This is a genomic window from Mesorhizobium sp. GbtcB19 (genome assembly GCF_019091085.1).
Lineage (GTDB): Bacteria > Pseudomonadota > Alphaproteobacteria > Rhizobiales > Rhizobiaceae > Mesorhizobium.
The window spans coordinates 1-109,271 of sequence record NZ_JAGXJY010000010.1 but is presented as its reverse complement, the minus strand read 5'-3'; the positions used below and the strand labels follow the sequence as shown (position 1 = coordinate 109,271).

General features: G+C 63.6%; 113 protein-coding genes, 1 tRNA gene and 2 pseudogenes (1 of these 116 running past the window's edge). 62 read left to right on the top strand and 54 right to left on the bottom strand.

Going from position 1 to position 109,271, the window contains the following annotated elements; genetic code table 11:
- Positions 1–1,433, top strand: partial view of a DHA2 family efflux MFS transporter permease subunit gene (locus KVT37_RS18475; RefSeq protein WP_217575643.1) — the 3' portion only. 130 nt of this gene lie to the left of the window's left edge; 1,433 of the gene's 1,563 nt are visible here — the last part of the coding sequence; the start codon falls outside the window, past its left edge; it ends in the stop codon at positions 1,431–1,433.
- Between the two features lie 185 nt (positions 1,434–1,618).
- Here the strand turns inward: KVT37_RS18475 and KVT37_RS18470 are convergent, their stop codons facing one another.
- Positions 1,619–2,914, bottom strand: a complete 1,296-nt coding sequence (locus KVT37_RS18470) for a glucoamylase family protein (RefSeq protein WP_217575641.1) — start codon at positions 2,912–2,914, stop codon at positions 1,619–1,621.
- Between the two features lie 116 nt (positions 2,915–3,030).
- Complete coding sequence (locus tag KVT37_RS18465) at positions 3,031–4,341, bottom strand: hemolysin family protein (protein WP_217575639.1); 1,311 nt, start codon at positions 4,339–4,341, stop codon at positions 3,031–3,033.
- 90 nt (positions 4,342–4,431) lie between these two features.
- On the opposite strand from KVT37_RS18465, the gene KVT37_RS18460 reads away from it, so the two are divergent.
- Positions 4,432–4,773 carry a hypothetical protein gene (locus KVT37_RS18460; protein ID WP_217575637.1) on the top strand — a complete coding sequence of 114 codons (342 nt, stop codon included), beginning with the start codon at positions 4,432–4,434 and terminating at the stop codon, positions 4,771–4,773.
- A gap of 32 nt (positions 4,774–4,805) precedes the next feature.
- On the opposite strand, the gene KVT37_RS18455 is transcribed toward KVT37_RS18460, so the two are convergent.
- Positions 4,806–5,513: an LssY C-terminal domain-containing protein gene (locus KVT37_RS18455; RefSeq protein ID WP_217575635.1), complete on the bottom strand. Its 708-nt coding sequence runs from the start codon at positions 5,511–5,513 to the stop codon at positions 4,806–4,808.
- A gap of 139 nt (positions 5,514–5,652) precedes the next feature.
- Between KVT37_RS18455 and KVT37_RS18450 the strand changes: the two genes are divergently transcribed.
- A complete protein-coding gene (locus tag KVT37_RS18450) occupies positions 5,653–6,342 on the top strand; it encodes a gamma-glutamylcyclotransferase (RefSeq protein ID WP_217575633.1) in 690 nt (229 codons plus the stop codon).
- A 1-nt stretch (position 6,343) separates the two neighbouring features.
- Here the strand turns inward: KVT37_RS18450 and KVT37_RS18445 are convergent, their stop codons facing one another.
- From KVT37_RS18445 to KVT37_RS18435, 3 genes are all read right to left on the bottom strand, one after another.
- Entirely contained in the window at positions 6,344–7,174 is an 831-nt protein-coding gene (locus tag KVT37_RS18445) for an extensin family protein (protein WP_217575631.1), read from the bottom strand.
- Between the two features lie 138 nt (positions 7,175–7,312).
- Positions 7,313–8,320 (bottom strand): extensin family protein, encoded by a 1,008-nt coding sequence (locus KVT37_RS18440; protein WP_254634123.1) that lies wholly within the window; start codon positions 8,318–8,320, stop codon positions 7,313–7,315.
- Positions 8,321–8,434: 114 nt separating this feature from the next.
- Positions 8,435–8,860, bottom strand: a complete 426-nt coding sequence (locus KVT37_RS18435) for a DUF3775 domain-containing protein (RefSeq protein ID WP_217575629.1) — start codon at positions 8,858–8,860, stop codon at positions 8,435–8,437.
- Positions 8,861–9,037: 177 nt separating this feature from the next.
- On the opposite strand from KVT37_RS18435, the gene KVT37_RS18430 reads away from it, so the two are divergent.
- Positions 9,038–9,586: a tetratricopeptide repeat protein gene (locus KVT37_RS18430; RefSeq protein WP_217575627.1), complete on the top strand. Its 549-nt coding sequence runs from the start codon at positions 9,038–9,040 to the stop codon at positions 9,584–9,586.
- 262 nt (positions 9,587–9,848) lie between these two features.
- Positions 9,849–10,322 (top strand): transcription elongation factor GreA, encoded by a 474-nt coding sequence (gene greA, locus KVT37_RS18425; protein ID WP_027168132.1) that lies wholly within the window; start codon positions 9,849–9,851, stop codon positions 10,320–10,322.
- Positions 10,323–10,479: 157 nt separating this feature from the next.
- Here the strand turns inward: greA and waaC are convergent, their stop codons facing one another.
- Genes waaC through rfaD form a run of 3 tightly spaced genes read right to left on the bottom strand, consistent with a single transcriptional unit; the run spans position 10,480 to position 13,408 of the window.
- Entirely contained in the window at positions 10,480–11,481 is a 1,002-nt protein-coding gene (waaC, locus tag KVT37_RS18420) for a lipopolysaccharide heptosyltransferase I (protein ID WP_217575625.1), read from the bottom strand.
- Positions 11,478–12,485, bottom strand: coding sequence for a lipopolysaccharide heptosyltransferase II (gene waaF, locus KVT37_RS18415; protein ID WP_217575623.1), 1,008 nt, complete (start codon positions 12,483–12,485; stop codon positions 11,478–11,480). Before waaF ends, waaC begins: the two co-directional genes overlap by 4 nt.
- On the bottom strand, positions 12,458–13,408 hold the full coding sequence (rfaD, locus tag KVT37_RS18410) for an ADP-glyceromanno-heptose 6-epimerase (RefSeq protein ID WP_217575621.1): 951 nt from the start codon (positions 13,406–13,408) through the stop codon (positions 12,458–12,460). Before rfaD ends, waaF begins: the two co-directional genes overlap by 28 nt.
- Positions 13,409–13,551: 143 nt before the next feature.
- Between rfaD and KVT37_RS18405 the strand changes: the two genes are divergently transcribed.
- The 6 genes from KVT37_RS18405 to KVT37_RS18380 all read left to right on the top strand — a co-directional run bounded on the left by KVT37_RS18405 (position 13,552) and on the right by KVT37_RS18380 (position 17,668).
- Entirely contained in the window at positions 13,552–13,788 is a 237-nt protein-coding gene (locus tag KVT37_RS18405) for a type II toxin-antitoxin system Phd/YefM family antitoxin (protein ID WP_217575619.1), read from the top strand.
- A complete protein-coding gene (locus tag KVT37_RS18400) occupies positions 13,781–14,215 on the top strand; it encodes a hypothetical protein (RefSeq protein WP_308642650.1) in 435 nt (144 codons plus the stop codon). The genes KVT37_RS18405 and KVT37_RS18400 overlap by 8 nt, the downstream gene beginning before the upstream one ends.
- 8 nt (positions 14,216–14,223) lie before the next feature.
- Positions 14,224–14,856, top strand: coding sequence for a LysE family translocator (locus tag KVT37_RS18395; RefSeq protein ID WP_217575616.1), 633 nt, complete (start codon positions 14,224–14,226; stop codon positions 14,854–14,856).
- A gap of 125 nt (positions 14,857–14,981) precedes the next feature.
- Positions 14,982–16,466: a D-glycero-beta-D-manno-heptose-7-phosphate kinase gene (gene rfaE1, locus KVT37_RS18390; protein ID WP_217575614.1), complete on the top strand. Its 1,485-nt coding sequence runs from the start codon at positions 14,982–14,984 to the stop codon at positions 16,464–16,466.
- 7 nt (positions 16,467–16,473) lie between these two features.
- The gene (locus KVT37_RS18385) at positions 16,474–17,046 is read left to right on the top strand and encodes an SIS domain-containing protein (RefSeq protein ID WP_217575612.1); all 573 of its coding nucleotides are present in this window, start codon (positions 16,474–16,476) and stop codon (positions 17,044–17,046) included.
- Entirely contained in the window at positions 17,039–17,668 is a 630-nt protein-coding gene (locus tag KVT37_RS18380) for an HAD-IIIA family hydrolase (RefSeq protein WP_217575610.1), read from the top strand. The genes KVT37_RS18385 and KVT37_RS18380 overlap by 8 nt, the downstream gene beginning before the upstream one ends.
- A gap of 68 nt (positions 17,669–17,736) precedes the next feature.
- Here KVT37_RS18380 and KVT37_RS18375 read toward each other — a convergent pair whose 3' ends face one another.
- The gene (locus KVT37_RS18375) at positions 17,737–18,213 is read right to left on the bottom strand and encodes an Lrp/AsnC family transcriptional regulator (protein ID WP_217575608.1); all 477 of its coding nucleotides are present in this window, start codon (positions 18,211–18,213) and stop codon (positions 17,737–17,739) included.
- Between the two features lie 237 nt (positions 18,214–18,450).
- Between KVT37_RS18375 and trxB the strand changes: the two genes are divergently transcribed.
- Positions 18,451–19,425 carry a thioredoxin-disulfide reductase gene (gene trxB / locus KVT37_RS18370; protein ID WP_217575606.1) on the top strand — a complete coding sequence of 325 codons (975 nt, stop codon included), beginning with the start codon at positions 18,451–18,453 and terminating at the stop codon, positions 19,423–19,425.
- Positions 19,426–19,497: 72 nt separating this feature from the next.
- The gene (locus KVT37_RS18365; protein WP_040989587.1) at positions 19,498–20,394 is read left to right on the top strand and encodes a LysR family transcriptional regulator; all 897 of its coding nucleotides are present in this window, start codon (positions 19,498–19,500) and stop codon (positions 20,392–20,394) included.
- Between the two features lie 12 nt (positions 20,395–20,406).
- On the opposite strand, the gene KVT37_RS18360 is transcribed toward KVT37_RS18365, so the two are convergent.
- From KVT37_RS18360 to KVT37_RS18350, 3 genes are all read right to left on the bottom strand, one after another.
- Complete coding sequence (locus KVT37_RS18360; protein ID WP_217575830.1) at positions 20,407–20,904, bottom strand: isoprenylcysteine carboxylmethyltransferase family protein; 498 nt, start codon at positions 20,902–20,904, stop codon at positions 20,407–20,409.
- Between the two features lie 690 nt (positions 20,905–21,594).
- The gene (locus KVT37_RS18355; protein WP_217575604.1) at positions 21,595–23,643 is read right to left on the bottom strand and encodes an elongation factor G; all 2,049 of its coding nucleotides are present in this window, start codon (positions 23,641–23,643) and stop codon (positions 21,595–21,597) included.
- A gap of 220 nt (positions 23,644–23,863) precedes the next feature.
- Complete coding sequence (locus KVT37_RS18350) at positions 23,864–25,393, bottom strand: bifunctional diguanylate cyclase/phosphodiesterase (protein ID WP_217575602.1); 1,530 nt, start codon at positions 25,391–25,393, stop codon at positions 23,864–23,866.
- Between the two features lie 307 nt (positions 25,394–25,700).
- On the opposite strand from KVT37_RS18350, the gene KVT37_RS18345 reads away from it, so the two are divergent.
- Positions 25,701–26,096, top strand: coding sequence for a cupin domain-containing protein (locus KVT37_RS18345; protein ID WP_217575600.1), 396 nt, complete (start codon positions 25,701–25,703; stop codon positions 26,094–26,096).
- 114 nt (positions 26,097–26,210) lie between these two features.
- Positions 26,211–27,728: an MFS transporter gene (locus KVT37_RS18340; RefSeq protein WP_217575598.1), complete on the top strand. Its 1,518-nt coding sequence runs from the start codon at positions 26,211–26,213 to the stop codon at positions 27,726–27,728.
- A 54-nt stretch (positions 27,729–27,782) separates the two neighbouring features.
- On the opposite strand, the gene KVT37_RS18335 is transcribed toward KVT37_RS18340, so the two are convergent.
- Positions 27,783–28,985, bottom strand: coding sequence for a pyridoxal phosphate-dependent aminotransferase (locus tag KVT37_RS18335; RefSeq protein WP_217575595.1), 1,203 nt, complete (start codon positions 28,983–28,985; stop codon positions 27,783–27,785).
- A 221-nt stretch (positions 28,986–29,206) separates the two neighbouring features.
- Here KVT37_RS18335 and KVT37_RS18330 point away from each other — a divergent pair, with 221 nt between their 5' ends.
- The 3 genes from KVT37_RS18330 to KVT37_RS18320 all read left to right on the top strand — a co-directional run bounded on the left by KVT37_RS18330 (position 29,207) and on the right by KVT37_RS18320 (position 31,691).
- On the top strand, positions 29,207–30,109 hold the full coding sequence (locus tag KVT37_RS18330) for an EAL domain-containing protein (protein WP_217575593.1): 903 nt from the start codon (positions 29,207–29,209) through the stop codon (positions 30,107–30,109).
- The gene (locus KVT37_RS18325; protein WP_217575591.1) at positions 30,106–30,966 is read left to right on the top strand and encodes an EAL domain-containing protein; all 861 of its coding nucleotides are present in this window, start codon (positions 30,106–30,108) and stop codon (positions 30,964–30,966) included. Before KVT37_RS18330 ends, KVT37_RS18325 begins: the two co-directional genes overlap by 4 nt.
- 116 nt (positions 30,967–31,082) lie before the next feature.
- A complete protein-coding gene (locus tag KVT37_RS18320; protein ID WP_217575589.1) occupies positions 31,083–31,691 on the top strand; it encodes a glutathione S-transferase family protein in 609 nt (202 codons plus the stop codon).
- 43 nt (positions 31,692–31,734) lie between these two features.
- On the opposite strand, the gene KVT37_RS18315 is transcribed toward KVT37_RS18320, so the two are convergent.
- The 3 genes from KVT37_RS18315 to KVT37_RS18305 form a co-directional block, all read right to left on the bottom strand.
- On the bottom strand, positions 31,735–31,923 hold the full coding sequence (locus tag KVT37_RS18315; RefSeq protein ID WP_254634110.1) for a hypothetical protein: 189 nt from the start codon (positions 31,921–31,923) through the stop codon (positions 31,735–31,737).
- Positions 31,924–31,985: 62 nt separating this feature from the next.
- Positions 31,986–32,186, bottom strand: coding sequence for a hypothetical protein (locus KVT37_RS18310; protein ID WP_217575585.1), 201 nt, complete (start codon positions 32,184–32,186; stop codon positions 31,986–31,988).
- A gap of 330 nt (positions 32,187–32,516) precedes the next feature.
- The gene (locus KVT37_RS18305) at positions 32,517–32,729 is read right to left on the bottom strand and encodes a cold-shock protein (protein ID WP_027168154.1); all 213 of its coding nucleotides are present in this window, start codon (positions 32,727–32,729) and stop codon (positions 32,517–32,519) included.
- 274 nt (positions 32,730–33,003) lie between these two features.
- Here KVT37_RS18305 and KVT37_RS18300 point away from each other — a divergent pair, with 274 nt between their 5' ends.
- Positions 33,004–33,330 (top strand): hypothetical protein, encoded by a 327-nt coding sequence (locus KVT37_RS18300; RefSeq protein WP_217575583.1) that lies wholly within the window; start codon positions 33,004–33,006, stop codon positions 33,328–33,330.
- Positions 33,331–33,441: 111 nt separating this feature from the next.
- Here the strand turns inward: KVT37_RS18300 and KVT37_RS18295 are convergent, their stop codons facing one another.
- Positions 33,442–34,011, bottom strand: a complete 570-nt coding sequence (locus KVT37_RS18295) for a methylated-DNA--[protein]-cysteine S-methyltransferase (RefSeq protein WP_217575581.1) — start codon at positions 34,009–34,011, stop codon at positions 33,442–33,444.
- Positions 34,012–34,176: 165 nt separating this feature from the next.
- Between KVT37_RS18295 and KVT37_RS18290 the strand changes: the two genes are divergently transcribed.
- The 7 genes from KVT37_RS18290 (at position 34,177) to KVT37_RS18260 (ending at position 41,568) form a co-directional block, all read left to right on the top strand.
- Positions 34,177–35,178 carry a lytic transglycosylase domain-containing protein gene (locus KVT37_RS18290; protein WP_254634109.1) on the top strand — a complete coding sequence of 334 codons (1,002 nt, stop codon included), beginning with the start codon at positions 34,177–34,179 and terminating at the stop codon, positions 35,176–35,178.
- Between the two features lie 41 nt (positions 35,179–35,219).
- The gene (locus tag KVT37_RS18285) at positions 35,220–35,774 is read left to right on the top strand and encodes a GNAT family N-acetyltransferase (RefSeq protein WP_217575577.1); all 555 of its coding nucleotides are present in this window, start codon (positions 35,220–35,222) and stop codon (positions 35,772–35,774) included.
- 336 nt (positions 35,775–36,110) lie between these two features.
- Positions 36,111–37,643, top strand: coding sequence for a heme peroxidase family protein (locus KVT37_RS18280; RefSeq protein ID WP_254634108.1), 1,533 nt, complete (start codon positions 36,111–36,113; stop codon positions 37,641–37,643).
- 250 nt (positions 37,644–37,893) lie between these two features.
- The gene (locus KVT37_RS18275) at positions 37,894–38,421 is read left to right on the top strand and encodes a phage tail protein (protein WP_217575574.1); all 528 of its coding nucleotides are present in this window, start codon (positions 37,894–37,896) and stop codon (positions 38,419–38,421) included.
- Between the two features lie 141 nt (positions 38,422–38,562).
- Complete coding sequence (locus KVT37_RS18270) at positions 38,563–39,804, top strand: ABC transporter substrate-binding protein (protein WP_254634120.1); 1,242 nt, start codon at positions 38,563–38,565, stop codon at positions 39,802–39,804.
- Between the two features lie 23 nt (positions 39,805–39,827).
- Entirely contained in the window at positions 39,828–40,742 is a 915-nt protein-coding gene (locus tag KVT37_RS18265) for a carbohydrate ABC transporter permease (RefSeq protein WP_217575828.1), read from the top strand.
- 1 nt (position 40,743) lies between these two features.
- Positions 40,744–41,568, top strand: a complete 825-nt coding sequence (locus KVT37_RS18260; protein ID WP_217575570.1) for a carbohydrate ABC transporter permease — start codon at positions 40,744–40,746, stop codon at positions 41,566–41,568.
- Between the two features lie 6 nt (positions 41,569–41,574).
- Here the strand turns inward: KVT37_RS18260 and KVT37_RS18255 are convergent, their stop codons facing one another.
- Positions 41,575–41,907, bottom strand: coding sequence for a hypothetical protein (locus KVT37_RS18255; RefSeq protein WP_217575568.1), 333 nt, complete (start codon positions 41,905–41,907; stop codon positions 41,575–41,577).
- A 159-nt stretch (positions 41,908–42,066) separates the two neighbouring features.
- Between KVT37_RS18255 and KVT37_RS18250 the strand changes: the two genes are divergently transcribed.
- From KVT37_RS18250 to KVT37_RS18240, 3 genes are all read left to right on the top strand, one after another.
- A complete protein-coding gene (locus tag KVT37_RS18250; RefSeq protein ID WP_217575566.1) occupies positions 42,067–42,822 on the top strand; it encodes a DUF899 family protein in 756 nt (251 codons plus the stop codon).
- A gap of 103 nt (positions 42,823–42,925) precedes the next feature.
- Positions 42,926–43,480 (top strand): DUF4142 domain-containing protein, encoded by a 555-nt coding sequence (locus tag KVT37_RS18245; protein WP_217575564.1) that lies wholly within the window; start codon positions 42,926–42,928, stop codon positions 43,478–43,480.
- Between the two features lie 430 nt (positions 43,481–43,910).
- Positions 43,911–44,303: a Rid family hydrolase gene (locus KVT37_RS18240; RefSeq protein WP_217575562.1), complete on the top strand. Its 393-nt coding sequence runs from the start codon at positions 43,911–43,913 to the stop codon at positions 44,301–44,303.
- An 8-nt stretch (positions 44,304–44,311) separates the two neighbouring features.
- Here the strand turns inward: KVT37_RS18240 and KVT37_RS18235 are convergent, their stop codons facing one another.
- The 5 genes from KVT37_RS18235 to KVT37_RS18215 all read right to left on the bottom strand — a co-directional run bounded on the left by KVT37_RS18235 (position 44,312) and on the right by KVT37_RS18215 (position 52,147).
- Positions 44,312–46,312, bottom strand: coding sequence for an ATP-binding protein (locus KVT37_RS18235; protein ID WP_217575560.1), 2,001 nt, complete (start codon positions 46,310–46,312; stop codon positions 44,312–44,314).
- A 75-nt stretch (positions 46,313–46,387) separates the two neighbouring features.
- Positions 46,388–49,891, bottom strand: coding sequence for a carbamoyl-phosphate synthase large subunit (carB, locus tag KVT37_RS18230; protein WP_217575558.1), 3,504 nt, complete (start codon positions 49,889–49,891; stop codon positions 46,388–46,390).
- A gap of 273 nt (positions 49,892–50,164) precedes the next feature.
- Complete coding sequence (locus KVT37_RS18225) at positions 50,165–50,956, bottom strand: SH3 domain-containing protein (protein WP_217575556.1); 792 nt, start codon at positions 50,954–50,956, stop codon at positions 50,165–50,167.
- A 70-nt stretch (positions 50,957–51,026) separates the two neighbouring features.
- A complete protein-coding gene (locus KVT37_RS18220) occupies positions 51,027–51,785 on the bottom strand; it encodes a metallophosphoesterase (RefSeq protein WP_217575554.1) in 759 nt (252 codons plus the stop codon).
- Between the two features lie 5 nt (positions 51,786–51,790).
- Positions 51,791–52,147 carry a helix-turn-helix transcriptional regulator gene (locus tag KVT37_RS18215; protein ID WP_217575552.1) on the bottom strand — a complete coding sequence of 119 codons (357 nt, stop codon included), beginning with the start codon at positions 52,145–52,147 and terminating at the stop codon, positions 51,791–51,793.
- Between the two features lie 193 nt (positions 52,148–52,340).
- Here KVT37_RS18215 and KVT37_RS18210 point away from each other — a divergent pair, with 193 nt between their 5' ends.
- Positions 52,341–53,519, top strand: coding sequence for an MFS transporter (locus KVT37_RS18210; RefSeq protein ID WP_217575550.1), 1,179 nt, complete (start codon positions 52,341–52,343; stop codon positions 53,517–53,519).
- A 32-nt stretch (positions 53,520–53,551) separates the two neighbouring features.
- Here the strand turns inward: KVT37_RS18210 and KVT37_RS18205 are convergent, their stop codons facing one another.
- A complete protein-coding gene (locus KVT37_RS18205; RefSeq protein ID WP_217575548.1) occupies positions 53,552–54,016 on the bottom strand; it encodes a MarR family winged helix-turn-helix transcriptional regulator in 465 nt (154 codons plus the stop codon).
- A gap of 191 nt (positions 54,017–54,207) precedes the next feature.
- On the opposite strand from KVT37_RS18205, the gene KVT37_RS18200 reads away from it, so the two are divergent.
- Entirely contained in the window at positions 54,208–55,002 is a 795-nt protein-coding gene (locus KVT37_RS18200; protein ID WP_217575546.1) for an SDR family oxidoreductase, read from the top strand.
- A 177-nt stretch (positions 55,003–55,179) separates the two neighbouring features.
- On the opposite strand, the gene KVT37_RS18195 is transcribed toward KVT37_RS18200, so the two are convergent.
- A complete protein-coding gene (locus tag KVT37_RS18195; protein ID WP_217575544.1) occupies positions 55,180–55,779 on the bottom strand; it encodes a LysE family translocator in 600 nt (199 codons plus the stop codon).
- Positions 55,780–55,879: 100 nt separating this feature from the next.
- Between KVT37_RS18195 and KVT37_RS18190 the strand changes: the two genes are divergently transcribed.
- Entirely contained in the window at positions 55,880–56,746 is an 867-nt protein-coding gene (locus KVT37_RS18190; RefSeq protein ID WP_217575826.1) for a LysR family transcriptional regulator, read from the top strand.
- A gap of 4 nt (positions 56,747–56,750) precedes the next feature.
- Here KVT37_RS18190 and KVT37_RS18185 read toward each other — a convergent pair whose 3' ends face one another.
- The 4 genes from KVT37_RS18185 to KVT37_RS18170 form a co-directional block, all read right to left on the bottom strand.
- Positions 56,751–57,401, bottom strand: a complete 651-nt coding sequence (locus tag KVT37_RS18185; RefSeq protein ID WP_217575541.1) for a glutathione S-transferase family protein — start codon at positions 57,399–57,401, stop codon at positions 56,751–56,753.
- Positions 57,402–57,496: 95 nt separating this feature from the next.
- The gene (locus KVT37_RS18180) at positions 57,497–58,147 is read right to left on the bottom strand and encodes a dihydrofolate reductase family protein (RefSeq protein WP_217575539.1); all 651 of its coding nucleotides are present in this window, start codon (positions 58,145–58,147) and stop codon (positions 57,497–57,499) included.
- A 153-nt stretch (positions 58,148–58,300) separates the two neighbouring features.
- The gene (locus KVT37_RS18175) at positions 58,301–59,143 is read right to left on the bottom strand and encodes a protein-L-isoaspartate O-methyltransferase (RefSeq protein WP_217575537.1); all 843 of its coding nucleotides are present in this window, start codon (positions 59,141–59,143) and stop codon (positions 58,301–58,303) included.
- A 36-nt stretch (positions 59,144–59,179) separates the two neighbouring features.
- Positions 59,180–60,538, bottom strand: a complete 1,359-nt coding sequence (locus KVT37_RS18170) for an Nramp family divalent metal transporter (protein WP_217575535.1) — start codon at positions 60,536–60,538, stop codon at positions 59,180–59,182.
- Positions 60,539–60,777: 239 nt separating this feature from the next.
- Between KVT37_RS18170 and mntR the strand changes: the two genes are divergently transcribed.
- From mntR to KVT37_RS18150, 4 genes are all read left to right on the top strand, one after another.
- On the top strand, positions 60,778–61,230 hold the full coding sequence (gene mntR / locus KVT37_RS18165; protein WP_217575534.1) for a manganese-binding transcriptional regulator MntR: 453 nt from the start codon (positions 60,778–60,780) through the stop codon (positions 61,228–61,230).
- A gap of 146 nt (positions 61,231–61,376) precedes the next feature.
- Positions 61,377–62,291, top strand: a complete 915-nt coding sequence (locus KVT37_RS18160) for a neutral zinc metallopeptidase (protein ID WP_217575532.1) — start codon at positions 61,377–61,379, stop codon at positions 62,289–62,291.
- Between the two features lie 124 nt (positions 62,292–62,415).
- Positions 62,416–63,711: a toll/interleukin-1 receptor domain-containing protein gene (locus tag KVT37_RS18155; RefSeq protein WP_217575530.1), complete on the top strand. Its 1,296-nt coding sequence runs from the start codon at positions 62,416–62,418 to the stop codon at positions 63,709–63,711.
- Between the two features lie 166 nt (positions 63,712–63,877).
- Complete coding sequence (locus KVT37_RS18150) at positions 63,878–65,149, top strand: TCR/Tet family MFS transporter (RefSeq protein WP_217575527.1); 1,272 nt, start codon at positions 63,878–63,880, stop codon at positions 65,147–65,149.
- Positions 65,150–65,155: 6 nt separating this feature from the next.
- Here the strand turns inward: KVT37_RS18150 and KVT37_RS18145 are convergent, their stop codons facing one another.
- From KVT37_RS18145 to carA, 3 genes are read right to left on the bottom strand one after another with little or no spacing between them, the layout of a single operon-like run.
- Positions 65,156–65,539 (bottom strand): helix-turn-helix transcriptional regulator, encoded by a 384-nt coding sequence (locus KVT37_RS18145; RefSeq protein ID WP_217575526.1) that lies wholly within the window; start codon positions 65,537–65,539, stop codon positions 65,156–65,158.
- 14 nt (positions 65,540–65,553) lie between these two features.
- On the bottom strand, positions 65,554–65,805 hold the full coding sequence (locus KVT37_RS18140) for a type II toxin-antitoxin system RelE/ParE family toxin (protein ID WP_217575524.1): 252 nt from the start codon (positions 65,803–65,805) through the stop codon (positions 65,554–65,556).
- 57 nt (positions 65,806–65,862) lie between these two features.
- Entirely contained in the window at positions 65,863–67,065 is a 1,203-nt protein-coding gene (gene carA / locus KVT37_RS18135) for a glutamine-hydrolyzing carbamoyl-phosphate synthase small subunit (RefSeq protein WP_217575522.1), read from the bottom strand.
- A 263-nt stretch (positions 67,066–67,328) separates the two neighbouring features.
- On the opposite strand from carA, the gene KVT37_RS18130 reads away from it, so the two are divergent.
- Entirely contained in the window at positions 67,329–67,778 is a 450-nt protein-coding gene (locus tag KVT37_RS18130; RefSeq protein ID WP_217575520.1) for a GatB/YqeY domain-containing protein, read from the top strand.
- 9 nt (positions 67,779–67,787) lie between these two features.
- Here the strand turns inward: KVT37_RS18130 and KVT37_RS18125 are convergent, their stop codons facing one another.
- Positions 67,788–68,786 carry a murein L,D-transpeptidase catalytic domain family protein gene (locus KVT37_RS18125; RefSeq protein ID WP_217575518.1) on the bottom strand — a complete coding sequence of 333 codons (999 nt, stop codon included), beginning with the start codon at positions 68,784–68,786 and terminating at the stop codon, positions 67,788–67,790.
- Positions 68,787–69,069: 283 nt separating this feature from the next.
- Here KVT37_RS18125 and KVT37_RS18120 point away from each other — a divergent pair, with 283 nt between their 5' ends.
- Together KVT37_RS18120 and KVT37_RS18115 are read left to right on the top strand one after the other, a co-directional pair.
- The gene (locus KVT37_RS18120; protein WP_217575516.1) at positions 69,070–69,780 is read left to right on the top strand and encodes a DNA helicase; all 711 of its coding nucleotides are present in this window, start codon (positions 69,070–69,072) and stop codon (positions 69,778–69,780) included.
- 50 nt (positions 69,781–69,830) lie between these two features.
- Positions 69,831–70,388, top strand: coding sequence for a GNAT family N-acetyltransferase (locus tag KVT37_RS18115; RefSeq protein ID WP_217575514.1), 558 nt, complete (start codon positions 69,831–69,833; stop codon positions 70,386–70,388).
- A 20-nt stretch (positions 70,389–70,408) separates the two neighbouring features.
- Here KVT37_RS18115 and KVT37_RS18110 read toward each other — a convergent pair whose 3' ends face one another.
- Entirely contained in the window at positions 70,409–70,795 is a 387-nt protein-coding gene (locus KVT37_RS18110; protein WP_217575512.1) for a DUF983 domain-containing protein, read from the bottom strand.
- A gap of 111 nt (positions 70,796–70,906) precedes the next feature.
- Here KVT37_RS18110 and KVT37_RS18105 point away from each other — a divergent pair, with 111 nt between their 5' ends.
- Complete coding sequence (locus KVT37_RS18105; protein WP_217575510.1) at positions 70,907–72,283, top strand: PLP-dependent aminotransferase family protein; 1,377 nt, start codon at positions 70,907–70,909, stop codon at positions 72,281–72,283.
- A gap of 32 nt (positions 72,284–72,315) precedes the next feature.
- On the opposite strand, the gene KVT37_RS18100 is transcribed toward KVT37_RS18105, so the two are convergent.
- The 3 genes from KVT37_RS18100 to KVT37_RS18090 form a co-directional block, all read right to left on the bottom strand.
- Positions 72,316–73,497 carry an MFS transporter gene (locus KVT37_RS18100; RefSeq protein WP_217575508.1) on the bottom strand — a complete coding sequence of 394 codons (1,182 nt, stop codon included), beginning with the start codon at positions 73,495–73,497 and terminating at the stop codon, positions 72,316–72,318.
- An 80-nt stretch (positions 73,498–73,577) separates the two neighbouring features.
- Positions 73,578–73,835, bottom strand: coding sequence for a DUF2061 domain-containing protein (locus KVT37_RS18095; RefSeq protein ID WP_217575506.1), 258 nt, complete (start codon positions 73,833–73,835; stop codon positions 73,578–73,580).
- Between the two features lie 91 nt (positions 73,836–73,926).
- On the bottom strand, positions 73,927–75,591 hold the full coding sequence (locus KVT37_RS18090; protein WP_217575504.1) for a Na/Pi cotransporter family protein: 1,665 nt from the start codon (positions 75,589–75,591) through the stop codon (positions 73,927–73,929).
- A gap of 362 nt (positions 75,592–75,953) precedes the next feature.
- Here KVT37_RS18090 and KVT37_RS18085 point away from each other — a divergent pair, with 362 nt between their 5' ends.
- The 6 genes from KVT37_RS18085 to KVT37_RS18060 all read left to right on the top strand — a co-directional run bounded on the left by KVT37_RS18085 (position 75,954) and on the right by KVT37_RS18060 (position 82,582).
- A complete protein-coding gene (locus tag KVT37_RS18085) occupies positions 75,954–76,334 on the top strand; it encodes an RcnB family protein (protein ID WP_217575502.1) in 381 nt (126 codons plus the stop codon).
- Between the two features lie 138 nt (positions 76,335–76,472).
- Positions 76,473–78,419, top strand: a complete 1,947-nt coding sequence (gene dnaG, locus KVT37_RS18080; RefSeq protein ID WP_217575500.1) for a DNA primase — start codon at positions 76,473–76,475, stop codon at positions 78,417–78,419.
- 425 nt (positions 78,420–78,844) lie between these two features.
- Positions 78,845–80,872, top strand: coding sequence for an RNA polymerase sigma factor RpoD (rpoD, locus tag KVT37_RS18075; protein WP_217575498.1), 2,028 nt, complete (start codon positions 78,845–78,847; stop codon positions 80,870–80,872).
- Between the two features lie 164 nt (positions 80,873–81,036).
- Entirely contained in the window at positions 81,037–81,330 is a 294-nt protein-coding gene (locus tag KVT37_RS18070) for a GYD domain-containing protein (RefSeq protein ID WP_217575496.1), read from the top strand.
- A 71-nt stretch (positions 81,331–81,401) separates the two neighbouring features.
- The gene (locus KVT37_RS18065) at positions 81,402–81,782 is read left to right on the top strand and encodes a DCC1-like thiol-disulfide oxidoreductase family protein (protein ID WP_217575494.1); all 381 of its coding nucleotides are present in this window, start codon (positions 81,402–81,404) and stop codon (positions 81,780–81,782) included.
- A 137-nt stretch (positions 81,783–81,919) separates the two neighbouring features.
- Positions 81,920–82,582: a PadR family transcriptional regulator gene (locus tag KVT37_RS18060; RefSeq protein ID WP_217575492.1), complete on the top strand. Its 663-nt coding sequence runs from the start codon at positions 81,920–81,922 to the stop codon at positions 82,580–82,582.
- A gap of 83 nt (positions 82,583–82,665) precedes the next feature.
- On the opposite strand, the gene KVT37_RS18055 is transcribed toward KVT37_RS18060, so the two are convergent.
- Together KVT37_RS18055 and KVT37_RS18050 are read right to left on the bottom strand one after the other, a co-directional pair.
- The gene (locus KVT37_RS18055) at positions 82,666–82,926 is read right to left on the bottom strand and encodes a YiaA/YiaB family inner membrane protein (protein ID WP_112098816.1); all 261 of its coding nucleotides are present in this window, start codon (positions 82,924–82,926) and stop codon (positions 82,666–82,668) included.
- 62 nt (positions 82,927–82,988) lie between these two features.
- On the bottom strand, positions 82,989–83,666 hold the full coding sequence (locus KVT37_RS18050) for a PspA/IM30 family protein (RefSeq protein ID WP_217575490.1): 678 nt from the start codon (positions 83,664–83,666) through the stop codon (positions 82,989–82,991).
- A gap of 178 nt (positions 83,667–83,844) precedes the next feature.
- Here KVT37_RS18050 and KVT37_RS18045 point away from each other — a divergent pair, with 178 nt between their 5' ends.
- On the top strand, positions 83,845–84,486 hold the full coding sequence (locus tag KVT37_RS18045) for a TetR/AcrR family transcriptional regulator (protein WP_217575488.1): 642 nt from the start codon (positions 83,845–83,847) through the stop codon (positions 84,484–84,486).
- A 67-nt stretch (positions 84,487–84,553) separates the two neighbouring features.
- Positions 84,554–84,847, top strand: coding sequence for an HlyU family transcriptional regulator (locus KVT37_RS18040; RefSeq protein WP_217575486.1), 294 nt, complete (start codon positions 84,554–84,556; stop codon positions 84,845–84,847).
- Positions 84,848–84,896: 49 nt separating this feature from the next.
- Here the strand turns inward: KVT37_RS18040 and KVT37_RS18035 are convergent, their stop codons facing one another.
- Genes KVT37_RS18035 through KVT37_RS18020 form a run of 4 tightly spaced genes read right to left on the bottom strand, consistent with a single transcriptional unit; the run spans position 84,897 to position 88,880 of the window.
- Entirely contained in the window at positions 84,897–85,829 is a 933-nt protein-coding gene (locus KVT37_RS18035; protein ID WP_217575484.1) for a 3-keto-5-aminohexanoate cleavage protein, read from the bottom strand.
- A 36-nt stretch (positions 85,830–85,865) separates the two neighbouring features.
- Positions 85,866–86,696, bottom strand: a complete 831-nt coding sequence (locus KVT37_RS18030; RefSeq protein WP_217575482.1) for a carbohydrate ABC transporter permease — start codon at positions 86,694–86,696, stop codon at positions 85,866–85,868.
- On the bottom strand, positions 86,693–87,628 hold the full coding sequence (locus KVT37_RS18025) for a carbohydrate ABC transporter permease (protein WP_217575480.1): 936 nt from the start codon (positions 87,626–87,628) through the stop codon (positions 86,693–86,695). Before KVT37_RS18025 ends, KVT37_RS18030 begins: the two co-directional genes overlap by 4 nt.
- Before the next feature lies 1 nt (position 87,629).
- The gene (locus KVT37_RS18020) at positions 87,630–88,880 is read right to left on the bottom strand and encodes an extracellular solute-binding protein (protein ID WP_217575477.1); all 1,251 of its coding nucleotides are present in this window, start codon (positions 88,878–88,880) and stop codon (positions 87,630–87,632) included.
- Between the two features lie 149 nt (positions 88,881–89,029).
- Here KVT37_RS18020 and KVT37_RS18015 point away from each other — a divergent pair, with 149 nt between their 5' ends.
- From KVT37_RS18015 to KVT37_RS18005, 3 genes are all read left to right on the top strand, one after another.
- Entirely contained in the window at positions 89,030–89,947 is a 918-nt protein-coding gene (locus KVT37_RS18015) for a BadF/BadG/BcrA/BcrD ATPase family protein (protein ID WP_217575475.1), read from the top strand.
- Positions 89,948–89,969: 22 nt separating this feature from the next.
- Positions 89,970–90,989 carry an SIS domain-containing protein gene (locus KVT37_RS18010; RefSeq protein ID WP_217575472.1) on the top strand — a complete coding sequence of 340 codons (1,020 nt, stop codon included), beginning with the start codon at positions 89,970–89,972 and terminating at the stop codon, positions 90,987–90,989.
- A gap of 138 nt (positions 90,990–91,127) precedes the next feature.
- Complete coding sequence (locus tag KVT37_RS18005; RefSeq protein WP_217575470.1) at positions 91,128–92,303, top strand: ROK family transcriptional regulator; 1,176 nt, start codon at positions 91,128–91,130, stop codon at positions 92,301–92,303.
- A gap of 97 nt (positions 92,304–92,400) precedes the next feature.
- Here the strand turns inward: KVT37_RS18005 and KVT37_RS18000 are convergent, their stop codons facing one another.
- Positions 92,401–93,039: an FMN-dependent NADH-azoreductase gene (locus KVT37_RS18000; protein ID WP_217575468.1), complete on the bottom strand. Its 639-nt coding sequence runs from the start codon at positions 93,037–93,039 to the stop codon at positions 92,401–92,403.
- Positions 93,040–93,150: 111 nt separating this feature from the next.
- Between KVT37_RS18000 and KVT37_RS17995 the strand changes: the two genes are divergently transcribed.
- Positions 93,151–94,104 (top strand): LysR family transcriptional regulator, encoded by a 954-nt coding sequence (locus tag KVT37_RS17995; protein ID WP_217575465.1) that lies wholly within the window; start codon positions 93,151–93,153, stop codon positions 94,102–94,104.
- Positions 94,105–94,115: 11 nt separating this feature from the next.
- Here the strand turns inward: KVT37_RS17995 and KVT37_RS17990 are convergent, their stop codons facing one another.
- Positions 94,116–94,709 (bottom strand): TetR/AcrR family transcriptional regulator, encoded by a 594-nt coding sequence (locus KVT37_RS17990; RefSeq protein WP_217575463.1) that lies wholly within the window; start codon positions 94,707–94,709, stop codon positions 94,116–94,118.
- A gap of 65 nt (positions 94,710–94,774) precedes the next feature.
- Between KVT37_RS17990 and KVT37_RS17985 the strand changes: the two genes are divergently transcribed.
- Positions 94,775–95,200 (top strand): VOC family protein, encoded by a 426-nt coding sequence (locus KVT37_RS17985; protein ID WP_217575461.1) that lies wholly within the window; start codon positions 94,775–94,777, stop codon positions 95,198–95,200.
- An 11-nt stretch (positions 95,201–95,211) separates the two neighbouring features.
- Here KVT37_RS17985 and KVT37_RS17980 read toward each other — a convergent pair whose 3' ends face one another.
- Positions 95,212–96,159: a S1C family serine protease gene (locus KVT37_RS17980; protein WP_217575459.1), complete on the bottom strand. Its 948-nt coding sequence runs from the start codon at positions 96,157–96,159 to the stop codon at positions 95,212–95,214.
- A gap of 168 nt (positions 96,160–96,327) precedes the next feature.
- Between KVT37_RS17980 and KVT37_RS17975 the strand changes: the two genes are divergently transcribed.
- The 3 genes from KVT37_RS17975 to KVT37_RS17965 all read left to right on the top strand — a co-directional run bounded on the left by KVT37_RS17975 (position 96,328) and on the right by KVT37_RS17965 (position 98,981).
- The gene (locus KVT37_RS17975) at positions 96,328–97,203 is read left to right on the top strand and encodes a S1C family serine protease (RefSeq protein ID WP_217575458.1); all 876 of its coding nucleotides are present in this window, start codon (positions 96,328–96,330) and stop codon (positions 97,201–97,203) included.
- Between the two features lie 8 nt (positions 97,204–97,211).
- Positions 97,212–97,853 carry a response regulator transcription factor gene (locus KVT37_RS17970; protein ID WP_217575456.1) on the top strand — a complete coding sequence of 214 codons (642 nt, stop codon included), beginning with the start codon at positions 97,212–97,214 and terminating at the stop codon, positions 97,851–97,853.
- Positions 97,854–98,114: 261 nt separating this feature from the next.
- A complete protein-coding gene (locus KVT37_RS17965) occupies positions 98,115–98,981 on the top strand; it encodes an NAD(P)-dependent oxidoreductase (protein ID WP_217575454.1) in 867 nt (288 codons plus the stop codon).
- On the opposite strand, the gene KVT37_RS17960 is transcribed toward KVT37_RS17965, so the two are convergent.
- The 3 genes from KVT37_RS17960 to KVT37_RS17950 form a co-directional block, all read right to left on the bottom strand.
- Complete coding sequence (locus KVT37_RS17960; protein ID WP_217575452.1) at positions 98,975–99,124, bottom strand: type II toxin-antitoxin system ParD family antitoxin; 150 nt, start codon at positions 99,122–99,124, stop codon at positions 98,975–98,977. The two genes, KVT37_RS17965 and KVT37_RS17960, sit on opposite strands and share 7 nt — an antisense overlap.
- Complete coding sequence (locus KVT37_RS17955) at positions 99,121–99,636, bottom strand: TIGR00645 family protein (protein WP_217575450.1); 516 nt, start codon at positions 99,634–99,636, stop codon at positions 99,121–99,123. The genes KVT37_RS17960 and KVT37_RS17955 overlap by 4 nt, the downstream gene beginning before the upstream one ends.
- 300 nt (positions 99,637–99,936) lie before the next feature.
- Positions 99,937–102,327 carry an OmpA family protein gene (locus tag KVT37_RS17950; protein ID WP_217575448.1) on the bottom strand — a complete coding sequence of 797 codons (2,391 nt, stop codon included), beginning with the start codon at positions 102,325–102,327 and terminating at the stop codon, positions 99,937–99,939.
- Positions 102,328–102,525: 198 nt separating this feature from the next.
- Between KVT37_RS17950 and KVT37_RS17945 the strand changes: the two genes are divergently transcribed.
- Positions 102,526–102,972: a YcgN family cysteine cluster protein gene (locus tag KVT37_RS17945; protein WP_217575446.1), complete on the top strand. Its 447-nt coding sequence runs from the start codon at positions 102,526–102,528 to the stop codon at positions 102,970–102,972.
- A 214-nt stretch (positions 102,973–103,186) separates the two neighbouring features.
- Complete coding sequence (locus KVT37_RS17940; RefSeq protein WP_217575444.1) at positions 103,187–103,546, top strand: hypothetical protein; 360 nt, start codon at positions 103,187–103,189, stop codon at positions 103,544–103,546.
- A gap of 176 nt (positions 103,547–103,722) precedes the next feature.
- Here KVT37_RS17940 and KVT37_RS17935 read toward each other — a convergent pair whose 3' ends face one another.
- Entirely contained in the window at positions 103,723–104,433 is a 711-nt protein-coding gene (locus tag KVT37_RS17935; protein WP_217575442.1) for an SIMPL domain-containing protein, read from the bottom strand.
- A gap of 220 nt (positions 104,434–104,653) precedes the next feature.
- Between KVT37_RS17935 and KVT37_RS17930 the strand changes: the two genes are divergently transcribed.
- Positions 104,654–104,729, top strand: a tRNA-Ile gene (locus KVT37_RS17930).
- Between the two features lie 71 nt (positions 104,730–104,800).
- On the opposite strand, the pseudogene KVT37_RS17925 reads toward KVT37_RS17930, so the two are convergent.
- A pseudogene (locus KVT37_RS17925) lies at positions 104,801–105,144 on the bottom strand (tyrosine-type recombinase/integrase); the annotation flags it as partial.
- A 65-nt stretch (positions 105,145–105,209) separates the two neighbouring features.
- Here KVT37_RS17925 and KVT37_RS17920 point away from each other — a divergent pair.
- Positions 105,210–105,351: pseudogene (locus KVT37_RS17920) on the top strand (IS3 family transposase); the annotation flags it as partial.
- 138 nt (positions 105,352–105,489) lie between these two features.
- Here the strand turns inward: KVT37_RS17920 and KVT37_RS17915 are convergent.
- Both KVT37_RS17915 and KVT37_RS17910 read right to left on the bottom strand, forming a co-directional pair.
- Complete coding sequence (locus tag KVT37_RS17915; RefSeq protein WP_217575440.1) at positions 105,490–106,389, bottom strand: sigma-70 family RNA polymerase sigma factor; 900 nt, start codon at positions 106,387–106,389, stop codon at positions 105,490–105,492.
- Positions 106,386–107,144, bottom strand: coding sequence for an SDR family oxidoreductase (locus KVT37_RS17910; protein WP_217575437.1), 759 nt, complete (start codon positions 107,142–107,144; stop codon positions 106,386–106,388). Before KVT37_RS17910 ends, KVT37_RS17915 begins: the two co-directional genes overlap by 4 nt.
- A 707-nt stretch (positions 107,145–107,851) precedes the next feature.
- Here KVT37_RS17910 and KVT37_RS17905 point away from each other — a divergent pair.
- The gene (locus tag KVT37_RS17905; protein WP_217575435.1) at positions 107,852–108,577 is read left to right on the top strand and encodes an SDR family NAD(P)-dependent oxidoreductase; all 726 of its coding nucleotides are present in this window, start codon (positions 107,852–107,854) and stop codon (positions 108,575–108,577) included.
- 162 nt (positions 108,578–108,739) lie between these two features.
- A complete protein-coding gene (locus tag KVT37_RS17900) occupies positions 108,740–109,144 on the top strand; it encodes a hypothetical protein (protein WP_217575433.1) in 405 nt (134 codons plus the stop codon).
- Positions 109,145–109,271 lie beyond the last annotated feature (127 nt).

Genomic DNA, 109,271 nt, shown 5'->3' with positions numbered 1-109,271 from the left:
GCCTGTCGGCCGCACAGGACCAGATCGGCTGGGTCCAGACCTCCTACCTGGTGGCGGAGATCATCGTCATCCCGCTGTCGGGCTGGCTCACCCGCGTCTTTTCGACCAGATGGCTCTTCACCATCTCGGCGGCCGGCTTCACGCTTGCCAGCATGCTTTGCGGTTTTGCCTGGAACATCGAAAGCATGATCGTGTTTCGGGCGCTGCAGGGGCTGCTCGGCGCGTCGATGATCCCGACGGTGTTCACTTCGTCCTTCCACTATTTCCAGGGTCCAAGGCGCGTCTATGCCGCCGCCGTCGTCGGCAGCATCGCCTCGATCGCGCCGACGCTCGGCCCCGTCATCGGCGGCTGGATCACCGACACGCTGAACTGGCACTGGCTGTTCTACGTCAATGTCGTCCCCGGGGTGGTCATCACCATCCTCGTTGCGCTTCTGGTCAAGATCGACAAAGCCGATCCGTCACTGCTGAAGGGCGCGGATTATATCGGCATGGCGCTGATGGCGGTCAGCCTCGGCACGGCGGAATACGTGCTCGAGGAGGGCTCGCGCTGGAACTGGTTCGACGACGCGACGATCCGCAACGGCGCCGTCGTCGCCGTGATCACGCTCATTCTGTTCGTCATCCGCAGCCTGACCTATGCGCAGCCGGTGGTCGACTTCCGCGCTTTCGGCAACCGAAATTTCGCCATCGGCTGCTTCCTGTCCTTCATCACCGGCATCGGCATCTTCGCCACGATTTATCTGACGCCGCTGTTCCTCGGCTATGTGCGCGGCTACAACGCGCTTGAAACGGGGCTGGCGGTATTTTCCACCGGCGTCGCCTCGATGGTGGGCGTTCCGGTCTACATCTTCCTCGCCAAGCGCTTCGACACGCGCTGGCTGATGATGTTCGGGCTGGCCTCCTTCGGCGCGTCGATGTGGAGTTTTTCCGCCATCACCAGCCAGTGGGGCTCGGCCGAGCTGCTCATCCCGCAACTGTTCCGCGGCTTCCCGCAGGTCTTTGCCGTGGCGCCTAGCGTCAATCTCGGTCTCGGCAGCCTGCCGCCGGAACGGCTGAAATATGCCAGCGGCCTGTTCAACACCATGCGCAATCTCGGTGGCGCGGTCGGCATCGCCATTTGCGGCGCGATCCTCAACAACCGCACCAACTTCCATTTCCTGACGATCGCTTCGCATCTGACGCCGCAGAACGTGGCAGCCATGCACCTCGTCGACAACGTGGCGCGACGCTACGGACAATTGCCTGGCGCCATCGACGACGGCCACGCCGCGGCGCTGAAGCAGCTCTGGCAGCTCACCTATCGCGAGGCCTCGACCATGGCCTATGCCGATGCGTTCCTGGTCATCATGGTTGCCTTCGTCATCGCGACCGCGCTGGTTCCGTTCCTGCGCAACGTGACGCCCAAGGCGCCGCCACCGGACGCGCATTGAGCAGACCCGAAGCGACAGCAAGTGACTTCGGCGGGATCTACCACTTCACGCTGAAGCCGACCGAGCCGCCGAAGGAACGGCTGTCCGAAATCCTCGAGGCTGGCGCGCGCCAGAAACTGGCCATGGACGGAATAGCGGTCGTCGGCCCAGCTCAGCGAGCCACCAAAGCGCGCGCCGGCTCGCTCCTACAGCCAGCCGCCCGAAAATCCGGCCCGCCGCAGGCCTGTGGTGATGGCCGGCACACCGCGCAGCAGCCGCCACGGGAAATCCGACCGGTAATTCTCGATCATCAGCGCGATCGGCCCCTGGTTGATGCCGACATGGTCCGGCGAGACCCAGCCGCAGGGCCGGCCGCCGGCGTCGGCGATCGTCGGATTGAAGCTCGCGGTGAAGCCGTAGGGATTGCCGTCATGCAGGTCGATCTCGTGGAAGTAGCGCAGCGTCGGCAGCACGATCTCCGGCGCAAAGGGCAGTGAGGCGATCGCCGCCCAGGGCGACAGCGTGCCGTCGTCGGGGCCGAAAGGCGCGCCGCGGGCCAGGTAGGTGAAGAAGCGGCGCCCGCCGGCCTGGCTCGGTTGCAGGCCCGGTCCGTCACTGGCGGTGATGCCCCAGCAATTCTCGCCATAGCCGGTAAAACCCTTCGGATTGCGGATGGCATAGTCGCGCTGGAGAAAGGTCGCCTGGCGGCTGTTTTCGAAATAGTCGCTGCCGACATTGCGCATGAAGGCGTCGCGAATGCCGCGAAAATCGATCCAGATATGTGAGAACTGATGGATGAAGAGCGGGCCGGCATAGATCAGCTCCAGGCCATAGATCTTCTTCCATTTGTAGCTCGACAGCCAGGCGGCGTAGCTCTCGGGCGGCAGCGGAAAAGTCGGCGAGCCGAGGCCCAGCATGTAAAGGATCAGCGCCTCGTCATAGCCTTCCCAGCGGTAGCGCAGGAAGCCTTTTTCGGGCCGCCAGCCATGGGTGACGTTGGCGCCGCCATTCTGCGCCCAGCGCCAGTCGGTGCGGTGGTAGAGCGCGTCGGCAAGCTGGCGGATTTCCGCCTCGAACTCGTCGTCGGCATCGAAATAGGCGCCGGCGGTCAGCACGCCGGCAAGCAGAAGCGCGGTGTCGATGGTGGACAATTCGCAGTTCCAGACGCGGCGTCCGGTCCGCATGTCCAGGAAATGGTAGTAGAAGCCCTTGTAACCGGTGGCGTCGGGCTCCGGCCCTTGCGGCGCATTCCAGAAGAAGCGAAGCGTGGCGAGCGTCCGCTCGACCGCGGCGGCGCGCGTCATGAAACCGCGCTCGACGCCGACCGGATAAGACGACAGAGCGAGGCCAACGGCGGCTATGCTGGCGGGCGACGCCGCGGTGTTGCGGTCGGCGACCAGGCCGTTGACCGGATTCGCCTCTTTCAGAAAATAGTCGAAGGACAGACGCTGGATGTCAGAGAGAAGCTCGTCGTTCAGCGCGTGGTCGCTCGATGCATCCATGGTTGCCGATATAGACGCTTTTGCAGCGCTTCGAAGCTTTGAGGCAGTCAATCATAAGTGAGGAAAGCGAAGCTTGACGACGGCGTCAACCGCCCCGACCGAACTTTGCCGGCCGCTCAGCGTGCCACCGGGCGATGGCCATCGGACAGGCGGGTGGCGATCAGCTTGTCGATGCGGCGGCCGTCGAGGTCGACCACCTCGAAGCGCCAGCCTTGCGCGTCGACGCATTCGCCGGTCGCCGGCAGATGGTGGAGATGCGACAGCACATAGCCGGCGACGGTCTCGTAGTCGCGGTTCTCGGGCAGGTCGATGCCAAGCACCTCGGCCATCTCGTCGGCCTGCATGTAGCCGGCGAGCAGCCAGGAGCCGTCCTCGCGCTTGACGGCGTTTTCTTCCTCGCCGGCCTCGAGGTCGGAACGGAACACACCGGTAATGGCTTCGAGGATATCGGCCGGCGTGACGATGCCTTCGAAATGGCCATATTCGTCATGGACCAGAGCCATCGGCACGTCCGATTCCCTGAGCTTCTGCAGGACGTCGAGCGCATCGGCCTGATCATGGACGATTGGGGCGGCGCGCACATGCTGGCGCGGATCCAATACCCTGCCGGCGAGAAGGGCGGCCAGCACGTCGCGCGTCTGGATGACGCCGACCATGGCGTCGACATTGCCGTCGCCGACGGGCAGGCGGGAGTGCTGTGTATCCATCAAAAGTTTTTTGACGGCGGTCTCGTCGGATTGCAGGTTCAGCCAGTCGACCTCGGTGCGCGGCGTCATGACGGCGCGCACGGCGCGGTCGCCGAGGCGCATGACGCCGGCAATCATGCGGCGCTCGTCGGATTCGATCGTGCCGTGATGCTCGGCCTCGGCGACCAGCATCTTGATCTCCTCGTCGGTGACCTTCTCTTCCGCTTCGCCGGCCTGGCCGAGCAGCCACAGAACGGCGCGGCCGGAGAGGTCGAGCAGGAAGACGAGCGGCGCCGAGACGGTGGCAAGGATGGTCATTGCGGGTGCCGCGCGGACGGCGACGCGCTCGGGGTCTTTCAGCGCGATCTGCTTCGGCACCAGCTCACCGACGATCAGCGACGCATAGGTGATGATGGCGACGACGATGCCGACGCCGACCGGGTCGGCGATGGTTTCGCGGATGCCGGTCGAGGCCAGATATTGCGCCAGCCTTTCGCCGAGCGTCGCGCCCGAAAACGCGCCCGAAAGCACGCCGACCAGCGTGATGCCGATCTGCACCGAGGACAGGAACTTGCCGGGGTTCGAGCCCAGCGCCAGCGCCCGGCCGGCGCCCCTGACGTTGCGGTCGATCATCGCCTTCAGCCGGGCCGGCCGCGACGAGACGATGGCAAGCTCGGACATTGCCAGAAGGCCGTTCACCAGGATGAGGACGGCAACGACAGCGATTTCAACATAAAGCATGGGCGGTCAATAGCATTGCTGCAGTGCATTCGAAAATAGCCCGCCGGTATTTTTGGAAGATGACAGGTTTGGTGCTGGAGGGGCCGGCTGATGGAAGACCGTTCTGCAAACGCATCCTCGGCGAGCGGCTCGATTTGCAAACCATGTGGGGCTCGACCGCGCGAAGTGCCCGACAGCGGCTCATTAAAAATCAAGGGGATAGAGTGGAACCAATATCAAATGATATGGTTAGAACTGCTTATCGGGGATTACCCTTTGGCGCTCAACCCAAAACACGGCCTTGTCCAGAAGCTTCTGGAGGAGACCGGTATTACCGAGGCGCAGGCGCTGGAGTTGATCGCGCTTCTGGGCTCGAATTGGTCGTCGCTGGTCCGCGAGGCGAAAGCCATAAGGGACAGCCTGAAGCCGCCGGGAGTGCCGCCGACCGCGTAACGGGAAGCGGCGTCGGCATTGCGGGCCGACCGTCACTGCAACGTCTTCAACACGCCGATCACAGCCATGCCGTCGGTGAAGTAAGGATCGCCACCGCCGTTGCGCCCCGTCCTGGTGGCGCCAATTCCCGGTATCTGGCTGGTCGATGCCAGCAGGCCGGCGGCCTGCAGGTCGCCGATCAGGAAGGTGCGCTCCGCGTCGATGTCGGGACCGATATGGTGGGTGACGGCGCCCGTATCATGGCTGAGGCCAACGCCGCGATCGAAGCTCGCCGCACCCAGCCAGAACGGGCGGCCGTCGTCGCCGACGGTGTCGGTCAGCCAGAAGCGGACGTGGTGGCGCCGGTCGGCGCTGTCGCCGACCGGTTTCTCGAAGGCCAGATCCTGGGCGCGGCCTTCGAACAGCAGGCGGCTCATCGGAGCGTCCGGGTAGGGGCGGGAAAACAACACGCTTTCGCCGATGTCGATCGCGGTCCTCAGCGTCACGGCATCGGCCGTATCCCAGCCGGCGACGGCGAAAGCGTGGACGACTTCCTTCTCGGTACCGACAAGGCCGACATTGATCGGGTCGCCGGGAATGCCCTGCGGCGTATGCGTCACCATCTCGAACGGCTTTGTGCGGAAGCCGCGCTCCCGCCATGTCCAGAATTCCGGTGCGGCGATATAGGCGAGCGCCAGATAGGAGGCGCAAACCGTCGCCAGCCAGATCGCCACACGTCGTCTCAAGCTGCGTTGGCTCATGAATGCCGCCCGACCCCGTCCGGCACCCCGTTGCGTGACAATCATGGGAAATTAATGGCCAGCAATCTGGAGAGCGTTTATCATCGGCTATCGCTTGAGCGGGGAGCGGGGAATGGCGACAAAGACAGGCCACAGGACAATGGCGCTGACCGCCGAGCTTGTCGCGAAGGTCGAGCGCATGGAACCCGATCCCGGTCCCGAGCCCGGAACAAGCGAGCACAGCGACGCCGAGTTTGACGGTCTGGCCGAGCAACTGCTCGCGCAATATCGACCTGAGACGATCTGGGTCTTTGCCTATGGCTCGCTGATCTGGAATCCAGAGTTCACCTATGTGGAGCAGCGTCCGGCGACAGCGCCAGGGTGGCACCGCTCATTCTGCCTGAAGCTGACACGTTGGCGTGGAACGCGCGAATTGCCGGCGCTGATGTTGGCGCTCGACCGGGGAGGCAGTTGCAATGGCATCGCCTACCGGCTGCCGCAGGAGAACCATTTTGGACAGATCGTCCAACTGCTTCGACGCGAAATAGACGCGAACCCGCCGACCAACGTGCCATGCTGGATCAAGCTCCGGACCAAGGACGGACCATTGCGTGCTCTGGCTTTTGTCGCGGCCCCTGACGGCAGGGCCTATGCCGGCCGCCTGGCGTTGGAGCAGGTCGCGCATACGCTGGCGCGTGCCGCCGGGCATTGGGGCTCCTCGGCGCAGTATCTTTTCCGAACAGTCGCCAAGCTGGAGGAGAGCGGGATCCGCGACAGAAACCTTTGGCGCATCCAGGACCTGGTCGCCCGGCAGATCATCGCTTCCACCGAAGCTCAACGGCAGAGCTGATCTACCGGCAGGCGCGGTAGCCGCTCTTGCGGTTCTTGATGTCGAAATGGAAATGGTTGCGGTGGTCGTAATTGTAGCCCGGGCCGAGCACGGTGGTGAAATATTCGCAGCCATCGGCGCGCACATTGTTGAGGAAGCCGCGGGTGCGGAAGGCGAATAGGCCGGGCTTGCGCACGTCGATATCGTCGCCATTGTTGAGCTCGATGCTCATGACGTCGAGCGCGTTGCCCTTGCCGTGCTCGGACAACACGCCTTCGCCGGCGATGTTGCGGCAGGAATAGCTCGAGCCCTGGTGGATCGCCTTGACGCCGGAGAAATAGCGCCAGCGGGCGGCCGGCTGCAGCTCGTTCTTGGTCCAGGCGGCAAAGGTGGCGGCCATGTTGCAGGTCAACGTTGCCGCCGGCTTCATGGCGACGTTGCCGATCGCCGAGACCTTTACCGGGAAATCGATGCCGCACTGGCCCTCATGGATCGGCTGGACGTCCTGATAGACGACGCCCATCCGCTTCAGCTCGTTGCGGCAGTCGATTTCGCTCGCCGGCATCTGCTCGACCGGCGACATCGGCTCGTCCATGCGTGGATAGGCGGCCTGGGTCATGTAGGGATCGGAGGGCACGAGACGCTGCATGCCGGAATATTGCGGCGCGTCGGGCTGCGGCACGGCGGCGGTCTGGCTGCCGACATCGACGGCCGGCTGCAGCGCAAAGACGTCGCCGGTCGTGCAGGCCGATATCGCGGCGATGGCAGCGCTGGCGGCCAGCCCGACAGCCGTGACGCGCGCACGCTTGCTCCGTCGCGCCGCCACCAGCATAGCGCCAAGTCTTCGAGCCATTGAAAGGCGTCCTTGTCCCCGAATGGCACAAGGTTAACCGTCAATTGTAAAGGAAAGATCAGCGCCGGCATTCACGCCTGGGGCGGAAATGCGGCGCTGTTCTTGTCGGTACGCGACCCGAAACTTTCGAGGTCGTCTTTACTGGCAAAAAGTGCCGCCGTGGCGGCGCGGTTCCAGGTCGAGATGGAAATGCAGCGCGTGGTCAGGGTCGGCGCCCGGACCAAGCACCGTCTTGAACGGCCCGCAGGCGGCCTTGCGCACCGCGTCGAGGAATTTTCCGTCCTTCTCCGGCGGCGCTGGGCCGATTTCGATCTTCTTGCCGTCCGACAAGGTGAAGCTGGCTATGTCGAGCGCGTTGCCGAAGGCGTGTTCCGACAGTTTGCGCGTGCCGTGGCGCGGGCGGCAGACGAAGGCCGAGGCCTGGTTGATCGATTTGAGATCTGCCCGGAATTCGGCCTTCGCGGCCGGCTGTACGGTGTCGGCCATGAAGCGCGCCGCTGCCTCGGCCATCTGGCAGTTGAGCTCGGTGCCGGGACTGATGCCAATGGATTTGCCGAGTGTCTTTATGACGACAGGGTAGGGGATCGAGCAGCCGATCTCGGCATCGTGCTCGGCCTTGTGCTCCTCGAATTCGACGCCAAGCGCCTTCAGTCGCTCGCGACATGCGGTTTCGTCCGCCGGCACGCTGTCGGCCGGCATGGCGGCGGAACGCGGATCGGGAAGCATCTTTTCCTCCGCCGGCTGGGTGGGTTTTTCCGGCGGTTGCGGCGCGGTTTCCGGTGGCTCCGGCTCGAGTTCGACGGGCTTCTGTGGCGGTGTGGGCACGACATCCGGCGTCAGTGGCTCGGATTCCGTCTGTTGCTCGGATGCGGTGCGCTTCGAACGCGGCGGACGGGCATCCCATTTCGGGTGCGACTTCTCCTGGTTGAGGAGGTCGTCATCGCTGTTTGCGCGCGATTTGCCTTCCCCGGATTTGTCGGCGCCGTTCTCCATATCCTGGGGCCGCGCCCCCGGAACCGGCGTCGCGCCGGGCGTTTCCGGCGCGGGAGCAGCGCTCTGGCTGGCCGGCGGCAGGTGCCTCTTATGCCGATGATGATGCTTGGCCATGGCTGGCGTGGCCAGCAGGGCCGCGGCTGCCAGAGGCAGCGCCAATTTGCAAATCCGTGAAAAGCTCAGCGTTGCCATCGCCCCGAAACGGCGGTCGCGTTGCGAGGTTGCCTGCTTCACCCGCCTTGCCGATCACAATCGGTTACCGGCGCGTTACGCGCCGATGGCTTCAAGGCCTTCCTCCAGCCAGTCGGCAAGCATCGGCAGGCCGAGCAGGTACTTGGCCGTGCGCTTCCTGGGCCGTTCCCTGGCGGCAGCCACCGCATCCGCCCACTCGGACGCGTCATAGTCGCCGCGCCCGACCCAGGCGAGCGCTATGAGCTCGGCCGCCTCGTCGATGTTGAGATCGTTGATCAGCTCGCGGAATTCTTCCTCGGTGAGGTCTTCCGAGGCTTCCTCGACAAGGCCGTCATGGTGATGGCTGGCATGGGCGTCGCCATCGAATTCGACTTCGTGTTCGGCCCCGTCGTCATAATCCTCGTTGACGGCGGCGCTCAGCGCCTTGGCCTTGAGGATGAACAGGCGCACCGTGTCCGGGTCGATCGAAAGTTCCCATTCCTGTTCGAGGCGCTGCTGCACGGTCCTTCTCCACGTGATGCGCTCGGCCCGATGATAGCGGAATTAAAGCGCGCGTCACGTCTGCAGGTAAATGCTTTCCTCCCGCCGTTCAAAATAGTTTGGCATCCGCCTGCATTTCGGGATGAAACCGCGCCGAGGCGGCGTTAATCTGCCATTGTCACGCTCAAGGAGGCTTAGATGCGCAGACGTTTGCTTGTTCAGGTCATGGCCATTGCGGCGCTGCCGCTGTTTGTGGCGCCGGCCTTTACGGCCGGTGAAGGTGGCGGCAGTGCGGGCAGCAGTGGTGGCCAAACCACCACCCAGTGCAAGAAAGGCGAGGTCTGGGACAAGAAGAAGAACAAATGCGTAAAGCCGCAATATGGCATGCTGGACGACGACAGCATCTACGAGGCCGGCCACGATCTGGCGATGGCAGGGCGGTATGACGAGGCGATCTCGGTGCTGACGCTCGCCGCCAACAAGCAGGATCCGCGCATCCTCAACTATCTCGGCTATTCGCATCGCCATTCGGGCCGCGTCACCGTCGGCCTCGGCTATTACGAGGAAGCGCTGCGCATCGACCCGAACTACACGCTGGTGCGCGAATATCTCGGCGAGGCGCATCTGCAGATCGGCGATCTCGCCGGCGCTCAGGAACAGCTCAAGGAAATCGAAAAGCGGACCGGCACGGGCTCGCGCGAATACGGCATGCTGTCCGAGCAGATCGATCATTTCCTGAGGAGCTGATACGGCTCCGACACCGGTCCAGCCGGCTGCGAGCTATCGCAGCCGGCTTTTTGTTGTCCGCCGCCGGCTGAGGCCTCGCGAAAGCGGTGATCAATTTGCCGAACTTCATTTTTGGACGTGAAAATCGCGCCAAGATCGCTATATTCGGGGAAATTGTGGTGAAACGGCTCCGTTAGCCCGAGGCTGCCGGACCGTTTTCTTTTTGTACCCATTGACAAGGCTGCTCCCGAAAACGGGGGTGGCGGCAGGAAAGGCCAGGCATATGATCAAGGTCCCGATGACAGGCGAGGGGTTCGCGTCATTGAAGGAAGAACTTCGCTGGCGTCAGCAGGAGGAACGTCCTCGTATCATCGAGGCGATCTCCGAGGCGCGCTCGCATGGCGACCTGTCGGAAAATGCCGAATATCACGCGGCGAAAGAGTCGCAGAGCCACAATGAAGGCCGCATCAACGAGCTCGAGGATCTGATCGCGCGCGCCGAGGTCATCGACGTCTCGAAGCTTTCCGGCGACAAGGTTAAGTTCGGCGCGACCGTCGTGCTCGTCGACGAGGACACCGAGGAAAAGAAGACCTACCAGATCGTCGGCGACCAGGAAGCGGATGTGAAGTCCGGCCGCATCTCGATCTCCTCGCCGATCGCGCGGGCGCTGATCGGCAAGGAAGTCGGCGACGCCATCGAGGTCAACGCCCCGGGCGGTGCCAGGGGCTACGAGATCGTCCAGGTGCAGTTTATTTAGCTCCCCCTCGTGGGGAGATAGCGATTTCAACATCTTAGCGAAGCTAAGTGTTAGAAATCGCAAGAGAGGGAAAAAGCGCTGTGCAACGAGGGTCAGGCGCCCTACGAAATCCCCTCTCTTGGATTTTCTACGACTTAGCCTCCGCGAAGTGCTCCGGCTAAGGCCGTGAAAATCCATTCTCCCCCACAAGGGGGGAGATAGCGCGCTGCGCCAGCAGCCGTTCAGCCTCCACTACCACTTCAGCCGGCGTGACCTTGCCGCCGGATCCTGCCAGCAAGGTCGATGCAAACGGTCCGCGCGGGCCGGTGAGGCCCGGTTCCGTCGCCAGGAAGATGGCGACCGTCGGCAGGCCGAAGGCGCTGGCGAGGTGGGTGAGGCCGGTGTCGGCGCCGATGACCAGCGTCGAACGGCCAAGGATCGCTGCGATATCCGCGAGCGGCGATTTCGCAACCAGCACCGTCCTTGGCACGGCACCGGCAATGGCGTCCGCCACTTTCTTTTCCGCCTCATTCGACCAGGTGACGACCGGCGTGAAGTGCCGGTCGGCCAGTTGGCGCGCTGTTTCGATCCAGTCCTCGACCGGCCATTTCTTGTCTTCGCGGCTGGTGCCGTGCAGCAGGAAGGCGGTTCTGCCATCAACTCCGGCCAGGCCGCCGGCCGGCGGCACGATGCCGGATGCGAGCACCGACAGGTCGGGCTGATAGCCGAGCGCCAGGCCGAACAGCCGCCTGGTGCGCTCGATGGCATGCAGGTCGCGCGGCACGGCGTATTTGCGCTGATAAAACAGCGTTGCAGAGGGCTCGCGAGCGCTTGTCCGATCGAAGCCGGCAATCGGCGCGCCGGCCTGGATGGCGACCACGGCCGACTTCAACAAGCCTTGCGCGTCGATGACGAGATCGTAGCGGGAGGCGCGTAGCGCTCGGCGCAGCCCGGCCATCTCGCGCCATGTGCCGCCGTCGAAAAGCGTCTTGCGCCAGCGCCGGACGGCCACCTTGTGGATCACTCCAATCGCCGGATGCAGCGCCACGATCCCGGCAAACGGCTCCTCCACGCACCAGTCGAAACTGATATCGGGGCGATTGCGGATCGCGTCCTCGACGGCGGGGAACGTATGAATGACATCGCCCATCGACGATGTCTTGACGATCAGCACTTTCATGCGGCGGCCGGAACCTTGAGCAGCCGGTCGGCCGCGGCCGAGACGCGCGCGACGTCAAGCGTCTTCAGGCAATTGAGATGCCCGAGCGGGCAGACCTTCTTGTGGCAGGGCGAGCAGGACAGATGCAGCCAGATCAGCTCGGAGTGCTCGCTGAGCGGCGGCGTGTTCTCCGGCGAGGTCGAACCGTAGACGGCGACGATCGGCGTGCCGACGGCGGCCGCGACATGCATCAGCCCGCTGTCGTTCGACACCGCAAGTTTCGCGGCGGCGATCAGGTCGATGGCGTCCTCCAGCCGCGTCTTGCCGGCGAGGTCGATGGCGCCCGGCGCAAGTGCCGCGATCTCGCCAGTCACGTCTGCGTCGTTCTTGGAGCCGAGCAGCACGACGCCCAAACCCTTTGCCATTATGTCCCGGGCAAGCCCGGCATAGTGGTCGCTCGGCCAGCGCTTTGCCGGACCGAATTCGGCGCCAGGCATAAGCGCCACGAATTTCCGGCCTGTCAGCCCGAACCGCGCCAGCAAATCGGCCTGGTTGGTCTTGTCGACGGTAAGCTTCGGCGCGCGAAACGTGCCGCCGCGCGCGAGGCCGAAATAGGCCCGCGCCGTGCGCCGTTTGAGAGCATCGGGCAGCGGCACGATGTCGGTCAGCAGGCCGTAGCGCATTTCGCGCAGATTGCCGACGCGGCGCGGGATGCGGGCAAAGAACGGGATCAGCGCCGATTTCCAGCTTCCCGGCAGCACATAGGCCATGTCGTAGCGGCCGCGCAGCAGGCGGCCGAAGCGGCGGCGGCTGCGGAATTCGAGCGCGCCCGGCATCAGCGGAAAGTCGATCTGGCTGCGTATCTCGGGCATGCGCCTGACCAAGGGCGCCGCCCATGCCGGCGCCAGCACGTCGATCGCGGCATGCGGATGTTTTTCCTTCAGCGCCGCAAACAGGCACTGCGCCATGACCATGTCACCCACCCAGCGTGGGCCGATCACGAGGATCGTTGGGCCTTCAGCCATTCGACATAGTCCCTGACGCCGGTTTCGACTGTGCGGAATTGGCCATTGTAGCCGGCCGCGCGCAAGCGGGACATATCAGCCTGCGTAAAACTCTGGTAGCTGCCCTTGAGATGATCGGGAAAAGGGATGAACTCGATCTCGCCCTTGCCAAGTGTGTCGATCACCGTTTCGGCGATGGCGCGGAACGGCTGGGCGCGGCCGGTGCCGCAGTTGAAGATACCGCTCAAACCACGCTTCCACAGCCACAGATTGACCTCCGCGACGTCGCCGACATGGATGAAGTCGCGGCTTTGCTCGCCGGGGCCAAAATCGCCGTAAGCGCCGAACAGTTTCGGGTTCTCGCCACGCTCGACCTGGTTGAACAGATGGAAAGCGACCGAGGCCATGGCGCCCTTATGCGCCTCGCGCGGCCCGTAGACGTTGAAGTAACGCAGGCCGACGACCTGCGAATGGTCGGTATCGAAGACGTTGCGGCGGACGTAATCGTCGAAGAGTTTCTTCGAATAGGCATAGACGTTGAGCGGGCGCTCGAGGTCGGGCTCCTCGCGGAACTCGCTGCCGCCGCCATAGACCGAAGCCGAGGAGGCATAAACGAAGGGGATACGCAGTTTCAGACAAGCATGCAGGAGCCGCTTCGAATAGGCGTAGTTCACCTCCATCATGAACTTGCCGTTCCACTCGGTGGTGGTCGAGCAGGCGCCCTGATGGAAGACGGCCTCGATGCGGCCGAGCGCGCCATCCTCGAGCCGGGCGAGAAAATCGTCCTTGTCGAGATAGTCGGCGATGCGAAGGTCGGCCAGGTTGGCGATCTTGTGGCCGTCGGTGAGATCGTCGACGACGACGATGTCATCACGCCCCTCGGCGTTGAGCGCGGCGACGATGTTGGAGCCGATCATGCCGGCGCCGCCCGTGACAATGATCATGAAGGCCTCTGTCTGGTAGCGATTCCGGCCCTTATAGGGGAGGCTGGCCGGGCTGTCGATAAAGCAGCCCCAGCCCCGCATCGACGCCTCCATGCTTGTCTATTTCGTCTGTTTTGTCTATTATGTACAAAATGGAGCGACCCATGAAACAATACCCTTCGACCGATTTGAAACAGAATCTCGGAGACGTGCTCGCGGCTGCGAGCCAGCAGCCTGTGTCTATTACTCGTCACAACAAGCCGAGATATGTCCTGATGAGCATCGAGGCCTACGAGGCACGCTTCGCCAACGACAGCCGCCGCGCTTACGCTGCCAAGGACGCTCCGTCAGACCATGTCGAAATGCTCGAGGAGTACGCTGCCGAGTTGGATCGTGATTAAACCGGTTGCCGCAGACGTCTGGCGATATCCGTATCTGTGGTACCGCCAGCATGAAGACGGCGAGACCGAAGGCCGCAAGACGCGACCTGTCGCCTTCGTAGCCGTCCTTCCCGGGAAAGCCGGTGGCACAAACCTCTTCATCCTGGCTATCACTTCGACGCAGCCAGGTCGCGATCGCCTCGCCCTCGGCGTTCCGGAAATCGAACGCCGCCGCGCCGGCCTTGACCCGATCCCCCTTTGGATCATAGTCGACGAGTACAACCACGATATCCTGGAATCCTCAGCCTATTTCGAGCCGGGTGCGCGCATCGGCGCATTTAGTCCGACATTTCACAAGAAGGTCATGTCGCTTTCATCGCGGCTGTGCGCGCAGGCCAATCGAAATCCATCCCGCGCGCGGACTGAACGAGCTGCAATCAGATCATGAGGGCGTAGATGCCATCGACCGAACTGCTCATCGCCTTCTTCGCTACCACGGCGATCTTCGCCTACATTCCCGGTCCCGCCATGCTTTACGCCGCCGCGCAGACCATGGCGCGCGGGCGCTGGTCCGGGCTGACGGCGGCACTTGGCATCCATCTCGGCGGCTATGTGCACGTCTTCGCGGCCGCCGCCGGCCTGTCGGTGCTGTTTCACGCGGTGCCGCCGCTCTACCTGGCGGTCAAGCTCGTCGGCGCGCTTTATCTGGTCTGGCTCGGCGTCTCCATGTTCCGTAAACGCACGGGTGGCGAGACGGAACTGCCTGTCATCGAGCGGAAATCGGCCCGCCGCGCCTTTTTCGAGAGCATCACCGTCGAGGTGCTCAATCCGAAGACGGCGATCTTCTTCATGGCGTTCCTGCCGCAGTTCATCGACGCCTCGGCGGCGTTCCCGGTCTGGCTGCAGTTCGTCATCCTGGGAACCATCGTCAATCTGATGTTCTCGTCGGCCGATATTGTCTGCGTGTTCCTTGCCGGCGCACTGGTCGCGCGGTTGCGGCGCTCGGGCCGGGCGCAGCGCCTGATGCAGCGGGCGGGCGGCGCGGTGCTGGTCGGGCTCGGCGTGCATGTCGCCCTGCAGAAGAGCTGAGGCGGCGCTCGGCGTTGCGCTGGCTCAAATTGCGGTATATCGGCATCGCTTTGAGCGACCCGCGCCACAATTCCGGCGCTGAAACCTAATCAAGTCCGGCCGTCTTCAGGCATATGTCGAGTGAGATGATCAAGCACCATCTGCCTTCCCCAGAACCTTTGCATCGCACCATCGCCCGGTTCGGCGACGTCACCGTGCTGGTGGTGGGCGATTTCATTCTCGACCGCTTCGTCAGCGGCGTGATCGAGCGTATCTCGCCGGAGGCCCCGATCCCCGTGCTGCATGGACGGGGCGAAACGCTGAATATGGGCGGCGCCGGCAATGTCGTCTCCAACATCGTTTCGCTGGGCGCGGCCGCCATACCAGTTTCGGTGATCGGGGCCGACCAGGCGGGCAACAATCTGATGCGCATGCTGGGCGAGATCGGCGTCGACACCGACGGGCTTCTGCAGCGGTCGGACCGCATGACCTCGTCGAAAAGCCGCTTCAGCGCGCTCAACCAGCAGGTGCTGCGTTTCGACGAGGAAGAGATCAAGCCGCTCACATCCGCCGAGCGGGCGAAGCTCATCGATCATTTCCAGGCGGTGCTTGGCCGCGCCGACATCGTCATCCTCTCCGATTACGGCAAGGGCATCCTGCTCGACGGCGTCGCCGGCGAGCTGATTTCGATCTGCCGCGATGCCGGCAAGCCGGTGCTGGTCGATCCGAAGGGCCGCGATTACGCGCGCTATGCCGGCGCCACGGCGGTGACGCCGAACCGCAAGGAACTTGGCGAGGCGGTCGGGCGCAAGGTGTTCGGCGACGACGAGATCGTGGCCGCGGCGCGCGACCTGATCGCCGCGCATGACTTCGAGTTCATCGTCGCCACGCGCAGCGAGAAGGGCATGAGCGTGGTTTCGACGGAGGATGCCCGCCACATCTCGACCCAGGCGCGCGAAGTGTTCGACGTTTCCGGCGCGGGCGACACGGTCATCGCGAGTTTCGCGCTTTCGCTTGCCGCCGGCGCCGACCGGGTGCATGCGGCCGTCATCGCCAACGCGGCCGGCGGCGTCGTGGTCGGAAAACGCGGCACCGCGCGGCTCAATGTCGAGGAATTGTCCGGCGCCCTGTTCCGCTCACACGGGCCCGTGGCCCACACGGATGCCATTCTTGACGCCAATGCCGCGGCCAGGATGGTCGGCGCCTGGAAGGAAGAGGGGCTGACCGTCGGCTTCACCAATGGCTGCTTCGATATCCTGCATGCCGGCCATGTCAGCCTGCTGCATGCGGCGCGCAGCCAGTGCGACAGGCTGGTGCTCGGCCTCAACAGCGACGCCTCGGTGCACCGGCTGAAGGGGCCGGGGCGCCCGGTCAACAACCAGCACGACCGCGCCTGCGTGCTGGCGGCACTTGCCTCGGTCGATGCCGTCGTCGTCTTCGAGGAAGACACGCCGCTGAAGCTGATCGAGGCGCTGCTGCCGGACATTCTGGTCAAGGGCGCGGACTACACGATCGAAACCGTGGTCGGCGCCGATGTGGTGCAGAAGGCCGGCGGGCGCGTGGTGCTGGTCGACCTCGTCGCCGGCAAGAGCACGACGAACACGATCGGCAGGCTGCGTGCCGCAAACTGAGGGTCTCATGTCCGAACTGAATGACTATCTGGTCCGCTCGGCGGCCGCGATCACGGCGACGGTCGAGCGCGACCTGACCGGCGAGATGGAACGTGCCGTGGACAAGACGGTGACCGCCCTGTCGTCCGGCAAGGCGCTGCTGATCTGCGGCAATGGCGGCTCCGCCAGTGACGCCATCCACATCGCCGGCGAGCTGGTCGGCCGCTTCCTCAAGGAACGCAAGGCCTACAACGTCATCGCGCTGCCGGCCAATGCCGCGGTGCTGACCGCCTGGGGCAACGACTACGGCTTCGATACCGTCTTCTCGCGTCAGGTCGAGGCGCATGGCTCGGAGGGCGGGGTGCTGCTTGCCATTTCGACCAGCGGCAATTCGCCGAGCATCCTTGCCGCCGCCGAGCAGGCGCGGGCGATGGGCATGACGGTGATTAGCCTGACCGGCGAGACGGGAGGCAAGCTCAAGCCGCTGACCGACATCCTGCTCAACGTGCCGTCGACCTCGACGCCGATCATCCAGCAGGGGCATCTGTGCCTCTACCATTATCTGTGCGAGGCGGTCGAAGCGCGTCTCAGCAATGGCTGAGAGTGCAGGCTTCCCGCTTGCCGAGCCCGGTCTGTGGGTCGAGCGGATCGGCGACAGGAGCTTTCCAACCGGCCGGCCGGCGCTGTTTCTCGATCGCGACGGCACGATCAACATCGACACGGACTATCCGAGCGATCCGGCGGAGATCGTGCTCAGGCCGCAGATGCTGCCGGTGATCGAGACGGCCAACCAGGCCGGCATTCCGGTCGTCATCGTCACCAACCAGTCGGGCATCGCGCGCGGCTATTTCGGTTGGGACGCCTTCGCCCGGGTCAATGGACGCGTGCTCGGTCTGCTGGGCGAACAGAATGCCTTGGTCGACATGGTGCTTGCCTGCGGCTACCACGAGAAAGGCAGCGGCCCCCTCGGAATAGCCAACCATCCGATGCGCAAGCCCAATCCGGGCATGCTGGTCGAGGCGGGCAGGCAGTTGGGCCTCGATCTTGGGCGTTCATTGATCGTCGGCGACAAGCTGGCTGACATGGAAGCCGGCCAGCGCGCCGGCCTGGCGCGCGGCTGGCTTGTCGATGGCGAGTCCTCCACGATCGGCGGGTTTTCGGTTTCGCCGTTGCGCGATGCGCACGATGTTGACGACCTGCTCACCGCGATACGATCGCTCTGATCGCGGGTTGATTCAAAACCGGGCGGCAAGCCGCTGTTTTTTAAGCATGTTCTTTTGAAGCCGGCACATTAAGCGGGGAAGGCGACCAACCCCTCATCCTTGACCCGGCGGATGGTCAGCGCGGTGCGCACGGTGTCTACATTCGGCGCCGAGGCCAGCTGTTCGATGACGAACGTCTGGAAGGTACCGAGGTCGCTCGCCACGCAATGCAGCAGGAAATCGGATTCGCCGGAGACCATCCAGGCGTCGCGCACAATCGGCCAGCCGCGCGTGCGCTCGGCGAAGGTTTTGAGCTCGGCGTCGGCCTGGTGATGCAGGCCGATCAGGCAGAAGGCGACGACATCCATGCCGAGCGCCGGCGCGTTCAGGAGCGCGCGGTAGCCGCGGATGATGCCGGCTTCTTCCAGCCGCCTGACGCGGCGCAGGCAAGGCGGCGCCGAGATGCCGACACGGCTCGACAATTCGACATTGGTCATGCGCCCGTCACCTTGCAGCTCGCGCAGGATCTTCCAGTCGATGGCGTCGAGGTCGGCTTTGAGCGGCATGGCTGTCTCGGCTCTTGCGCAAGAATCTTTCGCAATTTTGTAATTAAACGACTTTTGTGTCCGCGCCAGCCCCTCTGCGAAGCGATTTTTCAGGCGTAACAAAAGTCGCGATTTTAGCGAATACCCTGTTGATCGCAGCTTTCCGGGGACGACGGCCCGTTCGTCTTGCTGCCATGGTTGGCAACCCTTACATTAATTGCAACAAACCACGGCCGTTGAGCCGCAGGGGACTTTTTCATGACCACCAAACACGCACCCGTTCTCATCATCGGTTCCGGCCCGGCCGGCTATACGGCGGCGGTCTATGCCGCGCGCGCCATGCTGAAGCCGATGCTGGTCGCCGGCCTGCAGCAGGGCGGCCAGCTGATGATCACCACCGACGTTGAAAACTATCCAGGCTTCGCCGATCCGATCCAGGGCCCCTGGCTGATGGAGCAGATGCTGAAGCAGGCCGAGCATGTCGGCACCGACATCATCAACGACATCATCACCGAGGTCGACCTTAACGTGCGGCCGTTCCGCGCCACCGGCGATTCCGGCACCGTCTACACCGCCGATGCGCTGATCATCGCCACCGGCGCGCAGGCGAAGTGGCTGGGCATCCCGTCGGAGCAGACCTTCATGGGCTTCGGCGTCTCGGCCTGCGCCACCTGCGACGGCTTCTTCTATCGCGGCAAGGACGTCGCGGTGATCGGCGGCGGCAATTCCGCCGTCGAGGAAGCGCTCTATCTGTCGAACCTCGCCAAGAGCGTCACCGTCATCCATCGGCGCAGCGATTTCCGCGCCGAGCGCATCCTGCGCGAGCGGCTGTTCAAGAAGGACAATGTCCGCGTCATCTGGGACACGGTCGTCGACGAGATCACCGGACGTCCGGGCAAGGCGCCGCTGCCGCCGTCGGTGGAGGGCCTGACGCTGCGCAATGTCGTGACCGGCCAGGAATCGAAGCTGCCCGTCGACGGCGTCTTCGTCGCAATCGGCCATGCGCCGGCGGTGGAACTCTTCGCCGGCAAGCTGAAGCAGAAGCCGAACGGCTATCTGTGGACCGCGCCGGATTCGACCCGCACCGACGTGCCCGGCGTGTTCGCCGCCGGCGACGTCACCGACGATGTCTACCGCCAGGCAGTGACGGCTGCAGGGCTTGGCTGCATGGCGGCGCTCGAAGCGGAAAAATACCTGGCGGGCATCGAGGTTCACCGCGAAGCGGCGGAATAACAGATCGGCTGAGAAAAGCCGTTTAAAAGCCTGATTTTTCATTCAGACGCCAAAGGCAACGCGAGGGGAATCATGGCGCTGGACTGGGACAAGCTACGCGTATTTCACGCAGCGGCGGAGGCTGGGTCGTTCACCCATGCCGCCGAGACGCTGCATCTGTCGCAATCGGCCATTTCGCGGCAGGTCAGCGCGCTGGAGCATGATGTCGGCGTAGCGCTGTTCCACCGCCATGCGCGCGGCCTGGTGCTGACCGAGCAGGGCGAGATGCTGTTCCGCACGGCGCATGACGTGCTGATGAAGCTCGAGACAATCAAGACGCGGCTGACCGAGACCAAGGACCGGCCGTCGGGCGTGCTGAGGGTGACGACCACGGTGGGCCTGGGCGCCGGCTGGCTGACCGAACGCGTGCAGGAGTTCATCGAGCTCTATCCCGAGATCAGCCTGCAGCTGATCCTCGCCAATGAGGAGCTCGACCTCACGATGCGCCAGGCCGATTGCGCCATCCGGCTGCGCCAGCCGCAGCAACCGGACCTGATCCAGCGCCGGCTGTTCACGGTGCATTTCCATCTCTATGCGGCGCCATCCTATATCGCCAAATTCGGCAAGCCGGCCTCGATCGCAGAGCTCAGGAACCACCGCATCGTCACCTTCGGCGTGCCGGTGCCTTCGCATCTGTCGGAGTTGAACTGGCTGGAGACGGTCGGCGATTTCGAGGGCGCGCAGCGGGTGCCGACGCTGCAGATCAACGACATCCTGTCAATCAAGCGGGCGGTGCAGGGCGGCGCCGGCATCGCCATGCTGCCGGACTATGTGATCAGCAAGGACACCAACCTGGTGCAGCTGCTGCCGGAGACCGAGGTGCCGTCCTTCGACACCTATTTCGCCTATCCCGACGCGATGAAGAACCAGGCGAAGCTGCATGTTTTTCGCGACTTCATCATCGCGAAGGCCCGCAGCTGGTCGTACTAGATAGAGAGCCGTTCACCCGCGCCATGGCGTCAGCCGCGGCAGCCAGCCGGGGACGGCGCGGCGGTAGGCTTCGTATTCCGCGCCGTAGCGGCTGGCGAGTGTCGGCTCTTCGTAGACTTTGACGAAGGAGATCATCGCCGCCGCGGCGATGAGACCGTAGATCAGCACCGCCCAGCTCGAAAATATGAGAACCTGGCCGAGGATGATCGCCAGCACCGCGACATACATGGGGTTGCGCACATGGCGGTAGATGCCGCCGACGACCAGCTTCTCGGTTGGTGCCACGGGAGCGGGCGTGCCGAGGCCCTCCAGCGCAAAGCGGGCGAAGGCATGAAGCAGGATGGTGGCCGCGCCGACCACAAGAATCGAGCCAACGGGCACGAAGCCGGGCACGGCCGACAGCGGATTGCGATAATGGTCGGTCAGCAGCCAGGGCACCAGCCCGGCGACAACGCCCGGTGCTGCGACAAGGAACAGCGCGCTGCCGGCGATTGCTAAAAAAGTCCGCATCATCGGTCTCCTGCCATAAAAATAGACTCGGCTTGCCGAAATCGGCATCATTTTGCCGACTTGCATATTTCCGAGCAAAATCGGCGCGGTTTTGCATTTCAGCAGTCGCTTTAGGCCTGGAAATGCCCCGAAATCGGAGATTTTCCTGGTCCTATGGGAACCGGGAATAGGTTGGACCACAGCCTGCGTCTTTTTGCATGCGTGTGTTGCAAAATAGATGCTTGTTTCTTGGGCATGATGAGCACATATATAGTGTCATCTCCAGGGCGCGTTCTCCTCCCATTAGCGCCCTCGAGTGTTCCCCTCTGGAGGTTAGCCCTAATCGGCACTTCCAATCAAACTCAGCCGGATCTTTATTGATCCGGCTTTTTTGTTGCCCGCATGTCTCCCGGCCGGCAACAAAACGGCTGAATCCACCGCGTAACAGTGACATGTAACATCGGGTAACATGTCGCGGACGCAGTCTATCGATTAAGTAGATCATAGGACGCGGTTGGTCGGTTCGGGAGATGGGGGCATCACTCGGATGACCGGGCTCAGGCAAGCGCCGCGTCCGAACCATTTTTTCCGGATGCGGCGGACCTGCCGTTGCCTCCCAGGAAAACGGTCCGCAATAGGAACGGCGTCCGGATCATCCGGACGCCGTTTTCATATCTTCAGCGGCAAGACCGCTCAGGCAGGCCGACTTGTTCAGGCGGCTTTGCCGTTGGCGTTCATCGCCTCATCGGCAAGGCGGCCGGTGAGTTCGGCCATGTGGTCGAAAGCGGCCTTGTAGCTGGCAACACCGGCCGTGGCCGAGCGTAGCTCGATGATCAGGTCGCCGATTTCAGCTTGCGGCATGGTCGCCTCGACCACGTCCCAGCCCGGCCAGTCGGGCCGGGCGTCATAGCCGAGGATCTGACCGCGGCGCTGCGGGATCAGCGCGATGATCTTCGAGGTCGCGTCGGAGGGCGTGACGATCTCGACCTTCATCACCGGCTCGAGCAGAACCGGCGAACAGGCGGCCATGCCTTCCTTCATCGCCAGCTTCGCCGCCATCTGGAAGGCCATGTCGGAGGAGTCCACCGCGTGGTAGGAGCCGTCCGACAGGTTGACGGCGACATCGACGACCGGAAAGCCGAGCGGACCCGTCTTCAGATAGTCGCGAATGCCGGTCTCGACCGATTGGATATAGGTCTTCGGCACCACGCCGCCGGTGATGGTGTCGGAGAACTGGAAGCCGGTGCCGCGCGGCATCGGCTTGATTTCGATCACCACGTCGCCGAACTGACCGTGGCCGCCGGACTGCTTCTTGTGGCGGCCACGCTGCTGCGCCGACTTGCGGATGGTTTCCCGGTAGGGCACCGCCGGAGCATGGCCCTCGATCGGAATCTGGTTCTTGCCCTCGAGGCGCTCGCGCACCACGCGCAGATGCATTTCACCATGGCCCGACAGGACGGTTTCGGCCGAGTCCTGGTTGTGGCGCAGACTGAGCGAGGGATCTTCCTCGGCCAGCCGCTGGATGGCCGCCGACATCTTGACCTCGTCCTTGCGCTCCTTGGGGCGGAGCGCGAAGGCAAAGACGGGCTGCGGCGGCTCCAGCGCCACCAGCGGCCGGATGCCGCCCTTGGCCGAACCCAGCGTCTGGCCGGTCTTGACGTTGTCGAGCTTGCCGAGCGCGACCGTATCGCCCGCCTTGGCGGAGGTCAGCTTCGACTGGTCCTTGCCGAGCATCCTGTAGATGCCGGAGACCTTCGCGGTATCGCCGCTGGAAAGGTAGAGCTCGGCCGCGTCGGCCAATTGGCCGGAAAGCACGCGCGACACCGAAAGCTTGCCGCCATGCGCGGTGTGGATGGTCTTCATCACCTGCACCACCGTCTGGCCGTCCGGCGCGCCGAGGCGCTTCCTCGTCGCCTCGACATCCGGAGCGTCGTGGCGGATGGCTTTCAACAGGCGCAACACGCCATTGCCCTTCTCGGCGGTGCCGATCAGCACCGGCGTCACCGCGCCGGCGCGCAGGTCGGCCGACAAATCGTCGAAGATCGCATCCTTCGGCGGCTCGATCTCCTCCAGCAACTGCTCCATCAGGTGGTCGTCATGGTCGGCGAGCGTCTCCAGCATGGAGAAACGCGCTTCCAGTTCGCGTGCCTTGTCGTCGCCCGGAATTTCGGCCACTTCGCTCTCGGCGTATTCGCGGTAGATGTAGGCGCGCTCCAGGGCCAGATCGATCGAGCCGATGACGACACCGTCCTTGCGCACCGGAATCTGGCGCAGCAGCAACGGCACCGAACTTGCCGGCTGCAGCATCTTCAGCGTCTCGCGTACGCCCGCAATCGCCTTGTCGACCTTGTTGAGGAACAGGACGCGGGGAATGGCGAGATCGTCGAGCTTGCGCATGATCAGCTGCAGCGCCGGAATCTTCTTCTCGTCGGCCTCGGCGACGACGACCGCGAGGTCGCAAGCGGCAAGCACGGGTTCAGCCTCGAAGGCGAATTCGATGGAGCCGGGGCAATCGACGAAGGTGAGCTGCTCGCCCATGAAATCGGTGGTGGCGAAGGTCGCCTCGACGCTCATGGCGTGGGCGCGGGCCTCGGGCGAATGATCGGAAACGGTGTTGCCCGATGAAACGGGCGACTGGCGGGGAATGGCGCCCGTGCGGGCGAGTATTGCTTCGAGAAGTGTCGTCTTACCGCTTGCAAAGGGACCGACTATGGCGATGCATTTCGGTCCCGTGCGTCGTCCTCCGGCGCGAGTACCCATGGCTGACCTCCACTCAGGCGTTTCCCAAGAGAGCGATCAGCAAAAGTGGAAACCGGTTTTGCGTCCGATCGCACCCTGTGCAGAGCGGCGGCCGGCCTGTTCGGCCGTCGCGGACGGGGTTTATCCACCCCTGCCCAAAACCATCGTCACACGGGTTTGCCGGGAGGGCAAGAAAAATAGGATGTTCGCCGGCTTGGGTTCGTCAGGCCGTCATTTTTCGTCAGGCTGTAAGGGCCAGCGGTTCGCGAGCCGCGACACACAGTGCGCTTGCCTTGTCGCGGGGCGCCGGCTTGCCGAAGAAATAACCCTGGAAGCGGCTGCAGCCGGCGGTCTTGGCCAGGGTGAACTCCTCCGCCGTTTCCACGCCCTCGGCGACGATGGCGATGTCCTGGATGCGTGCGATCTGGGCAAGCGCCGAAACGAAGATCTGCGCCACCTGGTCATGGGCCAGGCTGCGGATATAGGAGCGGTCGATTTTGACGCTGTCGATGGGCAGCGACTTCAGATAGTTGAAGCCGCAATGTCCAGTGCCAAAGTCGTCGAGCGCGATATGGAAGCCGAGGCCGCGCAGCGCCTCCAGGCGCCGCAGCACCTCGGGCGTCGCGGCTGTCGCCACTGTCTCTGTGATCTCGATGATGAACTGCGACGCGGACCGTCCGGTTTCGCGCAGGACCCGGTCGCACATCGTGACGATCTCGTCGCGCTTCAGCTGCTCGCCCGAGACGTTGATCGAGATGCGCCGTCCGGGAAAATGCCCGATATCGGCGCAGGCGCGCTTGAAGACCCATTCGCCGATCATGTCGATCAGCGTCGAGCGCTCGGCGATCGGGATGAATTCGGCCGGCGAGATCAGGCTGCGCACGGGATGACGCCAGCGGATCAACCCCTCCAGCGCGTCGACCGAGCCGTCGGGATCGACGATCGGCTGGTAGTGTAGTTCCAATTCGCCAAGGTAGATCGCGGCGCGCAGCTCGCGCTCCACCAGCCGGCGATAGCGTTTGTCCGACAGCATCTCCTCGTCGAAGACGGTGACGCGGCCTCGGCCGCCCGCCTTGCTTTCGTAGAGCGCGAGGTCGGCCAGCATCATCAATTCGGTGCCGTTCGAAGCATGCAGCGGCGCAAGCGCGACGCCCACCGAGATCGATAGCGGAATGATCTTGCCTTCATGCCGTTTGCCGGCCCGCATCGCATCCAGCAGCCGACGGACGTCCTTGTTGAGGAGGGCGACGTCGCCATGCGGAACCATGACGCCGAACTCGTCGCCGCCGAGCCGGCCGATGACGCCGTCTTCGAAGATGCGCTGCGCTTCCGCGACCAGATACGCCAGCGCCAGATCGCCGAACTGATGGCCGAACGTGTCGTTGAGCTGCTTGAAATGATCAAGGTCGATCAGAAGCAGGCTCGCCTGGCGGCGGTTGCGCAAGCCGCCCAGCCGGTCGCGCAGCGCTTCGATGAAGTAGCGCCGGGTCATGGCGCCGGTCATGGCGTCGACGGTGAGAAAACGGTGCTTCTCGGCCTCGGCGTCTTCCGCCGATTGCAGGCGCTGGACGACACTGGAGCGCATATACATCAACACCAGAAGCGCCATTAAGGTCGATGCCGCCGATATCGTCAGAGCGCCGGCGCGAGAGGCGTTCTCCGTCAGCGCGAAGGCGGCGAGCCCGGTGGCGGCGATGCTCATCGCGAGCAAAGCCTGGATGCCGCGATAGACGCGGCCGCTGTGATCCTTGATTGTCGCCAAGATACTCATGTCCGCGCCTCCACAGCACGCGGCATGGCTAGGACCTCAGCCGTTAAAAAACACTGAGCGCGGCTTTCGCTTCGCACCATTCTTGCGCGACAGGATGAAGACCGCGGTTTTATGGTTAAAAAGCAACGATTTATGACAATATTCAGACAGCCTAATGCTGCGCTTGGGGTGAATACTCGAACATGAGACTGAGGGTATTGTTCAGCGACAGCTTCAAGCTGGTTGCAACAACCCCTCTATAGGATGAAACTGGACCGCGAGACGCCGTGCGCGGCTTTTGTCCAATCAACGATCCGAGGATTGAACGATGAAGATCATTGCGTGCGGCAGCGTGCCGACGATCATTGCGCCGGAGACCTATTTCACCGGGCGGGTGCTGCAGACGCCGATCATCGACAAGGAAGCGCCGGCGCGGCTCAGAGCGACGCTGGTCAGTTTCGAACCCGGCGCGCGCACGCATTGGCACACGCATCCGCTCGGACAGACGCTTTATGTCACCGCCGGCGCCGGGCTTGCCCAAACCTGGGGCGGACCGATCCAGACGATTCGGGCAGGGGACGTCATCTCCTTCGCGCCGGGCGAAAAACACTGGCATGGCGCCGGATCGAAAACCGCCATGACCCATATCGCCATGCAGGAGGCACTGGACGGCGTCCACGCCGATTGGCTGGAAGAAGTTTCCAACGAACAATATGGCGGCTGACTGGCGCTGCCAGCCGACTTCCAGCATTTCGCAGCCCTGTCCGTTGCCTCTGCCGCGCTCAATCGTATCGCCGCGCGATGCAGCCCTTCGGGCGGTTACAGATTGGAATTCATAATGCCGAAGAGCCGATTGCCACTCGTTGCCGCCATTTACCTCGGCTCCTTCGTGGCACTTCTCGACGTCAGCATCGTCAACGTCGCGTTGCCGACAATCCAGCAGGCGCTGCACACCGATTTTGGCGGTCTGCAATGGGTGGTCGATGCCTACACGCTTTGCCTTTCGGCCTTCATGCTGTCGTCGGGGCTGATCGGCGACCGCTACGGCCGCAAGCGTTCCTGGCTTTGCGGCGTCGGCATCTTCGTGGCCGGCTCGCTGATTTGCGCGGTGGCGCCGAACCTGACGGCATTGCTTGCCGGGCGCGTGGTCCAAGGCATTGCCGGCTCGCTGCTCATTCCCGGCGCGCTGTCGATCCTGACACAGGCGTTCCCGGATCCGCGCGAGCGGGCCGGCGTGATCGGCGGCTGGGCCTCGTTCGCCGCCGTCTCACTGCTGGTCGGTCCGGTGCTGGGCGGCATACTGGTGCAGTCGGTCGGCTGGCAAAGCATCTTCCTGATCAACCTGCCGCTCGGCCTCGTCACGGTTGTTCTCGGCGCCATCTCCATCAGCGAGACGGCGCATCCGGAACACGCGCATCTCGATCTCGTCGGGCTTGCGCTCAGCATCCTGTGGCTGGGCGCGTTGACCTTCGGGCTGATCTCGGCCGGCGAGGCCGGCTGGAATGATCCCAAGACCATCGCGGCGCTCGTCGTCGGCGTCGTCGGACTGGCGATTTTCCTTGGCTTCGAGGCGCGCACGCCGCGGCCGATGCTGCCGCTTGGCCTGTTCAGCGACGTGCGCTTTGCCGTCGCCAATGTTGCCTCGTTCGCGCTTGGCTTTGCCTCCTACACCAGCGTCTTCTTCTTCTCGATGTTCCTGCAGCAGGTGCAGGGCTGGTCGCCGACACAGACCGGCCTGCGCATGGCGCCGGCCTTCCTTGTCCAGATCGTCGTCTCGCCGTGGATCGGTGCCCTCAGCGGGCGCTACGGCCATTCGCTTCTGATGACGGCGGGCTATGCGCTGATCGGGCTTTCGATGCTCGGCATGTGTTGGGCCGAGCGGTCGACGCCCTACGCGATGCTGTGCCTCCTGTTCGCGATCAACGGCCTCGGCAATTCGCTGGCGATCCCGACTGGAAGTGCCGCGGCCATGTCCTACGCGCCGCGCGAGCGCTCAGGCATGGTGTCGGCGGTGATCAACGCCACCCGCCAGAGCGGCCTTGCCATCGGCATCGCGCTGCTCGGCGCGCTGATGAGCATGCGGGCGACCAGTCTGCTGGCCGGTTACCTTGGCGATGCCGGCGTCGCCAATGCCGAAGCGCTGGCTCGCGCCGCCATCGCGCGGCATGATTTTGCCACCGAAGCAGCGATCGGCGAGAGCGGCGTGCACCAGCTTTTCACCATTGCCTACGCAGGCGGCTTCCATGCCGCGATGCTGACGGCGGCGATCGGCGCGTTCCTCACCGCCGCGTTGCTGATTACCGTGCTGGCGCCGGCCGAAGCACGCTCTGCCAGGCAAGCAAAGCAGCAGGCGTAGTAACAAAAAACCCGGCCGAAGCCGGGTTTTTCTGGTGTTGGCTGGCTGTGCCGGTCAGGTCAGCGATCCGGTAAAGCGCTGGATGCGCGTGCAGGCTTCTTCCAGCAGCGCGTCCGACGTTGCGTAGGAGATGCGGAAGTTGGGGCCGAGGCCGAAGGCCGAGCCGAACACCACCGCGACACCCTCCGCCTCGAGCAGTTCGGCGCAGAACGCCTCATCGCTGTCGATGACCTTACCGTCCCGGGTCTTCTTGCCGATCAGCTCAGCGCAAGACGGGTAGACATAGAAGGCGCCTTCCGGCGACGGGCAGGAAATGCCGCGCGCCTGGTTGAGCATGGAGACGACGAGGTCGCGCCGGCCCTGGAAGATCGCTTTGTTCCTGGCGATGAAATCCTGCGGGCCGTTCAGCGCCTCGACGGAAGCCCATTGCGCGATGGTGCAGGCGCCGGAGGTCTGCTGACCCTGGATCATGTCCATCGCCTTGATCAGCGGCACAGGACCGGCGGCATAGCCGATGCGCCAGCCGGTCATGGCATAGGCTTTCGACACGCCGTTCATGGTCAGCGTGCGCTCATAGAGGTTCGGCTCGACCTCGGCGATGGTCTTGAAGACGAAGTCGCCATAGGTCAGGTGCTCATACATGTCGTCGGTCAGCGTCCAGACATGCGGATGCTTGAGCAGCACGTCGGCCAGCGCCCGAAGCTCGGCCTCCGTGTAGGCGGCGCCCGACGGGTTCGACGGCGAGTTCATCAAGAGCCACTTGGTCTTCGGCGTGATCGCCTTTTCCAGCACCTCCGCCGTCAGCTTGAAGCCATTGTCGATCGAGGTGTCGGCGAAGACCGACGTGCCACCGCAGATCGCCACCATTTCGGGATAGCTGACCCAGTAAGGGCGCGGGATGATGACCTCGTCACCCGGGTTCAGCGTCGCCATGAAGGCGTTGAACAGGATCTGCTTGCCGCCGGTGCCGACAATGGTCTGCTCCGGCCGGTAGTCGAGATTGTTCTCGCGCTTGAACTTCTTGGCGATCGCCTCGCGCAGCGGCACGATGCCGGACACCGGCGGGTACTTGGTCTCGCCGCGACGGATGGCTTCGATCGCCGCGTTCTTGATGTTGTCGGGCGTATCGAAGTCCGGCTCACCGGCGCCGAGACCGATCACGTCACGGCCGGCATTTTTCAGCTCGCGCGCTTTCTGCGTCACCGCGATGGTCGCGGAAGGCTTAACGCGGGAAAGGGCGTCGGCGAGAAAGGCCATGACAGAATGTCTCCTAGGAAAGCGGCCAGGAGCGGCCGCGGCGCCTCTCATGTCGCATCGTCGCGCCAAGCGCAAGCATTGTGCGATGAGCCAGAGGTCAACGAGGCGTGACAAAGGTCAAGCCTGGGTGAGCGGCAACACTAAATTCATCAACGGCCGGTAAACCCTTGGCTGGCAGGATGGCTGATTGAATTCCGCTGGTTTCGCGGAGCGAGGGACCTTTGTCGCGCAGCATCGGGCTTGCCCATATCATCCGTCATGATGACGGCACCTCGACCGGTGTCTGGGGCATCTATACCTTGCAGAGCGCGTTCCAGCCGATCTTCGCCTTCAAGGAAGGCAAGCTTTCGCTCGCCGCTTTCGAGGGGCTGATCCGGCCGTTCCGTGACGGCGAGTCGCAGTCGCCGGGAACATTTTTCGGCACCTGCCCGGCCGGCGACCGGCTGCATATCGAGGCGCTGACGCGCACGCTGCATCTTCTCAACGCCGGTGCCTGCCTGCCGGAAGAAGCGTCCATCTTCGTCAATTTCGACCCGTCGGTCTTCACCGATCGCAGCATCGCCGACAAGGCGCTGCGCGACATGCGGCTGGTGCTGCACGAAGCCGGCATCGATCCGCGCCGCATTGTGTGCGAGGTCACCGAGCAGAAGTCGGCCTCGCAGGAAACGCTCTACGGTTTCGTCGAGGCGCTGAGGGCCAATGGCTTCCGCATTGCGGTGGACGACTACGGCGCCGATGAATCGGACATCAACCGGATCAAGGAACTCAAGCCCGACATCGTCAAATTCGATGCGCATTGGATCACCCATCTGATGGAGTCCGGCCCGGGCTTCGCGTTGCTGACGGCGATGGTGCACAGCTTCGAGAGCCAGGGCATTCGCACCGTCTTCGAAGGCATCGAGGAAGGCTGGCAGCTGGAGCTTGCCGAGCGGTCCGGTGCCTCCATGGTGCAAGGCTATGTGCTTGCCCGGCCCGAGCTCGCCCCCACCAGCTTTCGCGTTTTCGGCAAGGTCGCGCCGCAGGCCGCGACCGAAGCGAGCAAGGAACCGGCCGCCGCGAGTCCGGCGACCCCGGCGCCGACGGCGCGGCAGGCCAGGGTGTTCGGGCGCAAGGTCGCGCCATGAGCGAAGCGCGCGAGAGGCGGCGCAATGTCGCCAGGGCGATCTTCGCTGACGAGATCGGTCTCCAGTTCGGCATCTATGGCGATTTCCGGCTGTGGAGCGCCTACCAGCCGATCTTCGCGCCGCAGGGCAGGGAGCTCCGGGCGGTCGCCGTCGAGGGCCTGATCGAGCCGCGCCGCATTGCCCAGCCGGTGGCTCCGTCGACCTTCTTCGACGGCGTTCCAGCGTCCGACCGGTTGTTCGTCGAAACGATGTGCCGGATGCTGCATCTCGGCAATTATCGCAACATCGGCGTCGCGGGGCTGATGCTGTTCTTCAACTACAACCCGATGATCAACGACCATCTCGGGCGGGCGCTGGCCGAGATCCGGCTGATGACCAAGCATCTCGGCGATCTCGAACTGGAGCCCAGCCTGCTGGTCTGCGAGATCACCGAACAGGCTGCCGACGACCGCGTTCTCACCAGCCTGGTGCGCGAAATGCGGCGCGACGGTATCCGTATCGCCATCGACGATTTCGGCACGGGACATTCGACCGAGGAACGGATCAACCTGCTTCTACCGGATATCGTGAAGATCGACGGCAACTGGTTCGCCGAGTTCTGCCGCCATGCCGCGGCCGAGCGGTTCTTCCGGCCCCTGGTGTCGATGCTGCATGACCGTGGCGCCAAGGTGCTGGTCGAAGGCATCGAGCAGGCCAATCAACTGCGGGTCGCGCTCGATGGCGGCGTGGATCTTTTGCAAGGTTTCCATCTTGCCCGCCCGGCGCTCGCCGGCACGATCTTCAACGAAGAGCCGCTGTCGATCGACGCGCTGCTTGATGCCGACAACAAAGTCGTGCCCCTGCATCGGCGTAGCTGACGCCAGACCCGAAGAACGCATCAGCGACGCTGATGGTTCTCTCCAAAAACAAATCACTGGATGGCGTTGCCCAGGCGCGTTAGAGCCTCCTTGGTTTACGCTCGAGGGCAAGCGACATGATCCTTTACGACATGGCGGACAGCGGCAATTGCTACAAGCCGCGGCTGTTGATGGCCAAGCTCGGCATTGCCTTCACCCGGGTCGAGGTGAGCTCGCATAGCGGCGCGACGCGCAGGCCCGACTATGTCGCCAAGAATCCGAACGCGATGGTGCCGATGCTCGAGCTTGACGACGGCAGGCGCATCGCCGAGAGCAACGCCATCCTGCTCTATCTTGCCGAAGGCACGCGCTTCCTGCCGGCCGACAAATACGAGCGGGCGCTGGCTTACCAATGGCTGTTCTTCGAGCAATACAGCCACGAGCCCTATATCGCGGTGCGCAAGGCGCTGCTGACCTTCCCGGAGCGGGCCAAGGACGCGACGCCGGAGCGATTGGCGCAGACGCTGGAGCGCGGCAACAAGGCGCTCGGCGTGATGAACAAGCATCTGGAGCAGAACGAATTCTTCGCTGGCAGCTCCTATAGCGTCGCCGACATCGCGCTATACGCCTATACCCACACCGCCGAGAAGGGCGGCTTCCAGCTCGACGCCTATCCGGCCGTGGTGGACTGGCTGAAGCGGGTGGAGGCGGATGAAGGGCACGTGCCGATCGGGTGGGTGGGGTAGTCTGTTTCTACGCCGCGAGTATTTTGCAGTCGCCGGCTGCTGGCTATTTGATGAGACGATCGTATTCGGCATGGCTGCCGATCCAGATCCAGTCAAAGCCATCAGCGCTTTCGAGGGCCAAGGCCCGATAATTGTCGTCTATCCTTGCCGACCAAAGCTCTCCCACCTTTTTGAAATGGAGGGATGGATGCCGCGGATTGGTCTTCATCAAAGTGAAGCTCTTGTCGGCCATATGGCGAACAGCCTTTGGCAAAGAATTGTATTTCGTCCAAAAGCTAGCGGTGGCTCTGTGCTTCACAGGTCACGAAGTTTGCCGGCAGCTATTTCAGCGCGTGCTTCCGCAACCAGCTTGTCCAGCCCGCCTGCCTTCGCGTCGGCTTCTATTTGCTTGTCCCACAAATCAGCCTGCAGAACCTCGAACCAAGCGGCAAAGGCTTTCAGCTCTTCGGGGCTCAGTTCGGCAACGGATTTTTCGATCTGTTCGAGCTTGGTCATTGATTGATGGTAGCACACGGTGGGCCAAAAGTATCACCAAGTGATCCTGTTAGACCTCGTCGGTAACTCGCCCAAAATCCAGACAACAAAAAAGGCGGGCAATGCCCGCCTTCCTCTGTCGGTAGCCTGATCGGGAGCGTCCGGTCCGGGCTGGCAGCTATCTGCTGTTCCAGCTTGTCGGGTCTTTCCGCTCCGGCGCGCTTCTCGCGCGACCGTCAGTACATCCGTGACTTGCCGCGCGCCCCGAACCTTCGTCCGGCGCGCGCCTTACTCAATCGCACCTTCGCGGCACCAAGCGCTATGCTTTGCCGCAGAAATGCTTAAGCCAAATCAGGCTGCCTTGCTCAGAGATCCAGCAGCGGACTTGCCGGTGCGGCGGTCCTGCTCGATCTCGAAGTTGATCTTCTGGCCTTCAGCCAGGCTCGTCATGCCAGCGCGCTCGACAGCGGAGATGTGGACGAAAACGTCCGCGCCGCCATTGTCAGGCTGGATGAAGCCGTAGCCCTTGGTGGCGTTGAACCACTTGACCGTACCAGTTGCCATTTAGAATGCCCTTCACATTTGCTTTTGTTTGACCTGACCAACGTCCGGCCGGCGGTATCGAAATTTTGGAGATAGACGTCAGCAAACGCGAAGATCGCGGCCCGATCGATCGGCCAAATTCAATGCAGCGGATATAGGATAGTTTGAGCGAGAAAACAAGACGGGTCGCTCGAGGCGCCGCCGGCATGTCGTTCCCATCGGAGGCAATGGAAGTTTTGACAGCGGCGGCGCGTTGTGGAGGGATGAGATGCTTGCCATTCCAAGGAAGGGAACCATGAAGATCATTCTGCTTGCCGCTTGTTTCTTGCTGGTGGCCGCCGAGGCGCAGGCGGTGTCGCGCTACGATCCGACGCGCATGAGCTGCAACCGGGTGCAGGCGACGATCGCCAGACAGGGCGCCGTCATTCTGCGCTATCAGTCGACGCGCGTGCCGGGCTTGCCGCTCTATGACCGCTATGTACGCGACGAGCGCTTCTGCAACATGGGCGAGGTGCGGTCACGGGCCTATGTGCCCACCGCCGACACCAAATCCTGTGCCGTCTATGTCTGCAAGCGGCCGGACTTCGACCATTTCCGCCGGCGATTCCCGCGCCGCCACTAGAGCGTTTCACCGGAAACGGCGAACCGCTCTATCTCTTTGTTTTGACGCAATTCCTGACGGAAAACCGTGTCACACTTTTCCTGGAATTGCTCTAGTAGTGCGGGCGGGACCTCAGAAACCGAACGAGGCCTGCGCGGCCGGCGGCGGGCCGACGCGAACGCCTTCCATGGCCAGCATCTTTTCCTTGGTGGCCGAGCCGCCCGGCGCCGAGAAGCCGCCGATCTTGCCACCGGCCGCCAGGATACGGTGGCACGGAATGACCAGCGGCACCGGGTTGGCGCCTAGTGCCGCGCCGGTTTCGCGCGGCAGGCCGGCATGACCGGCGCGCTTCGCCAACTCGCCATAGGTTGTGGTCTCGCCGAAGCCGAGCTTGCGCGCGGCGTCATAGATCGCCAGCCGAAAATCGTCGACGCCGTCGAGGTCGACCGGCACGCCGGAGAAGTCGACATCCTGCCCGGCCGCATAGGCTTTGATCGAGGCGATCAGATCGACCACCCAGGACGGCTGGTCCGTCGAGGCCGAGACGCCGGGGTGGCGGAGCAGCCGGCGCTCGACCGCTTCGCGGCTGCGCTCAGGCAGGCAAAGCCGGATCAGGCCCTTCTCGCTCCAGGCGATGCCCATGAAGCCGATCACTGTTTCTAACACTGCGTGGCCGGCCGTGATCTCAGATGTGGGTTTCATGGCGTATTCCTTCCGCAAAACGGCGAAAAACGAGTACATATCCGGAACAATATGGCAGTTCCGCCCTGTTGTCGCCACCCGAAAACCGCCTACCCGCCCCGATTGCCGGGTGTGAATCGCTGGTGTAAGGACTTCTTAACAACCGACAAACCGGACCCGCACGGCTTGCCAGCTAAAATCATCATCACCGCGGTCGGCGCGCTCGTTGCGGCAGCCGGTCTCAGCGGGTGCACATCGACCTCGCAGATGAAGGCCGCGCCCGCGCTTGCGGCGGCTTCGACGCCTGTCGTCGCGGACGATACGCCGACGCTCGCGCTGCCCGAAACGGTGGCCGTGCTGCCTGAGCCTTCCGGCCTCGCGCAGGTGCAGACCGCGGCGCTGACCAGCGACGCCGTTGCGCTGGCGACGACACCCGGCGCACCCACGACGCCGGGCGCGTCTGCGGCGCAAAGCGCGCTTTTGCCGCCGCCCGTCCAGCCGGGCGCTGCCCTGCCGGCGCAGCCCGCGGCCTTCGCCGGTTCGACGCCGGTCGCCGGCCAGTTTCCGCCGCCGCCGGTGCTGACGGCGGGCGGCTCGCCGACCGGTCCTGGGTCCATCAAGCAAGTGGGGTCCATCAAGCAAGCGGCGGCCTACACGACTGCGGGCGTCGCCATGCCGGTCACCGGCCAGTCGGCAAAAGTCGCTCCGATGCCCGGCGTCCAGCAGGTCGCCTATGTGGTGCCGGGAAATCCGGCGCTGCTTGCGGCCCCCGGCCAGGTCGAGCAGCATGCCAGCGGCCCGCGCGGCGAGATCGAGCGGCTGATCGAGAAATATTCGGCGATCTATGAAGTGCCGGTCGACCTGGTGCGCCATGTCGTCAATCGCGAGAGCACCTTCAACCCGAAAGCTTTCAATCATGGCCATTGGGGACTGATGCAGATCAAGCACGCGACGGCGCGCGGCATGGGCTATGACGGGCCGGCGAGCGGCCTGTTCGACGCCGAGACCAATCTCAAATACGCGGTGAAATATCTGCGCGGCGCGTGGCTGGTTTCGGGCGGCAACGCCAAGCGGGCCGACATGCTTTACCAGACCGGCTATTATTACGACGCCAAGCGCAAAGGCCTGCTCGAGGCGACGGGCCTCGGCGTCGATCGCAAGCGGCACCGCCTGCCACCCGACGCCTGAGCGGACTAGTCCGGTCATCCGCGGCGTTTCGAGACAGCGCCATGCCTGAAAACACGACGGCCCGCCCTCCGGCGCCCAACGACATCCGTCTGCGTAAGATGCTCGACGACACTCTGGCCGCGCCGCATTGGCCTGAAGGCTTCGTCATGCGCGCGTTCGAGCCCCGGGATGCGTTGGAGACGGAGCCTGATGTCGCCCGAAAACCGCTTCACACTTTTCGGCATCATGCTCTGGCCCTGCACGCGCTGCTGCAAGAGGTGTTCGACGACGGTGCCGATGGGCCGTTCGAGGAATGGTGGCCGCGCATTGCCGGCGATGCCGAGTTCGATCCCGCTCTCTGCTTCCTGGTGATCGACGGCAAAGGCCTGCTGGCGGGCGCCGCGCTCTGCTGGACCTCCGGTTTCGTCAAGGACCTTGCCGTCCATCCGGAGTCCCGAGGGCAAGGCATCGGCGAGGCGCTGATGCGGCACGTGTTCGTGACCTTCCGTGAGCGCGGGGCGGCCCATGTCGATCTCAAGACCAACACGGTGGAGAACACCGCGGCCTTCAGGCTCTACGAGCGGCTCGGCATGATCCCGGTCGGCTGGGAAGGCTAGCGCTCCTCCTGTTTGCGGATGTTGTCTGGATTGCCGCGGCCGTCACCGTGACAGACAGCAAGGCGCTGTCTGTGAGCTGCTTCACATCGGTTTATTACAAGTAAATGCTAATAGAAAATCGCTTTGCAGTGCATATCCTCAAATATTTTTCCACGGATAATTTCATCACGGAGGGACAAGACTATGGCAGGCCCAAATCTTAGGCAGAGAATTGGCCACGGCTTCGTAAGCCGGCAGGTTTTCGCGGAAAATGCTATTGAAAAGGAAGCACTTGTCGCCAGGAGGCAAGAGGCCGCACCGGCCAAGGCGCCCAAAGGTCCGACCAAGGCCAAGGGATTGGCGGCGGCCAGGGCGGCTGTTGCGCCTGGCGGCGAGCAGGGCGCTGGCTTCTTCGACTTCATGTTCAAGGGGCTCCCCGCCTTCAGCGCCAGCGATGCCGACCTGCAGACCCTGGCGAACGCCATGAAAGAGACGGCCGCGGTTGACCAGCCCAATCCCGACCCGCTTGAGAACACGAAGATCCCATCGGGATTCACCTATCTCGGCCAGTTCGTCGACCACGACATCACGCTCGACATGACGCCGCTCAGCCGGGCGCTCGCCGATCCGGAAATGGTGAAGAATTTCCGTTCGCCGAGCCTCGATCTCGATTGCGTCTACGGTGCCGGGCCGGGGCCGCATCGCTTCCTGTTCGAGCGTAGCGGTGGCGTCGACACGCCCAAGCTTCTGATCGGCACGGCGCAGGCTTCCGCCGAGAACAGCGATCGGGCCGGCCAGGTGCCCGAACTGCCCAACGATCTGCCGCGCAACATGCAAGGGGTCGCGCTGATCGGCGATCACCGCAACGACGAAAACCTGATCGTCGCGCAGCTGCATCTGACCTTCCTGAAATTCCACAATGCCGTGATCGACCATCTGAAAGCCAAGGGCGTGGCCGCCGACACGCTGTTCGAGGAAGCGGCGCGCACGGTGCGCTGGCACTATCAATGGATGGTGCTGCACGATTGGGTGGAGCGGCTGACCGGCCCCGGCTTCGTGGACAAGACGCTGCATGACGGCCGCAAATTCTACCGCTTCCAGACCAAGCCGTTCATGCCGTGGGAGTTCTCGGCGGCGGCCTATCGTCTGGGACATTCCATGGTGCGCGAGAAATACAGCCACAACCGCATTTTCCGCACGCCCAATCCACATCTTGCCGAGGGCACGCTGAGCTTCCTGTTCCGCTTCACCAATCTTTCAGGATCGCTTTCCAGCAGCGTGCCCGGCAACGGCACCTTGCCCAGCGACTGGGTGATCGACTGGCGCCGCTTCTTCGAATTGCCACCGCCGGCGAACAAGGCGCAGTTCGAGTTCAATTTCTCGCGCCGGCTCGATCCCTTGCTGACGCCGGCGTTGCACAATCTGCCCGGATCAGGCGGCCCGGACGCACCGCCAAGCCTCGCCTTCCGCAATCTGAAGCGCGGCGTTCGCGTCGGCCTGCCTTCGGGCCAGGCGGTGGCCAAGGAGATGCTCAAGCAAATCACGTTCACGCCGCTGACGGAGAACGAGATCGCCAGCGGACCGGACGGCGCGGTGGCCAAGTCGCTGGGTTTCCACAAGAACACGCCGCTCTGGTACTACATCCTCAAGGAGGCCCAGGTGAAGGGCGGCGGCGAACGGCTCGGGCCGGTCGGCGCGCAGATCGTCGGCGAGGTCTTTGTCGGCCTTGTCCAGGGCGACGAGACCTCCTTCCTATCACAGCCGGGCTGGAAGCCCGACCTGCCGGCGGCGACGCCGGGCACGTTCCTGATGACCGATCTGCTGACGTTCGTCGCCAAGGCGGCCGACCCGGCAAATCCCGGCAAGGCGCTCAATCCGATCGGCGATTGACGCATCCCGCATCTGTGCGGGCTCCGGAGCTTCCCGGGATCCGCACAGGCCTTTGTGAAGTCCTTCACATAGGCTGACGTTAGGTCATGCTAATGCGTCGTCGTGCCGGGCGGCCGATCGGCGGATCGACGCTGGCAAGGCGTCGGAGGAGGCTGTGCCGGCATGCGTCAGCCACTCCCAGGCGGGCTCCGGGGCGGGGGTTTCGGAGCCCGTCCGCTTTCACGCGAAGTGAGGCGGAGGAGATTTGGCCATGGCCCCGTTCACCGTCAATCCGCAGCGTTTCGACCCTTACAAGAACTACCGGTTCCGGCTGAAATGGGACGGCAAATATGTTGCCGGCATTTCGCGGATCAGCGGGCTGAAACGCACCACCGAAGTGATCGAGCACCGCGACGGGGGTGCCGCCGGCAACACGCGCAAATCGCCCGGCATCACCCGCTTCGAGCCGATCACCATCGAGCGCGGGGTGACCCACGACCTCGAATTCGAGCGCTGGGCGAACAAGGTATGGGACCTGCAGAACGGCCTCGGCGCGGAAGTGTCGCTCAAGGACTTCCGCAAGGATGTCATCCTCGAATTCCTCAACGAGGCCGGCCAGGTGGCGCTCGTCTACAGGATCTATCGCTGCTGGCCCTCCGAAGTGCAGATGCTGCCCGAGCTCGACGCCAACGCCAATGCGGTGGCGATCCAGTCGATGAAGCTGGAAAACGAGGGCTGGGAGCGCGACACCGACGTGGTCGAGCCGGCCGAGCCGGATTTCACCGATCCGCCGCCCTGATTGTCGGTACCGGTATGGGAACCGAATGCGGCGCTCTGCATTCAACGCAGGGTGGGTCTTGATGAGCTGACGACGCGCGAAGATTCGTCTCGCCGGCTTTGAAGCGAGATCAGCCGCCCCGTGAAGTTCTTCCACGCATTCCTGGCATTCGCAACCGGCATCCTGCTGGCGGTCGCTCCGGTCCGCGCGGTGGAGCTGTCGATCGTGTCGGGCGACACCGGCAACGGCATCAAGGTTTTGAGCGAGATCCTCGACCTCTATGAGAAGAAGAGCGGCAACAAGGTCGACATCGTCGTCATCCCGCCTTCGACCACCGATCAGTTCGGGCAATACAGGCTGTGGCTCGCCGCCGGCAGCAGCGATATCGACGTCTACCAGACCGACGTCATCTGGGCGCCGCAGCTTGCCAGCCAGCTGGTCGACCTGACGGAGGCGACCAGGGATGTGGTGGGCGAGCATTTTCCGTCGATCATCCAATCGCAGACGGTCAATGGCAGGCTGGTCGCGCTGCCGATCTTCACCGATGCGCCGGCGCTCTATTACCGCAAGGATCTGCTGACCAAATACGGCGCCAAGGTGCCGGCCACCTGGAAGGAATTGCAGGACACCGCCAGGCTGGTCATGGACAAGGAGCGGGCGGCCGGCAACAGGGACATCTGGGGCTTCGTCTTCCAGGGCAATGCCTATGAGGGGCTGACCTGCAACGCGCTCGAATGGGTGATGTCGAAAGGCGGTGGCGGGATCATCGAGCCGGACGGCCGCATCTCCATCAACAACCCACAATCGGCGGCGGCGATCGAGATGGTCAAGGGCTGGATCGGCACGATCGCGCCGCCGGGCGTGCTCGCCTATCAGGAAGAGGAGGCGCGCGGCGTCTGGCAGACCGGCAACGCCGTCTTCATGCGCAACTGGCCCTATGCCTATGCGCTCGGCAACAGCGAGAATTCGCCGATCAAGGGGAAGTTCGACGTGGCGCCGCTGCCGGCGGGCGACGGCGGGCATCCGGTCGCGACGCTCGGCGGCTGGAACCTGGCGGTCTCCAAATATTCGAAGCACCCGAATGCTGCGATCGACCTGGTCAAGTTCATCGCGTCGCGCGAGATGCAGAAATACCGGACGCTGAAGACCTCCAACCTGCCGACCATCGCGGCACTCTATGACGATCCCGATATCGCCAGGCAGCAGCCGATCGTGCCGCGCTGGAAGCCGATCTTCCTCAACGCCCAGCCCAGGCCTTCGGCAACCGCCAGGATCAAATACAATGAGGCGTCGAGCCAGTTCTGGACGGCCGTGCACAACACCCTCTCGGGCAATGGCACTGCCGCCGACAATCTCGCCGACCTCGAAGCGAGGCTGACCAGGCTGAAAGGCAAAGGCTGGTGAGCGGGGCAAGGCCGTCGCCGCTGATGCGCCGGCGCGTGCGCACGGCATGGCTGTTTCTCGCGCCGATGCTGTTCGTGCTCGCCACCGTTGCCGGCTGGCCGTTCCTGCGCACGGTCTATTACAGCTTCACCGACGCTTCGCTCGCCGATCTCGACGCGCGGCAATGGGTGGGCTTCGACAACTACTTCTCGGTGCTCACCCTGCCGAGCGGCCGCGTGCTTTACGACGGGTTGCTCGTCGATCCGGTCTGGTGGCGCGCGGTGTGGAACACGGTGCGCTTCGCCGTGGTCTCGGTGGCCTGCGAGACCGTGCTCGGCATGATCGTCGCGCTTGCGCTCAACGCCGAATTTCCAGGACGCGGCAACGTCCGCGCGGCGATCCTCATTCCCTGGGCGATCCCGACCATCGTCTCGGCCAAGATGTGGCAGTGGATGCTCAACGACCAGTTCGGCATCATCAATGCCGTGCTTCTCGATCTCGGCCTGATCCACGAGAAGATCGCCTGGACCGCCAGCGCCGACACCGCGATGATCGCGGTGCTGATCGTCGACATCTGGAAGACGACGCCGTTCATGGCGCTGCTGATCCTGGCAGCCCTGCAGATGCTGCCGCGCGAGATCCTCGAAGTGGCCAGGCTCGACGGCGCCAGCCCGTGGCAGATCTTCTGGCGGGTGACGCTGCCGCTGATCCGCCCGGCGGTCATGGTGGCGGTGATCTTCCGCGCGCTCGACGCGCTGCGCATCTTCGATCTGATCTATGTGCTGACGCCGAACAACGTCCAGACCAAGTCGATGTCGATCTTCGCGCGCGAGAACCTGTTCGAGTTCGACAAGTTCGCCTATGGCTCGGCCGCCTCGACGCTGCTTTTCCTGATCATCGGCCTACTCACCGTCGCCTATATCCGGCTCGGCCGGCTCAACCTCGACGGAGACCGCTGACATGCGAATGCTGAAGCGCGTTGCCTTCTATCTTCTGCTTCTGGCGATCGTCTTCGTCGCGGTCTTTCCGTTCTACTACGCCATTGTCACCAGCCTGAAATCGGGGACCGAGCTGTTCCAGGCCGGGCTCTGGCCGCGATCGTTCAGCCTTGCCAATTACCGCAACGTACTTACCGAAGGGCCCTTCCTGCGCAATCTCGTCAATTCGCTCATCGTTTCCAGTGCGGTCGTGGCGGTCTCGCTGCTGCTCGGCGTCACCGCGGCCTACGCGCTGGCGCGCATCCGTTTTCGCGGGCGCTCGGCGCTGATGCTCGCGATCCTGTCAGTGTCGATGTTCCCGCAGGTCGCCGCACTGGCCGGGCTGTTCGAGATCATCCGGGCGCTGCACCTCTACAACTCGCTGCTCGCGCTCATCCTGTCCTACATGATCTTCACCTTGCCGTTCACCGTCTGGGTGCTCACCACTTTCGTGCGCGACCTGCCGGTCGAGATCGAGGAGGCGGCGATCCTCGACGGCGCCGGGCCGTGGATCATCCTGACACGCATCCTCCTGCCTTTGATGTGGCCGGCGCTCGCCACCACCGGGCTGCTCGCCTTCATCAGCGCCTGGAACGAGTTCCTGTTTGCGCTCACCTTCACCTCGACCAACACGCAGCGCACCGTGCCGGTGGCGATCGCGCTGCTCTCGGGCAATTCGCAGTTCGAGATCCCCTGGGGTAACATCATGGCCGCCTCGGTGATCGTCACCGTGCCGCTGGTGGCGCTGGTGCTGATCTTCCAGCGCAGGATCGTTTCCGGGCTGACGGCCGGCGGCGTGAAGGGCTGACGCGTCTCAGATATCCGGCGCGTTGCCGACCTTCTTCTTCATCTCGAGCGCCCAGGCGCGGCCTTCGTCGCCGCCCCATAAAAGCCAGGCGATGTAGCCGGCCGAGGGATTGTCCTCGTTGCCGTAATTCCTGCCTTTCTTGTCGACCTCGTGGCGGGCGAAATAGCTGACCATGCGCCGGATGGTCGAGGGCGACAGGTTCCGGCGGTTCTTGAGCTCGGTGGCGCGCGCGACGCCGATCTCGGTTCCGCCGCGGCCGAATTCCTTGCGCAGCCTGAGACCCTTGGCGGCATTGTCGGCAACGATCTGCGGGCAGCGCAAGTCGATCTCGTCGGTCATTTTCTCCCCCTTTTTCGGAAGGTTTTAGCCAATGAACAGGAATGCCGCAAAGCGGGGCAGGTTCCCGCGTGAAAAAATGTCGGAACCGGTCTGGGCGGCCCGTCCTTGGACTGTAGAGCAACCCGCGCCGGGACGCCGGCGGCGGCCAAGGAGACGATCATGATCACCTTTCCCAATGAATCCGCCAGATACCGCACCGCGCGCGAAAGGCTGCTGCGCAAGGAAATCGAGCTGCGCCGCGCCATGGAGGCGGTGGCTGAAGCAAGACGCGCTCTGCCGCCGGGCGGGTTGGTGCCGCAGCACTACGAGTTCGATACCCTGGACGCCCAGGGCCGGCCGGCGAAGGTGAAGCTGCCGGACCTCTTCGCGCCGGGCAAGGATTCGCTGATCCTCTACCAGATGATGTTCCCGCGCCATCCGCAGGAGACGCGCGATGTGGCGGCGGGCGGCGAGACGGCGAAGCTTGCCCGGCAGGACCAGCCATGCCCGTCCTGCACCGCGCTGCTCGACCAACTCGACGGCGCGGTCGGCCATCTGCAGGCGGCGGGCTTCAACTTCGCCGTGGTGGCGAAGACCGGGCTCGACAATATGACCGCGCTTGCCCGCGACCGCGGCTGGAAGAACATGCGGCTGGTCTCGTCGGCCGGCAACGCTTTCAAACGCGACTACAACTCCGAAACCGCCGAAGGCGCGCAGATACCGCTGCTTTCCGTGTTCCACCGCGACGGCGACGGCATCCGGCATTTCTGGTCGTCGGAGCTCGGCTTCGCGCCGTCCGAACCCGGACAGGACCCGCGCGCCATCGGCACCTGCGAGATCCTGTGGAACCTGATGGATTTCACGCCGGAGGGCCGCCCCGACTGGCACGAGCAACTGCAATATGCCGGACAAGCCGCCGTCGCGCACTGCCATTGAAGGCGAGGGCGGGCGCTCAGCCAGCTACGTCTTTTCGAGGCAACCCCAACGCGGATGCCGCGTTGGGGTTGGCGGAGGGGCTGTTTCGGATCGGAGTTTTGCGATGAAAACGCTGCTGCCCCTGGTCGCCGTCGCGCTGTTTGCCGGCGCGCCCGCCGCCCAGTCGGACGACACCAATACGGATGCCGTGGGACCGATGGTGACCGACAACAAGGTAGACACCCAGACCTTCGTCACCACGGTACCCAATGCCAATGAATTCGAGATCCAGTCGAGCAAGCTGGCGCAGCAGAAATCGGCCTCGGCTGACGTCAAGGCTTTTGCCGCCGATATGATCAAGGATCACGGCAAGGTCGCTGAGGATTTCAAGGCCGCGCTGAGCCAGGGCCAGACCACCGCGTCGATCAAGCCCGCCGGGCCCGCGCTGCAGCCCAAGGAGCAGCAGATGCTGGGCGAGCTGAAGGCTGCCAGCGGCAAGGACTTCGACGCCAAATACATCAAGATGCAGACCGACGCGCACAGGCAAGCGGTCGCGCTGTTTTCCACCTATGCCAATTCCGGCGACGACCCGGCGATGAAGGAATTCGCCAAGAAGACGCTGTCGGTGCTGAAGATGCACGAGAAGCATGTGAAGGCACTGGCGGTGGCGCATCAGTGAGGAGCGTCGGGAGGCTAAACTGTTGGAGACGGCGCTCTACGGCCCCCCTCTCTGTCCTGCCGGACATCTCCCCCTCAAGGGGGGAGATCAGCCGTCACGCCGGTTTTCGCCAATCTCCAGCGTTGCAGGAAAGGCGAGGCGCCGAAGCTGCCAATCTCCCCCCTTGAGGGGGAGATGTCCGGCAGGACAGTGAGGGGGGCGAAGGAACGCTGCGTTGCGCGGCCTTCTCCTTCTCCCCTTGTGGGAGAAGGTGGCCGCGAAGCGGCCGGATGAGGGGTGCTCCAGCGGAGTGAGACGTTGGCTTTCCCTGGAACACCCCTCATCCGTCTCGGCGCTGCGCGCCGATCCACCTTCTCCCACAAGGGGAGAAGGGAAGGCTGGCGTTCCCTCGCCGCCGCGATAAGCTCCCTCCAAATCACGGAGAACCACCATGGACAAGGAAGTCATCGAAGTACCCGTGATGTCGGCAAAGGTCCGCTCACTCGGCCTGCCGTGCTCGACGGCGGTGCGGGCCAACGGCTTCGTGTTCATCTCAGCGACGCCGCCGGTCGACATGGTGACCGGCGAGATGGTGCGCGGCGACATCGAGGTCCAGACCGACGCGTCGCTGAAGGCGCTGAAACACTGCTTGGAAGCGGCCGGCACCTCGCTCGACAAGGTGGTGATGGTCCGCATCTACGCCGTCAATTCGGGCTTCTACAACGTGATCAACCGGGTCTATGCGAAGTATTTTGCGACCAACCCGCCTGCGCGCAGTTTCGTGCCGGTGGCGTCATGGCCGATGGAGTTCGATATTGAGATTGAGTGCGTGGCGGTGGCGTAGGTCTTTGATTAGCCTCCGTTCGGAGCTGGAACGACCAAACGGTCAAAAAACGCCTTGTGTCGCCTTCTTGCATCGCGACCTACGCGTTCGAAAGGTACGAACTCGATATACGCGTTGAGTGTTGGATTAAATATAAAATAACCCTCGACGCCGCCAAACATCGGATGGAATTGGTATTCCTCCACAATGGCCTGAGTCATCTTGTCGCTTATATCGCATATTATGTAAGCATAGAATCTGGTTGATTGATTTGCCTTAATCTTCGGACCGTTTTGTGACCATTTACCTTCCCGAATATTGCGTATGTAACGAATCACTTGCGTGTAAGGATGCTCGTCCCTGGACGGTAACGGGCCTGGGCGCTTAAATTCAACGATTACCACTTCTCGGAGATCAGTGAGACTGTCGTCTGTGGAAAAGGCAAAGCTGAAATAACACGCTATATCCGGCTCGTTTCCGCTGTTCACCTCGAAAAGAGCTTGGTGCTTTGTAATGTCACGATCAGAGTCAATGAAGTTGGCAAATGTTAGTCGCTCATCAACTAGCCAAAGATTGTTATCGTCGAAATCGCGATCACCGCTGACGGCGCTATGCCTTGGAAAAATGAGGCTGTGGACGGCAGCTTCCCTCTCAAATTTGTCGCCGGATCGTGCAATTACTTTCTCATAAAGCTCAATGATCTTTCTTCTAAAAAGAAGGTATCCGATCAGCGACGATTGATGAGCTTTAATTGACTCTAGATATACACTGTCGAACTCCTCAACAATCTTTTTAGGGTTTACTTCACCAGAATGTTCAAATTTTTGGAGCGTTGCTTCGAGCCTAGCTCGGCCGTGGCTGAGCCGCTGGGCATGAGCGATAGCCAAATGATCTGCTATGTCCTTGCCGCTGGACCCTAGGGGAATTTTCTCGGTCTCGTCATTGGCGCCTGTTACGAGATATCTATATTCAGGATACTGACGATTGATGACGAGTTCTACCTCTGAAGCGCGCAGAGTACGGGCCTCATCGATATATGGCCGCAGGTGATTTTGGACTATGTCATCTATCGTTTCGTCGAGCACTTGATAGCTTATTGGGTCCAGTAGGCTTGGCTCCTCAGGGAGGTCGATGGATGTTCTTTGTCCGCTCACTCGCTGATCCAGATACGATCCGGTCACATAACAATGATAATAAAAATCACCGCCTTCATCTTGAAGCTTTTGTGAGGGTATAGATTCTATTTTACTCGTTCGTACAGATCGCCCGTCTGCGCATATAGATATTGTGTGGTTTCTTTCATATGGAGACCTAATTCGCACGTGATGCGCTGTAAAATCGACACCCTCGATCGTGAACGCCTCGTTCACGACTGAACTATAGTCACCCACCTCAATCTCAAGTCGGTCCAAGCCATCTACTAAGATGACTTTGGGAGGATTTGGAGAGATAAGCACCGGCATAAAATGTCTACAAATCTCTCTCGCCAAAATGTCGATATTTCGGGGGATTCGATCCCGAAATTTCGGCAGCGAATTTGTGAGGCTGACGATTGTTCCAGTGGAGGATGGTCCAACTTGGCGAGACGTCTCACCATGGATTCCCGAAGGCAATGAGAACTGGAACTGCCTTTCGTAGAGCTGGTCACCTTGCCTATAGGTTGACCCGATACTTACGCCTTCGAAAGCTTTTAGCCACGAAAGTCTGCCAACTCCCTTTCCTCCAATCCCGATACTCTCTTTGTAGGATGATGCGATCTCATTAAACGCTTTCATGTGAGCATTGGTGAAGCCAACACCGTTGTCAGTGACTGTGAATGATGAGATTGGGGCGAAACCTTGAAATTCGTCACTCGACAGAGTGCTCTGTTCCTCGTCTCTTTTGAGAATTACTTCTATCTGTGGAAAGGGGTTTTGGCTCTCTTTAAGAGCGTGTATAGCGTTTGAGATAGCTTCAAATAGTGGAAACAATGCTCCCCCTATCGGGGAAAGCGGCCAGTGTTGCACTAGCCTCTGAAAGTTCGTTTCCAAATAGCCGCTCCAGTCAAAAGCTGTCTTTCGCGCAGAACGTTTCTGTCAGCAAATTAATCAGCGATCGTCGCCTTGTCACCCAAAATACTCCTGCAGCGGCCGCACTTCGAGGTTCCCCGCCCGCAGCGCCGCAATCGCTTCCGCCACAGCCGCGGCGCCAGACAGCGTCGTATAATACGGCACCTTCTGCATCAGCGTTGCCCTGCGCAGCGACTTCGAGTCCGACACCGCCTTCTGGCCGTCGGTGGTGTTGAAGACGATCTGGACCTGGCGGTTGCGGATGGCGTCCTCGATGTGGGGGCGGCCTTCGAGCACCTTGTTGATCTTCTCGGCCGTCACGCCGTTCTCGGCGAGGAAGCGGGCGGTGCCGGAGGTGGCGAGCACTTTAAAACCCTGGCCGGCTAGGCGTTTTACCGCCGGCAGGATGCCCTTCTTGTCCTCGTCGCGGACCGAGACGAACAGCGTGCCCGCGCGGGGGAGATCAACACCCGCTCCCAGCTGGCTCTTGGCGAAGGCCAGCGCGAAATCGCGGTCGAGGCCCATGACCTCGCCGGTCGAGCGCATTTCCGGGCCGAGCAGGATGTCGACGCCGGGGAAGCGAGCGAAGGGGAAGACGGCTTCCTTGACCGCGATGTGGCCGGGATTGCGCGGGTCGGGCATGGCGCCGTAGTGCGCAAAGGCGTTTTCCAGCGTCTCGCCGGCCATGATGCGGGCCGCGATTTTTGCAATCGGACGCCCGATGGTCTTGGCGACGAAGGGCACAGTGCGCGAGGCGCGCGGGTTGACTTCCAGCACATAGACCGTGCCGTCCTGGATGGCGTATTGCACGTTCATCAGGCCGCCGACATTGAGCGCGCGGGCGAGGCTTGCTGTCTGGCGCTCCAGCTCGTCGACGAGGTCCGGGTGCAGCGAATGCACCGGCAGCGAGCACGCGCTATCGCCCGAATGGATGCCGGCCTCCTCGATATGCTCCAGGATGCCGGAGACGAAGGTCGCCTTGCCGTCGCACAGACAGTCGACGTCGACCTCGATGGCGCCGCTGAGATAAGTGTCGAACAGCAGCGGGTTCTTGCCCAGCAGCGTGTTGATCTGGCCGGTCTTGTCGTTGGGGTATTTCTGCTTGATGTCCTCCGGCACCAGGCCGGGCACGGTGTCGAGCAGATAGGTCTGCAGCATGCCTTCGTCATGGATGATCTGCATGGCGCGGCCGCCGAGCACATAGGACGGGCGCACCACCAGCGGGAAGCCGAGCTCGCCGGCGACGAGGCGGGCCTGCTCGACCGAATAGGCGATGCCGTTTTTCGGCTGGGTGAGGTTGAGCTTGTGCAGCAGCTTCTGGAAACGGTCGCGGTCTTCGGCCAGATCGATCATGTCGGGCGAAGTGCCGAGGATCGGGATGCCGGCCTTTTCCAGCGCGTCGGCCAGCTTCAGCGGCGTCTGGCCGCCGAACTGGACGATGACGCCGACCAACTCGCCCGAGGCCTGCTCGGCGCGCAGGATCTCCAGCACGTCCTCCGCCGTCAGCGGGTCGAAATAGAGCCGGTCGGAGGTGTCGTAGTCGGTCGAGACCGTCTCCGGGTTGCAGTTGATCATGATCGCTTCATAGCCGGCGTCGCGCAGCGCGAACGCCGCGTGGCAGCAGCAATAGTCGAACTCGATGCCCTGGCCGATGCGGTTCGGGCCGCCGCCGAGGATGACAACCTTGCGGCGCGACGAAACCCGCGCCTCGTTGGCAAGCTCGCCGACGAAGGGCACCTCGTAGGTCGAGTACATATAGGCGGTCGGCGAAGCGAACTCGGCGGCGCAGGTGTCGATGCGCTTGTAGACCGGATGGACGTCCAGCTTCTGCCTGGCCTTCTGGACGGCGTCGGCGTCGGTCTTCGTCAGCGAGCCAAGGCGGGCATCGGAAAAGCCCATCGCCTTCAGCATGCGCAGGTTCTCGGCATCCTGTGGCAGGCCGTGCTCGCGGATGCGTTCCTCCATGGCGATGATGCCGGCGATCTGCTCGAGGAACCATGGGTCGATCTTGCACATGGCGTGCACGTCCTCGAGCGAGGTGCCCATGCGGATCGCCTGCGCCACCATGCGCAGCCGGTCCGGCGTCGGCGTGCCGAGCGCGGCGCGGATGGCGTTGCGGTCGTCGGCGTGGCTGGCGGGCGCGCTGCCGTGGCCAAGGCCGGGGATCTCGATCTCGTCGAGGCCGGTGAGGCCGGTTTCCAGTCCGCGCAGGGCCTTCTGCAGCGATTCCTGGAAGGTGCGGCCGATGGCCATCACCTCGCCCACCGACTTCATGGCGGTGGTCAGCACCGGCTCGGCGCCGGGGAATTTTTCGAAGGCAAAGCGCGGGATCTTCGTCACCACGTAGTCGATGGTCGGCTCGAACGAGGCCGGAGTCGCGCCGCCGGTGATGTCGTTCTCCAGCTCGTCCAGCGTGTAGCCGACGGCAAGCTTGGCGGCGACCTTGGCGATCGGGAAGCCGGTCGCCTTCGAAGCCAAGGCGGAGCTGCGCGAGACGCGCGGGTTCATCTCGATGACGACCAGGCGGCCATCGGCCGGATTGACGGCGAACTGCACGTTGGAGCCGCCGGTCTCGACGCCGATCTCGCGCAGCACCGCGATCGAGGCGTTGCGCATCATCTGGTATTCCTTGTCGGTCAGCGTCAGCGCCGGCGCGACGGTGATGGAATCGCCCGTGTGCACGCCCATCGGATCGAGGTTCTCGATCGAGCAGATGATGATGCAATTGTCCGCCTTGTCGCGGACGACCTCCATCTCATACTCCTTCCAGCCGAGCACGCTTTCCTCGATCAGCACCTCGGTGGTCGGCGAGGCGTCGAGGCCGGACTGGACGATGTCGTAGAATTCGGCGCGGTTGTAGGCGATGCCGCCGCCGGTGCCGCCCATGGTGAAGGAAGGGCGGATGATGGCCGGCAGGCCGACATGGTCGAGCGCCTGCGCTGCGATCGCCATGCCGTGGCTGATATAGCGCTGCTTGCGGTCGCCTTCGCCAAGGTTCCAGCGGGTCTCCAGCGCATCGAGCGCGGCGTCGAGGTGTTCCGGGTTCTTCGCCTTGAGCGCGGCGCGCTCGGCCTCATGCGTCTTGCGGTCGGCGTTCTTGACGTCGGTGGCGTTGGCCAGCATCGAGCGCGGCGTCTCCAGGCCGATCTTGCTCATCGCGTGGCGAAACAGCGCGCGGTCCTCGGCCTTGTCGATGGCATGCGCGTCGGCGCCGATCATCTCGACATTGTAGCGCTCCAGCACGCCCATGCGGCGCAGCGACAGCGCGGTGTTGAGCGCCGTCTGGCCGCCCATGGTCGGCAGCAGCGCGTCCGGCCGCTCCTTGGCGATGATCTTGGCCACCACTTCGGGCGTGATTGGCTCGATATAGGTGGCGTCGGCCAGCTCCGGATCGGTCATGATGGTGGCCGGGTTGGAGTTGACCAGGATGACGCGGAAACCCTCTTCCTTCAGCGCCTTGCAGGCCTGGGTGCCGGAATAGTCGAACTCGCAAGCCTGGCCGATGACGATGGGGCCGGCCCCGATGATCAGGATCGACTTGATGTCGGTGCGTCTTGGCATATTCGAAAATTCCGTTCGGCGAGCGGCTTGCACGAAAAACCGGGACGGGGAGGACCCGGCCGGTTGTGCTTGCGATTCTGGTATCAGGCTAGGAGGGCCTTATAGGGAAGAGTTTTGCGGGATGTAACCCCGAAAATGAGGCAGTAGGGGAGTAGGGGAGTAGGGGAGTAGGGGAGTAGGGGAGTAGGGCAGTAGGGCAGTAGGGCAGTAGGGCAGTAGGGCAGTAGGGCAGTAGGTGCATTCTTTCCCCTACTGCCTTATTGCCATACTGCCCTACTCCCCTAGAGCCAGCTGGTCCGTGATCTCGAAGCGTTCGGAAACGCCGACGCGGATCATGTTGAGGCTGCCTTCGCGCGTGAAGCGGAACTCTTCGGCTGAGTCCGAGCCGCTCGGCTTGCCGTCATGGAAGGTGATGACGCGGCTGCCGCCATCCGGCCAGGTCACGGTCACGGCGCTGTCGCCGTCCGTGTGCGCGACGCTTATCTCGCAACGGGTCATCGGCTGGCCGACATGGCGCGCGCAGGGGATGCCGGCGTCCGGGGTAGGGGCATCGGACCCGGCATTTGCCGCGGCCGCGAAAGCGAGGCCATAGGCGTCCTGCATGGCGGTCCTGCCGATATCCTCGGCAGATGGCGGGTCGGCCGGCTCGCTGCCGCCCAGCCGCGTCGCGATGTCCGGCGGCGGCGTTTCGGCGGGCGCAGCTGCACTGTCTCCGGTGGTCGGAACCGTGCCGTCATCAGGCGCCGGCGCGGGATTGCTGGGGCTGAGATAGCGGGCCGGCGCCCAGCCGACGATATGCGCGTCCTGCGTATCCTCGACCTTGCACCAGGGATGGCCGTTGACGACGTTGCAGCCGAAATTCTTGACGGCCACGCCGTTGGGCAGGCGCGCGGCCACCTTTCCGCCCGGCGAAGCGGTGACGCGGATGTTGAGGAGATCGTCCGGCGCGAGGCCGCCGATAATCGAAACAATCGGTCCCGGCGCATCTTGAGCCAAGGCCGGCAGGGCGACCAGCAATGGAGCGGCGAAGAGCAGCGTCGATGGGAGCGTGACCTTGCGCTTCATATGAGATTTGCTCAGTGGATATAAGCTCCGCTTAGTCTGGATGCGAACTCCGTTCAATCGGGCGCTCCGTTCAATCCTTCATGAACCCGGTCCGCAGCGCGTGCGCCCATTCCGGCCGTCCCGCCTGTTCGGCCTGCTTTGCGGCGGCTTCATGGTCGTAGTCCACGGCGATCGCCTCGAAGCGGCCGGGATGCCTGTCCGCTCCAAGCTCGACGATGCCGTAGCGGGCGTGCGGCGAGCCTTGCTCGGAGACATGCGCCGGCGGCGTGTCGTCGTCATAGGCGGGACAGCCGACGCTGCCGGGGTTGAAGATGACCGGGCCGTCGGGGACGCGGATCAGCTCGTTGCGGTGGCTGTGGCCGCACAGCACCAGGCGGCAGGCCGGATCGAGCGGCTTCAGCCGGCGCCTGATCGCGGCCAGCGGCGCGCGCACCAGCTGGCCGTCGACAATGGCGTCGGCAAGATATTTTTCGTCATGGTCCGGCCGGGCGTGGAAGGCGACGATACTGGGCGCGATCTCCAATCGAAGCGGTAGGTCGAGCAGCACCTGGCGCTGCGCCGATGTCAGCCGTTCCTGGGCATAGCGATCGGATGGCCACATCGCCTCGTCGGCCGGATCCTGCGCGACGCGGCGATCGTGATTGCCGCGCACCGTCGGCAGGCCGAGCGCCTGCAGCCGCTCCATCGTCTCGCGCGGCCAGAGCGGACCGGAGACGCAATCGCCGAGATCGACGGTGATGTCGGCGCCGCCGCGGCGCGCGAGGTCGTCGAGCACGGCGTCCAATGCGAGCACGTTGCCATGGATGTCTGCGAGAACGGCGATGCGCATGCGGTTCAGGCCGAAACCTCGACCTCGGACACGCCGACCGCCGGCAGCGCCTTGTCGCCGTCGGCCGCGGCAATCACGCTGTCGAGCAGGCCCGGAAAACGCTTGTCGAGGTCGTCGCGGCGCAGCGTGATCAGCCGGCTGGTGCCGACCGCTTCGCTGCGGGTGACGCCTGCCTCGCGCAGCTTGGCGAGGTGGTAGCTGAGATTGGTCTTGGAGGCGAGGTCGAGGAACTTGCTGCAGTTCAGCGGCACGCCTTCCTTGCTGGCCAGATAGCGCACGATGGCAAGCCGGGTCGGATCGCCGAGCACGGCAAGCACGATCGGCAGGCTGATCTGGTCGGTGGTGGGATGGGGCAGGCTCATGACCCAGAATTAAGCACAAACGGCACGAACTTCAACGCGGCTTCCTTTCCTGCCGATAGACATGGCTTCTCTATTTCGGCCCCGTCCTGACACAGTGCTGTCAGCAGGGTTCAGCTATTTTGTCGCGGCTCGGTTGACATCATGCCTTGCTATGTCCAATTGTTCAATAACTTTTGAACTAAGGACATTCCCCATGGACAAGCGGATCTTCTGGCTGGCGCTCGGATCGTTTGCGATCTCGACCGAAGGCTTCGTCATTTCAAGCCTTCTTCCCGACATTGCATCCGACGCCGGCATATCCGTGCCGCTCGCCGGCTCGCTGATCACCGCCTTCGCGCTCGCCTATGCGATCGGCGCGCCTGTTCTGGCGACGCTGACCGGCGAATGGGACCGGCGGCGCGTCATCCTGTGGACGCTGGTATTCTTCGTCATCGGCAACATCGTCGCTGCGCTGAGCTCGTCCTTCGAGCTGCTTTTGATCGCCCGCATCGTCATGGCGCTGTCGTCCGGCCTGTTCGCCGCGACCGCGCAAGGCACGGCCGTGGCGCTGGTCGACGACCACCATCGGGCCCGCGCCATCGCCGTCGTCGTCGGCGGCACCACGGTGGCGGTGGCGGTCGGCGCGCCGCTCGGCGCGCTGGTCGCGGCGATCGCCGGCTGGCGCGGCACCTTCTTCGCCATCGCCGGGCTTGGCGCGCTGTCCGGCGCGATCCTGTGGTGGCGGCTGCCGCGCGGCATCGTCGGCACCAGGCTGCCGCTGAAGCGCCGGCTGGCGGCGGCGCTGCGCCCCGGCGTGATGCCGATCCTTTTGACGACTGCCCTTGCCCTTGTCGGCGCCTTCACCGTCTTCGCCTTCATCGCGCCCTTGGCCATTCAGGGCGGCGGGCTCTCCCCGATCGCGCTGCCCGGCATGCTGCTCGCCTTCGGCGTCGGCGCCGTCATCGGCAACATTGCCGGCGGCCAGGCGGCCGACCGCTTCGGCGCGACCCGCACCGTCGCCTGGTCGCTGACCTTGTCGGCCGCGATGCTGGTCACCTTCTCGCTGATCCCGACCTTCCTGCCGCATTCGATCGCCGGACCGGCGCTGATGGCCATGATGGTGCCGTGGGGCATCGTAGGCTGGGCCTTCCCGCCGGCGCAGGCGAGCCGCATCCTCAAGATCGCGCCCGACGCCGCGCCCATCGTGCTGTCGCTCAACGCTTCGGCGCTCTATTTCGGCGTGGCGCTGGGCGCTGTCGTCGGTGCCGCGGTGCTGCGCTTCGGCGCGCCGGCCGATCTCGGCTTGATCGCCGCCGTGTTCCCGATCGTGGGCCTGGGCGTGGTGCTGGCCGGTCGTGTCTTCGCTCGCCCGGTCGCGATGCCAGCCGAGTGACTGTTTTCAAAGCCTGATCAGCGGCCGCTTCCTCAGTTCGAGGGAGCGGCCATCGGCATTTCCAGATCGAGATCAGCCACCGCGTCCAGCGCCGCGCGCAGTTTTGCCGCCTGCTCGGCGCCGACCTTCTCCTCGAATTGCCGCTGCGCGACGCTCCAGAGCTTGAGCGCCTCGTCCAGCTTGGCCTCGCCTCGTGGCGTCAGCCGCACGCGCTTGACGCGGCGGTCGTCCTTGTCGGCGAAGGTTTCGACATAGCCGTCTCTAATCAGCGGCTTCAGCGTGTGGCCGAGCGCCGAGAGATCCATGATCAGCGCCTCGGCGATGGTGCCCATCGCCGGCTCGTCGCTGATGTGGATCTGGAAGAGCAGGCCGAACTGGGTGCTCTTCAGGCCCGAAGGCCCCAGCGCGTCGTCATAGAAGCGGCCGAGACTGCGCGCGGCGCGCCGCAGCGTGGCGTTGTTGCAGTCGCTGAATCCCGGTTTCTGGGCTTCGGTCATGATCACTCCTTGCCGGCGCAAAGACCGCCAGCCTCCCGCAGAAAATAGTTTTCGCCGCCGCCGTTGACAAGATAGTGGCATATACCTACTTCGGCAAAAGTGGCATATGCCACTAATTGGAATTGGAGACCGCGGCGGATGACAAGGTCGTCGGCGCCGGGCCAAGCGAACCGAACAAAAGGAACAGGACAATGAGCACGAAGGACAACAAGGGCACGGCCGTCATCACCGGCGCGTCGTCGGGCATCGGCGCGGTCTATGCGGACCGGCTGGCGGGGCAGGGCTACGATCTGGTGCTGGTGGCGCGCCGCGCCGACCGGCTGCAGGACGTGGCCGACGGGCTCGCCTATGCCTACGGCCGCAAGGTCGAGACGATCGTCGCCGATCTTGCGGTCGATGCCGATTTGCGCCGCGTCGAGCAGGCGGTGTCGACGGACGACAGCGTGACGCTGCTGATCAACAATGCCGGCGTAGGTGGCCTGGAGACGATTGCCGACGCCGACGCCGACGCGGCCGAGCGCATGATCAAGGTCAATGTCGTGGCGCTGACCAGGCTGACCCGCGCGGTGCTGCCGGGCCTGCTCAAGCGCAATCGCGGCGCGATCATCAACATCGCCTCGGTCGTCGCCTATGGCATTGCGGTCGGCGGCATCTACAGCGGCACCAAGGCCTATGTCGCCAACTTCACGGAAGCGCTGCAGAAGGAAGTCGCCGGCACCGAAGTGAAAGTCCAGTCCGTCGTGCCCGGACCGGTCCGCACCGAGTTGTGGGACGTGTCCGGAATCAGCCTCGACAGGCTCAATCCGGACTGGATCATGAGTGCCGAGGATCTGGTCGACGCGGCACTTGCCGGGTTCGCCCAGGGCGAGACCGTCACCGCGCCCGGCCTTGCCGATGCGGCCGGGCTGACAACCTATCTCGGCGCCAGGGACCAGTTCTTCGGCAGCCTGTTCTCCGGCAAGCCTGCGGCGCGCTACGCCGTCTGAGGCTAGTTCCTCGCCCCCGCAAAGCGGGGGAGAGGTGGCCGCGAAGCGGCCGGAGAGGGGGCCTTCGTAGGGCAAGTCCCTTCGCCGGATATTTGGTCAGGGCGACGCCAGTCCCCTCTCCGTCTCGGCTTCGCCGAGCCACCTCTCCCCCACCTTCGTGGGGGCGAGGAACCGGCGTCATACGGGCCGCCACATCTGCAGGATCGAGGCGGCCAGCAGCAGGCCGAGCACGATGTTGAGCGCGCGCCACTGGCGCTCCGTCTTGAGCAGGCGGGCAAGCAGGGTTCCCGCCACGCACCACAGCGACAATGAGAAGGCAGCGGCCAGGCCGAACACGGCGCCGAGCAGCAGCGCAAGCTGCAAGGGACCGTCGGCCAGCGCCGCGAAGGATGCGGCGGCGCCCAGCCCCATCGCCCAGCCTTTCGGATTCATCCACTGGATGCCGGCGCCGCCGAAAAAACTGTTCGGCCTGGCCATGCTGATGTCGAGCTTGGGCGGTCCGCTGCGGCCGATCTTGACCGCCAGCCAGATCAGGTAGAGCGAGCCGATGATTTTCATCGCGAGCTGCAGGGAAGGCACGGCGGCAAGCAGACCGGCGAGGCCTGCCGCCCCGGCGGCGGCGACGGTGGCTAAGCCTGCTGCGCTGCCGGCCATCAGCGGCACGGAGCGGCGGAAGCCGAATTGCGCGCCGGAGGCGGTCGAGAGCGTCGTGGCGATGCCAGGTGTCGAGGTCGAGATCAGCGCGAACAGGACCAGCGGGATGATGGTTTCGGACATGCGGGCTTCCCTGTCTGAGGAGCCGGCATGCTTAGGCGCTTCGCGGCATCAGTAAATGCAATGTTTGATATGGCTTGCATTAGGGAATATAATGCTGACCATGATCCGCGATCTCGACACGACCCTCATCCGCACCTTCGTCACCACCGCCGACAAGGCGAGCATGACGGCGGCTGCCAATGCGCTTCATTTGACGCAAGGCGCCGTCAGCCAGCAGGTCAAACGGCTGGAAGAGGTGCTCGGCCAGAGCCTGTTCGAGCGCGATCGCCGCGGCCTGAAGCTGACGCGCTCTGGTGAGCGGCTGCTCGACAAGGCCAGGCGCCTGCTGCGGCTCAACGACGAGATTCTGAGCGAGATCAGGGGCAGGGCGGTTGCCGGACAGGTGCGGCTCGGCGTGCCTTACGATCTCGTCGGCACGCTGCTCGCGCCGGTGCTGAAAGCCTATGCCGAAGCCCATCCGCAGGTGGAGATTTCGCTGGTCTGCGCTTCCTCGCCCGAGCTCGCGGCGGCCTTGGCGGCGGGCACCATCGACCTTGCCGTCATCGAGGAACGCGCCGGTCCCACCGCCGGCGAATGCCTGCTCGTCGACCGGCTGGTCTGGGTCGGCGCCAAGGGCGGTGTGGCGCGGTTGAAACGGCCGCTGCCGGTTTCGATCGTCGCCGACACCTGCGCCTTCCGCCCGGCGGTGCTGGCGGCGCTCGGCGAGCATGGGCTAGACTGGCGCACCGTGTTCGAGAACGGCAACATCGACGCGACGACCGCGACGGTGCGGTCGGACCTCGCGGTGACCACCTGGCTTGCCTCGACGGTGCCGGCCGATCTCGACATCCTGTCCGACGCCGGACTTCCGGCGCTGCCGAATTTTTCCGTCAACCTGCATCTGCCGAAACATGCCGCCGAGCCGGCCGCGCAGGCTTTCGCCAGGCATATCCGCGAGGGTCTCTCACGTTATCGCCAGGCGGCGTGAACGGTCAGCCGTTCGACGCGGCCATGGCGACCGCCAGTTGCGCATCGAATGCACGCTTGAACGCCGGTCGAGCCTCGCCACGGGCGACATAGGCGGCGAGGTTCGGGAATTCGTTCAGAAGTCCCGATCTCTGCAGCCGGCGCAGCACGCCGATCATGACCAGGTCGCCGGCGCTGAAGGCGCCATCGAGCCAGTCGGAATCGCCAAGGTGGCGGGAGAGCTCGGCCAGCCGCTGGCGGATCCGATCATCGACCAAGGGCAGGCGCTCTTCGCGCCACGGCGCATCGTGCTCCAGGATCACCGCGGTTGCGCGCTCGAGGATCGGCGGCTCCACTGTGCTGTACGCGGCAAACATCCAGGCGACCGCGCGCGCCCGGGCGTTCGCATCATCAGGCAGCAGGCCCGCGTGACGCACCGCGATGTGGAGGACGATCGCGCCTGACTCGAACAGAGCGAGATCGCCTTCTTCGTAGGTCGGGATACTGCCGAAGGGGTTGAGCGCGAGGTGCGCCGGCTGCTTCATCGCAGTGAACGAGACGAGACGAACGTCGTAAGGTTGGCCGACTTCCTCGAGCGCCCAGCGCACATGCATGTCACGCGCGAGCCCCCTGCCGCCGTCGGGCGATCGTTCGAAGGCGGTAATGGTGGGGTTCATGGGCGGGCTCCTGGTGGTTTAGGCCGTTGTTGCGAAGGGGAGGCTGGTGACGCTAGTGCGCGGCAGGACCGGGCCGCCGCGCACCGGATCTCGTGCTACTTCCAGTTCCTGCGCCGCTCGAGCTCGGCCTCGGAGGGTTTCTCCTGCGCGAACGACCCGACCTTGATTTCGCCTGAACGCTCATAGGTCGTCATGATGACGCCGGTGCTCGTTACCTGTGATTTGACGAGCTTGAAGGCGGCCGGCATCGCGTTGTCGCCGAACAGCCGCTTGCCCTTGCCCAGCACCAGCGGGAAGATCATCAGTCGGATTTCGTCGATCAACCCGTTGGCGAGCAGGGTCTGGATCAGATTGCCTGAGCCCTGGATGAGCAGGTCAGGTCCTTCCTCCTGCTTGAGCCGGCGCAACGTCGCGACGATATCCGGCCCGAGCGGCTTCGTGTTCTCCCAAGTCAGGCTGTCCGGCCGATGCGTCGCCACATATTTGGTCGCGGGGTTGAAGACATCCGCGATCGGATCGTTCTGATACGGCCAGTGCGCTGCGAAGATGTCGTAGGTTCTGCGGCCGAGCAGCAGGTCGAAGGGTTTTGAGAACATCTCACCCATTGCCGCGCCGGCCACTTCGTCAAAGTAGTGGAAGGTCCAGCCGCCGAATTTGAAGCCGCCGACCGGGTCTTCTTCCGGTCCGCCCGGCGCCTGCATGACGCCGTCGAGGCTGACGAAGGTGGCGGCGATGATCTTGCGCATCTTTGTTCTCCGTTTTCACGATCCGCGCCGTCGAGGCCGGACTTCTCTTAGAGTGGTTGACGCAATTCCTGACGGAAAACCGCTTCGCACTTTTCCTGGAATTGCTCCAAGGACGAACGGCCAGGCGCAATTTCGACAAGGCCCTGAAAAAATCTATCGGGCGCTGTCGGCGCGGATGGCGCGCGATGAAAACCAGACATCGCCGAAGATGGCGGTCGCCGTGCGGTCCGCAGCCTTGTCCGCCGTCAGCCAGATCGAGCGGGTGCGGGCGGCGCGCTCGCGCGTCGGTATTCTTGCCGCCACGCCGGCAACCGAGGCGCCGACACAGGGGATGAACCAGGAACCCATGAAGGGTTGGCAGGCGAAGCCGTTTTCCCGGCGGGTGACGACGACCGCGACGCCGACGGTTTCGGACGGGCGCCACGGAAAGATCATGCGGCCGCCGGGCTGCAACGCTTTCAGCCACGCGGCGGGCGGCGCGACGACGCCGGCATTGACATAGATGACGTCGGACGGCGGCAGCGGATCGGTGACGGCGTCGCCATGGACCACGTCGACGTTGGCGTATCGGGCAAGGTTCGCCTCGGCGCGCGCGGCGAGGCCTGCCTCCAGCTCGAAGGCGGTGACGCTGCCGCCGGGCTCGACCAGCCGCGCCAGCAGCGCCGTGTAGTATCCGGTGCCGGCGCCGATATGAGTGACGGTCTCGCCCGGCCTCGGGGCGACCTTGCCGAGCCACATGGCATGCAGCATCGGCTCGCCATTGTTGATGCCCTTGTCGGCATCGAGCACGACGAGCACGTTCTGGTAGATGTAGGAGGGATCGGCGCGCGGCGTTTCGAATCGGCCCTTGCCGGCAAAGACAGTCCATGGTCCCGGGCCCAGGAACGCCTCGCGCGGCACCGAGGCGAACGCCTCCTCGATGCGCGGGTCGGCCGACTGTGCATGCGCGGCCATCAGCTTGGCGTAGAATCTGCGGGCTTCGTCCGGCTCGGTCATAGCGCGAAGATAGCGCGGCCGGCGCGAATGTCGCGGTCAGCCGGCGATGGTGTCGTAGAGCAGCTTGAAGTTAAGCACGAGGATGACGGCGGCCACCACCCACGCCAGAGCCGCAATGCCGCGCGGTATGGCGAAACTGCCCATCTTCTTCTTGTCCGACACGAACTGCACCAGCGGGATGACCGCGAAAGGCAGCTGCATCGACAGCACCACCTGGCTGAAGACCAGCAGCTGGGCCGTGCCCTTTTCGCCGTAGAGCGCGGTGACGATCACGACCGGGACGATGGCGATGCCGCGCGTCAACAGGCGTCGGGCCCATTGCGGGATGCGCAGGCGCAAGAAGCCCTCCATCACGATCTGGCCGGCAAGGGTGGCGGTGACCGTCGAGTTGAGGCCGGAGGCGAGCAGCGCGACCGCGAACAGGATCGAGGCAATGCTCAGGCCCAGTAGCGGCGACAGCAGCTCGAAGGCCTGGCCGATCTCGGCCACGTCCTGGTGCCCGGTGTCGTGGAAGGCGACCGCCGCGACGATCAGGATCGAAGCGTTGACGAACAGCGCCAGGATCAGCGCGATGGTCGAATCCGTCGTTGCCCATTTGATGGCGTCGCGCTTGCCGGCATCGGTGCGCTCATAGGCGCGGGTCTGGACGATCGAGGAATGCAGGTAAAGGTTATGCGGCATGACCGTCGCGCCGATGATGCCGATGGCGATGTAGAGCATTGCCGGATTGGTTACGATCTCGGGCGATGGCAAGAACATCGAATGCAGAATGGTGCCGGCCGGCGGCGCGGCGACGAAGATCTGGATGGCAAAGCAGCCGAAGATGATGATCAGCAGCGCGATGACGAAGGCTTCGAGGTAGCGGAAGCCCTTGTTCATCAGGAGAAGCACTAGAAACGCGTCGAGCGCGGTGAGCATGGCGCCGCCGATCAGCGGAATGCCGAACAGAAGCTGCAGGGCGATCGCGGTGCCGATCACCTCGGCGAGGTCGCAGGCGATGATCGCCAGCTCGCAGGCGATCCAGAGCATCAGGTTGACGGGGCGAGGATAGTAGGCGCGGCACGCTTGGGCGAGGTCGCGGCCGGTGGCGATGCCGAGGCGGGCCGCCAGCGCCTGCAGCAGGATCGCCATCAGGTTCGACAGCATGATGATGAAAAGCAGCGTGTAGCCGAACTGGGCGCCGCCGGCGAGGTCGGTCGCCCAGTTGCCCGGATCCATATAGCCGACCGAGACCATGTAGCCCGGCCCCATGAAGGCGAACAGCCGGCGGAACCAGACGCCGGTCTGCGGCACCGCGATCGAGGCGTTCACCTCGCGCAGGCTGGGCTGCTCGTCGTCCGGCCTGTCGAATCGCCACGCGGGTCGGGCTACGGTTACTGCATCGGCGTCGGACATGAGGGATTTCCGCTGGGACTGTATCGAAGTCCCCTTTATCTACGCCATGGCTCAACATTATGCAATAGGCTATATTTCATTGATCATGCTTTCGTGATGCGCCAGAGCAGGCTAACGGCGGGCTGCCGTAAACGCCGGTTGCGCCTGCGCGGGAATGCAAATAAACGGCCGGACCGACAGGGGTTCGTGCTATGGATGCGATCCCGATTCAGCATTCGGGCAACAGGAAGGAGCGTTTGTTGGCGCCGAGGAACAGACCCGTTCGACGCGAAGAGCCGCTTCCGGATGCCGAGATCCATTCGGAAGGGTTCCGGCAGCAGCGCCAGGCGCGCCGCAGCGCGCTGGTCGAGGACTATGTCGAGCTGATCGCCGACCTGATCGAGGACGGCAACGAAGCGCGGCAGGTGGATATCGCCGCAAGGCTCGGCGTAGCGCAGCCGACGGTGGCGAAGATGCTGACCAGGCTGTGCGCCGACGGGTTGGTTTCGCGAAAGCCCTATCGCGGCGTGTTCCTGACCGAGGCCGGCCGCAAGGTCGCCGACGAAAGCCGCATCCGCCACCAGACGGTGGAAGCCTTCCTGCGCTCGCTTGGCGTCAGCGCCGAGACGGCTCGCATCGACGCCGAAGGCATCGAGCATCATGTCAGCGCCGAAACTCTGGACGCGTTCCGCCGGGCGATGACGCATCGCTGAAGCGTATTTCCGATCCGAGTTGACTGCCCGCCGTCCTGCCAGGGAGCACAAAAATTTTGTGACTCCGGCTGGCCGTTACGATAATTGTCTGGAGGGGGCGGTGGCATACCGGTCCCTCCAGGACATTCGCATTGCGAGGAGTTGCCATGCTTTGGAGAGGCCGTCGTCAGAGCGACAACATCGAGGATGACCGCAGCGACAGCGGCGGTGGCGGCGGATTGGGCGGTGGCGGCCAGTTCCGCCTCCCCATTGGCGGCCGTACTGGCGGCGGCGGCAGCATCCTCCTGGTCATCCTGGTCGTGCTCGCAGGATGGTATTTCGGCTTCGATCCCTCGCAGATCCTGGGCGACGGCAGCGGCGGCCTGCTGCCGGGAGGCGGTGGGCAGATCACCGAGACGCAGGACAATGGCAACGCGCCCGCCAATGACGAGATGAAGCAGTTCGTCGCGACCGTGCTTGCCGACACCGAGGATACCTGGACCGGCATTTTCAAATCCCAAGGGTTGACCTACGAGGATCCCAAGCTGGTGCTGTTCAGTGGCCAGGTTCGTTCGGCCTGCGGTTTCGCCTCGGCGGCGGCCGGGCCGTTCTACTGCCCGGGCGATCACAAGGTCTATCTCGATATGACCTTCTTCCAGCAGCTCGACCAGCAGTTCGGCGCTTCCGGCGAGTTCGCGCGCGCCTATGTGGTGGCGCACGAAGTCGGCCATCACGTGCAGAACCTCACCGGCATCATGGGCAAGTTCAACCAGATGCGGCAAGGCATGAGCGAGGCCGACGCCAACCAGCTCTCGGTGCGTATCGAGCTTCAGGCCGATTGCTTCGCCGGTGTGTGGGCGCATTACACGCAGCAAAAGGGTATTTTGGAGCAGGGCGATATCGAAAGCGCGCTGAACGCCGCCAAGCAGATCGGCGACGACACGCTGCAGAAAAAGATGCAGGGCTATGTGGTGCCGGAAAGCTTCAACCATGGCACCTCGCAACAGCGGCAGACCTGGCTGGCGCGCGGCTTCAAGAGCGGCAAGCTCTCCGACTGCAACACGATGAGCGGTCCGATCTGAGGCGGCAACAGCTTCAAGCTTCATTTGTGGCTGAGCTTGCGCGGCGGAATGTCGTCACTTACTGTTACTGTCACTTTCAAGCGAGAGGGGCTCAGGCGCCTTGCGCAGACAGTGGCCATGAGGCATGGCGGGGAATATTTTTATCAGCTATCGCCGAGAGGATGAGCAGGCATTCGCTGTTCGTCTCTATGAACGGTTGAGCGAAGATTTCGGTACGGATCGCCTGTTCTTTGACATAGATAGCATTCCGCCGGGTTTTGACTTCGTAGAATACATAGAGACGCAGATCGCACTTAGCGACATCGTGCTCGTGGTGATCGGGCGTGACTGGCTCGGCGCAACGGACCAGCAGGGGCGGCGGCGGCTGGACAATCCCGAGGATTTCGTTCGCGTCGAGATCGAATCCGCGTTGAAGCAAAAGAAGCATGTGGTGCCTATCCTCGTGCAGGGGGCACTAATGCCGCTTTCCACCGAATTGCCGCGCAAGCTGCAACCGCTGGCGCGACGCAACGCTTTCCTGGCAACCCACGGAGGCTCCAGGGCCGAAGAAGCTCAGCTTATCAAGGCGCTTCAAGCCGCATTGGAACGACGCGAACAGGAGAGGACTTCCGCCGATGCGCGCGTGGCAGAAGAGGAAAAGCGACGAACGCAAGAACGCCCTGCCTCGATCGAGACGCTTGCGGGGCCAGAATTATCGGGTCGTCCAGACCTGAAAACCACACAAGGAAAGGAACTTGTTGAGCCAGAAAGACACGGTTTGAACGATGCTGCTCAGCAGCAACCGGGACGGCAGGGCGCCCCAGTCGGGGAAACGGCGACAGCCTCAGATAGGGCTACTGGACAAAACGCTAACCTGGAAAGGCACAAGGATTCGGACAAGGAACTGCCACCGAAGAGGGCGCCAGCACTCAGCGGGCAGTTGTCAACTAAAAGAGACCCAAGTCGTATTTCGCCTCCAGGCACCGAGCACAAAGGAATATTTGGCGAATCGTTGGATGTAAATTATTCTTACTATATTTTAAGAATAATAATTGCGATATTGGCGGCGGCATCTATTTTAATATATTTTCGGCTGGTAGTTTGGAACAGTGAAACCGAAAGGTTGGCGGCAACCAATCTTAACTACTTCATAAAATCTGGGGTGTCATTTTCTGAATTGTCAGATGTCAAGCCGACCTATGGCATAGAAGGAACCGGAGTCGTTGTCAGCTCTGTTGAGCATGGCTCGACAGCGGAAATTGCTGGTGTAAAATCAGGATTTCTATTGGTCTCTATCGGAAATAAATTCGTGCGCACGATACAAGATCTTACGTCGACTGTTGAAGATTTAACGCGGCGCGGAGAAAAGCGGTCTATGTTTGGGTTCCGTGATCCGAATAGAAGCGGTATCACCGTATTTATTTTCGTGCCGCTTGACTGACAGCGGACAAAAGCAGTGCTGAATTGTCCTGTTTCTCCTGCTGCTCCACGCCGTCAGTTGACGTCAGGATGAGGCTGCCCAGCGCGTTCTTCTATTGTTCCAATCGGCTGGCTCGCCTATAAGGTGCGTCCCGCCTTGCCCCGGGCGGCCCGAGGAGCTTATCGCCATGATCGATCCGAAAACCGCCAAGCGGGGCCTTGCGCTCGTTTTCACCACGCTTTTGCTCGACATCATCGGCTTCGGCATCATCATGCCGGTGCTGCCGGCCTATCTGGAGGAATTGAGCGGCGTCAGCGTCAGCGAGGCCGCGATCGAGGGCGGCTGGCTGTTCTTCGTCTATGCGGCGATGCAGTTCTTCTTCGCGCCGATCATCGGCGGCTTGAGCGATCGCTTTGGGCGCCGGCCGATCCTGCTCGCCTCGGTGCTGACCTTCTCGATCGACAATCTGATCTGCGCCATCGCCTGGTCCTATCCGATGCTGTTCATCGGCCGCGTGCTTGCCGGCATTTCCGGCGCCAGCTATTCGACGACATCGGCCTTCATCGCCGACATCTCGAACGATGAGAACCGGGCGAAGAATTTCGGCCTGCTCGGCATCGCCTTCGGCGTCGGCTTCGTCATCGGCCCGGTGCTGGGTGGGCTGCTCGGCACCTTCGGGCCGCGCGTGCCGTTCTATTTCGCCGCGGGGCTTGCGCTGGTGAATTTCCTGATCGCGATGGTCTTCCTGCCGGAAACGCTGGACCAGAAGCATCGCCGTCCGTTCGAATGGAAGCGCGCCAATCCGGTCGGCACGCTGATGCAGATGCGCAATTATCCGGGCATTGGCTGGATCGGGCTGGTCTTCTTCCTGATGACGCTCGGCCACATGATGTATCCGGCGGTCTGGTCGTTCGTCTCAACCTACCGCTATGGCTGGAGCCAAACGCAGATCGGCTTTTCGCTCGGCGCCTTCGGCCTGTGCGGCGCGATCGTCATGGCGACGGTGCTGCCGCGGGTCATCCCGAAGCTCGGCGAGTGGAAGACAGCGGCGATCGGGCTGACCTTCACCGCGCTCGGCGCCTTCGGCTACGCCTTCGCGACACAAGGCTGGATGATCTATGCCGTGATCGTCGCCGGCTGCCTCGAGGCGCTGGCGGACCCGCCGCTCAGAAGCCTCGCTGCCGCCAAGGTGCCGCCTTCGGCGCAGGGCGAATTGCAGGGCGCGATGACCTCGATCTTCTCGATCACCTCGATCGTCACGCCGCTGCTCTACACGGCGATCTTTTCCTGGTTCACGAGCCCGGCGGCGCCGGTCGTGTTCGGCGGCGCTCCCTATGTGCTCGGCGCGATCTTCCTGACGCTGGCGGTCATCGTCTTCGTGACGAAGGTGGCCAAGCCGACGCCGAAGGAAGTCGAGCGCATGCACACGCAGGAAGCAGCGGTGTCGGACGCGGCCTGAGAACGACTAAGGCTCGATCCATTCTCCGGGGATATCGAGCGCCTTCGCCAGCATTGCGCTGGTTTGCTCAGACGGCTTGCGGCGATTGGATTCGAGGTCCGACAGGAACCCCTGGCTGACACCGATCGCTGCGGCCAGTTCGGCCTGGGTGAGCTTTCGCCAGTTGCGCAGCGCCTTGAGTCGACTGGAGCCGCGCAAGACATCCATGGTCACGTCTGCCGGCAGCGCCTTTTCGGTTTTGAGGTCGGCTTTGCGCTCGTCATAGATGGCGACATCCGCAGCATCTTCGAGAGCCTCCTCGGCGGCATGCAACAACGCCTCGTAATCCGCCTTGGGGATCACGACCAATTCTTCGCCGGTCGAGGTTTTGATGATTTGCGGGGCATTCATGACATCTTGTCCTGCTATGACCTGCTGTAGGTTATTGTCTCGCGTTTTCCTATGTAGATCGCTAGGACGGTGGTGCGGTTCTCATCGAATATAACTCGGTAGCGACCGATCCGCAGCCTGTAGCCGTCTCTACCAGTTAAGCGCTTTACATCTCCTCGACCGCTCATCGCGTAATCTATCAGGCCCTCGGATATCTGGTTCCGAACGTCGGCGGGTAGATTGTCGAGATCACGAGCCGCGGCCGCCGAGAGGATGATGGTCTTCACCGGATATCGCCGCTCTTATCTCCATTTGGCGATATTATAGCTAACCCACAGAGTGTGTCAACGTTCGGCCAGCGCTTCCTCGCCGCGCCGTTCGCGGATCAGGTTGACGAAGCGGCGGAAGAGGTAATGCGAATCCTGCGGGCCGGGCGACGCCTCGGGGTGATGCTGCACCGAGAATACCGGCCGGCCGGTCAGCGCGATGCCGCAGTTGGAGCCGTCGAAGAGCGAGACATGGGTTTCCTCGACGCCTTCGGGCAGCGAGTCGGCATCGACGGCGAAACCGTGGTTCATCGAGACGATCTCGACCTTGCCGGTGGTATGGTCCTTGACCGGATGATTGGCGCCGTGGTGGCCCTGATGCATCTTCTCGGTCCTGCCGCCGAGCGCCAGCGCCAGCATCTGATGGCCGAGGCAGATGCCGAACACCGGGATGTCGGTCTTCAAGAGGTTCTGGATCACCGGCACGGCATATTCGCCGGTCGCTTCCGGATCGCCGGGGCCGTTCGACAGGAAGATGCCGTCCGGCTGCATGGCCAGGATCTCCTCGGCGCCCGTCTTCGCCGGCACGACGGTGACCTTGGCGCCGAGGCCCGCCAACAGGCGCAGGATGTTGCGCTTGACGCCATAGTCGATGGCCACGACGTGCATCGACGGCACGCCCCGCTCGCCATAGCCCTCGTTCCAGATCCATGGGGTCTCGCGCCAGACCGAGGACTGGCCGGACGTCACTTCCTTGGCGAGATCGAGGCCGATCAGGCCCGACCATGCGGCGGCCTGCCGCTTCAAGTCCTCGATGTCGAAGACGCCGTCCGGCGCGTGCGCGATAACGGCATTGGGCATGCCCTTCTCGCGGATCAGCACGGTCAGCGCGCGGGTATCGATGCCGGAAAGCGCGACGATGCCGCGCCGCTTCAGCCACTGGTCGAGATGGCCGGCGGCGCGATAGTTCGAGGGGTCGGTGACATTGGCCTTGAAGATGGCGCCGACGGCGCCGGCGCGGGCAGCCGGATGCAAATCCTCGATGTCCTCGTCATTGGTGCCGACATTGCCGATATGCGGAAAGGTGAAGGTGACGATCTGGCCGGCGTAGGACGGATCGGTGAGGATTTCCTCGTAACCGGTCAGCGCGGTGTTGAAGCAGACTTCCGCGACCGCCGACCCGGTGGCGCCGAGACCACGGCCTTCGATCACCGTGCCGTCGGCGAGCACCAGAAGGGCGGTCGGCTTTTCGGTGGCCCAGGGGGCAGTGGTCGTGGCCATGGCGGCACTCCTGTCAGGCGCTTCAAAACGGGCGGCAGGACCGTTTGCGCGGCAAGACGCGCGGGCTGGATATTTTCAGCTCCCTCGCGTCAACTCATTGTCTCATGCAGGACCGAGTACATAGGGGAAGGCGCGGGAGCGGTCAATGCGGCGGCCCCAAGCCAGGATAGATTTGCATTCGTCCAGCAATATCAGCGGCTTGCCGGGATTTGCGTTACCCGTCCCGCAAAGCTATTGTCCGCCGCATTCGAAGGAGAAGCACGATGCGCGAGAAAATCGCCGAATCCATGAAGAGCGCGATGAAGGCGCAGGACAAGCACCGCCTGCCGACGCTCAGGCTGATTCAGGCAGCCATCCATGATCGCGATATCGCCAATCGCGGCGCCGGCAAGCCGCCCGCCAGCGAGGAGGAGATTCTGCAAATCCTCGCCAAGATGGTTAAGCAGCGCGAGGAATCGGCCAAGGCCTTCGAAGACGGCAAGCGCCCGGAACTGGCGGCGCAGGAGCGCGGCGAGATGGAGGTCATCCGCGAATTCCTGCCGACGCAGCTCGACGATGCGGCGATCGAGGCGGCGGCGCGCGAGGCGATCGCGGCGACCGGCGCCGCCAGCCAGAAGGACATGGGTAAGGTGATCGGCGCGCTGAAGCAGAAATATGCCGGGCAGATGGACTTCGCCAAGGCGAGCGCCATCATCAAGGGACTGTTGCAGTAGAAGACAGCCTTAGTTCTTGCAGATCGGCACCGGCTGCGGCGGCGGCGCCGGATGATCCTTCTTGTACTGCGCGATGATCGGCTCCAGTGTCTTCTTCGGCCAGAACTTTGGAGTGCCGATTTCCTTCAGGCAGGAGGCGTTCCAATAGGCTCCCGCGGCCGAGGGCGCCTGGCCGCCGGACTTGGCGCGGGCGACGGCGGCGATGTCGCGCGATTCCGGATAGATGTAGAGCGTCGTCGGGCTGTTCTTCACCATCGGGATGATCTGCTCGGCATCGGCCGGCGACCAACTGGTGCAGCCATTGCTGCGGCCGCCGGCATAGTTGACCAGCTTGCCGAACGGCACGAAGCCGTCATGGTCGGCGTAGGAGCTTTGCGGGCTCTTGCGCATGCACAGGCCCTTCAGAATAGCCGCCGGATGCCCGCCGATCACACGCTGCCTGGCGTTGGCCGCTTCGCCTTCGCCGTCGAACTGGATGAAGGTGCGCATGAACACGGCGTCCTGCGCGCCGACGCGGTAATAGCCCTTGAAGGACGTCTTGGTCTCGGCGGTGATGTAGGCGCCGCCGGCGGTCAGCTCGGAGTCCATCGCATTGCCGAAGTTTTTCGCGCAACGCCTGCCGTTGGAGAAATCGGCGACGCCTTTGAGGTTGCGGCCGCCGCCATGGCCCGAGGAAACCGCGCGGAAGAGCTGCTTGGCTTCGCAGACGACGTAATAGCGCTGGCCAAGCACGCTGTTGCCGAGATCGCCGGGACGCGTCGCATCCATGGCGAAGTAGCAGGGGTTGCTGACCGAACCGTCGCTGACTTTCTTCTGGTAAAGCGCGCGCGCCCGCTCCAGCACGACCTCAGAGATCTGGCCCTCGCCATCGCCGACATGGCGCTGCAGCCAGTCGGGAATGTTCGACGGCCGCAACGCCGCAAAGGAGCTGACCGATACCGTCAGGGCGGCCAGGATCGCGACAAGACCGAAGATGGCCGTGCCCAGCGGAACAGATCTCAACCGCACCGTTTGCCCCTCCCGTCGATGTGTCTCGTACCCGTGAATCACCCGGGCCGATCATAGAAGGTCTCGCACGCATCGGCGAAACACATCTAGTTTAGCGACACCTTTTGGAGTTCGGATTTTCGGTCCGCCTCGATTGAGGTATCATCCGATTCCCGGCGCGCCCACGCCTCCTCCCTCCATCGGGAAAGCATCGTTCATGCAGGGCAGTCGATCACTCAACCAACTGTTCGAGCGCCAGGCATAAGGAGGGGTTGCGAAGACTGCTCGCGGCAGGAGGTTTTCGATGCGGCTTTCCGCACCCGTCTATCATCTGAAACGCCAGGCGAGGCTCCTGTCTCGCAGGGAAGATGTTCCGCTCCATCAGGCGCTCGACCGCGTCGCCGCCAGGGAAGGCTTTGGCAGCTGGAGCCTGCTTGCGGCCAAGGCCGCCGAAGCTGCGCCCGCCGGCCATCTTTTGGCTCGGCTGATGCCCGGCGACATGGTTCTCATGGCGGCGCGGCCGGGCCAGGGCAAGACGCTGATGAGCCTCGAACTCGCCGTGGCGGCCATGAAGCAAGGCAGTCGCGCCGCGTTCTTCACCCTGGAATATATGCACGCCGACATACTGGACCGGTTCCGTGACATCGGGGCCGAACCGGCCGACTTCGACCGCCTGTTCGATTTCGACAATTCAGACGCCATCAGCGCCGGCTACATCATGGAAAGATTGCGGTCGGCGCCGCGCGGCACGCTCGCGGTCATCGACTATCTGCAACTGCTCGACCAGAAGCGGGAGAATCCCGAGCTCATGGTCCAGATCCGCGCGCTGAGATCGTTTGCCCGGGAACGCGGCCTGGTGCTGGTCTTCATCTCGCAGATCGACAGGTCGTATGATCCCGCCAGGAAGCCGTTCCCGGATATCGGCGATGTAAGGCTGCCGAACCCGCTCGACCTGTCGCTGTTCGACAAGGCCTGCTTCCTGAACAAGGGTGAAATCCAGTTTCAAGCGACTTGAGAGCGATCCGTCCGGCGGCTATCCGTACCCATCTCGACAGGAAACGGGCCATGATCGAAATCGTCAAACCGGCGCTCGAACATCTGCCGTCCTACAGGGCGGCGCTGGAGCGCGGGTGGTCGCCCGACAATGTGCGGCTGCTGGAAGCGACGCGCGAGCAGCTCGAAGCGATCGAGAAAGATCCTGTCAAGTTTCTCGCCGGCCTTGACGACCCGCAAGCGAAGGGACCGCCCATCACCTTGCCTGACGGCAGCAAGGTCGCGCGGCTGCCGGGCTTTCGGCGCTGGATCTGGGATGGCGAGGCCGCCGGCTCGATCGGCTTTCGCTGGCAGAAGGGTACGTCGGCGCTGCCTTCGCATGTGCTCGGCCATATCGGCTATGCGGTGGTGCCATGGAAGCGGGGCCGCGGCTATGCCACCGAAGCGTTGCGGCTGATGCTCGGCGAGGCGAGGGCGGTCGGGCTCGACTATGTCGAGATCACCGCGAAGCCGGGCAATCCGGCTTCGCACAAGGTCATCACGGCCAATGGCGGCAGGCTCGTCGGCCGCTTCTTCGAGGACGCCGCCTATGGCGGCGCGGAGAGTCTGAAATTCCGGATCGATCTTTAGGTTGTAACGGCTTGGCGGTTTTATTCGCCAGGCTTGGCCAGCCTTCCTTCTTCGGCCTTGTAATAGAACTGGCTTGCCACGAGCCAGCCCTTGAGCGGCCTCAGCGGTGGGATGCAGGTTGCGAGAACGATCGGCACCGAGACGAAGGCGTGGAACCACATGGATGGCTCGAAGGTCACCTGCGCCCAGACGGCGAAGAGCACCGAAGGCACGCAGGCAAAGCAGATGACGAAGAAGGCTGGGCCGTCGGCGGGATCGGCAAAGGAATAGTCGAGCCCGCAGACATCGCATTTCGGCGCCAGTTTCAAGAATCCCTCGAACAGGTGGCCCTCGCCGCAACGCGGGCAGCGGCCCCGGATCCCTACCTGCCAGGGTACCAGATGTGGATAGTGCGCAAGGTCTTCCATGATCGTCGCTCCAGCGGACCTCGCGTGTGGTTACCGGCTTGAGGTCTCTGATGCATACATATATCATTCTTGTATGCATACAATGCGACAAAATGTATGGATTGGCGGCAAGTGAGCAACGAAGGCGACATCGGCTGGTTACCAGTTCTGGAGGCAGGGCCGCGACCGGTCTATCTCAAGATCGTCGACGCCCTCGCGGACGCCCGCTCGAACGGCCGCTTGCAGCCTGGCGACAGGTTGCCGCCACAGCGTGAGCTCGCCAGGCTGCTGGGGGTCGATCTTACGACCGTCACCCGAGCGTTTTCCGAAGCCAGGCGCAGAAACCTCATCGACGCAACGGCGGGCCGGGGCACCTTCGTCACGCCGGGCGATCCGGAAGAGCCTGTCCTCGATCTCAGCATGAACATTCCGCCGGCACCGGCCGGCCTCAATCTGCCGGCACTGATCCGGACCGGTGTCGAAGGGCTGCTCAAGCGATCCAGCGCCGAAGCGCTGCTTTCCTATCATCCCGGTCCGGGTTCGCCGGTGGAGCGCGCCATCGGTTCATCATGGCTTGCCCCAACGGGGGACAGGTTGCCGGTCGACAGGGTTGTCGTCGGTTCCGGCGCGCAGGCGTTGCTCACGGCCGTCGTCCTGTCAGAGACGCGCGAGGGCGACACGATCCTTGCCGATGCGCTCACCTATCCCGGGCTGATCGGGCTGGCTGGGGCCACGCGACGCAAGCTCGCCGCCGTCGGAGGCGACGGCGAGGGCATGCGGCCGGACGCTCTCGAAGAGGCGGCGCGGCGGCATGGCACCCGCGTCCTCTATCTTAATCCGACACTGCAAAATCCGACCGCGCTCGTCATGCACGAAGGCCGGCGGCGCGAAATCGCCCGCATGGCCGACAAGCTCGACCTGACCATCGTCGAGGACGATCCTTACAGAAGGTTGCTCGCCGCGCCGCCACCAGCCTTTCTGAACCTATCGCCGGAGCGGACCTTCCATGTCGCGACACTGGCGAAATGCATCTCGCCTTTCCTGCGCACAGCCTTCCTGGCGGCGCCCGACGCGCAAGCTGCTGAGCGGATCGCGACAGCCATACGCGGCACGACCATGATGGCGCCACCGCTGATGACGGGGCTTGCCTGCGAGTGGCTGCGCAGCGGCCTTGCCGGGGAGATCACCGCCGGCGTGCGCGCCGAAGCGCAGGCCAGGCAAGAAATCGCCCGCAACATCCTGCCCAAAGGTTTTGTGGCAACGGCCTCCAGCCTGCATCTGTGGTATCCGCTGGACAGCCAATTGCGCTCGGCGGAACTCGCCGACATTGCCCGCCGTCGCGGGCTGGCCATCAGCCCCGCGGAGGAATTTGCCGTCGGGCAAGATTTTGCCAACGGCTTTCGCCTGGCGCTGGGCGCCACCCCCAATCGCGAACGACTGACGGAAGGCCTTCACAGCCTGGCGTCCATCCTTTCGAGAGCTTCCGGCTCGTCGCGACCGAAGGTCTGAGCCAATAGGCCCGACAGTCAGGCGCGGGCCGGTTACTCCGCTGCCGCCGGCAGCGGCGGCGTCGCGCGGCTGCGCCATTCCCAGGCCTGCGAGGCGACAGCCACCACCACCGCCACCAGCATGGCCAATGCGCCGGCCAACGGCAGGCTGCGATAGCCATAGCCGGCATTGAGCATCGCCGTGCCCAGCGATGCGGCGAGCGCGATGCCGACGTTAAAGCCGGAGGGGATCAGCGAGGAAGCGAGGTTGGAGGCGTCGGCCGTCCAGGCGAGGATGCGCGTCTGGATCGGCGCGCCGATGGCGAAGTTGAGGCCGCCCCAGATGACGATCGCGACGACCATCGGTAGCGGGTAGGGGCTGACGACATGGATGACGCCCAGCATCACCGCCTGCAGGGCGAGCATGGTGATCAGCGACGGCATCAGCTTCCAGTCGGCGAGCTTGCCGCCGACGAGCACGCCGATCGTGGCGCCGACGCCGTTGAGCAGCAGCACCCACGGGATCAGGCTCTCGTCGAGGCCAGTGACCTCGAGCAGCATCGGCGTGATGTAGGTGAACAGCGCAAACTGGCCGATCATCAGCATCAGCATCAGGATCAGCGACGTCCAGACCTGCTGGCGGCCGAGCACCCGCACTTCACGCGCCAGCCCGGCGGGCCGGTTGGCGGCGCCCACCGTGCGCGGCAGCAGCGCCAGCATGGCGACGACGGCGATGATGCCCAGCGCGCCCATCACCCAGAAGGTCGCGCGCCAGCCCCACAGGCTGCCGATCGCGGTGCCGGCCGGCACGCCGATGACATTGGAGACTGTGAGGCCTGAGAGGATCACCGCGACCGCTCGGCCGCGCTGGTCCTCGCGCACCAGGCTGACCGCGACCACCATGGCGACACCGAAATAGCAGCCATGCGCCACCGCGGTCGCGATGCGCAGCAGGAGCATCGCGGTAAAGTCGGGCGCCAGCGCGCAGGCAGCCTGGCCAAGGGTGAAGGCAATCGTCAGCCCGATGAGCAGCGTTTTGCGCGAGACCTTGGCGGTGGCTAAAGCCAGCAGCGGGCCGCCGATGGCGATGCCGCAGGCATAGCCGGAGACGAGATAGCCGGCGGTCGGCACCGAAACGCCGAGGCCCTGCGCCACCTCGGGCAGCACGCCGGCGATGACGAATTCGGTGGTGCCGAAGGCGAAGGCGGCAAGGAAAAGGGCAATCAGCGGCAGCATGGCGCAAAGGCTTGGTTTGAATGCAGGGCGTCAAACCATGGACGCGCGCCGCCGGCAATGCAGAAAATGTCGATGCCGCTTTAGCTTTTCTTGACCGGATTTAGATCTGCCTCGGTAGCGGACGGCGAGGCAGGCTTGTTGTTCCGGCCATAAGGAATTTTCAGCCACGCCCGCTCGTGAAGGTAAAAGAGCAGCGACTTGGTAACGACTTCGGTCCCGCCGATGGCCGCAGCGAGCTTTACGCTGCCGGTGACCACGAGCGATATGATCATCGTGTCGATCGTGCCGGTGGCACGCCAGGAAAGCGCCTTGGCGAAGCTGCGCGAATGCGTGTCCATCGACCGATCGTCCTCCCAACAGGTCCTCGGGCGATCCATAGCCGACGGAAGCGAGGGTGGGCAAAGATTTTATTCGGTCCGGCAGGGCGAGTCAGCTCGCCTTCAGCCGCGAGCCGCCGAGCAGGCCGCGCTCCTCGAGCACGGGATAGGCCATGGAAGCCAGCAGCGAGTTGATCTGCTTGAGGTCACGGATAGTGTCGAGGTGAATGGAACTGGTCTCGACGCTCTTGGCCGTGCCGTCGCGCAGGCGAACGAAATGGCTGGCGCTGGTTTCCTTTTCCCGCTCGCGCAAGAGGTCCTTTTCCAGCACAAGCTGACGTGCGGTTTCCGGGTCGCGCGAGACCAGCACGTTGAAGGCAAGGCGCGCGTTGGCCAGCACCGAGGCATGGAAGGCGCAAAGCTCGCGCCAGCCTTCCGGTGTGAACTCCAGGCCGCGCTCCAGCTTCTTCTTCACGTGCACCAGCATGTTGCGCACGATGATGTCGCCGACCTGCTCCAGCTTGACGCAGGCGCCAATCAGTTCCTGGCAGCGCAAAGCCTCGTCTTCGCTGAGCGGGTTCTTGGTGACCTTGGCCAGATAGAGTTTTATCGCCGCATGCTTCTTGTCGACGCGGTCGTCGAGCGCGGCCAGCGCCTTGATCTTGTCGCCATCGGCGCTTTCGTAAAGTTCGATGATACGCTTCAGCATGATCTCGACAGTCTCGCAGACCCGCACCACCTCGCGGGTGGCATTGGCCAGCGCCTGGCTTGGCGTGTCGAGAGCGCTTTCGTTCAGTGCCGACAGCTCGACGACGTCGAGCGCCGCGGCCGGGTCCGGCTTGGTGCCGACCGCCACGATCTTCTCGGAAACGCGGTAGACAAGGCCCGCGAGCGGCAGGCCGGCGAGCAGGATAATCACATTGAACAGGATGTGCGCGTTGACGATCTGATCGGGCACGGTGGCGCCAAGAAAGCCGATCGGCGGCTTCACCGTCATGAACAGGATCAGCATCACCAGCGAACCCATGCCGCGCATCAGGAGGTTGCCGATCGGCACGACGCGGATGCCCGGATCGGCATTGCGGGTGAGCAAGGGCGCGATAACAGAGGAACCGAGATTGACGCCAAGCACCAGCACGATGCCGAGTTCCGGAGGAATGAAGCCCCGCCCCGCCAGCGTCACCAGAAGCAGCACCGCGGCGATCGAGGAATGGAAGAGCCAGGTGACAAGGGCGGCGAGCAGATAGGCGGTGACGAAATCGCTGGAAAAATAGCTGATGATCATCGGCATCAGCGAACTCTGCCGCAACGGTTCCGACGCCTGCCCGATCATCTCCAGCGACAGGATCAAGAGGCCGATACCGATCAGGATACGGCCCAATTGCCGCCAGTCGCGCCGCTCGGTGGCCATGAACATGACCGTTCCCGCGATCAGGCAGAGCGGCACCAGCAGCGTCAGGTCGAAGGTGAGCAGCTTGACCACCAGCGCCGAACCGATCTCGGCGCCGCGCACCGCCAATTGTCCCGCGGCGCCCGAAACGATGCCGGCGCCGGCGAAGGAGCCGACCAGCAGCGTCACCGCGGTCGAGCTCTGCAGCGCGATCGACAGCCCGCAGCCGGCGAGCACCGCCATGATCGGGTTGCGCATGGTGGCGCGCAGCCTGTGGCGCAGCACGTCGCCATAGGCGCGCTCGACACCGGTCTTCACCATGCGGGTGGCGAACAGCATCAGCGCCACCGCGCCGGCAAGGTGCAGGAGGACGACGGAGCCGCTCATAGCCGACCTCGCGGGGTGGCGCTTGCAGCATGCAGGGCGTGACGAATCTCAGTCATTTCAAGGCTTGCAAATATACCAATTACCATTAGCCGGATAATAGATTTTTCTGATGCGACGATCGCCTGCGCTCGACGGCGCATGTCGGAAATGAATGGGCGACCCATTGGTTGCAGTTCGGTCGGCGTCGCGCTCGGCGCGACAATGTCGTGGCCGGCAGACGACGGGTGGGCTCGATTTGAGAATCTGTTGAACACGATCCAGCAAGCCTCGGAAACAATTACAGAATTGTAATCCTCATGTTCAGTTTCGGTTCATCAACCGGCGGTTATTCCTCTGCTTATCGACAACCAAGGAGTTTGACCATGAAGCGTCTCATATTGTCCGCCGTCACTGCCTCGATGCTGGCCGCTTCGGCCTTTTCAGGCCAGGCCGCGCCGCTCGTCCAGCCGAGCGCGCCGCAGTCGAATTACGCCCAGGTCGACTGGCAGAAGCCCGGCACGCATCGCGACGTGAAGAAGCGCGTCATCAAGAAGAAGGTCATCGTCAAGCGCGACCACGGGCGTAACAACTGGCGCAACGGCCAGCGCTACTCCGACTGGAAGCGTCACCAGGCGGTGCGCGACTGGAACCGCTACGGCCTGCGCCGCCCGGGTCCCGGCCAGGAGTGGATCCGCGTCGGCAACGACTATGTGCTGGTCAGCATCCTTTCCGGCATCATCTTCGGCGCGATCGCCGCGCAGTAATCGCGCCAATCCGGAATTCAACAAGAAGGCGGCCGCTCGGCCGCCTTCTTTTCGTCTGTGAAAAGCGGGTACGATGGGCGAGACAGAGTCGCCGCGCCCGGCCGGCTTGATTATATGAAGGGCAAACGAGCTTTTTAGATGCGCTTTCCGCCCGCCTTCCTCGACGAGATACGCGACCGCGTGCCGATTTCGCAGGTGATCGGTGCGCGCGTCGCGTGGGACAGGCGGAAGACCAATGCCTCGCGCGGCGACTATTGGGCCTGCTGCCCGTTCCACGGCGAGAAAAGCCCCTCCTTCCACTGCGAGGACAAGAAAGGCCGCTATCACTGCTTCGGCTGCTCGGTGTCGGGCGACCATTTCAAGTTCCTCACCGAGCTCGACGGCATGAGTTTTCCCGAAGCGGTCGAGAAGATCGCGGAGATGGCGGGCGTGCCGATGCCCGTGCGCGATGCCCAGGAAGAGCGCCGCGAAAAGGAACGCGCCAGCCTGACCGACGTGATGGAGATGGCGACCACCTTCTTTCAGGAGCGCCTGCAGGGCCCGGAGGGAGCAAAAGCCCGCGCCTATCTCAGGGAGCGTGGACTGACATCGGCGACGCAGCAATCGTTCCGGCTTGGCTTCGCGCCCGACAGCCGCAATGCCTTGAAAGAGCATCTGGCGGCAAATGGCGTGCCGAAAGCCGATATCGAGGCCTGCGGGCTGGTGCGGCATGGCGACGACATCCCGGTCTCCTATGACTGGTTCCGCGACCGCATCATGTTCCCGATCCCGGATTCGCGGGGCAAGATCATCGCCTTCGGCGGACGCGCGCTGGCGCCCGATGCTCTCGCGAAATATATGAACTCGCCCGATACCGAGCTCTTCCACAAAGGCAACGTGCTCTACAATTTCGCCCGCGCCCGCAAGGCACTCGCGAAAGGCGGCACGGTGATCGCGGTCGAGGGCTATATGGACGTGATCGCGCTGGCGCAGGCCGGCTTCGAGAACGCCGTGGCGCCGCTTGGCACGGCGCTCACCGAAAACCAGCTCGAACTTCTTTGGCGGATGGCGCCGGAGCCGGTGCTGTGCTTCGACGGCGACAAGGCCGGGCTGAAGGCGGCATGGCGTGCCGCCGATCTTGCGCTGCCGTCGGTGCAGCACGACCGCCGGGCACGCTTTGCCCTGCTGCCCGAAGGCAAGGATCCCGACGATCTGGTCAAGGCCGAGGGGCCGGATGCGTTCCGCGCGGTGCTCGCCGAATCGCGGTCGCTTGATGAACTGCTGTGGATGCGCGAGACGGCCGGCGGTGCCTTCGATACGCCGGAGCAACGGGCGGGGCTGCGAAAGACGTTGCGCGACCTGACCAGCCGCATCCGCGACGAAAGTGTGCGCTATTATTACCAGCAGGGGATGCGCGAGCGTGAAGAGGCCTTCTTCGGCTCCAAGCGTGGCGCGCGGCAGGACCGTCAGGATGGCGGCCGGCCAGGCGAGCGCGGCCAGGGCAAGACACCGGCACCCGGCGGACAGTTCGCCAAGGGTGGAGGCAGCCGCATCGCCATCACCGAAAGGCTCGGACAGTCGGCGTTGGTCAAGCGCGGCGACGAGGGCATGTCGGTGCGCGAGGCGACGATCATCGTGGCATTGGTCAACCATCCGGCGCTGATCGACGAGAATTTCGCGCATGTCGAATTCCTCGACCTTGCCAATTCGGATCTGCGCACGCTTCACGCCGCCATCCTCGACGCCATGGCGCATGACGCGGCCGACGATCGCGGCGCGGTCATCGCCACCATCGAGCGCGCCGGGTGCGGCGGCATCTGGGAAAGGGCGGTGGCGCTGATCAAGCGGGCGCGGCAGTGGCCCGCGCTCGAAACCGCGGGGCTCGACGACGCCCGCGACGCCTTCAACCAGGCGCTGCACTTGCAGCGCAGCGCCCGCACATTACATAGAGAGCTGAAACAGGCGCAGGCAGCGCTCGACGCGGATCCTTCGGACGAAAACTTCCGGCATCTGGTCGAGATTCAAGCGCAATTCAACGATGTGCAGGCAACGGAAGCGCTGATCGAAGGGTTCGGCGTTTCGTCGGGCAGGGTTGGACGCGTTTAGGCCGGACTGCTCCTGGAAATGAAGTGGAAATGTGCAGCGCGTCGAATCGACGCCTCTAAGTCGGGTAATTGATTCGCTTTTTTCATGCGAATCATGCCAGAGGCGCTTGACCTTCTGGCAGATTGGCGGAATCAGGACGATTCGAAACGTTAACCGTGCCCCGGCGTCGGCGGGAAATTTGAGCGATGTGAGGTATCGGTGACGTCTGGACAGGCAAAGTGCCTGCTCCAGATATCAGGGTTAATCTGGACTTAATGCATGTCGCCCAAAAAGTGGAAACCGGTTTGGGACCAGCGACAGGCACAAACAAAAGCGATGACACGGTTGCCGGGCCGGTAAAAAGCGTTCTGGTGCGAGCGCATCCGGCATAACCGATCAGACAGTTTACGCGGCCTCGATATTCGGCCGCTTGGAGACGACAAAGAATGGCGACAAAGGAAAAGGAAGAGGTCGAGACCGAACGTGAAGGTGCCACCGATGGCCCTCTGCTCGACCTTTCCGACGATGCTGTCAAGAAGATGATCAAGGCCGCGAAGAAACGCGGCTATGTCACTCTCGACGAGCTCAATGCGGTGCTTCCCTCGGAAGAGACGGATCCGGACCGCATCGAAGACATCAATGCGATGCTCAGCGACATGGGCATCAACGTCGTCGAGGACGACGAGGTCGGCGAGGAGGCTGAGGCCGAGGCGCCCGCCGACGCCGAGGAAGACGCCAACGAGCTCGCCGAGCAGACCGGCACCGCCGTCGCCGCCACGACCACCAAGAAAGAGCCGACCGATCGTACCGACGATCCGGTGCGCATGTATCTGCGCGAAATGGGCTCGGTGGAGCTTTTGTCGCGCGAGGGCGAAATCGCCATCGCCAAGCGCATCGAGGCCGGTCGCGAAACGATGATCGCGGGCCTGTGCGAAAGCCCGCTGACCTTCCAGGCCATCATCATCTGGCGCGACGAGCTCAACGAATCGAAGATCCTGCTGCGCGAGATCATCGACCTCGAGGCGACCTATGCCGGTCCCGAAGCCAAGCAGGCGCCCGTCGTCGAACGCATCGAGGAAACGCCCAAGCCCGATGAGAAGCCGCGCGGCCGCGCGGCGGCACGCGAGGAAGAAGACGACATCACCAATGTCGGCGGCGACACGCGCGGGCTGGAGGAAGAGGAAGACGACGAGGACGAGGCGAGCCTGTCGCTGGCCGCGATGGAAGCGGAACTGCGTCCGCAGGTCATGGAGACGCTCGACGTCATCGCCGACACCTACAAGAAGCTTCGCAAGCTGCAGGACCAGCAGGTCGAGAACCGTCTGGCCGCCGCCGGCACGCTGTCGCCCAGCCAGGACCGGAGGCTCAAGGAGCTGAAGGATCAGCTGATCAAGGCGGTGAAGTCGCTGTCGCTCAATGCCGCGCGCATCGAGGCGCTGGTCGAGCAGCTCTACGACATCAACAAGCGCCTGGTGCAGAACGAGGGCAAGCTGCTCAGGCTCGCCGAAAGCTATGGCGTGCGCCGCGAGGAATTCCTCAAGGAGTATCAGGGCTCGGAGCTCGATCCGAACTGGACCCGCTCGATCGCCAACCTGACGTCGCGCGGTTGGAAGGAGTTCACCAAGAACGAGAAGGACGCGATCAAGGAACTGCGCGCCGAGATCCAGAACCTCGCCACCGAAACGGCGATATCGATCCTGGAATTCCGCAAGATCGTGAACCAGGTGCAGAAGGGCGAGCGCGAGGCCGCGATCGCCAAGAAGGAAATGGTCGAGGCGAACCTGCGTCTCGTCATCTCCATCGCCAAGAAATACACCAACCGCGGCCTGCAGTTCCTGGATCTCATCCAGGAAGGCAATATCGGCCTGATGAAGGCGGTCGATAAGTTCGAGTACCGCCGCGGCTATAAGTTCTCGACCTACGCCACCTGGTGGATCCGGCAGGCCATCACCCGCTCGATCGCCGACCAGGCGCGCACCATCCGCATTCCGGTGCACATGATCGAGACGATCAACAAGATCGTGCGCACCTCGCGCCAGATGCTGCACGAGATCGGCCGCGAGCCAACGCCGGAAGAACTGGCCGAGAAGCTCGCCATGCCGCTGGAAAAGGTGCGCAAGGTGCTGAAGATCGCCAAGGAGCCGATCTCGCTCGAAACGCCGGTCGGCGACGAGGAGGATTCGCATCTCGGCGACTTCATCGAGGACAAGATGGCGATCCTGCCGATCGACGCCGCGATCCAGGCCAATCTGCGCGAGACGACGACGCGGGTGCTTGCCTCGCTGACGCCGCGCGAGGAGCGCGTTCTGCGCATGCGCTTCGGCATCGGCATGAACACCGACCACACGCTGGAGGAAGTCGGCCAGCAGTTCTCGGTGACGCGCGAACGCATCCGCCAGATCGAGGCCAAGGCGCTGCGCAAGCTCAAGCATCCGAGCCGTAGCCGCAAGCTGAGAAGCTTCCTGGACAGCTGAGCGGGAACGCAACCATACGAGATCGAAAGGGCGCCTCCGGCGCCCTTTTTCATTTCCACCCCGCGCTTGCCGGGAACGGCAGGCGGTAGGATACTCATCGTCGAACGCATTTCCGGACGGTTGGCCGGATGCCCCGGCCACCTCGCTCCGATGGGAGGTGTGCCATGACGACCTACATCTTGCTCCTAAACTGGACCGAGCAGGGCGCAAAGAACGTGCGCGAGTCGCCAAAGCGGCTCGATGCCGCCAAGAAGCAGCTTGCCGACATGGGCGGATCGTTCAAGGCGTTCTATCTCACCATGGGCGAATGCGACATGGTCGCCGTGGTCGAGGCGCCCGACGACGCGGTGCTGGCGCGCTTCGCGCTGATGCTGTCGTCCGGAGGCAGCGTCCGGACGCGGACATTGAAGGCGTTCCCGGAATTCGCGTATCGCGAGATCATCAGCTCACTTGGATGAAGCGCGGCTGAAAAATAGTCTGGCCGACGCGTCGCATTGCGGCGCAGCGCCCGGTCGACGATAGTCGCGCCATGCCCAAGCCGCCGCTGACCGTCTGGTACAACACACGCTGCCCGGTGTGCGACGCCGGCATCAGCCACCAGAAGCGGCGGCTCATCGAAGCGGTCAAGGCGGGCTGCGTCGAATTCCGCGACATCAATTTCGAGCCGCAAGCGCTTTCAGCCTTCGGCGCCTCGCTTGAGGATATCCGCCGCCGGCTGCATGCGACCGATGGCGAAGGGCGGCTGCTGGTCGGCGCCGACGTCGCGATCGCGGTCTGGCGGCTCACGCCGGGCGAGGGGTGGCTGGCGTCCCTGTTCGGTAACGTGGCCACACTGCCGCTGACGCGCTTTGCCTATGACCGCTTCGCGGACCTTCTCTACGCCTGGAACCGGCGCAAGGGCCACTGGTAGGCGGTATGGGCCCTGGCATTCGAAGACGCATGAGCCATCTTGGCCGCACCTTAGATACATCGTAAGATATATCTTGACTCCGCAAACGGCGCGCCTTACTTAAGATGTATCGTAAGATATAACTCAAGGAGCAATCCATGCACAGACACGATCATTCCGGGCATTTCGGCGAGCGCATGTTCATGCACATGGCCGGCAAATTCGGCGGCCGCGGTGGCGGCTTCGGGCCGTTCGGCCATGGCGGCAGGGGCGGCGGCCGCGGCGGCCCGGGCGACATGTTCCGCGCCGGGCGCATGCTGGCCGACGGCGATCTCAAGCTGATCACGCTGTCGCTGCTGGCCGATGCGGCGCGCCACGGCTACGACATCATCAAGGCGCTGGAAGAGCGCACCAGCGGCGTCTACAGCCCGAGCCCGGGCGTGGTCTATCCGACGCTGACCTTCCTGGAGGAAGCAGGCTATGCCGTGTCGTCCAGCGAGGGCAACAAGAAGGTGTTTTCGATCACCGAGGCCGGCAGGGCGCATCTGGACGAAAACCGCGAGATGATCGACGGCGTGCTCGACCATCTCGAGCGGTTCGGCCGCAAGATGGCGGCGGCGCGCGAATGGTTCGGCTGGGGCGACGACAGGGACGAGGGGCGCCGTGGCCGCTCGGAAAAGCGCGACCAGTTCCGCGCGCTGCGCCACCGGCTGCGCGCCGCGCTCGGCGACATCGCCGACGCGCCGGAAGACAAGCAGGCCGAAGCGATCAGCATCCTCGAAGACGCCGCCGAAGCGATCGAGGCGCTGGCACGGCGCTAGCCTAACTGCAATTCTTCAGATCAACGAAATAAGCCCGGATCGCTCCGGGCTTATTTCGTTCGATTGACGATCAGGCAGGGCGGTCAATCCTTGCCGACATATTCGCTGATCAGCTTCTCGTTGCGCGCCTTCTCGATCTTGGCGGTGGTCTCGGCGGAGATGCGCTCGTCGGTGCGATACTTGACCAGGTTCACCAGGCTGCCGGTGAGCAACAGGATACCCATCGCCCAGTAGCCCTTGGTCGAGAGGTCTACCGGCGCCAGCCACAGCGACAGGCCGAGCATGAAGTAGGCGGCGCCCACGGACACGGTGTTGAACAGGATATAGGTCTGATTGCCGTTCATCGTATTGCTCCTTGGATTGGTTTTGTTTCGGGGATTTGGTCTGTTTCGGGAAAATTGCGGGTTCAGTTCAGGGATTTGAGGCGCGCCAGAACGTCCTCGGCGCGCACCTTGGTGGCCGCCCCGTGGCCTGCTTCGGCGAGGCGCTCGCGGATCGCCTCATGGCGCAGCTCGCCGTCGATCTCGTCGAGGATACCGGCTTCCTCGAACGGGTCGGGGCTGTCCTTGATGCGGGCCAGCAGCTCCTCCGCCTCGTTGATGCTCGCCGTGCGGCCGATCGAACGGTTGAGGCGCGACTGCGCCTTGCGCTCGGCATCGATCGCCCGGGCCGAGATCATGCCCTGGTTGAGATCGATGATGCGGCGGTGCGCCTGTTCGACGGAGAGACGCATCCGCAAGGTCTTCTCGCCGAGGCTTTTGACCGTGGCGCGGCGGACCTCGCGCTCGTTCTCGAGTTCGGCGATTGCGGAGGCGCCGCCTTCGGCAAGCGCCTGGTTGCTGGCGGAAAGCGCGCTCAGCGTGCGGGTTTCCAGATCGGCGATGCGGCGGTCGAGCTGGTCGAGGCTGGTCTGTTCGGCACGTTGACGCACGATCAGCGAGGCGAGCGTCTGCTTGGCGGCGGCGAGGCCCGCCTCCGCGTCGCGGATGCGCTGGGCCAGAAGGTCGATGGCGAAACGGTCCTTCAGATTGTCCTCGGCGCGAGCGCTGGCGCCGTCAAGCAATGTCTTGATCAGGCTAAACATCTTGTCTTCTCCCTGTTAGCGTGAACGTTGTTCACAAACTCAACATAACAGGAAATGAACATTGTTCAAGAGATATTTTGAACGCTGTTCACGAGGCCTTGGACATGGTAAACGGAAAGAGATGGAATGAATTCCGGCGTGGGCGTGCAGCCCTCCGGATTGAACGACAGGAAACAGCATGGCGCTGGACAAGGAAGAAATGAGCGAGAAGGTGCTCGCCATCGCCGAGACGCTGCTCAACGAGGGCGGCGCCGCAAATCTGAAGGCACGCACCATAGCCGAGCAGGCCGGCATCTCGGTCGGATCGGTCTACAACCTCTTTGCCGATCTCGACGAGGTGCACCGCGCCGTCAACATGCGGTTGCTCGACCGGCTCGGCGCGACAGGCCTCGCGGCCATGGCCGATCTCGAAAGGCAAGGGGTGAGAGATGTCCAGCATCGCATCCTGGCGATGGCGGCCGCCTATGTGCGCTTCGTCGAGGCGCATCCCGGCAGCTGGCCGGCGGTGCTTGCCTTCAACCGCCGCCGCGCGACGCGGCCAGGCCCCGACGCCTATGACGCGCTGCTCGACGACTTGTTCGACATCGTCGCCGGCGTGCTCAAGGCCGGAGACTTCGGCCTCGACGACAAGCGCCGCGCGCTCGCGGCCCGCACCTTGTGGTCAAGCGTGCATGGCATCGTGACCAGCGGCTATGTGGCCAATTCGGACAGCCGCCAGGCCGAGGAGATCTGGCACCAGGTCGAGCTGCTGGTCGGCGTTTTCGTCAAGGGGCTGGAACACGGCGGCGCATTCGCGCATGCTGGGACAAAGCCTGTGTGAAACAGGGCCTGCGTGGACAAGGGGCGCCGCGATTTCCTGGTGCCCGCGTGAAGTGGAGTTTTGAGGAATGTCTTTTCTGAAGAAGCTTTTTGGCGGCGGCGGTGGCGAGGCAACGGAGGCCGGCACCGCCAAGCCGGCCAAGCAGGTCGAGCACAAGGGGTTCCTCATCAGCGCGACGCCCTACAAGGCCGAAGGCCAGTACCAGACCTGCGGCGTCGTTTCCAAGGAAGTGGACGGCGTGTTGAAGGAGCACCGCTTCATCCGCGCCGACCGTTTTGCCGGGCTGGACGATGCCGTCGACATCTCGATCAAGAAAGGCATCCAGCTCGTAGACGAGCAGGGCGAGCGCATGTTCAGCTAGCTGCCGCGCAGCGGCTTCCGATCCGCTGGCTCGCTCCCCTCCGCTCCGATCAGAACGCGACCTTGTCGCCGCCCTTGAGCTGCAGGATCTGGCGGGCCTCGTCGGGCGTGGCGATCGAGGCGCCGAGGCCTTCGATGATCTGGCGCACCTTGGTCACCTGCTCGGCGCTCGAGCGGGCGAGCTTGCCCTTGCCGATCCACAGCGAATCCTCGAGGCCGACGCGCACATTGCCGCCGAGCGCGATCGCCTGCGTGGCGATCGGCAATTGATGTCGGCCGGCACCGAGCACCGACCAATGATAGTCGTTGCCGAACAGGCGGTCGGCCGTGCGTTTCATGTGCGCGACGTCTTCGGGATGCGTGCCGATGCCGCCGAGGATGCCGAACACGCTCTGGACGAAGAACGGCGCCTTCACCAGGCCGCGCTCGACGAAATGCGCCAGCGTGTAGAGATGGCCGATGTCGTAGCACTCGATCTCGAAGCGCGTGCCGTTGTCGGCGCAAGTGCGCAAGATGTGCTCGATGTCGCCAAAGGTGTTGCGGAAGATGCGGTCGCGCGAGGATTCCAGATAAGGCCGCTCCCAGTCATGCTCGAAGGTCTTGAAGCGCTCCAGCATGGGGAACAGCGCGAAATTCATTGAGCCCATATTGAGCGAAGCGACCTCGGGCGCGAAGGTCTTGGCCGGCCTGACGCGCTCCTCCACGCTCATCGTCGCGGCACCGCCGGTGGTGATGTTGACGACGCAGTTGGAGCGCTGCTTGATCACCTGCAGGAAAGGGGCGAAGGCCTCGGTCGATTGGTCGGGGCGACCGTCGACCGGATTGCGGGCATGGAGGTGGACGATCGCCGCACCCGCCTCGGCCGCCTCGATTGCCGCGGTGGCGATCTCCTCGGCCGTCACCGGCAGATGCGGCGACATCGATGGCGTGTGGATCGAGCCGGTTACGGCGCAGGTGATGACGATCTTGTTCTGGTTCGCCACTTATGATCCTCGATCTCTTCGCTATCTGACCGCGCTCTATTTCACCGCGCCTTGCGTGATGCCGGAGATGAACTGCTTCGACAGCACGATGTAGAGCAAGGTAATTGGCAGCGCCGCCAGTGTCAGCCCGGTGAACAGCACCCCCCAGTCGGTGGTGAATTCGCCGACGAACACGGTCAGCCCCTGCGGCAGTGTCTTCAAATTGTCGGAGGTGATCAGCACCAGCGGGAAGAAAAAGTCGTTCCAGATCGGCACCGCGTTCTGGATCGCCACGATGACCAGCGCCGGCCGCGCCAGCGGCAGCATGATCGACCACATGATGCGGAGCTCGCTGGCGCCGTCCATGCGGGCGGATTCCTCCAGCTCGCGTGGCAAGGTGCGCAGGAAACCGGTCATGATGAAGACGGCCGAGGGGATGCCCATCGCGACATAGACCAGCACCAGCCCGAGATAGCTGTCGACGAGACCGAGCGTGTCGAGCTGGATGAACAGCGGGATGATCGCGAGCTTCAGTGGCACCGTCATGCCGCTGAGGAAGAACATCAGCACCAGCGAACTCAGCCGGAACCGGTAGCGGGCGATGGCGTAGCCGGCGAGCGTGCTGAACAAAAGGATCAGCGCGACCGAGGCGGCGGTGATGCCGACCGAGTTCGCCAGATAGCGGACGAAATTGGTCTCGGTCCACACCTTCTCCAGATTGGCGGTCGAGAAATGCGTCGGCAGCGAGAGCGGCGAGGAAAAGATCTCGGCGTTGGTCTTGAACGACGACGTCACCATGACGAACAGCGGATAGACCATGATGACGGCGTTGACCGCCAGCAGGAGCTGGATGGCGCCGTTCCTGATCGTCTCGCCGCGATCCCTCACTGCTCGATCTCGCGGCGGCGCAGGTAGCGCAGGGCGATTGCCGTGACGCCGGCAACGAGGATGAACATCAGCACAGCCAGCGCGCTGCCTTGGCCGAAATCCTGGATGCCGGTGGTCGTGCTGCCGAAGGCGGTGCGGTAGAAATAGAGGCCGAGCACATCGGTCGAGCCGCCTGGCGAACCGGTGAGGCCCGCCATGACATAGGGGATCTCGAACCAGTTGAAGCTGCCGATGAAGGTCAGGATGGTGACGATGGTGACGCTCGGCGCGATCAGCGGCCAGACGATCTTCGTCATCAGCGCGTAGTCGCCGGCGCCGTCGAGACGGGCGGCTTCCAGCACGTCCTTGCTGATGCGCTGCATGCCGGCGAGCAGCACCAGCGTCGGAAAGCCCAGCCAGTGCCAGATGTTGGCGAAGAGGATGCTGCCGAGCGCGGTGTTCTCGTTGCCCAGCCACGGAATGGCGCCGATGCCGACCAGGCCAAGCAGCTGGTTCACGAGGCCGAACAGCGGATGCAGGAACAGCTTCCACAGGAAGCCGACGATCACCGCTGACAGCACCACGGGCAGAAAGACGATGACCTGGTGGACGCGATGCCCCGGCAGCGCCTTGAGCAGCGCGAAGGCGATCAGGAAGGCGGTGCCGTTCTCGAACAGCATCAGCGCCAGGAAGGCGATGACGTTGTGCTTCAACGCATTCCAGGTCCAGTCGCTGTATGGCTTTTCGAACAGGACCTGGCGGAAGTTTTCGAGCCCGATGAAACCGGATGGCCGCAAGCCGTTGAACTCATAGAAGGCGAAGCGGAAGGCCGACAGAAGCGGCCACAGCACGAACAGCACCATGACCACCAGCGCCGGCGTCAGCAGCGCGGCAAGCCAGAGCGACCGACGCCACGCAAAAGGTCCTTCGCTGTGGCGCCAGCCGTCTGTCATTTCATTTGCCCTGGAACGGCTTGTACCATTTGGCGAGGCCGTCGGTGAGGTCGGCGGCGAGTTGGTCCGGCGTGATCGAGCCGGACATCATCTTGGTGATGTCGCCCTGCAGCAGTTCCGATCCCGTCGGCTTTTCGAAGCGGAAATAGACGACATTGATATGCGGCATCGCCGTCTCGTTCAACTTGGCGACATGCGAGAGCAGCTCATCCTTGATGACGACGCCCTTGATCGGCGAGATGTTGCCGAGAAGCGCGGAGAACTTGTCGCCGAACTCCTTGGTGCCCATCCAGTTGACCAGCTTGAGCGCCGCTTCCTTGTTGGCCGACTTGGAATTGACCGCGTAGCCGCCGTCGAAGAATTTCGTGGCCTGCGGCGTGTCGCCTGCCTTGGCCGTCGGCGGGGCGACGAAGTCCATGTTGATCGGCGGGTTCTGCGACCGGTAGGTGGCGATGTCGAAGCTGCCGCCGGCGAGCATCGCCGCCTTGCCGCTCAGGAACAGCTGGCCGGCCGTCTCGTAGTCGATGCCTTCGAAGCCGTCGGGCATATAGGGGCGCAATTCAAGCAGCTTGCCGAGCGCCGCGACATAACGGGGATCCTTGAAGGTGGTCTTGCCGCTGGTCAGGTCGCTGACGAAGTCCTGGCCCAGGAATGGGTTGGTGAAGATGGCCACGAACATCTCGTTGAACCAGCTGGTGCCCATGCCATTGGCCAAAGGATAGATGCCCTTCTCCTTCAGCGCCTTGCTGACGGTGATGAACTCATCCCAGGTGGTCGGCGGCGTCAGGCCGGCCTTGGCGAAGACGTCCTTGTTGATGAACAGGCCAAGCGTCTGCGAGGCGAAGGGCAGGGAATAGACCTTCTTGTCGGCGCGGTAGGTGCCGGACACCAGCGCATCGGCCGGCTGGTTGGCGAGCGAGGGCACGGTCGGCATGTCGAGCGGCTCGAAATAGCCGGCCTTCACGAACTGCTCGAGCCAACCATAGGCGTGCGTGTGGATGACATCGCCGCCCTTGCCGCCGGCCAAGGCCGTCGAGACGATGGTCGGGTAGTTCTCGTCCGGGAAGGACTCGAACTTCACGTGGATGTCCGGATTGGCCTTGGTGAAGTCGGCGAAAAGCTCGTTGTAGGCGGCCTTGTCTTCCTGGCGCCAGGTCCAGAACGAGACGTCGGTGGCGTGCGCCAGACTTGTTGCGAATCCCCATGCGAAAGAGGCGGCCGCGAGGGCCAGGCCGATCCTTCTCCTGTTCATCTTCCTGATCTCCCATTCAGCGCTTCATGCGCTTTGACGGGATTAATCAAATCATAGTTCTTGCCGTCTGGAAAGATAGTTTGTAAAGTTTCCTAACTAATGTGATTGTCGCGCCGCGCGGAACTTCGGTTGTCCGTCCGGCGAGGGGAATGTTCGTGGATCAGAACGTACTGGCGGGCGTGGACATAGGCGGTACCAAGACGCGCATCATGGGGCGCCGAGGAAACAGCGTTCTGTTCGATAAGACGCTCGTGACCGACGAGTGGCGCATTCGTCAGATGGAGGCCGATGCGGTGAAGCTCTCGGCCATCGTCATGGATCTGTGCGGCGGTACCACGCCGGCGGCAATGGCCGTCGGCGCGCATGGCTGCGATACCGACGAGCAATGCCGCCGGTTCCAGGCGCTGCTGTCGGCCAATCTGAAAACCAGCGTGCAAGTGGTCAACGACGCCGAGTTGATGGTGCCCGCCGCCGGCTATGATGACGGTATCGGCGTCGTGGCCGGAACCGGTTCGATCGCGGTCGCCCGCACCGCCGAGGGCAAGATGCTTGCCGCCGGCGGTTGGGGCTGGATCCTCGGCGACGAAGGGAGCGCTGCGGCCCTGGTGCGCGAAGCCGCCAAGGCGATCCGCCGTGCGCTCGATCGCGGCCAGGACGGCGATCCGCTGGTCGCCATGCTGATGCGCGAAATCGGAACCGACGACCAGACCAAGCTCGGTATCTTGCTCAACGAGACGAGGGGCGCCGCGGCCTGGGGCCGCTATGCCAACGCCGTCTTCGATGCCGCAAATGCGGGCTCGCCGCTCGCTTCGCGCGTCATCGAGGAAGGCGGGGAGGGACTTGCGGCGCTCGTGCAATTGCTGATCGAACGCGGCGCCAATGCCTCGCTGGTCGTCGCCGGCGGCGGCGTCATTGCCGAGCAGCCGATGCTGATGGAGGCTTTCGTCAAGGCCATGGCGTCGGTGTCGCCGGCAAGCCGCGTGGTTCTGCTGCGCGAGCCGCCGGTGATCGGCGCGGTGGCTTTGGCTGGGCGCCTTGTAGCGGGCAAGAGCCGTGGCAACGGCTGAGGGCGTATCGAGGAGTATTGCAATGAAGCGTATCGGTTACCGCCCTGCGGTCTCACGCCAGGCTGAAAGCCTGGAATTGGGAAGGCAGGCCGTGGCGCGGGCGCTCGATGCGCTCGATCTGTCGGGCTTTGCCGGCGGCACGATCGGATTTGCCGGCATCGGCGCCAGCTACCAGGCGGCGCTCGCCGGCGCCATCTATCTGCGCCAGTTCGGCAGGCGGGGTTTCGCCTTTGTGCCGACCGAGCTTTACGGCCGGACAGATGCGGCGGCGGACGCCTTTGTCGCGCTATCAGCCTCCGGCCAGAGCCGTGAAATCGCCGATGTGATGCTGGAGGCGAGAGCCTATCCGCGACTTGCCATCTGCCGTGGCGCCGACAATCCGCTAGCGGACATCACCGGCGCGGTGATCGCCATGGAATCGGGCGCCGACAATGGCGCCAGTTCCACCGGCTATACGGGAACGCTGCTCGCGCTCGGCATGCTGATCGACAAGATCGCCGGCGGCTCCTTCGACTGGGCTCAACTGCCGGTGGCCGTCGATAGCCTGCTGGCAAACGGCTGGCAGAGCGCCGGTCGGTCGGCAAGGCTTCTGGCCGGTCGCGCCTCCATCGACATCGTGGGTGCCGGTATCGGTTTCGCCAATGCCGGGGAGGCAGCGATGCTGATACGCGAGGCGGTCCGGGTTCCCGCCTCCGGCTGGGACACGCTGAACTATCTGCATGGCCCGATGGAAGCGCAGGACGCGGCCACCGGCCTGATCGCCTTCGGCGAGAATCGCGAGACCAAGATCGCGCAGGATGTCGCCGGCTTCGGCTGTCCCTCGGCGCTGATCACGCGAAGGACCGACATCGCCGCCACGGAAAAGCTCGCCCTGATCGTCATCCCGGCGCTGGGCAATGCGATCGCGGACGGCATCCTTGAGATCATCGCGCTGCAGATGATCGTCGCGGACATGCAGGACGCGGCCGGCCTGACCGACATCACCTTCCGCTACCGGCAGACCGACACCAAGCTGAAGCCTTGGTCGCCGACGGAGCTTTAAGTCTTCTGGCCGTCCGGTGAATTCGCGCAATCCGCCGAAACGCATCACAATGGCAATGGTCGCGGTTGATTCGTGATATGCGATCCGGCGCAGCTGGCCGCGTGCCGAGAGGGATTAGAGGCGGAACGAACGTCGCAGATGGCTCCATCCGAAATCCCCAGCCTGACGGAAAGCGCGCGCGCCGTGCTGCGGCTGCTAGCCTCGCAGGGGCCGGTGACGCGGCCGAAGCTCGGCTCGATGCTGGAACTCTCCAAGCCGACCATGTCGGCCGCGGTTTCCGAGCTCAGCGCGCTCAGCCTCGTCGCGTCACGCGGGACGGAACGCGGCGCCATCGGGCGCACCGCGACCATCTATGGCATCGGCCCTGGCGCCGGCTACGTGATCGGCATCGATGTCGGCGCCGCCCAGGTGCGCGCCGTCGCCTATTCGATGGATGCGCAGCCCCTGGCTACGGTGGAAGAGAGCATCCCGGACGGAGCGGCTACCGATGAGATCGGCGCGGTCGTTCTCTCGGTAGCCAAATCGATCCCGGCAAAGGTCGGCAAGACTTTCCGGATCCTTCGCAGCATCGCGGTCGCGGTACCGCGCATCGTCTCGCATAGCCGCCTCGGCAATGGCCAGGGGAGCGGTCCGGATGCGGTGCTTCACACCCTTCGCCGCAAGATCGACGTGCCGATCATCCTGGAGAACAACGTCAACTGCGCGGCCATCGGCGAAATGCATTTCGGCGCCGCGCAGGGTCACCAGACCTTTGCCTTCCTGCAGGTCGGCGTGCGCGTCGGCCTGGGCCTGATCAATGAAGGGCGGCTTTATCGCGGCGCCGGCGGCGCTGCCGGCGAAGTCGGTCGCATGCCCTTTCCATGGTCAGCCAGCGAAGTGCCTTATCGCGAGGGGCTGGAGCACTATCTCGGCTCGCGCGCGCTTGTCGAGCGCAGCCAGCAGTCCTGGCCGGCGGAAGAGGGGGACCCGCCGGGCTCGGCCAAGGAATTGTTCGCCCTGGCGCTGGCCGGATCGCGCCCGGCCGCCGAGGCGGTCTCGCGCCATGCCGCCGATATCGGCCGGCTTGCCGCCGGCTGCATCGGTATGTTCGATCCCGGGCTGATCGTGCTCGGCGGCGGCGTCGGGCGGAATGCGCTGATGACGGCCGAGGTCGAGCGGGTCGCCGGCGAACTGGCCTGGCCGACGCCGGTCGCGGTCAGCACGCTGGAAGATGTCGGAACCGCGCTCGGCGCGATGAAGCTGGCGCTGGATTACAGCCTTGGGCTGATCCTGCGCGAGGACCGCCATCCGGCCGTGGTGCTGCCGCCGCTGTAGGGCGACCGATCGCCCCAAGTCGAGATGCAGGGGGCCAAATGCAAAAAGAGGCAGGCGCTGGCGGGCGCCTTGCCTCTTTCATTTCCGGCGTCAGCGATCAGGCCGCGGCAGCGACCTGATTGGCGTTTGCGGCAACAATCGCCTCGACCTTGGCGGCCGCCTTGGCGAGCGCGGCGTTGACCGCGTCACCACCTCTGGCAACGCCTTCGACGCGGATGACGTCGACATCGGTCATGCCCACGAAGCCGAGCGCGGTGCGCAAATAGGGGATGGCGTGGTCCATCTGCACGGCGGGGCCTTCAGAATAGATGCCGCCGGAAGCGAGCACCACATAGACCTTCTTGCCGGTGAGGAAGCCCTTCGGGCCGTTCTCGCCATAGGCAAAGGTCTTGCCGGAGCGGACAACGTGATCGACCCACGATTTCAGCGTCGAGGAGATGCCGAAATTGATGAAGCCGGTGGCGAGGATGACTGTGTCGGCGGCGAACAGTTCATCAAGCACGGCGTCGGAGACGCCAACAACTTCCGCCTGGCGGGCGGTGCGGGATTCGGCAGGCGTAAAGATCCCGGTCGAATAGTCGGCATCGATATGCGGCAGCGGGTTGGCGACCAGGTCGCGCACGACAAGCGTGTTCGAGGGATCGGCAGCAAGCAGCTTCAGGGCGAGGTCGTTGGCAATGCGGGTCGAGTGCGAAGCAGCGCCGCGCGGGCTCGACGTAACGAGAAGGATGGACATTTTAGGCTCTCCAGCGGTTGGGAATTGTTGTTGCGCCGTATATGGAGTGCCTGACTCATTTGGAAAACTGGTATATTATATATACAATCCATCTACAAATTGGATATGATAATGCAACCCAATCCTACCCTCGACCAGCTTCAGGTCTTTGTCACCGTTGCCGAAACCGGCAGTTTCTCTGCCGCCGGCCGCAAGCTCAACCGGGCGCAATCCGTCATCAGCTACACCATCGCCAATCTGGAGGAGCAACTCGGCCTGAAACTGTTCGAGCGCGGCGGCACGCGCGAGCCGCAACTGACCGAGATCGGCCGGGCGATGCTGGAGGACGCGCGGCGCATGCTGGGCGCGCTGCAGCGTCTGCGCTCGCGGGTCGACAGCCACGGCCAGGGCCTGGAGGCCGAGGTCGCGCTGGCGGTCGACCCTGCGCTGCCTTCCTCGGTTCTGGTCCGGGTGCTCAAGGCGTTCGAGGCGCAATTCCCAACCGTCACGCTGCGATTGCATATCGGGTCGCTCGGCCTGGTACCGGACCTCGTCGTCAACGGACAGGCGGATCTCGGCATCGGCGGTCTGCTCGGCGAGGTCGACGTGCATCTCGTGCGCATCGGCTTCATGTCGATGGTGCCGGCGGCCGCGCCCGATCATCCGCTCGCGCTGCTACCCAAGCCGGTGCCGATCGAGGATGTGCGCGAATACACCCAGCTGGTTGTCACCGACCAGTCGGAACGCACGCGCGGACGCGACTACGGCGTCTTCGCCTACCGCACTTGGCGACTGACCGACATACGCACAAAGCACATACTGATGCGCGAGGGGCTGGGCTGGGGCGGCTTGCCGCGCTGGCTGATTGCCGACGACTTGGCGAGCGGTCGGCTGGTCGAGCTCGATCTCGAACCGTACAAGGAGGTCAGGGGACCCTTGTTTGCCATGCACCGCAACGATCGCAGCCCGAAACCGGTCGCCGCGTGGCTCATCGATCAGTTCAAGCGCGAGCTCGGTTGTTTTAACGAGTTCGAGCCGAACAAGGTGCTGGAGGAAGAGCCGGACAATCTCAACCGGCAAGCGTGAGTTTTTCGTTCTCAAGCTAGAGATAGGCCGTCGATCAGCGCGGTCAAAGCCATCCGGAAGTTTTCATCTGGCGCGCCGGCTTCGATGGCCAAAGCTGCCCTGTCGAAGGCGGCCGCCAGTAGCGCAGTCAGCTCTTCGATCGGAAGCCTCATCATCGATTTTTCCCGCATGGCCGCGACCAGGCCTTCGCGCAGCGAGCGGTTACCGTGGCGGTTGTCGATTGCGTCCATGGCGGCGCGGCCGAGCACGGCCGGGCCGTCAAGCAGCAGCAGGCGTGTGCGGCCAGGCGCGCGCATCGCCGCCAGATAGGCATCCGAGCCGGCGATCAAGGCGTCACGCGCGGATAGCGACGGCGGCGAGGCATGGTCGATCTCGGCCGCCACTGAAGCCGCCTCCTGTTCCACGACCGCGGCGAACAGCGCCTGCTTGTCGGCGAAGTGATGATAGAGCGCGCCGCGCGTGACGCCGGCCGCGGCGACGATCTCCGGCGTGCCGGTCTCGGCATAGGATTTTTCCGTAAATAGCTTTCGCGCCGCACGGATCAGATCGGCGCGCGTTGCCTCGGTGCGGTCGCGGTTGGATCGGCGTCCAGAGTCTTGTTGCATACATGCAGCCTGTATGTTATTGAATTTACATACAGACTGTATGTTGGACGAGAGGAGAAGGAAAGATGAAGACGACCAGCTATTATCCGGTGCTGATGACCGGTGACGTCGCCGGCACGGCGGATTTTTATGTCGAGCACTTCCGCTTCGAGCCGCTGTTTGCAAGCGACTGGTATGTCCATTTGCGCTCCAGCGAGGACCGGCGCGTCAATCTCGGCATCGTCCAGGGCGACCATGAGACGATCCCGCAAGAGGGGCGCGGACGCACGTCCGGCCTGCTGATCAATTTCGAGGTTCGTGATCCCGACGCCGTCTACGAGCGCGTCGTCACCGCCGGCCTGCCGATCCTGCGCACGCTGCGTGACGAGCCTTTCGGCCAGCGCCATTTCATCACCAGGGATCCGAATGGAGTGCTGATCGACGTCATCAAGCCGATCCCACCCAGCGAAGAGTTTCTGGCGCAGTATGCCGATGGCGCTGCCGGAACCTAGACTAGCGGGTTTCAGTTTGTCCGCGCCACCGGTACCACCGCCACCTGGCTGACGCCGGTGCGGCGCACCACCGTGCAGAGCGTTTCGCGACCGATGCGCTCGGCATCGAGGATGCGCACCAGGTCGTCGACGCCGGTGACCGGCCGGCCGTCTATTGCCGCGATGATGTCGCCTTCCTTCAGTCCGGCCTTGGCGGCGGGGCCGTTCTTCTCGACGCTGCGCAGGCGCACCGCCGTGCTCGTGGTGACCTGCGACAGGAGTGCCGCGCGGCGCGGCAGGTTGGTCGTGTCTGCGGAGACGCCGATGAAGGCGCGGCGCACGCGGCCGAAGCGGATGATTTCGGAGATGACGAAATTGGCGGTGTTGGAAGCGACCGCGAAGGCGATGCCCTGCGCGCCATGGATCATGGCGGTGTTGACGCCGATCACCTCGCCCGCCGACGACACCAGCGGACCGCCGGAATTGCCGGGATTGAGCGCGGCATCGGTCTGGATCACGTCGTCGATCAGACGGCCGGTCGAGGCGCGCATCGAGCGGCCGAGCGCGGAGACCACGCCGGCGGTGACGGTCCATTCGAAACCGAGCGGATTGCCGATCGCGATCGCGATCTGGCCGCGGCGCAGCCGCTTGGAATCGCCGAGCGGCGCGACGTCGGCAAAATTGCCGTCGGCGCGCACCAGCGCGATGTCGGTATCCGGGTCGCGGCCCAGCACCCGGCCTTCGCGTGAAGCGCCATCCGGCATGGTGACGCGCACGGCGCGCGCATCGCCGACGACATGGAAGTTGGTGACGACCAACCCATCCTGCGCGATGACGAAGCCGGAGCCGTGGCCGCCGGCGCCGATGCGCTCGATGCGGCAGACGGCCGGGCCGATGCGGTCGACGGCATCGGCAACGGATGCCGAATAGGCATCGAGCAAGATGTCGTCGGATGGAAGTTTTTCGGCTGCGAAGGCCATCGGCGTGTTCCCGTGTGATCTTGCGGAATGATGACTATATGTGCGGAGCAAGCTCGGCAGCCGCGACCTGACCATGTGGCCAGTCCGGCCGGTGACTAGCCGTCAGGCGAGTACCCCCGACGCCGCTACGGAGCGATATCTGGGTCACCGAACCCAGGAGATATTTCTATGAGCGACTTCAACCTCAGTGCCTTTTCCGACGCCGTTGCCGATGTCGCGGCGGCGGCCGCGCCGGCGCTGGCGAGTTTCGCCACGCACCATCACCGCACCGCGAGCGCCTTCCACTGGCGCGACGGCTACTTCGTCACCGCCGAGGAAGCGGTCGAGGCGGGCGAGGAGATCGAGCTGACGCTGGCTTCAGGCGAAACCGTCAAGGCAGAACTCGTCGGCCGCGATCCGTCGACCGGTGTTGCCCTGCTGAAGCCGGCTTCCGCTGCCGCCAGCCTGCCGCAACTCGCTCAGGCCGGTGCCGTGCGCCCCGGCAATCTGGCGATCGCCGCCGGCAACAGCGACGGCGCCGCGCTCGCCGTGTTCGGCACGGTCGGCGAAGTCGGGCCGGCCTGGCGCTCGATGCGCGGCGGCACGATCGACCGGCGCATCAACCTCGCCATCAACACAGGCGGCCGCTTCGAGGGCGGCCCGGTGCTCGACGCCAAGGGCGGCCTGATCGGCATGCTCTTGTTCGGGCCGCGCCGGCGCGCGCTGGTCATGCCCTATGAGACGATCGAGCGCGCGGTGGCGACGCTGCGCGAAAAGGGCCATGTCGCGCGCGGCTATCTCGGCGCCGGACTGCATCCGATCCGCAATGGCGAGACGAAGGGCGCCATGGTGATGAGCCTCGACGACAATGGTCCGGCCAAGGCAGCCGGGCTGCATGTCGGCGACATCATCGTCGCCTGGAACGGCGAGGCCGTGCATGGCCCGCGCGAGCTGATCCGCAAGCTCGGGCCGGACAGCGCCGGCACCACGGTGACGCTCGGTGTTTCGAGCGGCGGCGCCGCGCGCGACGTTTCGATCACCATCGGCGAAAAGCCGCTGAGCTGAGAGGGCTGATGGCAAGCAGCGCAGCACAAGTGATCGCACGACCAGCACTGGCAGCCCACCTGACGGTGCTGGTGGCGCTTGGCGATGCCCAGCGCGCCGAGCAGCTTGCCGATGCGCTCGCCGCCAGTGACGATCTGGTGCCGACACTGGCCGGAACCAGCCCAGGCCAGGCGGCGGACGTCGCGGTAACCGACGATATGGCTTTGGAAAGCCGAGCCGTCGGCTCGACGACGCCCGTTGTGCTGCTTTCCCGTCGCACCGGGCACGAGCGGCTGCCCGGCAACGTGCTTGCCGTGCTGCCGCCGTCGGCGGATAGCCTGTTGATCGCCGCCGCGGCGCGGTTGGCCGCCTCTGGCTATCAGATAAGCAGGTCGGGATCGCCAGAGGTCGCGCATGGCGATTTCCATGACGGGCTCGCCGAAGAGGATGTGCCGGACGACAATCAGACGCGTCCGGCCTTGTCGCCGCGCGAGGCCGAGGTGCTGGCGCTGCTGGCCGAAGGCGCGCCGAACAAGGTGATCGCCAGACGGCTCAACATTTCGGTGCACACGGCGAAGTTCCATGTCGCCGCCATCCTGATCAAGCTCGGCGCCGCCAATCGCACCGATGCGATCGCGATTGCGATGCGGCAGGGGCTGGTGCTGGTTTAGGGGTCACTTGATATTCAGGTGAGGCCGGCCTGCAAACGACGGCTTCCTGCGCTTCCGGTGCTCACGTACTTCAAGTACGCTCCGCTCCGGTTCTCGGAAGCCATCATTCTCGACTCGGCCTGACCTGAATCTCAAGTGACCCCGGCCGGTGTCACCAAGGTTTCCTACGCTACGCAACGTAACCACCTGGGCTGTTTTCCGCTCTTGCGCCATGGCTGCCCGCCGCGCAAGTTGCCTGCCTGTTGCAGAGGGAGGCAAAAGATGTCGCTCAACGGAAAGACGCTGTTCATCTCGGGCGGATCGCGCGGCATTGGCCTCGCCATCGCGCTGCGCGCGGCGCGCGACGGCGCCAATGTGACTATCGCGGCCAAGACCGCCGAGCCGCATCCGAAGCTGCCGGGCACGATCTACTCCGCGGCCGAGGAGATCGAGCAGGCCGGCGGAAAGGCGCTGCCGGTGCTTTGCGACATCCGCGACGAAGCGCAGGTCGCCGACGCGGTGGCAAAGACGGTCGAAAAATTCGGCGGCATCGACATCTGCGTCAACAATGCCAGCGCCATCCAGCTCACCGGCACGCTGGAGACCGACATGAAGCGCTACGACCTGATGCATCAGATCAACACGCGCGGCACCTTCCTGGTCTCCAAAATGTGCATTCCACACCTGAAGTCGGCGAAGAACCCGCACATCCTCAATCTGGCGCCGCCGCTCGACATGAAGGCCAAGTGGTTCAAGAACCACGTCGCCTACACGATGGCGAAGTTCGGCATGTCGATGTGCACGCTGGGCATGAGCGCTGAGTTCGCCAAGGACGGCATCGCCGTCAATTCACTGTGGCCGATCTCGACCATCGATACCGCCGCGGTGCGCAATCTTCTCGGCGGCCCGACGGTGGCCGCGATGAGCCGCTCGCCCGACATCATGGCCGATGCCGCGCATGCGATCTTCATGCGCCCCTCGCGCGAGGCGACCGGCAACTTCTACATCGATGAGGAAGTGCTGCGCGCCGAAGGCGTCGCCGACTTTTCGGTCTATGCGCCGGGCGCAGCCGGGCCGCTGGCCGGTGACTTTTTCGTGCCGGACGAGGTGTTTGCCAGGACCGAAACCAACATCAAAAACATCTACTGACCGAGATCACGCGGTCGTTTCTTCATTTCGATAAAAGATTCGATATCGAACGGTTGCGGGTCACCCGACCGGTCACCCTCATCGATCGCTTTGCGAAGTTGTTCGAGGCGCAACCTATCTTGAGTCTCTTTCAAAGGTGTCATCCTTCAGCCTTCTTGCCCTTGGCCAACGCCATGACCCGGTCGATATAGGCCAGCATCAGCGCCGAGACGACGAAGGCGAGATGAATGATGGTCAGCCACATCAGCTGGTCGGTGGTATAGGACACGGAATTCAGGAACACCTGCAAAAGGTGGATGGAGGAGATGGCGACGATGGTCGAGGCGACCTTGACCTTCAGCGAGCCGACATCGATCGTGCCCAGCCAATGGACCTCGCCGTCCTGCTCGTCGAAGCGGCTGACGAAATTCTCGTAGCCCGAGATAATCACCATCACCACCAGCGAAGCGACGAGCGCAGCGTCGATCAGGCCGAGCATCTTCAGGATCGTATCCATGTCACCGAGCGTGAAGGCGGTCATGACGAACTCGTAGAGCTTCTTGCCGAAAGAGAGCGCATAGATCGCCAGCGCCAGGCCGAGCCCGAGATAGAAGACGACGAGCAGCCAGCGCGAGGCCAGGATAACGGATTCGATGGCAAGTTCGAGACGCTTCATGAAGGGTTCCGGTCAAGTTGAGGTAAACGGTATTTCGGCCAGATAGGCCCGGTTTTCAAGACAAAAAACCCCGCCGGAGAGGGGGACCGGCGGGGCTCAGTGTGTCCCGCTGGAGTCGGGACAGGGCAGGGAACGCCCTGCACAGAATTTGGGTGTCGCAATGCGGCAATTCAATGAGTTAGCTCTAATCGACCGGACAATTCTTCTTGAGCCGGCAAGGAAAAAGGCCCGTCCGGACGGACGGGCCTTGATCTTACGCTCTGATTGTGAAGATCCGGACAGGATCTTGAAATCAAACGCTCATTGCTGGTCGCTGTTGTTCGCCACCGGCGCCACAAGCGAGGTGATGCGGCGGATGGCGACACGCCGGTTCTCACGGTTCGGACCGGGCGTGTTCACCTTGAGATATTGCTCGCCATAACCCTGCGTGGTGAGGTTCTCGGCCGGGATGCCAAAGGCGTTGGTGAGCGCCTCGGCAACCGCTTCGGCGCGGCGGTCCGAGAGGGCAAGATTTGCCTCCGGCGTGCCGACGGCGTCGGTGTGGCCTTCGATCAGGAAGGTCTCCGCCGGGTTCTTCTTGAGCAGCTTTTCCATGGCGCTGGCGACGCCATCGAGCTTCTGCACTTCGGTGTCCGAGATCGTGGCCGAGCCGAAGTCGAAGTTCAGCGTGTCGAGATCGATGCGCCGGGCGATGTCGCGCACGCGGGCCGAGCGCTTCACCTCGTCGATCGAATAGAGACGCTGCACCCTTTCCACCGGCGGCTGCTCGAGGAAGGTGTAGTAGTCGTCGTCGCTTTCGACATCCTCGGAATCGAGGATGTAGTCCCGGCGCGGGATGGTGAGCCGCATCGGCGGCAGGTCGTCGCCTGGATCGCGCCAATCCTCGTCGTCCTGGTACTGCCGCTCGTCGACGTAGCTGAGGATATATTCCCGGCCGTCCGGCATGATGCGCGAGCGCTGGATGACATCGCCATAGCGGTTGCGGATGGTGACGACGCGCACGCCGTTGCCGCGTTCGACCGTCTCGCGGGTGCGGCCGCCCGACAGATCCTCGTAGTAGACGTCCCTGGCGCCGCGGGTGATGCGAGGCGCCTCGTTGCTTTCGACGAAGGTCTGGTTGTTGAACTGGAGGATGACGCGGTCGCCGAACTGCTTGACGACGTCCGTGCCCTGCGGCCGGCGGCGCTCGCGGACAACCTGGTCGGGCGTAAGCTCGATCCGCTTGCCCTTCTCCTGGTCCACCGGGACGATCTTCTCAGGTTTGATCGCCTGCTGCGCCGACTTGTCATCGGTGGGCGGCGGACCCTGATCGACCGGAGCCGGCTTCTGCACCTGCTGGCCCTCCTGTTGGCCGGCTTTATTGCCGGCCTGGCCAGTACCGGCCTGGCCATTGTCGTTCTGGCCGCCGGCATTTTGACCGCCGCCATTTTGGCCACCCCGGTGCTTGCGGAAGGTATCCTTCTGGCTGTCGAGGAGGGGCGCCTCGTTAGGGTTCGCGGGCGTTTCGCCTTGCGCGGCGTTGCCGCCATTGGCGGGCTGTTCACCTGTAGCAGGCTGTTGGCCTGTCGCCGGCTGCTCGCCAGTCGTGGGTTCTTCGGTCACGGGCTTCTTCTTGCCGAACTGCTTCCCACCCTGGGTTTGCTCACCCGTGGTTGGCTGCTGAGTGCCTGTTGCCGGCTGCTCGCCCGTCGCCGGCTGCTGGCCGGCGGCAGGCTGCTCGCCCACCGGCTTCTTGCCGCGTTTCTTCTTGTCCTGGGTCTGCTCGCCCTGGACCGGCTGCTCGCCGTTCTGCAACGGCTCGGCCTGCGGCACGGGTTCGCCTGCGGGCGCCAGCTTTTTGGTCGGCTCGTTGGTCTGCGTCTGCTCGGCCGGAGCGGTCTCGCCCTGCTGGTTCTGCTTGTGCTTCTTCTTGAACTGGTTGCCGCCTTGCTGATTGTCGTTGGCGGGGGCGGCCTGGTCGGCCGGCGAGACCTGCTCGCCGGCCTGGCCGGCGGGTTCGCTCTGCTGCTGATCGTGCTTGCGCTTCTTGCGGCCCTGGTTGCCCTGCTGCTGGTCGCTCTGTTGCTGGTCACCAGCGGCCGGCGCGACCTGTTGCGCAGGCTGTTCGGCCGGCGTTTCGATCTGCTGCTGGTTGCGCTTCTTCTTGCGTGGCTGCAGTTCCTCGGTCGCGGGCGCGCCACCCTGATCGGCGGGAGCCATTTCGGTCTGCTGCTGTTGCTCGCGCTTCTTGCGCGGCTTGATCGGCTGTTCGTCGGTTGCGGGCTGGCCGCCCTGGTCGGCGGGCGCGGCCTCGATCTGCTGTTGCTGTTCGCGTTTCTTGCGCGGCTTGAACTGCTGCTCGGCCGGAGCTTCTCCGGACTGGGCATTGTCCATCTGCTGCTGCTCATGCCGCTTTTTGCGCGGCTGTTGCTCGGTTTCGGCAGGCGCGGCCTGCTCGGCAGCCGGCGCCGATTCGCTTTGCTGCTGCTTCTTTTTGCGCGGCTGTTCGGCTTCCCCCTGCTGGCCGCCACCCTGTTGGGCGCATTCCTCGGCCGACTGGCCTTCGGCGCAGGCGGCCTGCGCCAGGACGAGCGGTGCGCCGTGCAGACTGCCGGAAGCGACACCCCCCTGCAGCGGGTACGCGCCCAACGGCGCGGATGCCATAAGCAGGCCGATTGCCGTGCCCGCCAGAATCCGTGGTTGGCGTTTCATGTCAATTTTCTCCTAGTGGGGTCCCATCCCTGCCCAAACTTTCATCAACCGCAATTGGTTCCGTTACAAGGCATTGGCGCCAACCAAGGATGCCTGGCCGGCCTTTTGAAGGCAATTTCGTGTTTTTCTAATGTTGATACCGGGTCACTGTGACAGCAGCGCTTGACCGGAGGGCCGCGGAGGGCCAAATCCACCCAAATGACCGCACCGTTCTGGAAAACCAAGACGCTTGAGACGATGACCCCGGCCGAGTGGGAATCGCTCTGCGACGGCTGCGGCAAATGCTGCCTCTCGAAGCTCGAGGACGAGGATACGGGCGAGATCTACTGGACCAGCGTCGGTTGCCGGTTGTTCGATGCCGACAAATGCCGCTGCTCGGACTATGAGAACAGGCTTGCGCGCGTGCCCGATTGCGTCGGGCTGACGCCGCAGAATGTGCGCACCATCACCTGGCTGCCAAAAACCTGCGCGTACCGGCTGATCGCCGAGGGCCAGGATCTTTACTGGTGGCACCGGCTTGTTTCGGGAAGCGCCGAGACCGTGCACGAAGCCGGCATTTCGATCCAGGGCCGGGTGAAGGCCAAGGAAACCGACCTGGCCGAGCCGGACGACTATTTTGATTATATATTGGATGACGAGCCCTGAGAGGGCGCGTTTTTGATGAGGAACGACGAACCCTGCGGGTTCGCGTTTTGACCCTTGATGGGGTTAGCGTTTTTGACGACGAGCGACGAACCCTGGCGGGTTCGCGCTTATATGAACCGGACATGAATGGCCGGTTCGCGGAAAGTTCAGACACAAAAAGGCATTTTCCAATCATTGGTTCGAAGGGCAAACGCCCACAACAAGGAGAGAGACGATGTTCAACACGATCAAGACGGCGGCACTTTCGGCCCTTATCGGGCTCGGCACGCTCGGCGCGGTCATCCCGGCGCACGCGGACAGCCTCTATCTCGGTTTCGGCAACAAGCACGACCCGCGTTTCGGCGTCTACACCGGCGATGACGACAACTATAACCGCCGCGACTGGCGCCGTGACCGCGATTGGCGCGGCTGCTCGCCGGATCGCGCGCTCGACAAGGCCGAGCGCATGGGTCTGCATCGCGCCCGCATCGTCGACATCAGCCGCCGCACGGTGAAGGTGGTTGGCCGCCAGTATGGCGACCGCGTGGTGGTGGTGTTCGCCAACGAACGCGGCTGCCCGATCATCTACCGCTGAGGCGTGTGAGCAGAAAGGACGATCCTCGCGAGGATCGCCTGTGGATATGATCCTCTGCGAGGATCAATCCTGGCTAGCGGAGCCCCTCTAGGTGAGGCGCGGCTCGAAAAAAGCCCCGGTGGATCGATCCCCCGGGGCTTTTTTGTTGACGGCATGCCCGCGATGCGGGCCGGATGTCACTTCAGCTCGAAGGTAACCGTGACCTGGACATTGTAGGAATTCTCGCCAGCCTGCACCGGCACGGCCGAGCGGGCGGCATCGAAGGACTTGGCGGCCATCGGCATCGGCACCGGCGCAATGTTCTGATCGGTGATCTCGAGCACCTTGCCGAGGCTGACGCCAGCCGCTTCGGCCAGCGTCTTGGCCTTCGCCATCGCATCGGCGACGGCCTTCTTGCGCGCCTCGGTGATCGTCGCCTTCGGATCGTCATTGGTGAAGGCGATGCCGCCGCCCTGGTTGACGCCGAGCGACACCGCCTTGTCGAGGATCTCGCCGGTCTTGTCGACGTCGCGCACGCGCACCGACAGCGTGTTGGTCACCTGATAGGCGACGAGCTCGGCTTCCTGGCTGCCGTCGGCCTTGTTGGTGTAGTTGTAGCGCGGGTTGATCTGGATGCCGGCGGTCTGCAGGTCGCGGTCGGCAATGCCGGCGGATTTCATCGCCGCAATCACCGCCGCCATGGCGTCGTTGTTGGCATCGAGCGCCTCGCGCGCGCTCTTTGCCTCGCGCATGACGCTGAGCGAGAGGATCGCCATGTCAGGCGCCACCGTCGCTTCGCCTTCGCCCGATACGATGATGCGGGGCGGCGGCTGTGTGTCGGCGGCGCTTGCCAGCGCCGGGAACGCGACCGCGGCAGCGAGCGCGATGGGCAAAAGATGTCTGGTCATGAAAACTCCTCGAGGTCTGCGGTCCGGCCCGTTTGGCGCAACATCCGCCTCGACCCGCAATGGCGTCGATACGGCAGTTCGGCGCAAGCCCGGACCTTGTTTCGCGCCATATGGGCGCAGGCCGCTCTACGGCGCGAATATGGGCTGATTTTGACGTTTGGCGCCAGCGCTTTCGAAAGTCTTGTGCGGACGGGCGAAAAACACTAAGCCAGCCCGCGTGGGGCCTGTAGCTCAATGGTTAGAGCCGGCGGCTCATAACCGCTTGGTTGGGGGTTCGAGTCCCTCCGGGCCCACCATTATCGTTATTTATCAATGCTTTATAGGGTGGTTCGCCACGAGGTTCGCCAAGCATCGGCTTGCGCGTCACGAGGCACACGACTCGATCCATCCCCTGGACTGCCAGCCGAACCTGGGACGCCTCGCGCGAATAGAGCTCGGCATGATCGATATCGTCGTGCTCCAGCACGTCCATGAGCTGCCTGGTCGAGGCCTCGGCCTCCGCCAGATAAACACCGAGCGACTTCCTCAAACCATGCAGGGTCAGGCCCTTCGGAAGATCGGCAAGCTTGCACCAATGCGCCATCATTCCAGTCAGCGACTTGGCGGAGAACGGCTCACCATGGCCGTTGACCAGAACGGTCTCGCCGCGCCTGTCGGCTGCGTCCAAGACCTCGGAGAGCATTGATGTGATCGGCACAAAAGCCGCTTGCCGCCAGTTCGTCCCTTGTCTTCGGCCTGGACGATATCAAACCCGTCGAAGTGACGCTCGACGCCGTCGGTCGGGCAACGTCTGGGACAATGCTGCGATGGAGAGCTTCTTCTCGTCGCTCAAGACCGAGCGCACGGCCCGCGAGGTCTGCAGGACAAGGGATGACGCCAGGGGCGGACGTGCTCGATTATGGCGAGCGCTTATACAACCCCTCGGCGAAGGCACTCGACACTGGGCTATCTCAGCCGGTCGAGTTCGAGGAACAAGCTACGCTGGCTCAACTGCGTGTCCGAAAAACCAGCAGCAGGCCAGACTGCTCGGCCCGAAAGGGCGGGGCTGAAGGATGCTCATGCGAGCACAAGTTCCGCGCTCTCCGCGACATAGCTGACGTAGCGATAGTCCCGAATAAACGTGATGCGCCCGTCTCGCCACTCCAACCACATGAAGTGGCTGGGCTTTGCCGCTGGCCCATTCTCGAATACTGCGATGACTTCACGGCCCTCCAACCAGGCCGGAGCCAAGTGAACTGTTTCGCTCCGAGCGTAGATGGTGAAGAACATGCTAACGTCGGCCGCTCCAACGCGGATTGGATGCGTCGCTTGATTGAGCTTGACGTCGTCTGCGAGCAGCGCGCGCAAAGCCTCCCAGTTTCGCTGATTGAAGAGCGCGACGTAGCGTGCCACTGCAGCGGACGGCGGCCGCGAATTCGTCGGCGGGCCGGCTTGCGCATTGATCTCCCGAAGTCGCGCGCGACCCCGCGCCAGATGCCCCTTAACAGCATCGACCGTAATGTCGAGCAGGGCAGCAATCTCCGTCAGGGACCCGTCCAGCACATCCTTCAGGATAACGACGCTCCGTTGAGGGATGGGTAGCTCCACAAAGCGCGATACGGCGGTCTTGACCGCTTCCTGGCGCATCAGCACCTCCACAGGGTCAGGGTGGGTCGAATCGGCGACACCCGAGGCGGCTTCGAGTGGTTCGGCCGTGCGCACCGCACGGCCGCGTAGCAGGTCGAGGGCGCGGTTGTGGGCGATCCGGAATAGCCAGGGTCGAAGCGGCGGCATCTCCTCCAAGTCCTGCAACGCCGCGAAAGCCCGGACGAGCGTATCCTGCACGACATCTTCACCGTCGATGACGGATCCCATGAGACGCGCGCAATAGCGGTGGAGTTCGGACCGCAACTCGCCGACCAGCGTGACAAGCTCCGCCCGGCGGTAGCTATTCGGCGGGGATCGTTCCGTGCTCAAGCAGCGGCTCCCTCGAGGATTGTCACTCCCGCACCCCCCTTGAGTCCGAAGGCAAGCTCCCCGGAATATCTCGGGTCGTCCAGCACTTCGACAACCTTTTCCCCGAATTCCCTCGGCGGCATTGGCGCTCCGAAGCGGGCCAGGAACTGTTCGGTCGTAACACCCATTGCGTGCGCATAGGCGTTGGCGCCGGCGTCGCCGACACCGGTACCACCGACAATCTGCAGCGGCACAATGGCCTGGAAGTGAATCCCGAGGTGCTTCTGCTCCGAGACACTGTTGGCGTATTGGGCCATGAACCACAACATGCGTTTGGCACCGCCGTATCCACCTGACATCGGCGATCCGCTCACGCCGGCACCACTCGACATCACCAGAACGCGACTCCCAGGCTTGAGCGGCACATTAAGCGCCGCCTGCAGCCAGTACAGTCCGGCCTTGACGTCGTGCTCCCAGGTTGCGGTGAAATCCGCCCAACTCACTTGGTCGAACCGACGCATTGGCGGCGGCATGCCGGCGTTTAGCACCAGTATGTCGGGCCGCACCTCGGTGAGGATGCTGTGGGCTGCCGTCTCGTCCGTAACATCGGCGGCGATCGTGGAAACACCCAGTCGGGTCCGGACCGCCTCGAGCGCATCGGCGCCGCGCGCAACTACCGTGACCCTGGCCCCGCAACCCACAAGCGCCTCGACCAATCCCAAGCCAAGGCCACGGCTTCCGCCGGTGACGACAATATTCTTACCTTTGAGGCTCATAATTCTTCTCCTCTGTCTGGCTATGGTTAGGACGATCCAGGCGCCGAAAAGGAGTCACCGCTTTGATGGTGAACGCCCTCTGTTCGCGACCGGAAGGACGGTTCAGGGCAGACGGGGTGACGACCTCGGCAATGGCGACGTCAGTGAAGTCTTCGCTGAGCAGGCCGCTGCATCCGGCAAGAGTATCTTCGCAGACATATGGTTGTGGCAAACCGCTTGGCGTGTATCCCAATCACGCCGCGTCCAGCTCGCCATGTGCCATTGATGCGCGAAACCCGCCACAAGGGCGACCTCGCGGGCATGCCTTGCAACAGCGGGGTCTTGCCGACTGCGCTACGCGAACCCGTCTGTGGACCGTGTTGAGACTGCCGCGGAGTGAAGCAGATTAGCGCAGGGAGGCTGGTTCGGATCCATGCCGAAAGATCCGGACATACCTCCGTGACGTTTACGCCATAACAGCGCTTCCCCCATTCGAAATGGTAACTGACTATCGACCAGATGCGCCATGAGGGCACCGGCGCGAAACTCGCCAAGATCCAATTGACGGATGCGCGTGTCTCCAGGCTTTGGATGTCGGCGATGCTGAACAGTCTCAGCGGGCGGGCTGAGGGCTCTATCGCGCACACGCCACCTTCCGAGCCGATCGTCAGTGACTCTTTTTTGCGGCCTCATTCGTCTTAGCTTCAGACAATAACGGAGCGAATGAAATGACCCTCGAGAACAAAAGCGTGATGGTAACCGGCGGCAATCGCGGCATCGGCCAGGCCCTGGTCCAGGAAGCCTTAAGGCAAGGCGCCAAACGAGTGTACGCTGGTACGCGTCAGCCTCTGGTCCATTCAGACAGCCGCGTTACGGCCGTGACCTTGGATGTGACAAACCGTCAGCAGATTCAGCGCGCTGTCGAGAGCATCGAATCCCTCGATATTCTCATCAACAATGCCGGCGTGGCGTTTTATGACGACCTGAGCGATCCTGCGGTGCTTGAACAACATCTTGCAGTCAATCTCTTTGGCACGCACAGCATGGCCCTGGCTTTTTTGCCACTGCTCACGCGCTCCCGCGGTGCCATCGTCAATGTGCTGTCGGTGGCGGCCCTTGCTGCCCTGCCGGTCATTCCTGCCTACTCGATCTCGAAGGCGGCTGCATTTTCCCTAACACAATCTCTGCGTGCTCTCCTGGCTCAGCGGGGCGTGCGCGTGCATGCAGTCCTGACCGGCCCCGTCGATACCGAAATGTCACGCGACCTCGAAGTGCCTAAGGCCTCGCCGGCATCCGTTGCGCAAGGCATCTTCGATGGCGTGGCGAAGGGGGAGCAGGACATTTTCCCAGATCCCACGTCGGCGTCGATGGCGGAGAGCTGGCGTGGCAGCGCTGTCAAGGCGGTTGAGCTCCAGTTTGCGATGCTCGTGGCGGCACAGCCGGCCGCCGCATAGGCGAAGTCGAAAAAGGACCGCAACACGTGAAGGGTTCGCTGACGTCCAGGCTGGAACTGCCTGAGGACGAGAAAGCTGACGCGGCTTAGCGACGAACTGGCGCAGCGCCGGCAGGATCTGCCCTGAGTGGTCCGGCTTGGACCCGTAGATAGGAGAGCAAACATGCCTGTTACCTACCTGGACGTTCCTCAGGGCATCCGGATCACCGAAAAGAAGAAGCTTGTCAAAGCGATGTATGACGCGCTCCACCAGGCCTATCCTTTCCCTGACGATGTCCGGATTTTTATTCGCGAATGGCCGCTGGAGAGCGTCAGTCAAGATGGGCGCCTCGATTCCGAGCCGGCCAGACCTGTTTTGATGATGCACGTACCACAAGGCGTCAACATCGATGCCAAGCGCGCCATGGTGAGCGCTATCAACGCTGCGGTTGCTGAAGCATATAACTTACCGAAATTCATGATCTTCATGCACGAATATCCTCTCGACTTGGTGGCCTTGGACGGCGGTCTGCATGCCGATAACCAGCAACGCGTTGAAACTCAGCGGAAAGTCTATGATGCGGGCTAGTATACAGCACGCATGGGTTCGACGGCGCTCTAGCGCCGCTATGACGAGCACTAGGCTGTAGTGACAATTTAATTATTTGAGCCAGAGCATGATGGCAGCGAGCTTGACGAAGCCGAGGAAGTTTGCG

Excerpts from the sequence above, each read along its gene's own strand:
- KVT37_RS18200 (WP_217575546.1), top strand. The coding sequence starts at position 54,208 with ATGAGCACGAAGGACAACAAGGGCACGGCCGTCATCACCGGCGCGTCG.
- KVT37_RS18250 (WP_217575566.1), top strand. The coding sequence starts at position 42,067 with ATGATCACCTTTCCCAATGAATCCGCCAGATACCGCACCGCGCGCGAA.
- KVT37_RS18000 (WP_217575468.1), bottom strand. The coding sequence starts at position 93,039 with ATGTCCATCCTTCTCGTTACGTCGAGCCCGCGCGGCGCTGCTTCGCAC.
- KVT37_RS18380 (WP_217575610.1), top strand. The coding sequence starts at position 17,039 with ATGGCTGAGAGTGCAGGCTTCCCGCTTGCCGAGCCCGGTCTGTGGGTC.
- KVT37_RS18040 (WP_217575486.1), top strand. The coding sequence starts at position 84,554 with ATGTCTTTTCTGAAGAAGCTTTTTGGCGGCGGCGGTGGCGAGGCAACG.
- KVT37_RS18240 (WP_217575562.1), top strand. The coding sequence starts at position 43,911 with ATGGACAAGGAAGTCATCGAAGTACCCGTGATGTCGGCAAAGGTCCGC.
- waaC (WP_217575625.1), bottom strand. The coding sequence starts at position 11,481 with ATGAAAGTGCTGATCGTCAAGACATCGTCGATGGGCGATGTCATTCAT.
- KVT37_RS18285 (WP_217575577.1), top strand. The coding sequence starts at position 35,220 with ATGCCTGAAAACACGACGGCCCGCCCTCCGGCGCCCAACGACATCCGT.
- KVT37_RS18195 (WP_217575544.1), bottom strand. The coding sequence starts at position 55,779 with ATGTCCGAAACCATCATCCCGCTGGTCCTGTTCGCGCTGATCTCGACC.
- KVT37_RS17950 (WP_217575448.1), bottom strand. The coding sequence starts at position 102,327 with ATGAAACGCCAACCACGGATTCTGGCGGGCACGGCAATCGGCCTGCTT.
- KVT37_RS18325 (WP_217575591.1), top strand. The coding sequence starts at position 30,106 with ATGAGCGAAGCGCGCGAGAGGCGGCGCAATGTCGCCAGGGCGATCTTC.
- KVT37_RS18095 (WP_217575506.1), bottom strand. The coding sequence starts at position 73,835 with ATGGACACGCATTCGCGCAGCTTCGCCAAGGCGCTTTCCTGGCGTGCC.
- KVT37_RS18385 (WP_217575612.1), top strand. The coding sequence starts at position 16,474 with ATGTCCGAACTGAATGACTATCTGGTCCGCTCGGCGGCCGCGATCACG.
- KVT37_RS17980 (WP_217575459.1), bottom strand. The coding sequence starts at position 96,159 with ATGGCCTTCGCAGCCGAAAAACTTCCATCCGACGACATCTTGCTCGAT.
- KVT37_RS17965 (WP_217575454.1), top strand. The coding sequence starts at position 98,115 with ATGTCGCTCAACGGAAAGACGCTGTTCATCTCGGGCGGATCGCGCGGC.
- KVT37_RS18055 (WP_112098816.1), bottom strand. The coding sequence starts at position 82,926 with ATGAACGGCAATCAGACCTATATCCTGTTCAACACCGTGTCCGTGGGC.
- KVT37_RS17975 (WP_217575458.1), top strand. The coding sequence starts at position 96,328 with ATGAGCGACTTCAACCTCAGTGCCTTTTCCGACGCCGTTGCCGATGTC.
- KVT37_RS18115 (WP_217575514.1), top strand. The coding sequence starts at position 69,831 with ATGATCGAAATCGTCAAACCGGCGCTCGAACATCTGCCGTCCTACAGG.
- KVT37_RS18320 (WP_217575589.1), top strand. The coding sequence starts at position 31,083 with ATGATCCTTTACGACATGGCGGACAGCGGCAATTGCTACAAGCCGCGG.
- KVT37_RS17910 (WP_217575437.1), bottom strand. The coding sequence starts at position 107,144 with ATGAGCCTCAAAGGTAAGAATATTGTCGTCACCGGCGGAAGCCGTGGC.
- KVT37_RS17960 (WP_217575452.1), bottom strand. The coding sequence starts at position 99,124 with ATGACACCTTTGAAAGAGACTCAAGATAGGTTGCGCCTCGAACAACTT.
- KVT37_RS17935 (WP_217575442.1), bottom strand. The coding sequence starts at position 104,433 with ATGACCAGACATCTTTTGCCCATCGCGCTCGCTGCCGCGGTCGCGTTC.
- KVT37_RS18015 (WP_217575475.1), top strand. The coding sequence starts at position 89,030 with ATGTTCGTGGATCAGAACGTACTGGCGGGCGTGGACATAGGCGGTACC.
- KVT37_RS18335 (WP_217575595.1), bottom strand. The coding sequence starts at position 28,985 with ATGGCCTTTCTCGCCGACGCCCTTTCCCGCGTTAAGCCTTCCGCGACC.
- KVT37_RS17995 (WP_217575465.1), top strand. The coding sequence starts at position 93,151 with ATGCAACCCAATCCTACCCTCGACCAGCTTCAGGTCTTTGTCACCGTT.
- KVT37_RS17945 (WP_217575446.1), top strand. The coding sequence starts at position 102,526 with ATGACCGCACCGTTCTGGAAAACCAAGACGCTTGAGACGATGACCCCG.
- KVT37_RS18025 (WP_217575480.1), bottom strand. The coding sequence starts at position 87,628 with ATGACAGACGGCTGGCGCCACAGCGAAGGACCTTTTGCGTGGCGTCGG.
- rfaD (WP_217575621.1), bottom strand. The coding sequence starts at position 13,408 with ATGATCATTGTCACGGGCGGCGCCGGCATGATCGGCTCCAACATCGTC.
- KVT37_RS18190 (WP_217575826.1), top strand. The coding sequence starts at position 55,880 with ATGATCCGCGATCTCGACACGACCCTCATCCGCACCTTCGTCACCACC.
- KVT37_RS18175 (WP_217575537.1), bottom strand. The coding sequence starts at position 59,143 with ATGACCGAGCCGGACGAAGCCCGCAGATTCTACGCCAAGCTGATGGCC.
- KVT37_RS18005 (WP_217575470.1), top strand. The coding sequence starts at position 91,128 with ATGGCTCCATCCGAAATCCCCAGCCTGACGGAAAGCGCGCGCGCCGTG.
- KVT37_RS18445 (WP_217575631.1), bottom strand. The coding sequence starts at position 7,174 with ATGGCTCGAAGACTTGGCGCTATGCTGGTGGCGGCGCGACGGAGCAAG.
- KVT37_RS18430 (WP_217575627.1), top strand. The coding sequence starts at position 9,038 with ATGCGCAGACGTTTGCTTGTTCAGGTCATGGCCATTGCGGCGCTGCCG.
- KVT37_RS18045 (WP_217575488.1), top strand. The coding sequence starts at position 83,845 with ATGGCGCTGGACAAGGAAGAAATGAGCGAGAAGGTGCTCGCCATCGCC.
- KVT37_RS18300 (WP_217575583.1), top strand. The coding sequence starts at position 33,004 with ATGAAGATCATTCTGCTTGCCGCTTGTTTCTTGCTGGTGGCCGCCGAG.
- dnaG (WP_217575500.1), top strand. The coding sequence starts at position 76,473 with ATGCGCTTTCCGCCCGCCTTCCTCGACGAGATACGCGACCGCGTGCCG.
- KVT37_RS18305 (WP_027168154.1), bottom strand. The coding sequence starts at position 32,729 with ATGGCAACTGGTACGGTCAAGTGGTTCAACGCCACCAAGGGCTACGGC.
- KVT37_RS18205 (WP_217575548.1), bottom strand. The coding sequence starts at position 54,016 with ATGACCGAAGCCCAGAAACCGGGATTCAGCGACTGCAACAACGCCACG.
- KVT37_RS18020 (WP_217575477.1), bottom strand. The coding sequence starts at position 88,880 with ATGAACAGGAGAAGGATCGGCCTGGCCCTCGCGGCCGCCTCTTTCGCA.
- KVT37_RS18470 (WP_217575641.1), bottom strand. The coding sequence starts at position 2,914 with ATGGATGCATCGAGCGACCACGCGCTGAACGACGAGCTTCTCTCTGAC.
- KVT37_RS18245 (WP_217575564.1), top strand. The coding sequence starts at position 42,926 with ATGAAAACGCTGCTGCCCCTGGTCGCCGTCGCGCTGTTTGCCGGCGCG.
- carA (WP_217575522.1), bottom strand. The coding sequence starts at position 67,065 with ATGGCCACGACCACTGCCCCCTGGGCCACCGAAAAGCCGACCGCCCTT.
- KVT37_RS18050 (WP_217575490.1), bottom strand. The coding sequence starts at position 83,666 with ATGTTTAGCCTGATCAAGACATTGCTTGACGGCGCCAGCGCTCGCGCC.
- KVT37_RS17985 (WP_217575461.1), top strand. The coding sequence starts at position 94,775 with ATGAAGACGACCAGCTATTATCCGGTGCTGATGACCGGTGACGTCGCC.
- KVT37_RS18215 (WP_217575552.1), bottom strand. The coding sequence starts at position 52,147 with ATGAGCCTGCCCCATCCCACCACCGACCAGATCAGCCTGCCGATCGTG.
- KVT37_RS18160 (WP_217575532.1), top strand. The coding sequence starts at position 61,377 with ATGCTTTGGAGAGGCCGTCGTCAGAGCGACAACATCGAGGATGACCGC.
- KVT37_RS18260 (WP_217575570.1), top strand. The coding sequence starts at position 40,744 with ATGCGAATGCTGAAGCGCGTTGCCTTCTATCTTCTGCTTCTGGCGATC.
- KVT37_RS18295 (WP_217575581.1), bottom strand. The coding sequence starts at position 34,011 with ATGAAACCCACATCTGAGATCACGGCCGGCCACGCAGTGTTAGAAACA.
- KVT37_RS18465 (WP_217575639.1), bottom strand. The coding sequence starts at position 4,341 with ATGCTTTATGTTGAAATCGCTGTCGTTGCCGTCCTCATCCTGGTGAAC.
- KVT37_RS18310 (WP_217575585.1), bottom strand. The coding sequence starts at position 32,186 with ATGACCAAGCTCGAACAGATCGAAAAATCCGTTGCCGAACTGAGCCCC.
- KVT37_RS18355 (WP_217575604.1), bottom strand. The coding sequence starts at position 23,643 with ATGGGTACTCGCGCCGGAGGACGACGCACGGGACCGAAATGCATCGCC.
- rpoD (WP_217575498.1), top strand. The coding sequence starts at position 78,845 with ATGGCGACAAAGGAAAAGGAAGAGGTCGAGACCGAACGTGAAGGTGCC.
- KVT37_RS18225 (WP_217575556.1), bottom strand. The coding sequence starts at position 50,956 with ATGAAGCGCAAGGTCACGCTCCCATCGACGCTGCTCTTCGCCGCTCCA.
- KVT37_RS18405 (WP_217575619.1), top strand. The coding sequence starts at position 13,552 with ATGAAACAATACCCTTCGACCGATTTGAAACAGAATCTCGGAGACGTG.
- trxB (WP_217575606.1), top strand. The coding sequence starts at position 18,451 with ATGACCACCAAACACGCACCCGTTCTCATCATCGGTTCCGGCCCGGCC.
- KVT37_RS18060 (WP_217575492.1), top strand. The coding sequence starts at position 81,920 with ATGCACAGACACGATCATTCCGGGCATTTCGGCGAGCGCATGTTCATG.
- KVT37_RS18130 (WP_217575520.1), top strand. The coding sequence starts at position 67,329 with ATGCGCGAGAAAATCGCCGAATCCATGAAGAGCGCGATGAAGGCGCAG.
- KVT37_RS18010 (WP_217575472.1), top strand. The coding sequence starts at position 89,970 with ATGAAGCGTATCGGTTACCGCCCTGCGGTCTCACGCCAGGCTGAAAGC.
- greA (WP_027168132.1), top strand. The coding sequence starts at position 9,849 with ATGATCAAGGTCCCGATGACAGGCGAGGGGTTCGCGTCATTGAAGGAA.
- KVT37_RS17940 (WP_217575444.1), top strand. The coding sequence starts at position 103,187 with ATGTTCAACACGATCAAGACGGCGGCACTTTCGGCCCTTATCGGGCTC.
- waaF (WP_217575623.1), bottom strand. The coding sequence starts at position 12,485 with ATGGCTGAAGGCCCAACGATCCTCGTGATCGGCCCACGCTGGGTGGGT.
- KVT37_RS18265 (WP_217575828.1), top strand. The coding sequence starts at position 39,828 with ATGCGCCGGCGCGTGCGCACGGCATGGCTGTTTCTCGCGCCGATGCTG.
- KVT37_RS18460 (WP_217575637.1), top strand. The coding sequence starts at position 4,432 with ATGGAAGACCGTTCTGCAAACGCATCCTCGGCGAGCGGCTCGATTTGC.
- KVT37_RS18120 (WP_217575516.1), top strand. The coding sequence starts at position 69,070 with ATGCGGCTTTCCGCACCCGTCTATCATCTGAAACGCCAGGCGAGGCTC.
- KVT37_RS17990 (WP_217575463.1), bottom strand. The coding sequence starts at position 94,709 with ATGCAACAAGACTCTGGACGCCGATCCAACCGCGACCGCACCGAGGCA.
- KVT37_RS17955 (WP_217575450.1), bottom strand. The coding sequence starts at position 99,636 with ATGAAGCGTCTCGAACTTGCCATCGAATCCGTTATCCTGGCCTCGCGC.
- KVT37_RS18450 (WP_217575633.1), top strand. The coding sequence starts at position 5,653 with ATGGCGCTGACCGCCGAGCTTGTCGCGAAGGTCGAGCGCATGGAACCC.
- KVT37_RS18185 (WP_217575541.1), bottom strand. The coding sequence starts at position 57,401 with ATGAACCCCACCATTACCGCCTTCGAACGATCGCCCGACGGCGGCAGG.
- carB (WP_217575558.1), bottom strand. The coding sequence starts at position 49,891 with ATGCCAAGACGCACCGACATCAAGTCGATCCTGATCATCGGGGCCGGC.
- KVT37_RS18220 (WP_217575554.1), bottom strand. The coding sequence starts at position 51,785 with ATGCGCATCGCCGTTCTCGCAGACATCCATGGCAACGTGCTCGCATTG.
- KVT37_RS18375 (WP_217575608.1), bottom strand. The coding sequence starts at position 18,213 with ATGCCGCTCAAAGCCGACCTCGACGCCATCGACTGGAAGATCCTGCGC.
- KVT37_RS18085 (WP_217575502.1), top strand. The coding sequence starts at position 75,954 with ATGAAGCGTCTCATATTGTCCGCCGTCACTGCCTCGATGCTGGCCGCT.
- KVT37_RS18455 (WP_217575635.1), bottom strand. The coding sequence starts at position 5,513 with ATGAGCCAACGCAGCTTGAGACGACGTGTGGCGATCTGGCTGGCGACG.
- KVT37_RS18365 (WP_040989587.1), top strand. The coding sequence starts at position 19,498 with ATGGCGCTGGACTGGGACAAGCTACGCGTATTTCACGCAGCGGCGGAG.
- KVT37_RS18145 (WP_217575526.1), bottom strand. The coding sequence starts at position 65,539 with ATGAATGCCCCGCAAATCATCAAAACCTCGACCGGCGAAGAATTGGTC.
- KVT37_RS18360 (WP_217575830.1), bottom strand. The coding sequence starts at position 20,904 with ATGCGGACTTTTTTAGCAATCGCCGGCAGCGCGCTGTTCCTTGTCGCA.
- KVT37_RS18340 (WP_217575598.1), top strand. The coding sequence starts at position 26,211 with ATGCCGAAGAGCCGATTGCCACTCGTTGCCGCCATTTACCTCGGCTCC.
- KVT37_RS18155 (WP_217575530.1), top strand. The coding sequence starts at position 62,416 with ATGGCGGGGAATATTTTTATCAGCTATCGCCGAGAGGATGAGCAGGCA.
- KVT37_RS18350 (WP_217575602.1), bottom strand. The coding sequence starts at position 25,393 with ATGAGTATCTTGGCGACAATCAAGGATCACAGCGGCCGCGTCTATCGC.
- KVT37_RS18170 (WP_217575535.1), bottom strand. The coding sequence starts at position 60,538 with ATGTCCGACGCCGATGCAGTAACCGTAGCCCGACCCGCGTGGCGATTC.
- KVT37_RS17900 (WP_217575433.1), top strand. The coding sequence starts at position 108,740 with ATGCCTGTTACCTACCTGGACGTTCCTCAGGGCATCCGGATCACCGAA.
- KVT37_RS18180 (WP_217575539.1), bottom strand. The coding sequence starts at position 58,147 with ATGCGCAAGATCATCGCCGCCACCTTCGTCAGCCTCGACGGCGTCATG.
- KVT37_RS18070 (WP_217575496.1), top strand. The coding sequence starts at position 81,037 with ATGACGACCTACATCTTGCTCCTAAACTGGACCGAGCAGGGCGCAAAG.
- KVT37_RS17970 (WP_217575456.1), top strand. The coding sequence starts at position 97,212 with ATGGCAAGCAGCGCAGCACAAGTGATCGCACGACCAGCACTGGCAGCC.
- rfaE1 (WP_217575614.1), top strand. The coding sequence starts at position 14,982 with ATGATCAAGCACCATCTGCCTTCCCCAGAACCTTTGCATCGCACCATC.
- KVT37_RS18255 (WP_217575568.1), bottom strand. The coding sequence starts at position 41,907 with ATGACCGACGAGATCGACTTGCGCTGCCCGCAGATCGTTGCCGACAAT.
- KVT37_RS18065 (WP_217575494.1), top strand. The coding sequence starts at position 81,402 with ATGCCCAAGCCGCCGCTGACCGTCTGGTACAACACACGCTGCCCGGTG.
- KVT37_RS18395 (WP_217575616.1), top strand. The coding sequence starts at position 14,224 with ATGCCATCGACCGAACTGCTCATCGCCTTCTTCGCTACCACGGCGATC.
- KVT37_RS18275 (WP_217575574.1), top strand. The coding sequence starts at position 37,894 with ATGGCCCCGTTCACCGTCAATCCGCAGCGTTTCGACCCTTACAAGAAC.
- KVT37_RS18315 (WP_254634110.1), bottom strand. The coding sequence starts at position 31,923 with ATGGCCGACAAGAGCTTCACTTTGATGAAGACCAATCCGCGGCATCCA.
- KVT37_RS18090 (WP_217575504.1), bottom strand. The coding sequence starts at position 75,591 with ATGAGCGGCTCCGTCGTCCTCCTGCACCTTGCCGGCGCGGTGGCGCTG.
- KVT37_RS18100 (WP_217575508.1), bottom strand. The coding sequence starts at position 73,497 with ATGCTGCCGCTGATTGCCCTTTTCCTTGCCGCCTTCGCCTTCGGCACC.
- KVT37_RS18345 (WP_217575600.1), top strand. The coding sequence starts at position 25,701 with ATGAAGATCATTGCGTGCGGCAGCGTGCCGACGATCATTGCGCCGGAG.
- KVT37_RS18210 (WP_217575550.1), top strand. The coding sequence starts at position 52,341 with ATGGACAAGCGGATCTTCTGGCTGGCGCTCGGATCGTTTGCGATCTCG.
- KVT37_RS18150 (WP_217575527.1), top strand. The coding sequence starts at position 63,878 with ATGATCGATCCGAAAACCGCCAAGCGGGGCCTTGCGCTCGTTTTCACC.
- KVT37_RS18110 (WP_217575512.1), bottom strand. The coding sequence starts at position 70,795 with ATGGAAGACCTTGCGCACTATCCACATCTGGTACCCTGGCAGGTAGGG.
- KVT37_RS17905 (WP_217575435.1), top strand. The coding sequence starts at position 107,852 with ATGACCCTCGAGAACAAAAGCGTGATGGTAACCGGCGGCAATCGCGGC.